Origin of the sequence: Actinomycetospora straminea (assembly GCF_028737255.1) — a bacterium.
Classification (GTDB): domain Bacteria; phylum Actinomycetota; class Actinomycetes; order Mycobacteriales; family Pseudonocardiaceae; genus Actinomycetospora; species Actinomycetospora straminea.
Genome location: NZ_JAQZAN010000019.1, coordinates 1 through 115343, shown reverse-complemented (window position 1 = coordinate 115343; position 115343 = coordinate 1). Strand labels below are relative to the sequence as shown.

General features: G+C 75.6%; 109 protein-coding genes and 1 pseudogene (1 of these 110 running past the window's edge). 74 read left to right on the top strand and 36 right to left on the bottom strand.

Translation table 11 applies throughout. The features are described 5' to 3' along the window. On the bottom strand, positions 1-1170 hold the 5' portion of the coding sequence (locus PH190_RS23290) for an FUSC family protein (protein ID WP_274233908.1). The gene continues 57 nt to the left of window position 1, outside the view; the window shows 1170 of its 1227 coding nt (coding positions 1-1170); the start codon lies at positions 1168-1170; its stop codon lies off the left edge, out of view. Positions 1171-1371: 201 nt separating this feature from the next. Here PH190_RS23290 and PH190_RS23285 point away from each other — a divergent pair, with 201 nt between their 5' ends. From PH190_RS23285 to PH190_RS23275, 3 genes are read left to right on the top strand one after another with little or no spacing between them, the layout of a single operon-like run. Next, entirely contained in the window at positions 1372-2514 is a 1143-nt protein-coding gene (locus PH190_RS23285; protein ID WP_274233907.1) for a hypothetical protein, read from the top strand. A 34-nt stretch (positions 2515-2548) separates the two neighbouring features. Then, positions 2549-2953, top strand: a complete 405-nt coding sequence (locus tag PH190_RS23280; protein WP_420791700.1) for a YrhK family protein — start codon at positions 2549-2551, stop codon at positions 2951-2953. Further along, complete coding sequence (locus PH190_RS23275; protein WP_274233906.1) at positions 2950-3822, top strand: DUF1206 domain-containing protein; 873 nt, start codon at positions 2950-2952, stop codon at positions 3820-3822. The genes PH190_RS23280 and PH190_RS23275 overlap by 4 nt, the downstream gene beginning before the upstream one ends. Positions 3823-3826: 4 nt before the next feature. Here the strand turns inward: PH190_RS23275 and PH190_RS23270 are convergent, their stop codons facing one another. The 4 genes from PH190_RS23270 to PH190_RS23255 form a co-directional block, all read right to left on the bottom strand. Continuing rightward, entirely contained in the window at positions 3827-4690 is an 864-nt protein-coding gene (locus PH190_RS23270; protein ID WP_274233952.1) for an acyl-CoA desaturase, read from the bottom strand. 337 nt (positions 4691-5027) lie between these two features. Further along, complete coding sequence (locus PH190_RS23265) at positions 5028-5315, bottom strand: hypothetical protein (RefSeq protein ID WP_274233905.1); 288 nt, start codon at positions 5313-5315, stop codon at positions 5028-5030. A 76-nt stretch (positions 5316-5391) separates the two neighbouring features. Beyond that, entirely contained in the window at positions 5392-6273 is an 882-nt protein-coding gene (locus tag PH190_RS23260) for a Rieske (2Fe-2S) protein (protein WP_274233904.1), read from the bottom strand. 139 nt (positions 6274-6412) lie between these two features. Further along, on the bottom strand, positions 6413-7234 hold the full coding sequence (locus tag PH190_RS23255) for an IclR family transcriptional regulator (protein ID WP_274233903.1): 822 nt from the start codon (positions 7232-7234) through the stop codon (positions 6413-6415). Between the two features lie 104 nt (positions 7235-7338). Between PH190_RS23255 and pcaH the strand changes: the two genes are divergently transcribed. The 5 genes from pcaH to PH190_RS23230 all read left to right on the top strand — a co-directional run bounded on the left by pcaH (position 7339) and on the right by PH190_RS23230 (position 12445). Further along, positions 7339-8055, top strand: a complete 717-nt coding sequence (gene pcaH / locus PH190_RS23250) for a protocatechuate 3,4-dioxygenase subunit beta (RefSeq protein ID WP_420791702.1) — start codon at positions 7339-7341, stop codon at positions 8053-8055. Next, complete coding sequence (gene pcaG, locus PH190_RS23245) at positions 8055-8660, top strand: protocatechuate 3,4-dioxygenase subunit alpha (RefSeq protein ID WP_274233902.1); 606 nt, start codon at positions 8055-8057, stop codon at positions 8658-8660. The genes pcaH and pcaG overlap by 1 nt, the downstream gene beginning before the upstream one ends. Beyond that, entirely contained in the window at positions 8657-9850 is a 1194-nt protein-coding gene (locus tag PH190_RS23240; RefSeq protein ID WP_274233901.1) for a 4-hydroxybenzoate 3-monooxygenase, read from the top strand. The genes pcaG and PH190_RS23240 overlap by 4 nt, the downstream gene beginning before the upstream one ends. A 269-nt stretch (positions 9851-10119) precedes the next feature. Beyond that, positions 10120-10956: an MBL fold metallo-hydrolase gene (locus PH190_RS23235; RefSeq protein WP_274233900.1), complete on the top strand. Its 837-nt coding sequence runs from the start codon at positions 10120-10122 to the stop codon at positions 10954-10956. A 112-nt stretch (positions 10957-11068) separates the two neighbouring features. Continuing rightward, on the top strand, positions 11069-12445 hold the full coding sequence (locus PH190_RS23230) for a glycosyltransferase (RefSeq protein WP_274233899.1): 1377 nt from the start codon (positions 11069-11071) through the stop codon (positions 12443-12445). 146 nt (positions 12446-12591) lie between these two features. Here the strand turns inward: PH190_RS23230 and PH190_RS23225 are convergent, their stop codons facing one another. After that, positions 12592-13080 (bottom strand): Lrp/AsnC family transcriptional regulator, encoded by a 489-nt coding sequence (locus PH190_RS23225; protein WP_274233898.1) that lies wholly within the window; start codon positions 13078-13080, stop codon positions 12592-12594. Between the two features lie 80 nt (positions 13081-13160). On the opposite strand from PH190_RS23225, the gene PH190_RS23220 reads away from it, so the two are divergent. Next, the gene (locus tag PH190_RS23220; RefSeq protein ID WP_274233897.1) at positions 13161-14300 is read left to right on the top strand and encodes a DMT family transporter; all 1140 of its coding nucleotides are present in this window, start codon (positions 13161-13163) and stop codon (positions 14298-14300) included. Between the two features lie 489 nt (positions 14301-14789). Here PH190_RS23220 and PH190_RS23215 read toward each other — a convergent pair whose 3' ends face one another. Both PH190_RS23215 and PH190_RS23210 read right to left on the bottom strand, forming a co-directional pair. After that, on the bottom strand, positions 14790-16094 hold the full coding sequence (locus tag PH190_RS23215) for a sensor histidine kinase (RefSeq protein ID WP_274233896.1): 1305 nt from the start codon (positions 16092-16094) through the stop codon (positions 14790-14792). Beyond that, positions 16091-16762: a response regulator transcription factor gene (locus PH190_RS23210; RefSeq protein WP_274233895.1), complete on the bottom strand. Its 672-nt coding sequence runs from the start codon at positions 16760-16762 to the stop codon at positions 16091-16093. Before PH190_RS23210 ends, PH190_RS23215 begins: the two co-directional genes overlap by 4 nt. 84 nt (positions 16763-16846) lie before the next feature. On the opposite strand from PH190_RS23210, the gene PH190_RS23205 reads away from it, so the two are divergent. The 4 genes from PH190_RS23205 (at position 16847) to PH190_RS23190 (ending at position 21413) form a co-directional block, all read left to right on the top strand. Next, positions 16847-17899, top strand: a complete 1053-nt coding sequence (locus PH190_RS23205) for a LolA family protein (RefSeq protein WP_274233894.1) — start codon at positions 16847-16849, stop codon at positions 17897-17899. Continuing rightward, positions 17896-18852, top strand: coding sequence for an ABC transporter ATP-binding protein (locus PH190_RS23200; protein WP_274233893.1), 957 nt, complete (start codon positions 17896-17898; stop codon positions 18850-18852). Before PH190_RS23205 ends, PH190_RS23200 begins: the two co-directional genes overlap by 4 nt. Before the next feature lie 5 nt (positions 18853-18857). Continuing rightward, positions 18858-19721 carry an ABC transporter permease subunit gene (locus PH190_RS23195; RefSeq protein ID WP_274233950.1) on the top strand — a complete coding sequence of 288 codons (864 nt, stop codon included), beginning with the start codon at positions 18858-18860 and terminating at the stop codon, positions 19719-19721. 252 nt (positions 19722-19973) lie between these two features. Continuing rightward, a complete protein-coding gene (locus PH190_RS23190; RefSeq protein ID WP_274233892.1) occupies positions 19974-21413 on the top strand; it encodes an acyl-CoA synthetase in 1440 nt (479 codons plus the stop codon). 24 nt (positions 21414-21437) lie between these two features. On the opposite strand, the gene PH190_RS23185 is transcribed toward PH190_RS23190, so the two are convergent. Both PH190_RS23185 and PH190_RS23180 read right to left on the bottom strand, forming a co-directional pair. Beyond that, on the bottom strand, positions 21438-22094 hold the full coding sequence (locus PH190_RS23185; RefSeq protein ID WP_274233891.1) for an SAM-dependent methyltransferase: 657 nt from the start codon (positions 22092-22094) through the stop codon (positions 21438-21440). Next, positions 22091-23047: an NAD(P)/FAD-dependent oxidoreductase gene (locus tag PH190_RS23180; protein WP_274233890.1), complete on the bottom strand. Its 957-nt coding sequence runs from the start codon at positions 23045-23047 to the stop codon at positions 22091-22093. Before PH190_RS23180 ends, PH190_RS23185 begins: the two co-directional genes overlap by 4 nt. A 58-nt stretch (positions 23048-23105) precedes the next feature. Between PH190_RS23180 and PH190_RS23175 the strand changes: the two genes are divergently transcribed. The 4 genes from PH190_RS23175 (at position 23106) to PH190_RS23160 (ending at position 29391) form a co-directional block, all read left to right on the top strand. Beyond that, entirely contained in the window at positions 23106-23687 is a 582-nt protein-coding gene (locus PH190_RS23175) for a helix-turn-helix domain-containing protein (protein ID WP_274233889.1), read from the top strand. A 124-nt stretch (positions 23688-23811) separates the two neighbouring features. Beyond that, positions 23812-25692 carry a methylmalonyl-CoA mutase family protein gene (locus PH190_RS23170; RefSeq protein ID WP_274233888.1) on the top strand — a complete coding sequence of 627 codons (1881 nt, stop codon included), beginning with the start codon at positions 23812-23814 and terminating at the stop codon, positions 25690-25692. After that, on the top strand, positions 25689-27896 hold the full coding sequence (scpA, locus tag PH190_RS23165) for a methylmalonyl-CoA mutase (protein ID WP_274233887.1): 2208 nt from the start codon (positions 25689-25691) through the stop codon (positions 27894-27896). Before PH190_RS23170 ends, scpA begins: the two co-directional genes overlap by 4 nt. Positions 27897-28014: 118 nt before the next feature. After that, positions 28015-29391: a carotenoid oxygenase family protein gene (locus tag PH190_RS23160; protein ID WP_274233886.1), complete on the top strand. Its 1377-nt coding sequence runs from the start codon at positions 28015-28017 to the stop codon at positions 29389-29391. 7 nt (positions 29392-29398) lie between these two features. On the opposite strand, the gene PH190_RS23155 is transcribed toward PH190_RS23160, so the two are convergent. Beyond that, positions 29399-30604 carry a MarP family serine protease gene (locus PH190_RS23155; RefSeq protein ID WP_274233885.1) on the bottom strand — a complete coding sequence of 402 codons (1206 nt, stop codon included), beginning with the start codon at positions 30602-30604 and terminating at the stop codon, positions 29399-29401. Positions 30605-30735: 131 nt separating this feature from the next. On the opposite strand from PH190_RS23155, the gene meaB reads away from it, so the two are divergent. From meaB to PH190_RS23140, 3 genes are all read left to right on the top strand, one after another. Then, entirely contained in the window at positions 30736-31761 is a 1026-nt protein-coding gene (gene meaB, locus PH190_RS23150; RefSeq protein ID WP_274233884.1) for a methylmalonyl Co-A mutase-associated GTPase MeaB, read from the top strand. Between the two features lie 47 nt (positions 31762-31808). After that, entirely contained in the window at positions 31809-32195 is a 387-nt protein-coding gene (locus PH190_RS23145; RefSeq protein ID WP_274233883.1) for a hypothetical protein, read from the top strand. 116 nt (positions 32196-32311) lie between these two features. Next, on the top strand, positions 32312-32677 hold the full coding sequence (locus PH190_RS23140; RefSeq protein WP_274233882.1) for a hypothetical protein: 366 nt from the start codon (positions 32312-32314) through the stop codon (positions 32675-32677). Between the two features lie 3 nt (positions 32678-32680). Here the strand turns inward: PH190_RS23140 and PH190_RS23135 are convergent, their stop codons facing one another. Genes PH190_RS23135 through PH190_RS23110 form a run of 6 tightly spaced genes read right to left on the bottom strand, consistent with a single transcriptional unit; the run spans position 32681 to position 39262 of the window. Beyond that, positions 32681-33319 (bottom strand): NAD(P)-dependent oxidoreductase, encoded by a 639-nt coding sequence (locus PH190_RS23135; RefSeq protein WP_274233881.1) that lies wholly within the window; start codon positions 33317-33319, stop codon positions 32681-32683. A 52-nt stretch (positions 33320-33371) separates the two neighbouring features. Next, positions 33372-34157: an enoyl-CoA hydratase/isomerase family protein gene (locus tag PH190_RS23130; protein ID WP_274233880.1), complete on the bottom strand. Its 786-nt coding sequence runs from the start codon at positions 34155-34157 to the stop codon at positions 33372-33374. Next, positions 34154-35245 carry an acyl-CoA dehydrogenase family protein gene (locus tag PH190_RS23125; protein WP_274233879.1) on the bottom strand — a complete coding sequence of 364 codons (1092 nt, stop codon included), beginning with the start codon at positions 35243-35245 and terminating at the stop codon, positions 34154-34156. Before PH190_RS23125 ends, PH190_RS23130 begins: the two co-directional genes overlap by 4 nt. Next, positions 35242-36387 carry an acyl-CoA dehydrogenase family protein gene (locus PH190_RS23120; protein WP_274233878.1) on the bottom strand — a complete coding sequence of 382 codons (1146 nt, stop codon included), beginning with the start codon at positions 36385-36387 and terminating at the stop codon, positions 35242-35244. The genes PH190_RS23125 and PH190_RS23120 overlap by 4 nt, the downstream gene beginning before the upstream one ends. Continuing rightward, entirely contained in the window at positions 36384-37133 is a 750-nt protein-coding gene (locus tag PH190_RS23115; RefSeq protein ID WP_274233877.1) for an enoyl-CoA hydratase-related protein, read from the bottom strand. Before PH190_RS23115 ends, PH190_RS23120 begins: the two co-directional genes overlap by 4 nt. Further along, entirely contained in the window at positions 37133-39262 is a 2130-nt protein-coding gene (locus tag PH190_RS23110; RefSeq protein WP_274233876.1) for an acetate--CoA ligase family protein, read from the bottom strand. Before PH190_RS23110 ends, PH190_RS23115 begins: the two co-directional genes overlap by 1 nt. Positions 39263-39384: 122 nt before the next feature. Here PH190_RS23110 and PH190_RS23105 point away from each other — a divergent pair, with 122 nt between their 5' ends. The 8 genes from PH190_RS23105 (at position 39385) to PH190_RS23060 (ending at position 46529) form a co-directional block, all read left to right on the top strand. Next, positions 39385-40059 (top strand): GntR family transcriptional regulator, encoded by a 675-nt coding sequence (locus PH190_RS23105; RefSeq protein WP_274233875.1) that lies wholly within the window; start codon positions 39385-39387, stop codon positions 40057-40059. Between the two features lie 105 nt (positions 40060-40164). Beyond that, the gene (locus PH190_RS23100) at positions 40165-41472 is read left to right on the top strand and encodes an MFS transporter (RefSeq protein WP_274233874.1); all 1308 of its coding nucleotides are present in this window, start codon (positions 40165-40167) and stop codon (positions 41470-41472) included. A 10-nt stretch (positions 41473-41482) separates the two neighbouring features. Beyond that, the gene (locus PH190_RS23090) at positions 41483-43210 is read left to right on the top strand and encodes a UGSC family (seleno)protein (RefSeq protein WP_420791698.1); all 1728 of its coding nucleotides are present in this window, start codon (positions 41483-41485) and stop codon (positions 43208-43210) included. Beyond that, positions 43207-44031, top strand: a complete 825-nt coding sequence (locus PH190_RS23085; RefSeq protein ID WP_274233871.1) for an NAD(P)/FAD-dependent oxidoreductase — start codon at positions 43207-43209, stop codon at positions 44029-44031. The genes PH190_RS23090 and PH190_RS23085 overlap by 4 nt, the downstream gene beginning before the upstream one ends. Further along, on the top strand, positions 44031-44561 hold the full coding sequence (locus PH190_RS30880) for a UGSC family (seleno)protein (protein WP_420791697.1): 531 nt from the start codon (positions 44031-44033) through the stop codon (positions 44559-44561). The genes PH190_RS23085 and PH190_RS30880 overlap by 1 nt, the downstream gene beginning before the upstream one ends. Further along, entirely contained in the window at positions 44558-45574 is a 1017-nt protein-coding gene (locus PH190_RS23070; RefSeq protein ID WP_274233868.1) for a hypothetical protein, read from the top strand. Before PH190_RS30880 ends, PH190_RS23070 begins: the two co-directional genes overlap by 4 nt. Next, entirely contained in the window at positions 45571-46134 is a 564-nt protein-coding gene (locus tag PH190_RS23065; protein ID WP_274233867.1) for a hypothetical protein, read from the top strand. The genes PH190_RS23070 and PH190_RS23065 overlap by 4 nt, the downstream gene beginning before the upstream one ends. Before the next feature lie 23 nt (positions 46135-46157). Continuing rightward, entirely contained in the window at positions 46158-46529 is a 372-nt protein-coding gene (locus PH190_RS23060; protein ID WP_274233866.1) for a hypothetical protein, read from the top strand. Positions 46530-46561: 32 nt separating this feature from the next. On the opposite strand, the gene PH190_RS23055 is transcribed toward PH190_RS23060, so the two are convergent. Continuing rightward, positions 46562-48103, bottom strand: coding sequence for an alkaline phosphatase D family protein (locus tag PH190_RS23055; RefSeq protein WP_274233865.1), 1542 nt, complete (start codon positions 48101-48103; stop codon positions 46562-46564). Between the two features lie 179 nt (positions 48104-48282). Here PH190_RS23055 and PH190_RS23050 point away from each other — a divergent pair, with 179 nt between their 5' ends. Genes PH190_RS23050 through PH190_RS23040 form a run of 3 tightly spaced genes read left to right on the top strand, consistent with a single transcriptional unit; the run spans position 48283 to position 51322 of the window. Next, on the top strand, positions 48283-49026 hold the full coding sequence (locus tag PH190_RS23050) for a response regulator transcription factor (protein WP_274233949.1): 744 nt from the start codon (positions 48283-48285) through the stop codon (positions 49024-49026). Further along, complete coding sequence (locus tag PH190_RS23045) at positions 49023-50564, top strand: sensor histidine kinase (RefSeq protein WP_274233864.1); 1542 nt, start codon at positions 49023-49025, stop codon at positions 50562-50564. Before PH190_RS23050 ends, PH190_RS23045 begins: the two co-directional genes overlap by 4 nt. After that, positions 50561-51322: a DUF1707 SHOCT-like domain-containing protein gene (locus PH190_RS23040; protein WP_274233863.1), complete on the top strand. Its 762-nt coding sequence runs from the start codon at positions 50561-50563 to the stop codon at positions 51320-51322. Before PH190_RS23045 ends, PH190_RS23040 begins: the two co-directional genes overlap by 4 nt. Positions 51323-51534: 212 nt before the next feature. Here the strand turns inward: PH190_RS23040 and PH190_RS30645 are convergent, their stop codons facing one another. Further along, on the bottom strand, positions 51535-51870 hold the full coding sequence (locus tag PH190_RS30645) for a DUF1918 domain-containing protein (RefSeq protein ID WP_337993850.1): 336 nt from the start codon (positions 51868-51870) through the stop codon (positions 51535-51537). A 194-nt stretch (positions 51871-52064) separates the two neighbouring features. Next, positions 52065-54641, bottom strand: coding sequence for an ATP-dependent Clp protease ATP-binding subunit (locus PH190_RS23030; protein ID WP_274233862.1), 2577 nt, complete (start codon positions 54639-54641; stop codon positions 52065-52067). 199 nt (positions 54642-54840) lie between these two features. On the opposite strand from PH190_RS23030, the gene PH190_RS23025 reads away from it, so the two are divergent. Continuing rightward, positions 54841-55848 (top strand): NADP-dependent oxidoreductase, encoded by a 1008-nt coding sequence (locus PH190_RS23025; RefSeq protein ID WP_274233948.1) that lies wholly within the window; start codon positions 54841-54843, stop codon positions 55846-55848. Between the two features lie 57 nt (positions 55849-55905). Here PH190_RS23025 and PH190_RS23020 read toward each other — a convergent pair whose 3' ends face one another. Continuing rightward, on the bottom strand, positions 55906-57957 hold the full coding sequence (locus tag PH190_RS23020; RefSeq protein ID WP_274233861.1) for a PhoX family protein: 2052 nt from the start codon (positions 57955-57957) through the stop codon (positions 55906-55908). A gap of 199 nt (positions 57958-58156) precedes the next feature. On the opposite strand from PH190_RS23020, the gene PH190_RS23015 reads away from it, so the two are divergent. Both PH190_RS23015 and PH190_RS23010 read left to right on the top strand, forming a co-directional pair. Next, positions 58157-59338 (top strand): zinc-dependent alcohol dehydrogenase, encoded by a 1182-nt coding sequence (locus tag PH190_RS23015; RefSeq protein WP_274233860.1) that lies wholly within the window; start codon positions 58157-58159, stop codon positions 59336-59338. Then, a complete protein-coding gene (locus PH190_RS23010) occupies positions 59335-60132 on the top strand; it encodes an MBL fold metallo-hydrolase (RefSeq protein WP_274233859.1) in 798 nt (265 codons plus the stop codon). Before PH190_RS23015 ends, PH190_RS23010 begins: the two co-directional genes overlap by 4 nt. Positions 60133-60203: 71 nt before the next feature. On the opposite strand, the gene PH190_RS23005 is transcribed toward PH190_RS23010, so the two are convergent. From PH190_RS23005 to PH190_RS22990, 4 genes are all read right to left on the bottom strand, one after another. After that, positions 60204-60659, bottom strand: a complete 456-nt coding sequence (locus tag PH190_RS23005) for a winged helix-turn-helix transcriptional regulator (protein WP_274233858.1) — start codon at positions 60657-60659, stop codon at positions 60204-60206. A gap of 204 nt (positions 60660-60863) precedes the next feature. Beyond that, on the bottom strand, positions 60864-61760 hold the full coding sequence (locus PH190_RS23000) for a MaoC family dehydratase (protein WP_274233857.1): 897 nt from the start codon (positions 61758-61760) through the stop codon (positions 60864-60866). Further along, entirely contained in the window at positions 61760-63136 is a 1377-nt protein-coding gene (locus PH190_RS22995) for a 3-oxoacyl-ACP reductase (protein ID WP_274233856.1), read from the bottom strand. The genes PH190_RS23000 and PH190_RS22995 overlap by 1 nt, the downstream gene beginning before the upstream one ends. A 4-nt stretch (positions 63137-63140) precedes the next feature. Next, positions 63141-64454 carry an acetyl-CoA C-acetyltransferase gene (locus PH190_RS22990; RefSeq protein WP_274233855.1) on the bottom strand — a complete coding sequence of 438 codons (1314 nt, stop codon included), beginning with the start codon at positions 64452-64454 and terminating at the stop codon, positions 63141-63143. A 132-nt stretch (positions 64455-64586) separates the two neighbouring features. Between PH190_RS22990 and PH190_RS22985 the strand changes: the two genes are divergently transcribed. The 3 genes from PH190_RS22985 to PH190_RS22975 all read left to right on the top strand — a co-directional run bounded on the left by PH190_RS22985 (position 64587) and on the right by PH190_RS22975 (position 68176). Then, positions 64587-65327 carry a TetR/AcrR family transcriptional regulator gene (locus tag PH190_RS22985; RefSeq protein WP_274233854.1) on the top strand — a complete coding sequence of 247 codons (741 nt, stop codon included), beginning with the start codon at positions 64587-64589 and terminating at the stop codon, positions 65325-65327. Positions 65328-65436: 109 nt separating this feature from the next. Continuing rightward, a complete protein-coding gene (locus PH190_RS22980; protein WP_274233853.1) occupies positions 65437-67434 on the top strand; it encodes an acyl-CoA dehydrogenase family protein in 1998 nt (665 codons plus the stop codon). A 187-nt stretch (positions 67435-67621) separates the two neighbouring features. Continuing rightward, a complete protein-coding gene (locus tag PH190_RS22975) occupies positions 67622-68176 on the top strand; it encodes a DUF4190 domain-containing protein (RefSeq protein ID WP_274233852.1) in 555 nt (184 codons plus the stop codon). Between the two features lie 354 nt (positions 68177-68530). On the opposite strand, the gene PH190_RS22970 is transcribed toward PH190_RS22975, so the two are convergent. Then, entirely contained in the window at positions 68531-69805 is a 1275-nt protein-coding gene (locus tag PH190_RS22970) for a phosphodiester glycosidase family protein (RefSeq protein WP_274233851.1), read from the bottom strand. Between the two features lie 249 nt (positions 69806-70054). Here PH190_RS22970 and PH190_RS22965 point away from each other — a divergent pair, with 249 nt between their 5' ends. The 6 genes from PH190_RS22965 (at position 70055) to PH190_RS22940 (ending at position 74908) form a co-directional block, all read left to right on the top strand. Next, entirely contained in the window at positions 70055-71197 is a 1143-nt protein-coding gene (locus PH190_RS22965; RefSeq protein ID WP_274233850.1) for a TerC family protein, read from the top strand. A gap of 10 nt (positions 71198-71207) precedes the next feature. Next, on the top strand, positions 71208-71675 hold the full coding sequence (locus tag PH190_RS22960; RefSeq protein ID WP_274233849.1) for a DUF309 domain-containing protein: 468 nt from the start codon (positions 71208-71210) through the stop codon (positions 71673-71675). 99 nt (positions 71676-71774) lie between these two features. Continuing rightward, positions 71775-72359, top strand: coding sequence for a type 1 glutamine amidotransferase domain-containing protein (locus PH190_RS22955; RefSeq protein ID WP_274233848.1), 585 nt, complete (start codon positions 71775-71777; stop codon positions 72357-72359). A gap of 7 nt (positions 72360-72366) precedes the next feature. Continuing rightward, positions 72367-73716: a lyase family protein gene (locus PH190_RS22950; RefSeq protein ID WP_274233847.1), complete on the top strand. Its 1350-nt coding sequence runs from the start codon at positions 72367-72369 to the stop codon at positions 73714-73716. Continuing rightward, positions 73713-74117 (top strand): 4-carboxymuconolactone decarboxylase, encoded by a 405-nt coding sequence (gene pcaC, locus PH190_RS22945; protein WP_274233846.1) that lies wholly within the window; start codon positions 73713-73715, stop codon positions 74115-74117. The genes PH190_RS22950 and pcaC overlap by 4 nt, the downstream gene beginning before the upstream one ends. A gap of 104 nt (positions 74118-74221) precedes the next feature. Next, positions 74222-74908 (top strand): hypothetical protein, encoded by a 687-nt coding sequence (locus tag PH190_RS22940; protein WP_274233845.1) that lies wholly within the window; start codon positions 74222-74224, stop codon positions 74906-74908. 13 nt (positions 74909-74921) lie between these two features. Here the strand turns inward: PH190_RS22940 and PH190_RS22935 are convergent, their stop codons facing one another. After that, positions 74922-75434: an FBP domain-containing protein gene (locus PH190_RS22935; protein ID WP_274233844.1), complete on the bottom strand. Its 513-nt coding sequence runs from the start codon at positions 75432-75434 to the stop codon at positions 74922-74924. A gap of 139 nt (positions 75435-75573) precedes the next feature. Between PH190_RS22935 and PH190_RS22930 the strand changes: the two genes are divergently transcribed. The 3 genes and pseudogenes from PH190_RS22930 (at position 75574) to PH190_RS22925 (ending at position 78793) form a co-directional block, all read left to right on the top strand. After that, positions 75574-77607 (top strand): MFS transporter, encoded by a 2034-nt coding sequence (locus PH190_RS22930; protein ID WP_337993849.1) that lies wholly within the window; start codon positions 75574-75576, stop codon positions 77605-77607. 84 nt (positions 77608-77691) lie between these two features. After that, positions 77692-78135 (top strand): annotated as a pseudogene (locus tag PH190_RS30875) (DUF1275 family protein); the annotation flags it as partial. Positions 78136-78181: 46 nt separating this feature from the next. Beyond that, positions 78182-78793 carry a peptidase associated/transthyretin-like domain-containing protein gene (locus tag PH190_RS22925; RefSeq protein WP_274233843.1) on the top strand — a complete coding sequence of 204 codons (612 nt, stop codon included), beginning with the start codon at positions 78182-78184 and terminating at the stop codon, positions 78791-78793. Between the two features lie 96 nt (positions 78794-78889). Here PH190_RS22925 and PH190_RS22920 read toward each other — a convergent pair whose 3' ends face one another. From PH190_RS22920 to PH190_RS22910, 3 genes are all read right to left on the bottom strand, one after another. Next, positions 78890-79786 carry a type IV toxin-antitoxin system AbiEi family antitoxin domain-containing protein gene (locus PH190_RS22920; RefSeq protein ID WP_274233842.1) on the bottom strand — a complete coding sequence of 299 codons (897 nt, stop codon included), beginning with the start codon at positions 79784-79786 and terminating at the stop codon, positions 78890-78892. Between the two features lie 135 nt (positions 79787-79921). After that, positions 79922-80761, bottom strand: a complete 840-nt coding sequence (locus PH190_RS22915; protein WP_274233841.1) for a YceI family protein — start codon at positions 80759-80761, stop codon at positions 79922-79924. Beyond that, entirely contained in the window at positions 80758-81759 is a 1002-nt protein-coding gene (locus tag PH190_RS22910) for an MSCRAMM family protein (protein WP_274233840.1), read from the bottom strand. The genes PH190_RS22915 and PH190_RS22910 overlap by 4 nt, the downstream gene beginning before the upstream one ends. Before the next feature lie 191 nt (positions 81760-81950). On the opposite strand from PH190_RS22910, the gene PH190_RS22905 reads away from it, so the two are divergent. After that, the gene (locus tag PH190_RS22905) at positions 81951-83195 is read left to right on the top strand and encodes an acyl-CoA dehydrogenase family protein (protein WP_274233839.1); all 1245 of its coding nucleotides are present in this window, start codon (positions 81951-81953) and stop codon (positions 83193-83195) included. A 53-nt stretch (positions 83196-83248) separates the two neighbouring features. Then, positions 83249-84160 carry a DMT family transporter gene (locus tag PH190_RS22900; RefSeq protein WP_274233838.1) on the top strand — a complete coding sequence of 304 codons (912 nt, stop codon included), beginning with the start codon at positions 83249-83251 and terminating at the stop codon, positions 84158-84160. Here the strand turns inward: PH190_RS22900 and PH190_RS22895 are convergent. Genes PH190_RS22895 through PH190_RS22880 form a run of 4 tightly spaced genes read right to left on the bottom strand, consistent with a single transcriptional unit; the run spans position 84132 to position 86171 of the window. Then, a complete protein-coding gene (locus tag PH190_RS22895; protein WP_274233837.1) occupies positions 84132-84452 on the bottom strand; it encodes a DUF202 domain-containing protein in 321 nt (106 codons plus the stop codon). The two genes, PH190_RS22900 and PH190_RS22895, sit on opposite strands and share 29 nt — an antisense overlap. Beyond that, positions 84449-84802, bottom strand: coding sequence for a YidH family protein (locus PH190_RS22890; protein WP_274233836.1), 354 nt, complete (start codon positions 84800-84802; stop codon positions 84449-84451). Before PH190_RS22890 ends, PH190_RS22895 begins: the two co-directional genes overlap by 4 nt. A gap of 56 nt (positions 84803-84858) precedes the next feature. Beyond that, positions 84859-85026 (bottom strand): hypothetical protein, encoded by a 168-nt coding sequence (locus PH190_RS22885; protein ID WP_274233835.1) that lies wholly within the window; start codon positions 85024-85026, stop codon positions 84859-84861. A gap of 56 nt (positions 85027-85082) precedes the next feature. Continuing rightward, on the bottom strand, positions 85083-86171 hold the full coding sequence (locus tag PH190_RS22880; RefSeq protein ID WP_274233834.1) for a sulfite oxidase: 1089 nt from the start codon (positions 86169-86171) through the stop codon (positions 85083-85085). A gap of 229 nt (positions 86172-86400) precedes the next feature. Between PH190_RS22880 and PH190_RS22875 the strand changes: the two genes are divergently transcribed. The 3 genes from PH190_RS22875 to PH190_RS22865 all read left to right on the top strand — a co-directional run bounded on the left by PH190_RS22875 (position 86401) and on the right by PH190_RS22865 (position 88955). After that, a complete protein-coding gene (locus tag PH190_RS22875; RefSeq protein WP_274233833.1) occupies positions 86401-86571 on the top strand; it encodes a hypothetical protein in 171 nt (56 codons plus the stop codon). 145 nt (positions 86572-86716) lie between these two features. Then, the gene (locus PH190_RS22870) at positions 86717-88315 is read left to right on the top strand and encodes a hypothetical protein (protein WP_274233832.1); all 1599 of its coding nucleotides are present in this window, start codon (positions 86717-86719) and stop codon (positions 88313-88315) included. Between the two features lie 4 nt (positions 88316-88319). Continuing rightward, positions 88320-88955: a flavin reductase family protein gene (locus PH190_RS22865; RefSeq protein WP_274233831.1), complete on the top strand. Its 636-nt coding sequence runs from the start codon at positions 88320-88322 to the stop codon at positions 88953-88955. Here the strand turns inward: PH190_RS22865 and PH190_RS22860 are convergent. Next, a complete protein-coding gene (locus PH190_RS22860) occupies positions 88919-89356 on the bottom strand; it encodes an acyl-CoA thioesterase (RefSeq protein ID WP_274233830.1) in 438 nt (145 codons plus the stop codon). The two genes, PH190_RS22865 and PH190_RS22860, sit on opposite strands and share 37 nt — an antisense overlap. A gap of 57 nt (positions 89357-89413) precedes the next feature. Here PH190_RS22860 and PH190_RS22855 point away from each other — a divergent pair, with 57 nt between their 5' ends. From PH190_RS22855 to PH190_RS22830, 6 genes are all read left to right on the top strand, one after another. Further along, positions 89414-90469: an LLM class F420-dependent oxidoreductase gene (locus tag PH190_RS22855; RefSeq protein WP_274233829.1), complete on the top strand. Its 1056-nt coding sequence runs from the start codon at positions 89414-89416 to the stop codon at positions 90467-90469. Positions 90470-90480: 11 nt separating this feature from the next. Beyond that, a complete protein-coding gene (locus PH190_RS22850) occupies positions 90481-90933 on the top strand; it encodes a MaoC family dehydratase (RefSeq protein ID WP_274233828.1) in 453 nt (150 codons plus the stop codon). A 13-nt stretch (positions 90934-90946) separates the two neighbouring features. Next, a complete protein-coding gene (locus PH190_RS22845) occupies positions 90947-92158 on the top strand; it encodes an acetyl-CoA C-acetyltransferase (protein ID WP_274233827.1) in 1212 nt (403 codons plus the stop codon). Positions 92159-92222: 64 nt separating this feature from the next. Then, the gene (locus PH190_RS22840) at positions 92223-93005 is read left to right on the top strand and encodes an enoyl-CoA hydratase/isomerase family protein (RefSeq protein ID WP_274233826.1); all 783 of its coding nucleotides are present in this window, start codon (positions 92223-92225) and stop codon (positions 93003-93005) included. 129 nt (positions 93006-93134) lie between these two features. Beyond that, entirely contained in the window at positions 93135-93641 is a 507-nt protein-coding gene (locus PH190_RS22835; RefSeq protein ID WP_337993848.1) for a MarR family winged helix-turn-helix transcriptional regulator, read from the top strand. Continuing rightward, complete coding sequence (locus PH190_RS22830; RefSeq protein WP_274233825.1) at positions 93638-96415, top strand: MFS transporter; 2778 nt, start codon at positions 93638-93640, stop codon at positions 96413-96415. The genes PH190_RS22835 and PH190_RS22830 overlap by 4 nt, the downstream gene beginning before the upstream one ends. A 38-nt stretch (positions 96416-96453) precedes the next feature. Here PH190_RS22830 and PH190_RS22825 read toward each other — a convergent pair whose 3' ends face one another. Continuing rightward, the gene (locus PH190_RS22825) at positions 96454-96954 is read right to left on the bottom strand and encodes an inorganic diphosphatase (protein WP_274233824.1); all 501 of its coding nucleotides are present in this window, start codon (positions 96952-96954) and stop codon (positions 96454-96456) included. 178 nt (positions 96955-97132) lie between these two features. Between PH190_RS22825 and dacB the strand changes: the two genes are divergently transcribed. The 17 genes from dacB to PH190_RS22740 all read left to right on the top strand — a co-directional run. Then, entirely contained in the window at positions 97133-98599 is a 1467-nt protein-coding gene (gene dacB, locus PH190_RS22820) for a D-alanyl-D-alanine carboxypeptidase/D-alanyl-D-alanine endopeptidase (protein ID WP_274233823.1), read from the top strand. 38 nt (positions 98600-98637) lie between these two features. After that, on the top strand, positions 98638-99717 hold the full coding sequence (locus PH190_RS22815; protein ID WP_274233822.1) for a zinc-dependent metalloprotease: 1080 nt from the start codon (positions 98638-98640) through the stop codon (positions 99715-99717). Positions 99718-99739: 22 nt separating this feature from the next. Further along, positions 99740-100789 (top strand): tRNA lysidine(34) synthetase TilS, encoded by a 1050-nt coding sequence (gene tilS / locus PH190_RS22810; protein WP_274233821.1) that lies wholly within the window; start codon positions 99740-99742, stop codon positions 100787-100789. Positions 100790-100803: 14 nt separating this feature from the next. Then, a complete protein-coding gene (gene hpt / locus PH190_RS22805) occupies positions 100804-101349 on the top strand; it encodes a hypoxanthine phosphoribosyltransferase (protein ID WP_274233820.1) in 546 nt (181 codons plus the stop codon). A 73-nt stretch (positions 101350-101422) separates the two neighbouring features. Next, the gene (locus PH190_RS22800; protein WP_274233819.1) at positions 101423-103081 is read left to right on the top strand and encodes an efflux RND transporter periplasmic adaptor subunit; all 1659 of its coding nucleotides are present in this window, start codon (positions 101423-101425) and stop codon (positions 103079-103081) included. Further along, the gene (locus tag PH190_RS22795; protein ID WP_274233818.1) at positions 103078-103800 is read left to right on the top strand and encodes an ABC transporter ATP-binding protein; all 723 of its coding nucleotides are present in this window, start codon (positions 103078-103080) and stop codon (positions 103798-103800) included. The genes PH190_RS22800 and PH190_RS22795 overlap by 4 nt, the downstream gene beginning before the upstream one ends. A 7-nt stretch (positions 103801-103807) precedes the next feature. Then, entirely contained in the window at positions 103808-105019 is a 1212-nt protein-coding gene (locus PH190_RS22790; protein WP_274233817.1) for an ABC transporter permease, read from the top strand. 19 nt (positions 105020-105038) lie between these two features. Next, positions 105039-105725 carry a hypothetical protein gene (locus PH190_RS22785; RefSeq protein ID WP_274233816.1) on the top strand — a complete coding sequence of 229 codons (687 nt, stop codon included), beginning with the start codon at positions 105039-105041 and terminating at the stop codon, positions 105723-105725. A gap of 19 nt (positions 105726-105744) precedes the next feature. Further along, positions 105745-107310: a helicase HerA-like domain-containing protein gene (locus PH190_RS22780; protein WP_274233815.1), complete on the top strand. Its 1566-nt coding sequence runs from the start codon at positions 105745-105747 to the stop codon at positions 107308-107310. A 170-nt stretch (positions 107311-107480) separates the two neighbouring features. Then, positions 107481-110069 (top strand): ATP-dependent zinc metalloprotease FtsH, encoded by a 2589-nt coding sequence (gene ftsH / locus PH190_RS22775; protein ID WP_274233814.1) that lies wholly within the window; start codon positions 107481-107483, stop codon positions 110067-110069. Between the two features lie 135 nt (positions 110070-110204). After that, positions 110205-110789: a GTP cyclohydrolase I FolE gene (gene folE, locus PH190_RS22770; RefSeq protein ID WP_274233945.1), complete on the top strand. Its 585-nt coding sequence runs from the start codon at positions 110205-110207 to the stop codon at positions 110787-110789. A gap of 60 nt (positions 110790-110849) precedes the next feature. Further along, a complete protein-coding gene (gene folP, locus PH190_RS22765; protein ID WP_274233944.1) occupies positions 110850-111668 on the top strand; it encodes a dihydropteroate synthase in 819 nt (272 codons plus the stop codon). Beyond that, complete coding sequence (gene folB, locus PH190_RS22760) at positions 111665-112042, top strand: dihydroneopterin aldolase (RefSeq protein WP_274233813.1); 378 nt, start codon at positions 111665-111667, stop codon at positions 112040-112042. The genes folP and folB overlap by 4 nt, the downstream gene beginning before the upstream one ends. Continuing rightward, on the top strand, positions 112039-112536 hold the full coding sequence (gene folK, locus PH190_RS22755; protein WP_274233812.1) for a 2-amino-4-hydroxy-6-hydroxymethyldihydropteridine diphosphokinase: 498 nt from the start codon (positions 112039-112041) through the stop codon (positions 112534-112536). Before folB ends, folK begins: the two co-directional genes overlap by 4 nt. Then, a complete protein-coding gene (locus tag PH190_RS22750; protein ID WP_274233811.1) occupies positions 112533-113015 on the top strand; it encodes a DUF3180 domain-containing protein in 483 nt (160 codons plus the stop codon). Before folK ends, PH190_RS22750 begins: the two co-directional genes overlap by 4 nt. Before the next feature lie 71 nt (positions 113016-113086). After that, the gene (locus tag PH190_RS22745; RefSeq protein ID WP_274233810.1) at positions 113087-114019 is read left to right on the top strand and encodes a hypothetical protein; all 933 of its coding nucleotides are present in this window, start codon (positions 113087-113089) and stop codon (positions 114017-114019) included. Positions 114020-114150: 131 nt separating this feature from the next. After that, positions 114151-115343: PrsW family intramembrane metalloprotease (locus PH190_RS22740; protein WP_274233809.1), on the top strand; the 1193-nt coding region annotated here is incomplete at its 3' end.

The window sequence follows — 115343 nt, the reverse complement described above, 5'->3', positions numbered from 1 at the left end:
GTCGACGACCGCGCGCTGGGCCGCGTTGAGCAGCGCCCCCTCGACGCTCCAGCCCGTCCGGACCTCGCCCGACGCGCCGGGCAGGCGCCGGGCGGCGTCGCGGTGCACCGCGGTCATGAGCTCCAGGGCCGCCGAGCCGGGCGGGTGGCGGTCGGACCGGGGGGAGAGCGAGCCCGGGTCGTCGCGGATCTCCTCGAGGGCCTCGGCGAGGTGGTCGAGGAGGTCGGCGAACGACCCGACGAACAGCGGGTCGAGGCCCGGCTCTTCGGGGGAGTCGGCCTGGTCCTGCTCCTCCGCGGCCTCGACGACCGCCTCGCACAGGTCGACCAGGTGCCCCGCCACCTCGACCACCGCGTCGGCGGCGGGCGCGAGGACCGCGACGGGCTCGGGGCTCTGCCGGCGGCGGCGCAGCGGGTTGAGGCGCAGGCTCTCGCGAGCCCAGGCGACGCTGTCCCGCGCGCGGCGCGCCTCGCCGTCGAGCCCGCGGGCGCGGTGCAGCCAGTCGTGCACGAGGTCCTCCCGCGGCTCCTGGTCCTCGCGCAGCGACGCGGCGACGCCGCGCAGCAGGTCGGCGAGCCGCGCGGTGACGCCGGTCAGCGCCGCGCTCGCGTCCCGCTGGTAGACCGGCGGCAGCACCAGCATGTTGACGACGACGCCGACCGCCGCCCCGAGTGCGATCTCGACCAGCCGCACGAGCGCGTCGACCGGCGAGCCCGCCGCCGGGCCCGCCTGGGTGACGAGGATCAGCGCCGTCACCGCCACCCAGTGCCCGTGCTCCCCGAACACCCGCAGCCGCCCGAGCAGCAGGCCCACGAGCACCACGAGGACGAGCCCGACGACGACCTGCCCGGTCAGCAGCGTCGCCACCAGGGCGAGCACCACGCCCGTGGCCACCACCGCGAGCTGCTGGCCGGCGTCGCGCACCGACCGGTACACGGTCACCTGCACCACGAGGAACACCGCCGCGTAGGGCGCGAGGAACGGCTGGGGCGCCTCCAGCACCCAGCGGGCGAGCAGCCAGGCGACGCCCGCCGCCGCGGCGGCCTTGACGGCCTGGATGACGGCCTCCCGCTCCGGCCCGCTCGCCCCGGCGGCCCGCGCGACGAAGCGCGGCGGGCGCAGGAGCTGACGGCGTGCCCGGCGGGCGAGCGTGCGCACAGAGGGCCCCATGGGGGACGGTGTGCCCACCCGCGCCGCCGGCGTGAACGACCCGTGCGGCGGGCGGAGACGAGCGACGGGTGGTCCGCACCGCCGTGGGCGGGCGACGACCGGCGCGGCGCGGCGCCTCGTGCGTGCGCCGAGGCACCGCCATGGGGCACGGTGTGCCCACCCGCGCCGCCGGCGCGCACGACCCCGCGACGAGGTGCCCGCATGTCCCAGGGTCCCGACGACCCCGCCGAGGAGGAGCTCCCCACCTCCCTCGAGGACGCCGCCGACCTGCTCTACGGGGTCGGGCGCGAGGAGTTCATCGGGGTCCGGGACGCGATGGTCAAGGAGGTCCGCCAGGCCGGGGACCGCGAGCTGGCCAAGGACATCGCCGCCCTGCGCAAGCCCTCGGTCGCCGCGTGGGTCGCGAACCGGCTGGCCCGCGAGTACCCCGACGAGGTCGAGGCGCTCGAGGAGCTGGGCTCCTCGTTGCGCGACGCCCAGTCCAAGCTCGAGGGCGACGCGCTGCGCCAGCTCTCCCGCCAGCGCCACGGGCTCATCAACGCGCTGGTCGAGCGCGGCCGGCGCATCGCCCGCGAGGAGGCCGTGCGCCTCGGCGACCAGTCCGTCCGGGAGCTCGAGCGCACCATCGGCGCCGCCCTCGCCGACCCCGCGGCCGCCCGCGCCCTGGCCGGCGGGCAGCTCGCGGGCGGCATGGAGGCGGGCCCCGGGCTGGGCGACGGCGGGATCAGCGCGGCGCTGGGCGGCCCGGCCTCCGGCGCCCGCCCCGCCCGGCGCGACCGGCCCAGCCGCCCGTCGCACCGCCGCCCCGACCGTCGCCCGCAGCGCCCCCGCCCGCCGGCCGAGGAGATCGACCGCGACGACACCGACCGCGACGACACCGACCTCGACGACACCGACCTCGACGACACCGCCGACATCCGCGACGACCAGGAGACCCGCGAGCGCGAGGAGCGCGACCGGGCCGACCAGGAGCGCCGGCGCGCCGAGCAGGAGGAGCGCGAGCGCCGGCGTCGCGAGGAGCGGGAGCGCCGCGAGCGGGAGGAGCGCGAGCGCGCCGAGAAGGCGGCACGCGAGGCCCGGGAGCGCGCCGACGCGCTTGCCGAGCAGGCCCGGGAGGCGTCCGAGGCCGCCGACACCGCGACGCAGGAGGCCGAGGACGCCGACGCCACCGTCAGCGACCTGCGCGCCCGGCTCGACGCCGCCGAGGAGGCCCGCCGCGCCGCCTGGGACCGCGCCGACACCGCCGCGCGCGAGCGCGACACCCGCCGCCGCGAGGCCGACCGGGCCCGCGAGGACGCCGACACCGCCGAGCGCCACGCCCGCACGCTCGGGGTACGCACCTGACGCGGCCGACCGGGACGCGGCAGGCTGCCCGTCCATGAGCGCAGGCACGCCGAGCAGCAGCGACACCCCGGGCGGGCACCTGCCGCCCCTGGTCTACAAGCTCGGGCACGAGGAACTGGTCATCCGCCGCCGCTACGAGGTGCTGTCGATCGTCAACGACATCCTCGTCGGCCTGTGGTTCCTCGTCGGCAGCATCCTGTTCTTCTCCGAGGCGACCACCTACCTCGGCACCTGGTTCTTCGTCATCGGCAGCGTCGAGCTGCTCATCCCGGCCGGTGATCCGGTTCTCCCGCCGGGTGCACCTGCAGCGCGTGCCGCAGGCGCCGGGCATGCCGACCGACTTCGGCCCCGACTACTGAGCGATCCCGTGAGCGATCCCGTGACCAGGCTCGCAGCGGGGTTTCGCCGGGGGGTGGGTCCGGCGATCTCCCGGGGATGACGACGTCGGAGGGGGCCGAGAGGGTCGAGGAGGCCGCCGGGCACGCCGTGCACGAGGCGGCGGACCGGGCCCTGCACGGCGGCGGCGACGCGCCCAGCCGGCTCGTCGAGCTCCTCGGGCGGGCGGGGCTCGTGGCCTACGGCGCCGTGCACCTGCTCGTCGCCGGGCTGGGGCTGCGGCTGGCGTTCGGGCAGGCGTCCGAGGTGGACCAGCAGGGCGCGGTCTCGGCCGTCGCGGCCGTCGGGTTCGTCGGGGTGGTCCTGCTGGTCCTGTTCGTCGCGGGCCTCGTGGCGTTCGCGCTGTGGCAGATCACGGCGGTGGTCGCCGGCTTCCGCTGGGTGTCGGGCGGGGAGCGGTTCCGCAAGCGCGTCGGCGCGGCGGCCAAGGCGATCGCCGTGCTCGCCGTCGCCGTCGTCGCCGCCCGCACCGTGCTCGGCGAGCCCGAGGAGGGCCGCGCGGGCCCGCAGAAGCTCGTCGTCTGGCTGCTGGCGCTGCCGCTCGGCTGGCTCCTGGTCGCCGCGATCGCGGTCACCGTCGTGGTGATCGCGGGCACGATGGTCTACACCGGCCTCGCCCGGACGTTCATGGGCGACCTCGTCGACGACCTGCCGGGCTGGGCCCGCCGCGCCGCCGTCGTGCTCGGCGCGGTCGGCAACCTCGCCCGCGCCGTCGCCTTCGGGGCGGTCGGGGTGCTGTTCGGTGTGGCCGCGATCAACGCCGACCCCGCCCGCGTCGGCGGCCTCGACGAGGCGCTGCGCGTGCTCGTCAGCCAGTGGCAGGGCGTCACGCCGCTCGTGGCGATCTCGCTGGGGCTCGCCGCGTTCGGGGCCTACTGCTTCCTCGACGCCCGCTACCGACGCGCGTACTGAGTGGTCACGCCGCGGCGCGCGCCAGCCGGTCGAGGCGCTTGGCCGTCGGCCACTTGACGTGCGTGGCCCAGCCGAGCTTCTCGAACAGCCAGATCGTCCGCGCCGAGATGTCGAGCTGACCGCGGCCGACACCGTGGCGCGCCGAGGTCGGGTCGGCGTGGTGCAGGTTGTGCCACGACTCGCCCATGCTGGGGATGGCGAGCAGCCACACGTTGGTCGACCGGTCGCGCGCGCCCCACGGACGTTCGCCGACGAGGTGGCAGATCGAGTTCGTCGACCAGGCGACGTGGTGGCTCAGGCCGACGCGCACCAGGCTCGCCCAGAAGAACGCGGTGAGCGCGCCCCACCACGACCACGTCACGAGCCCGCCGATCAGCGGCGGCGCGCCCAGACTGATCACCGTCAGCGGCGTGAACCAGCGGTGCACCGCGCGCATGTCCGGGTCCTCGAGGAGGTCCGGGGTGAAGCGCTTCTGGTTGGTCAGCGAGCGGTCGAAGATCCACCCCATGTGCGCGTGCCAGAACCCGCGCACCAGCGCCGCCGGCGACGTCCCGAACGCCCACGGCGAGTGCGGGTCGCCCTCCTTGTCGGAGAAGGCGTGGTGGCGGCGGTGGTCGGCGACCCAGTGCCGGATCGGGCCCTGCACGGCCATGCTCCCCGCCACGCCGAGGGCGATCCGCAGGCCGCGCGCGGCCCGGAAGGCGCCGTGGGTGAAGTAGCGGTGGAACCCGACCGTGACGCCGAGCATGGTCAGCACGTAGAAGCCGGCGGTCAGGCCGACGTCGAGCCACGTCAGCCCCCAGCCCCAGGCCAGCGGCACGGCCGCGACGAGCGCGACGAACGGCACGAACGCGAAGAGGTAGACCATGACGTGCGGGGCGATGTGCCGCTCGTGGTCGGAGATGTCCTCCTGCCGGGTGGGCTCGGCCGGGGCGGTGACGGTGGGCCGGACGGGCTCGGCGGGGTCGACGGACTGGGGGTCGGCGGGCGGGGAAGCCGGACCGGACGTCATGCGGGGAGACTCCCGAGGGGCGGGCGGTCCTGGGCGACGGGCTCGTCGACCAGAGTGGTGGTTGCCTTCTCCACCACCCTGACACGGCGCTCGGACGTCCCGCGCTCCGGGCGCAGGTGGCCCGACGAGGTTCGCCCGGCGGTCGCCGCGCGCTCATCCGGACGACGCACCGGCGCGCCGGCGGTCAACCTCGTCAGCTCCCGGTGGCCGTGGCCTGCGCCGTGAGGTCGGACTCCTCGTGCAGCTCGGTGAACACCGGCGGCGCCATGTCCCCGCCCGAGGCCATGTCCTTCTCGGTCTCGGCGCGGAACCGGGCGAGGGCGTCGTCGTCCGGGAAGGTGAGCAGGACCACCACGCGGTCGTCGTCCGCGCGGAAGACGCGGGCGCTCTCGCACTCGCGGGCGCCGTCGGCCTCGGTGAAGGCCTGGCGGAAGTGGTCGAAGCCGTCGGTGGGGAAGTCGGCGAGGGCGTGCACGGTCATCGGGCGGTCCTCCAGGGGGTGTGCGGTGCGGGACGGCGCCGGGTGCCCGGCGCCGGTCCCGGCGCACGCGTGACGCTCAGCTCGCGGGCACGGCCTCGTAGCCGGTGACCGCCAGCTCGAGGCGCCCGTCGCGCACCCGCGTGCGGAACGTCGGCTGCGGCGCGGTGGCCGGCCCGTGGACCACGGAGCCGTCGTCGAGGCGGAACACGCTGCCGTGCCAGGGGCAGACGACGCACTCGGAGCCGTCGGTGCCGGTCAGGTGGCCCTCGTGCAGCGGGGCCGACGCGTGGGCGCACCGGTCGGCCAGCGCCTTGACGACGTCGCCGTGGCGCACGACCAGCACCCCCACGTCGCCGACGATCCGGCGCGTCGGCTCGCCCTCGGGCAGCTCGGCGACGGTACCGACGTCGGTCCAGTCGCCGGGACCGATGTGCGGGTAGCCCTCGGCGTGGTTCGCCCCCATCGCCTGGTGGTAGGCCATGTGGCCGCCCAGGGTGGCGCCGGCGGTGCCGACGGCCAGCGCGGCCCAGCCCCACAGCGCGCCGCGCAGGCTGCGCCCGCGTGCCCGCGCCGCGAGCGAGGCCACGTAGCCCGCGAGCATCACGCCGTTCGCGGCCGCGTGGACCACGCCGACGCGCTGCTGCTCCTCGTGGCCGTCGGCGTAGTCGGCCCACCCCGCCGCGGCCGTCGGCACCGCGGAGACCAGCCCGACCGCGATGAGCGTGGCGGCCGGGCGACGTGTGCGCGGGACGGCGTCGAGCAGCCCGGCGGAGGCGAAGCTGCCGATCGAGAGCTGGGCGAGCACCGGGTGCAGCGGGTGGCCGAGCCACACGCCGTGCAGCGCGTCCTTGACGTCCTGGCGCCGGAGGACCTTGTGCACCGCGTCCCGCAGCGGCGCCGCGACCTTGTCGAGGGCGGGGGTGTTCGCGAGGCGGTCGATGTCGTCGAACGGGCGCATGGGGGTCCTCCCGGACGGTGGTGGTGCCCGGGTTTCGCCGATCACGGGCCCCGGGCAAACCCCGCCCCTCCCACGACCGATCGGAGAGGTGCGCTGCGCGCTCGTGAGCAGAAAGAAGTGCTCCGGCACTTCTTTCTGCTCACGTGCCGGAGGCACCGGGGCTGACGACGCCCACCGGGCGACGGCGGGCCGAGGGCGCGCCGAGGGCCCGGGAGATACCGCGGGCCGCGGCGCGCACGGCGGGCACGATCGCCCGCGGCTCGGCGCCCGCGCTCGGCACCACCACCGACAGCGACGCCACGACGCGCTCGTCCTCGCCGCGCACCGGGGCCGCCACCGACAGCGCGAGCAGGTCGACCATCCCGTCGCACACGGCGACGCCCTCGCGGCGCACGGCGGCGAGGGCGCGCCGCAGCTCGGAGGGGTCGGTGATCGTGCGCGGGGTCAGCGCGGCCATCGGGGCGGCGAGCACCTCCTCCTGCACCGGGGCCGGGGCGTATGCGAGCAGCACCTGGCCGACGCCGGTGGCGTGCAGCGGCATCCGCCCGCCGACGCGGCTGAAGACGCGGACGGCCTCGGGGTGGGCGAGCCGCTCGACGTAGACGACCTCGTGCCCGTCGCGCACCGCGAGCTGCACGTTCTGGCGCATCGCCTCGTAGAGGTCCTCGAGGTAGGGCATGGCGCGCTCCCGCAGGCCCAGGCTGCGCGGGGCGAGCGCGCCGACCTCCCAGAGCCGCAGGCCGATCCGGTAGAGCCCGTCCTCGCCGCGCTCGAGCGCGCCCCACGCGGCGAGCTCGCCGACGAGCCGGTGGGCGGTCGAGAGCGGCAGGCCCGCGGTGCGCGCGATGCCCGAGAGCGTCAACGCCTCGGCGCCGGGACCGAACGCGGAGAGGATCCCGAGCACGCGGCCGGTCACCGACGGCCCCGCGGGCTTCTCGCGGGCGCCCTGCGCTGGGCTCACTCCTGGCTCCTTCCGGTGGCCGGAAGCTCGATTCTGGCACGGCGTCGCCACCAGGCACCCTGATACGGGTGAGCGCACCCCAGCAGCCCCCGACGCAGCGGGAGGTGTCCGCCGAGATCGCGACCGCGGCCGGCGTGCCGCCGCGCGCCGACGGTCACCCCGAGCGGGCCTACGGGCCGTACCGCAGCACCGCGCTGCGCGCCCCGCAGCAGCCCCTCGTCGTCTCGCCGCCCAGCCTCACCGAGCTCGCCGCGCCCGTCTTCGGCGCGCGCGACGTGGCGCCGATCGACGCCGACCTGACCCGCCACCACACCGGCGACCCGCTCGGTGAGCGGATCATCGTCACCGGCCGCGTGCTCGACGGCGACGGGCGCCCGGTGCGCCACCAGCTCCTCGAGATCTGGCAGGCCAACGCCGCGGGCCGCTACCGCCACGACGGCGACCAGCACCCGGCCCCGCTCGACCCGAACTTCACCGGCGGCGGCCGCGCGATCACCGACGACGAGGGCCGCTACCGCTTCGTGACGATCAAGCCCGGCGCGTACCCGTGGCGCAACCACACCAACGCCTGGCGGCCGGCGCACATCCACTTCTCGCTGTTCGGCACCGCGTTCACCCAGCGCCTCGTCACGCAGATGTACTTCCCGGGCGACCCGCTGTTCGGGCTCGACCCGATCTTCCAGTCGGTCACCGACGAGAAGGCCCAGCAGCGCCTCGTCGCCGCCTACGACCACGACGTCACCGAGCCCGAGTGGGCTCTGGGCTACCGCTGGGACATCGTGCTCGACGGCGCCCACGCCACCCCGGAGGACCGCGACTGATGGACCTCACGCCCTCCCAGACCGTCGGCCCGTTCTTCGCGTTCGGCCTGCCCGTCGAGGGCGGCGGCGACGTCGTCCCCCTCGGCACCCCCGGCGCGATCACGCTGTACGGCACCGTGCGTGACGGCGCCGGCGCCCCGGTCCCCGACGCGCTGCTCGAGTTCTGGCAGGCCGGCCCCGACGGGCGCGTGCCCACCCGGCCCGGCTCCCTGCACCGCGACGGCCGGTCGTTCACCGGGTTCGCCCGCGTCCCGACCGACCGCGCCGGCGACTACCACCTGCGCACCCTGCGCCCGGCGGCCCCGGCCGGCTCGCCCCACGCCCCGCACCTCGCGGTGACGGTGTTCGCGCGCGGCCTGCTGCACCACCTGTTCACGCGGGTCTACTTCCCGAACCACGTCGAGGCGAACGCCGCCGACCCGCTGCTCTCGGTCCTCGACGAGGAGCGCCGCGCGACGCTGATCGCGGTGCCCGACGGCGGCCCGACCGGCCCCGGCTACCGCTTCGACGTCCGCATGCAGGGCCCCGGCGAGACGGTCTTCCTCGACCTGTCCACCCACGGCCTCGCCCAGCCCCCGGCGGCCACCGCCGAGACCCCGGCATGAGCGCCCCGGCCCGCACCCAGGTCGCGATCGTCGGTGGCGGTCCGGCCGGGCTGATGCTGGCCCACCTGCTGCGCCTGCGCGGGGTGGACTCGGTGGTGCTCGAGGCGCGCCCGCGGGAGCGCGTCGAGACCCGCCAGCGCGCCGGCATCCTCGAGCACGGCACCGTCGACGCGCTGCGCGAGGTCGGCGCCGACGCGCGGATGGACGAGCTCGGGCTGCCCCACGACGGCTTCGAGCTGCGGTTCTCCGGGCGCAGCGTGCGTGTCGACATGCAGGCGCTGACCGGCCACAACGTCATGATCTGGGCGCAGACCGAGGTCACCAAGGACCTCATCGCGCTGCGCCTGGACCAGGGCGAGCCGCTGCTGTTCGAGGCGGAGGTCCTGGAGGTCTCCGACGTGGAGACGGACAGCCCGTCGGTGCGCTACCGCCACGGCGGCACCGAGCACGTGCTGCACGCCGACGTCGTCGTCGGGGCCGACGGGTCGTACGGGCCGGCGCGCCGGGCGATCCCCGAGCACCTCGTGCGCCGCTTCGAGCGCGTCTACCCGTACTCCTGGCTGGGGATCCTCGCCGACGTCGCGCCGTCGTCGCACGAGCTGATCTACGCGCGCGGACGGACCGGTTTCGCGCTGGCCTCGATGCGCTCGCCCACGGTCACCCGCGCCTACATCCAGGTCCCCAACGGCACCGACGCCGCCGACTGGGCCGACGACGCCATCTGGGACGAGCTCTCGGCCCGCTTCGCGCTCGACGACGGGTCGTTCACGCTCGCGCGGGGCCCGATCACCGACAAGTCGGTGACGCCGATGCGCAGCATGGTGTGCGAGCCGATGCGCCACGGACGGCTCTTCCTCGCCGGCGACGCGGCGCACATCGTGCCGCCGACCGGCGCCAAGGGCCTCAACCTCGCCGTGGCCGACGTGCGGGTGCTGGCCGAGGCGCTGGGCGAGTGGTTCGCGACCAAGGACGAGCGCCTCGTCGACGCCTACTCCGACACCGCGCTGCGCCGCGTCTGGAGGGCGTCGCACTTCTCCTGGACGATGACGACGATGCTGCACGTCGACCCCGACGGCGACCCGTTCGACGAGCAGCTCGCCCTGTCCCACCTGCGCCACATCGGGACCTCGGAGTCGGCCCGCCGCGCGCTGGCGGAGAACTACCGGGGGCTGGCGCTCGGAGCGGTCTGATCGGGGAGCGAGGGACGCCCTGGCTGCGTGGGACGCAGCGAGGGTGACCCTCGCCCGGCGCGGACGCGCGCCGTGACCCGGTCGGCCAGCGCCGACGACCGGCACGCTGGACCCCGTCCGCGGAGATCTCCGTAGACCTGCCGGTCGGACCTCCGCACTCCTCGCCCGATGAGCGGCTGTGGAGCACCCCCGGTGCGGGTCCACCGTGCTCGGACGCCGCTCGCACCGAGCGGTGTCCGCGCCGCAGGGTGGCCCATCCGGGAGGTGTCATGACGACGACCGAGACCTTCGAGATCCTCCAGCCGTACCCGATCGCCGAGGAGACGTTCGTGATCCCGTGGGATCTGGAGGCCCCGCCGATGGGGCACTTCCCCATGAACTCGATGGTGATCCGCGGGTCGGAGCCGGTGCTCGTCGACACCGGGTGCCCAGCGGTGCGTGCCCAGTGGCTGGACGCCGTGTGGTCGATCGTGGACCCGCTCGACGTGCGCTGGGTGTTCCTCACCCACGACGACCGCGACCACGCGGGCAACCTCCTGCCGGTCCTCGCGGCCTGCCCGAACGCGACGGTGCTGACCACCTGGTTCTCGCTCGGGCGGATGGCCGAGGAGTGGGAGACACCGATCGAGCGGTGCCGGTTCGTCAACGACGGCGACACGATCGACGTCGGCGATCGCACGCTCGTCGCGATGCGCCCGCCGCTGTTCGACAACCCCACCACCCGGGCCCTCTTCGACCCCGCGACCAGCGTCCTGTGGTCGGTCGACACCTTCGCGACGAACCTGCCGGCGCCCACGGGCGAGATCGGGGACCTGGGCGACGATGACTTCCGCGACGGCCAGCTGTTCGGCGGCCGTCTCGTGGCGCCGTGGACGGCGTGGCTGGACAGCGAGAAGTTCAGCGCGGTCGTGAACCGCTTCTCCTCGCTCGGCGCCGCCGTGATCGCGGGCTGCCACACGCCGGTGCTGCGCGGACCGCGGGTTGCGGAGGCGTTCGACCTGCTCCACGGGCTCCCGGGCGTCGAGCCGTGGCAGGAGTTCACCCAGACCGACCTCGACGGCTGGATGGCGGCCGCCGAGCAGGAGGCGGCGTCCGGGCAGGGGTGAGGGGGCGGTCGCGCGGCCGACCGTCACCGGGCCTCGCCCGGCCCGGCGCGGGGCGGCACGGCCCCGCACCTAGGCTGCGCCCCGACGAGGCTCGAGACCCGGGGAGACACCGATGGGCGACCGGCTGATCTTCCAGCTGGGCACCAACAACTGGCAGCGCGACGGGGAGTTCGCCCCGGGCTCCGGGATCCTCCACGAGGCGCACCACCGCGCCTACAACGAGATCGACGGGGTACGCGCCTACTCGATGTATCCCTCGCGGGTGCAGCGGACCCGGCCCGGCGAGGACGACGTCCGGGTGTTCGCGCTCGAGCACGACATCCCGATCTGCGAGTCGGTGTCGCCGGTCAGCAGCTACCGCTGGCACGCGATGAGCCCCGAGGAGGTCGACGCCTACCGGGCGCGCCTGGTCGCCGAGGTCACCGCGTTCGTCGACGACGTCGAGGCCGGCACCGGCGGCGAGTTCGGGCTGTTCATCGCCCACCACGCGTTCATGAACACCGTGGTGCTGCGCGACGTGAACCGCGCGCGTGTCGCCGCCGGGCGCTCGCGCGTGCCGGTGGTCTGCTTCGCCCACGGCACCGAGCTGAAGATGTACGTCCACGAGCAGCGCGGTGAGGACCCCGCCGAGTTCCCGTGGCGGTTCCTGCCGTTCGTGCAGCAAGAGAAGATCTTCGAGTGGGCGGACCCGGACCACGGCGTCGACGTCGTCGCCGCGATCTCCTCGGAGCAGATCGAGGCGTTCTCGGCGATCTTCCCCGAGTTCCCGCGCGAGCGGATGGTGCTCTCGCACAACGGCTACAACCAGCAGGTCTTCCACCCGTCGCCGGAGACCTACGCCGACCGGGAGCAGGTCCTCGCCGGCTTCTCCACCCAGCCGCCGCCCGGGGTCGAGCGGGGCCCGGAGCCGGTCGCGCCGGCCGGCGGGTTCGACGCCGTCGTCGCGTTCGTGGGGAAGTTCGCCGACTGGAAGCGTCTCGACGCGTTGCTGACCGCGGCGGCGTCCTACGAGCGCGGCGACCGGAGGGTGCTCACCGTGATCGCGGGCTCGGGACCCGTGGAGCAGCAGGTGGCGATGCACGAGCTCGTCGCCACGCTCGGACTCGAGCGGACCTACCTCGTCGGACCGCGCCAGCAGAGCGAGCTCGCGACGTTGTTCGCCTGCGCGGACGTCGGCGTGTTCCCGTCCTACCGCGAGCCGTTCGGGCTGGTGTTCCTCGAGTGCATGGCCTGCGGGACACCCGTCATCGGCGCGGACTCGGGCGGGCCGCGCGACTTCGTGGTCGACGCAGTCGGGACGCTCGTGCCCGAGACCGACGACCGCGCGGTGCTGGCCGAGTCCCTGGCCGCCGCGGTGACGACGGCCCTGGACGAGGACTGGAAGCAGGGCAAGGGGCCCGAGGCGGCGCGCTACGCCCACGACGGGTTCAGCGTCGTCAAGCAGGTGTCGGACCTGCTCGCCGAGGTCGACCGGCTGACCGCGGGCTGATCGTCGGGCTGACCGGCGGGCTGACGGGCGCGCTTTCCGGCGGGTGCGCGGTGGGGCGTGCGGTGGGGCGCGCGGTGGGGCGCGCGGTGGGGGAGCGAGGGACGCCCTGGCTGCGGGGGAGGCAGCGAGGGTGACCCTCGCCCGGCTCAGACGCGCGTGACCCGGTCGACGAGAGCGGACGTGGCGACCATCGTCGTGAACCGCGCGACGCCCGGCACGCGGGCGAGGGTGCGGCGGAGCAGGACGTCGAGGGCCTCGACGTCGGCGAGGTCGATGCGCAGCAGGTAGTCGACGTCGCCGGTGACGTGGTGGCAGCTCACGAGGCCCGCGAGGTCGACGATGTGGCGCTCGAACCGCCCGACGGTGTTCTCGGTGTGGTCGACGAGCGTCACCGTCAGGTGCACGACGAGCCCGCGGTCGACCGCGATCGGGTCGAGGACCGCCCGGTAGCCGCGCACCACCTCCTCGTTCTCCAGGCGCCGCAACCGCCGCTGCGCCGAGGACGGGGAGATCGACACCGCTTCTGCGAGGTCGGCGAGGCTGGACCGTCCGTGGCCCGCGAGGTGGTCGAGGATGCGGCGGTCGACACGGTCCAGCGACGGCTGGGCGGATCGTGCACGCTTCGGCGCGGTCATGGGCTCATCATGCGCCTCCTGGCGATCTCACCGTGATGATCGCCCGGCATCGCCCGCAGGTGCGCGCGCACGGTGGAAGCATGACGGGAGGCTTGTCGCGCCGGACGGCGCTGGTGGCGATGGTGCTGGCGGGCGCGGGCTGGGGAGCGGTCTTCGTGGCCCCGGAGCTGGCGCCGCTCGCCCCCGCCCTGCTGTTGGCGATGGGGCGGTTCGTGGCGTTCGGGGCGGTGTCGCTGCCCCAGCTGCGCGCGGTGCTGCGCGCCGACGTCCCCTGGGTGCGGGTCGTCGCCCACGGCGTCACCGGCTCGCTGCTCTACTACGGCCTCGTCGCGCTGTCCGTCCGTCTCGCCGGCCCGACCATCGCCGTCGCCACCATCGGCCTCGTCCCCGCCGTCATGGCGCTGATCGCCGCCCGGCACCGGGGGCGCGCGGGTCTGGCCGCCCTCCTGCCGGCGCTGGCGCTGGTCGGCGTGGGGCAGGTGCTCGTGCACCTGTCGCCGACCCCGGGCCCCGGCGGGTGGTCGACGGTCGTCGGCACGGTGCTCGCGCTGGTGGCCGTGGCCTCGTGGAGCTGGTACGGACTCGACTCGCACCGCCTGATCGCGGCGCGCCCCGACCTCGGGCCCGTGCTCGCGGGCGCCCAGGGCCTCGCGGCGGGCGTGCTCGCCCTGCCCGTCGGCGCCTGGCTGATCGCGACCGAGGGCGTGCCGGCCGAGCCGGTGCGCGCGCTGCTCGTCGTGCTCTTCCTCGGCCTGGTGTCGTCGTGGCTCGCGGTGCGGCTGTGGCACGCCGCGGCGGCGCGCCTGTCGTCCGTGCTGGTCAGCCAGCTCATGGCGACCGAGACGGCCTGGGGCTTCGTCTTCGCGGCCCTGCTCGCCGGCGCCGTGCCGGGCCGGGTGGCCCTGCTCGGCGAGGTGGCGCTGGTGGCGGGCGTCGCCCTCGCGGTGGTCACCGACGGGCACCGCGAGCGGCGGGAGCGCGCGTCCGTGGCTGACGTGGCTCACGAGGTGAGCCAGCCTGGCGTCCACGCTGGCACTGGACGCCAGGGAAGCCCCCGCGATCACGCCGGTCACAGTCATGGTCACGAGGCGCCGGGCTCGTCGGCGAGCACCGCCCGCGCGACGCGCAGCGCCGCCTCGCGGATGCGCGAGGACCGCGGGTCCTCGCCGGAGGCGTGCGCGACGGCCTCGAGCAGCGCACACACCTCGAACCCCGCGTAGTCCCCGGCGAGGCCGGCGTAGCGACCGATGGCCACCCGCCGCCGGAGCACGGCGGCGGCGCGGTCGATGGTCTCGGCGTCGAGGCGCGCGCGGGCGCGGCGGTGGTCGAGCGTGGACACGGTGGCTTCCCCTCGGGCAGGGCCGACCGCGGTCCGGTCGGCGGGGCCGCGGGGGAAGCGCGACGCCCTCGATTGTGCCCGCGACCCCCGACAGCGGGGAGCCGCGCGGGCGCGGTTCCTGGCCGACCGGGTGCGAGGGCGTCCCTGGTTGCGTGGCAGGCAGCGGGGGTGTCCCTCGCTCCTACACCCCCGCCGCGCCGACCGGGAGCGAGGGCCTCCCTGGCTGCGTGGCAGGCAGCGGAGGTGTTCCTCGCTCCCACACCCCCCGCCGCGCCCACCCGGTGCGAGGGCGTCCCTGGCTGCGTGGGAGGCAGCGGAGGCGTCCCTCGCTCCCACACCCCAGCCGCCCCCCGAAGAAAGCCCGCGACCCTCAGCCCGCCGGCCAGCGCACCACCACGCGCAGCCCGCCGTCCGGGGAGGTCGTGGCCCGGGCGGTGCCGCCGCGCCCGGCGACGAGGCGCCCGACCAGCGCGAGGCCGAGCCCGCTGCCCTCGCCGGCGTCGGGCCGCAGCCGGGTGAAGCGGTCGAAGATGCGCTCGCGCTCCGCGGGGGCCACGCCCGGCCCGTCGTCGTCGACGAGCAGCCGCACCCACCGCCCCGCGGGCACCACCGCCACGTGCACGACGGTCGCCGCGTGCCGACGCGCGTTGGCGAGCACGTTGTCGAGCACGATCGCCACCTCGGCGGGCGTCGCCGCGACCGCGACGGGCATCGGCGCCCACAGGGTGATCGCCACCGTCACGTCCTCGGGCAGGCGGGCGAGCGCCTCGCCGACCGCGTCGACGAGGTCCACGGGACGGGCCGGCACCCGCTCGCCCGCGTCGGCCCGCGCGAGCGCGAGGAGGTCCGCGACCAGCGTCGACAGCCGCTCGGCCTCGCGGGCCACCGACCGCCACGTCGCCGCCCCCGACGCCTCGCCGGGGTGCGCGACGGCCACGTCGGCCTGGGCGCGCAGGGCGGCGATGGGGGAGCGCAGCTCGTGCGCCGCCTCGCTGGTGAAGCGCTCGAGGCGCGCCACGGCGTCGTCCCGGCGCGCGAGCAGCGCGTTGATCTCGCCCGCGAGCGCGGCGAGCTCGTCGCGGGCGGGCGGCACGGGCAGTCGCTCGCCGGGCGGGAGCGCCGCGGCCGCGCTCCGCATCCGGTCGACCGGGCGCAGCGCCACCCGCACCGCGACCCACGCCGCCGCCGTCACCCCCACCGCGCCGAGCAGCACCGTGAGCGCCAGCACCCGCGCCGCCTCGGTGACCAGCGCCGCCGCGTCCACGAGGTCGCGCGCGGCGAGGACGAGGCGCGGTGACCCGTCCGGGGCCGGTACGGGCACCGCCACCCAGCGCTGCGGCCCGAGCGGGCCCGGCACCGTCACCGGCTCGCCGGCCGCGAGGAGGCGCACGGCGTCGGGATCCACCGGCCCCGGCCCCCGCCCGTCCACCGGCGCCCCCGCGACGTCGACGACCCGCACCCCGAGCGGCACCGGCGTCCCGGCCGCCACCGCGCCCGACGCGGCGGCGGCCCGCTCCGCGAGCGCGGCGTCGCCGCTGCGCACCACCGCCGAGAACAGCAGCCCGCCAGCCACCCGGCCCACCGCGAGCAGGGCCACGACGGCCACGACCCCGACGACGACCGTGATCCGCGTCCGCAGCGACCGCCGCGCCCACCAGCCCGCGGTCCGGCTCACCCCACCCCCAGCCGGTAGCCCCGCCCGCGCTCGGTGCGCACCAGCTCGCCCGCCCCGACCGCCGCGAGCTTGCGCCGCAGGTACCCGACGTAGACCTCGACGACGTTGCGGCTCGCCGACCCGCCCCCGCCCCACACCGCGGCGAGCAGGTCGTCCTTGGTCAGCACGGCGTCCGGGCGCACGGCGAGCGCGTGCAGCACCGCGAACTCGCGCGCCGAGAGCTCCACCTCGCGGCCCTCCCAGGTCGCCGACCGCGTCGCCGGGTCGAGGCGCAGCCCGCCCCGCACGACCCGCGGCGCCGGCGGGCCCGCACGGCGCAGCACCGCCCGCAGCTGGGCGACGAGCACGACGAACGAGAACGGCTTGACCAGGTAGCCGTCGGCGCCGAGGTCGAGACCGTCGGCCTGGTCGACCTCCCCGTCCTTCGCCGAGATCAGCAGCACCGGCGTGGCGACGCCCTCGGCCCGCAGCGCCTCGAGCACCCGGTAGCCCGACAGCCCGGGCAGCAGGATGTCGAGCACCACGGCGTCGTAGGCGCCGGTGGCGGCCTCGCGCAGGCCCGCGTGGCCGTCGGCGACCGCGTGCACCTCCATGCCCTCGGCGGCGAGGCCGCGGCGCAGGGCGTCGCGCACCCCGGGCTCGTCGTCGACCACCAGCACCCTCGGCACGCTCCCGACGGTAGGGCCTCGGTCGGACAGGGGCGGCCGACCGACGCTGAGACGGTCTCAGCATCCCGCGGCCACGATGGGGTCATGGGTCGCAGGAGCTGGGTCGGGGCAGGGCTGGGGGCGGCGCTCGTCGGCGCCGTCGGCGTGGGGCTGCTGGTGGCCCCGGCGGGCGCGTCCGCGGCGCCACCGCTGCCGCCGGTGAGCCCGGAGGACCTCGTGTCCTCGGTGATGACGGCCCAGCGCGGCCCGTTCGCCGGGGAGGTCGAGGTCGACAACGCCCTGGGCCTGCCCGCGGTCCCCGGCGTGCCGCAGCTGGCCGACGGCACCTCGACGGTCCGCGTCTGGTCCGGCGGCGAGGACCGCGGCCGCGTCGCGATCCCGTCGCCCGACGGCGAGCGGACGCTGGTCTCCGACGGCACGACGCGCTGGGCGTACGACTCGCGCGACCGCACCGCGACCCGGGCGCCCGCCGGGGACCACGGCGGCCCGCCGGAGGGCCAGCAGCAGGACCCGACCGCCGCGGCCACCCAGGCCATCGCGACCCTGCGGCAGACCAGCACCGTCGCGGTCGACGGCACCGCGGAGGTCGCGGGGCGCGCGGTCTACCAGCTGGTCCTGACGCCGCAGCCCACCGAGCGCACGCTGCTGCGCGAGGTGCGCGTCGCGGTCGACGCCGAGACCCGCCAGCCGCTGCAGCTCACGGTGCTCGCACAGGGGCAGGGCGAGCCGGCGCTGCGGGTGGGCTTCTCCGAGATCACCTACGGGCCGCAGGACCCGTCGCTGTTCACCTTCACCCCGCCGCCGGGGACCACCGTGCGCGACGCGCCCGCCCGCGACGGCGAGCAGCGTCCCGAGGGCGACCGGCCGCGCAGCACCGTCGGCGACGGCTGGGACACCGTGGTGATCGGGCAGGCGCCGCAGCCCGGCGATGGCCGGCCGCGGGACGGCCAGGACGGTCAGGACCAGCGGCCCGAAGGCGCCCCGGACCTGTCCGCGCTCGGGCAGCCGGTCTCCGGCCCCTGGGGCAGCGGCCGGGTGATCACCACGGCGGTGGCGACGGTGATCGTCACCGACGACGGCCGGATCGCCGCCGGCGCGGTGCCGCAGCAGGTGCTCACCGAGGCCCTGGCCCGGTGACGGCCGCCCCCTCGGTCGCCGCGCCGGCCACCGCCGCCGCCCCGGACGCGGTCGCCGCGCGTGTGCGCGGGCTGCGCAAGACGTTCGGGGCGACGGTGGCCGTCGACGACGTGGACCTCGACGTCCCGGCCGGCGCCGTGCTCGGGATGCTCGGGCCCAACGGGTCGGGGAAGACCACCCTCATCCGCATGCTGCTCGGCCTCACCCGGCCCACCGCGGGCACCGTCGAGCTGCTCGGGCACGCCGGCGACGACCTCACCGCCGCGCTGCCGGACGTCGGCGCGCTGGTGGAGGGGCCCGGCTTCCACCCGTTCCTGTCCGGCCGCGACAACCTGCTGCGCGCCGCGACCGCCGAGCCCCGCCTCGACGGCGACCTGCGCGGCCCGGTCGACGCGGCGCTCGAGCGGGTCGGGCTCGCCGACGCCGCCCGCCGGCGCTACCGCGGCTACTCCCTCGGCATGAAGCAGCGCCTCGGGCTCGCCGCGGCGCTGCTCGTCCCGCGCCGGCTCGTGGTGCTCGACGAGCCGACCAACGGGCTCGACCCGGCCGGCACGCGCGACGTGCGCCGGGTGGTGGCCGAGCTGCGCGACGCGGGCGCCACGGTGCTGCTGTCGTCGCACCTGCTCGCCGAGGTCGAGGCCGTGTGCACCCACGTCGCGGTGCTGCAGACCGGGACGCTGCTGGTGTCCGGCGAGCTCCGGGCCCTGCTCGAGGCGGACGCCGGCGGCCTGGTCGTCAGCACTCCGGACGTCGACGACGCGATCCTCGCGCTCCGCGAGGCCGGCGCGCCGTCCTACCGCGCCGAGGGCGGCGTCGCGGTCCCGCCGGGCGCGCTCGAGGCACCCGAGATCGTGGCCGCGCTCGTCGGGGCCGGGGTCGCGGTGTGGGAGGTCCACCGCCGCCGCGCCCACCTCGAGGAGCTCTTCGCCCGCCTGACCGAGGAGGACGCGTGACGACGGTGTCCGCGAGCGCCCCGCCCGCGAGCCGGGCCTCGACCCGCTCGGTCGCCCCGCTCGGACGGCTCGCTGCCGCAGAGATCCGGTGGGTCCTGCGCCGGCCCCGCACGCTGGTCCTGCTCGGGCTCCTGGCGCTGGTGCCGATCGCGCTCGGGGTCGGGATCGCGCTGACCGGCGGTCCGGGCGACGGCGACGGCCCGGGCCTGGTCGCCGCGGTGGCCGGCAACGGCCTCGTGCTGCCGATCGCCGCCCTGGGCCTCGCGCTCTCGCTCCTGCTCCCGCTGACGGTGGCCACCGCGGCCGCGGACGCCCTGGCCGGCGAGGCCGCGCACGGCACGCTGCGGGGGCTGCTGCTCGCCCCGGTGGGCCGGGTCCGCCTGGTCGTCATGAAGGCGGCCGGGGTGCTCACGGTCGCCGTGCTGGCGGTGCTCGTCGTCGCGGTGGTCGGCGTGCTCACGGGCCTCGTCGTCGTGGGTGGCCCGAGCGGCACCATGATCACGCTGTCGGGCACCACGCTCGGGCTCGGCGAGGCCCTCGGCCGCGTCGCGCTGGTGGCGGGCTGGACGATCGTGCAGCTGCTGGCCATCGCGGCGGTCGCCCTCGCGGTGTCGGCGTTCACCGAGCACCCGCTCGTCGTGCTGGCCGCCGTCCTCGGCGGCCTGATCGTCTTCGGGGTGCTCGCGGCGGTGCCGTCGCTCGAGTGGCTCCAGCCCCTGCTGCTGACCTCGGGCTGGACCGCCGGCGCCGACGCCCTGCGCGACCCGCTCCCGCTCGACGGCCTGGCCTCGAGCACGGGGCGGGCGCTGGTCTACGTCGTCCTCGGCGCCGCGGTCACGGTGTGGCAGATGCGACGCCGGGACGGGTAGCGGCTCAGCCTGCTCCAGGCCCGACGCGACGAGGGGCGCCGGACGTCACGGGCCGTCTCGACGCTGGCGATGTCGCGCTCGACCCGGCCGTCCTCCCGACGATCACGGCCGCCCGCCCCCCGTTGACAACCGGTGGGGGCGGCGAGCGCGACGCCCGGAAGCTGCGGGGTGATCGTCGACAAGCTGCTGGTGCGAGGCCGCCCGCCGGGGTAGCCGCGCGCGCCCGCGGGGGCAGAACCCATCATGGGCGCCATGACGCTGCTGCGGGCACTGGCCGAGGGGGCCCTCGACGACCCCGACGCGATCCGTGTCGGTGACGCCGCCATGTCCGGTCCCGAGCTCCTCGGGGCGGCGGCCGTCGTCGCCGACCAGATCCGCGAACGCTCCGACGAGGGCCCGGTCGCCGTGCTCGCCGAGCCGACGGCGCAGGCCGTCGTCGCGATGGTCGGCGGCCTGCTCGCCGGCGTGCCCGTCGTCCCGGTGCCGCCCGACACCGGCCCGGGCGAGCGCAGCCACGTCATCACCGACTCCGGCGCCTCGCTGTGGATCGGCGACCGGCCGCACGACGTCTCGCTGCCGATGCGCAAGGTCGACATCAACCGCCGCAGCGGCGACGTCGCCCGCGAGGCCCCGAACGACGGCCCGGCGCTGGTGCTCTACACGTCCGGCACCACCGGCGCGCCCAAGGGCGTGCTGCTCTCGCGGGCCGCGATGGGCGCCGGGCTCGACGGGCTCGCCGAGGCCTGGGACTGGACGGCGCGGGACACCCTCGCGCACGGCCTGCCGCTGTTCCACGTGCACGGGCTGGTGCTCGGGGTCTTCGGCGCGCTGCGGATCGGCTCGCCGCTGGTGCACGTCGGGCGGCCGAAGCCGTCGGCGTACGCGGCGGCCGTCCGCGACCACGGCGCGACGCTGCTGTTCGGGGTCCCGACGATCTGGTCGCGCATCGCCGCCGACCCGCAGGCCGCGGCCGCGCTGCGACCGGCCCGCCTGCTCGTCTCGGGCAGCGCGCCGCTGCCCGTGCCGGTGTTCGAGCAGCTGCGCGAGCTCACCGGGCAGGCGCCGGTCGAGCGCTACGGGATGAGCGAGACCATGATCACCCTGTCGGTCCGGGCCGACGGCGAGCGCCGGCCCGGCTGGGTCGGGGTGCCCGTCGCCGGGGTGGAGACGCGACTGGCGTCCACCGACGAGGAGACCGCCCAGGACGACGGTGTCCAGCTGCTCCCGCACGACGGCGAGACCATCGGCGAGCTGCAGCTGCGCGGCCCCGGCCTGTTCGACGGCTACCTCGGCCGCCCCGAGGCGACCGCCGCGACGTGGACCACGGACCGCTGGTTCCGCACCGGCGACGCCGCGGTGATCGACGAGGGCGGCTACCACCGGATCGTCGGCCGCCGCTCGGTCGACCTCATCAAGACCGGCGGGTACCGCGTCGGGGCCGGCGAGATCGAGACCGCGCTCCTCGAGCACGAGGGCATCCGCGAGGCGGCCGTGGTCGGCGAGCCCGACGACGACCTGGGCCAGCGGATCGTCGCCCACGTCGTCCTCGTCGGCGACCCCGTCGACCCCGAGGAGGTCATCGCCTTCGTCGCCGACCGCCTCTCGGCGCACAAGCGCCCCCGCGAGGTCCGCGTCGTCGACGCCCTGCCCCGCAACGCGATGGGCAAGGTGCAGAAGGCGCGCCTGTCGTAGCAGCGAACGCGCTGTTCGCTGCTTCTACGCGCGCGAAGGCCCCATTCGCCCCGGCCGGCGCACCCGCAGCACGGCGTCGTAGAGGAAGCGCGGGCGTCCGTCGGGCTGGACGGCGTCGCGGCCCCGGCGCTCGGCGACCTCGACCGTCCAGCCCGCGATCGCGTCGCCGAGCTCGCCGACCAGCTGCTCGGCCGTGGCGAACATGTCCGGCGGGTGGTGGTGCTCGGCCTCCGGCGGCATGCCCTCCGGGTCGTGCCCCACGATCAGCAGCGTGCCCCCGGGCGCGACGGCGCCGGCGACGGCTCGGTAGAGCCGCGGACGCTCGGCACCCGGCAGCTGCATGAAGTGCATCGTGACGAGGTCGAAGCCGCCGGGGAGGTCGTCGGCGAAGAGGTCGACGGCGCGCGTCGTCACCCGCTCGCCGAGGCCCTCGGCCGCGGCCCGGGCGGCCACGCGCTCGAGCGCCACACCCGAGACGTCGACCGCGGTGACCCGCCACCCGCGCGCGGCGAGCCAGATCGCGTCGCCGCCCTCGCCGCTGCCGACGTCGAGGGCGGTGCCGGGCGCGAGGTCGGCGACCTCCGCCACGAGCACCGCGTTCGGCTCGCCGCTCCAGATCCTCTCGCTGCTCCCGTAGCGCTCGTCCCAGAACGCGGCGGTGTACTGCTCGTGGGTCGTCATGCGAGTGCTCCCTCCCGGTGGCGGGCGACGGCCCGCGCGATGTCCTCCTCGACGAGGTCGGCGTTGATCCGCGCGCCCGCCATCGTGCCCGCCGCGGCGGCCGCGACGACCTGCGCGGACAGGTCGGCGACGTTGCCCGCGACCCAGACGCCGGGCACCTCGGTCCGGCCCGTGACGTCGGCGGTCGCGACGTAGCGCCCGCCCCACGGGTGGTCGACGACGGGGACGCCGAGGTCCTCGAGCACCGCGCTGCGCGCCACGAACCGCGGCCCGACCACGAGTGCGGTGCGCGGCACGACCCGCCCGCCGACGAGGCGGACACCGGTGAGGCGGCCGTCGGCGATCTCCAGGCGGGCCACCTCCTCGTCGATCACCGTGACGCCGAGCGCGGCGAGCTCCTCCGCCTCGTCGGGCGAGAGCGCCGGCGCGTGGTGGCGCAGGTAGACGAGGTCGGCGGTCAGCTGCGAGAAGAGCTTGACCTGGTGCAGGCTGTTCGGCCCGCTGCCCAGCACGGCGACGGGCTGGTCGCGCACCTCCCACCCGTGGCAGTACGGGCAGTGCAGCACGTCGTGGCCCCACAGCTCGCGGACGCCGGGCAGGTCGGGCAGCTCGTCGACCAGGCCGGTCGCGACGAGCAGCCGGCGCGCGCGCAGCGTGTCGCCGTCGGCGGTGTCGACGGCGAACAGCTCGCTCTCACGGCGCGCGGCGACGGCGGCGCCGGAGCGGAACCGGCCGCCGTAGGACTCCACCTCCGCGCGCCCGAGGCGCACGAGCTCGGCGGGCGGCAGGCCGTCGCGGGTGAGGAAGGCGTGCACCCCCTCGGCGGGGGCGTTGCGGGGTTCGCCGGCGTCGAGCACGAGCACCGAGCGGCGGGAGCGGGCGAGGGTCAGCGCGCCGGAGAGCCCGGCCGCGCCACCCCCGAGGACGAGGGCGTCGAGGGGTTCGTCGGTCATGGGACCACCGTGCGCCGACGGCGGGCCGGCGACGAGGATTCTTGCCATAGTGGCAAACATGTCCACCGACGTCCTCGGCGACCTGGGCGCCCGGCTGGCCACGCGGCGGCGCCGCGAGGGCCTGGGCCTCGCCGAGCTCTCCGAGCGCACCGGCATCTCGGTCAGCACCCTCTCGCGGCTCGAGCACGGTGGCCGGCGCGCCACCCTCGAGCTGCTCCTGCCCCTGGCGACCGTCTACGGCACCGGGCTCGACGAGCTCGTCGGCCTGCGCGAGGCCCCGCCCGCCCGCGACGCGCCGGTCGCGCAGAGCGAGGACACGGTGATGTACCGGCTCTCGCGCAGCCCCGGCCAGCCCGCGGCCTACAAGTTCGTCTTCTCGCCCGCCCGGCACACCCCGCCCGCCGAGCTGCCGACCCACCAGGGCTGGGAGTGGGTCTACGTCCTCGCCGGGCGGCTGCGCGTCATCAACGGCGACAGCGACCTCGTTCTGCGGCCGGGCGAGGCCACCGAGATCGACACCCGGCGTCCCCACTGGCTGGGGAGCACCGGCGACGGGCCGGTCGAGGTGCTCGCGCTGTTCGGGCGCCAGGGCGAGCGGGTGCACATGCGGGGGACGCGAACGGGGAGTTCGCGCGCGTAGAGGCAGCGAACCGCCCGTTCGCTGCAACACCCGCACCCCGACTCGACCGATTCCGCTCGCCCGCACCGGTGGCCTGGCGCACGGAGGCGAACCGGTCGGGCCTGACCGTCCTACGATCCCGCGCATGACCGCAGCGGAGCCCACCGAGAGCCCGGAGGACCTGACGCTGGCTGGCGAGTTCGAGGCGCCGACCCGCGAGCAGTGGCGCGAGCTGGTCGCGGGCGTGCTGGCGAAGTCGGGCCGCGAGCTGTCCCCGGAGGAGGCCGAGGCGGCGCTCGCGACCGTCACCGACGACGGCATCACCATCGCCGGCCTCTACGCCGCCGAGGACGCCCCGCACGTGCCCGTCGGGGTGCCGGGCCTGCCGCCGTTCGTCCGCGGCGCCCGCCCCGAGGGCCAGGTCGCCGAGGGCTGGCTGGTCCGCCAGCGCCACGCGTTCCCCGCCGACGGTGACCTCGGCGAGGCCCACGACGTGGTCATGGCCGAGCTGGAGAACGGTGTCTCGTCGCTGTGGCTCGTGCTCGGCGACGCCGGCGGCCCGCCCGTCGACGCGCTGCCGACCCTGCTCGAGGGCGTGTTCGTCGACCTGGCGCCGATCGCGCTCGACGCCGGCCGCGACACCCCGGACGCCGCCGCGGCGCTGCTGCGCTTCGCCGAGCAGGCGGGCTCCGGGGCGATCGGCGGCTCGCTCGGCTACGACCCGCTGCTCGACCGCACCCAGGGCGGGCCGGCGTTGGACCAGCCGTACACCGACGCCCTCCTCGAGCACGCCCGGCAGGCCGCCGGGAGCCACCCCGAGCTGCGCACCGTCGTCGCCGACGCCCTGCCGTACCACCGCGCGGGCGGCAGCGACGCCCAGGAGCTCGGTGCCGCGCTCGCCGCCGGCGTCCACGCGCTGCGCCTGCTCACCGACGCGGGCCTGAGCACCGACGACGCGTTCCGCCGGATCGAGTTCCGGTTCGCCGCCACCGCCGACCAGTTCGCGACGCTCGCCAAGCTCCGCGCCGCGCGCCGCTGCTGGGAGCGGATCGGGTCCGTGTCCGGCGCCTCCGAGAGCGCGCGGGCGATGGTCCAGCACGCCGTCACGAGCCCGGCGATGATCACCCGCCGCGACCCGTGGGTGAACATGCTGCGCACCACCGTCGCCGCCGTCGGCGCCGGGCTGGGCGGGGCCGCCGCGGTCACCGTGCTGCCCTTCGACAGCGAGCTCGGCCGTCCCGACGAGGCCGCCCGCCGCCTCGCGCGGAACACCCAGGCGCTGCTGCTCGAGGAGTCGCACCTCGCGCACGTCATCGACCCGGCCGGCGGCTCCTGGTACGTCGAGTCGCTGACCGACGCGCTGGCCCACGCCGCCTGGGAGGAGTTCACGCGTACCGAGCGCGACGGCGGCATCGCGGCGGTGCTGGACGACGGCAGCCTCGCGGCTCGCCTCGACGAGACGTGGCAGCAGCGGGCGACGCGCATCGCCCGGCGGAAGGACCCGATCACCGGCGTCAGCGAGTTCCCGAACCTGCACGAGGAGCTCCCGCAGCGGGCCCCCCTGCCGATCACCGAGCACGACGGCGGCCTGCCCCGCCGGCGCTACGCCCAGGTCTTCGAGGAGCTCCGCGACCGCGCCGACGCCGCGGCGTCGACGGGGCAGCGCCCGACCGTCTTCCTCGCCACGATCGGCGCCCTCGCCGAGTACACCGCCCGCGCCTCGTTCACCACGAACCTGCTGAACGCCGGGGGCGTGGCCACGCTCGACGGCCCCGGTGGCACCGACCCGCAGGAGATCGCGGACGCCTTCCGCGAGGCCGGCACCCCGGTGGCGGTGATCGCGTCGTCGGACAAGCGCTACGACGAGCACGCCGCCGGCGTCGCCGCGGCCCTGCGCGAGGCCGGAGCGACGCGCATCCTGCTGGCAGGGAAGAAGGACGTCGAGGGCGTCGACGCCACCCTCTACGCCGGGTGCGACGCCGCCGCCGTTCTCCGCGACACCCTCGAGGCCCTGGAGGTCCGATGAGCATCCCCGACTTCGGTGACGTCGAGCTCGGCACCCCCGAGGGGCCGTCGGGCGACTGGGAATCAGCGCTCGAGGAGGCCACCGGCAAGGGCGCCGAGGACCTCGTCTGGGAGACCCCCGAGGGCATCGGGGTCAAGCCGCTCTACACCGACGCGGACCTCGAGGGCCTCGACTTCCTGCACACCTACCCGGGCGTCACGCCGTACCTGCGCGGGCCGTACCCGACGATGTACGTGACCCAGCCCTGGACCGTGCGCCAGTACGCGGGCTTCTCGACCGCCGCGGAGTCGAACGCGTTCTACCGGCGCAACCTCGCCGCCGGGCAGAAGGGCCTGTCGGTCGCGTTCGACCTGCCCACCCACCGCGGCTACGACTCCGACAACCCCCGCGTGTCCGGGGACGTCGGGATGGCCGGGGTGTCGATCGACTCGATCCTCGACATGCGCCAGCTGTTCGACGGCATCCCGCTGGACCGCATGTCGGTGTCGATGACCATGAACGGGGCCGTGCTCCCGGTGATGGCGCTCTACGTCGCCGCCGCCGAGGAGCAGGGGGTGTCGCCGGAGCAGCTGGCCGGGACCATCCAGAACGACATCCTCAAGGAGTTCATGGTCCGCAACACCTACATCTACCCGCCGAAACCGTCGATGCAGATCATCTCGGACATCTTCAGCTACACCTCGGAGAAGATGCCCAAGTTCAACTCGATCTCCATCTCGGGCTACCACATCCAGGAGGCCGGGGCCTCGGCCGATCTGGAGCTGGCGTACACGCTGGCCGACGGGGTGGAGTACCTGCGGGCGGGCCGGAACGCCGGGCTGGACATCGACAAGTTCGCGCCGAGGCTGTCCTTCTTCTGGGGCATCGGCATGAACTACTTCATGGAGATCGCCAAGCTCCGCGCCGCCCGGCTGCTGTGGGCGAAGCTCGTGCACGGGTTCGGCGCGCAGAACCCGAAGTCGCTCTCCCTGCGCACCCACAGCCAGACCTCCGGCTGGTCGCTCACCGCCCAGGACGTCTACAACAACGTCGTCCGCACCTGCGTCGAGGCGATGGCCGCGACCCAGGGGCACACCCAGTCGCTGCACACCAACGCCCTCGACGAGGCGCTCGCGCTGCCGACCGACTTCTCCGCGCGCATCGCCCGCAACACCCAGCTGCTGCTGCAGCAGGAGTCGGGCACCACGCGCACCGTCGACCCGTGGGGCGGCTCGGCCTACGTCGAGCGCCTGACCCGCGAGCTCGCCGGCCGCGCGTGGGCCCACATCCAGGAGGTGGAGTCCACCGGCGGCATGGCGCAGGCGATCGACGAGGGCCTGCCGAAGATGCGCATCGAGGAGGCCGCGGCCCGCACCCAGGCCCGGATCGACTCGGGGCGCCAGCCGCTGATCGGCGTCAACAAGTACCCGCTGACCGCGGGCGAGGACGTCGACGTGCTCAAGGTCGACAACAAGGACGTGCTGCGCCAGCAGGTCGAGCGGCTCAAGGAGCTCCGGGCCGACCGCGACGACGAGGCCGTGCGCTCGGCGCTGCAGCAGCTGACCAACGCCGCCCGCGCCGCCGACCAGGGCACGAGAGAGACCGGTCTCGACGGCAACCTGCTCAAGCTCGCCATCGACGCCGCGCGCGCCAAGGCCAGCGTCGGCGAGATCTCCGACGCGCTCGAGGAGGTCTACGGCCGGCACCGCTCGGACGTCCGGACGATCTCCGGGGTCTACCGTGACGAGGTGGGCGAGAACTCCGCCGTCGAGCAGGCGCGCCAGGCGGCGTCGCGGTTCTCCGACGCCGAGGGCCGCCGGCCCCGCATCCTCGTCGCGAAGATGGGCCAGGACGGCCACGACCGCGGGCAGAAGGTCATCGCCACCGCGTTCGCCGACCTCGGCTTCGACGTCGACGTGGGCCCGCTGTTCCAGACGCCCGCCGAGGTCGCGCGCCAGGCCGTCGAGGCCGACGTGCACGTCGTCGGCGTCTCGTCGCTCGCGGCCGGGCACCTGTCGCTGGTCCCGGCCCTGCGCGACGAGCTCGCGGAGGCCGGCGCCGAGGAGATCCTCATCGTCGCGGGCGGCGTCATCCCGCCCGGCGACCACCAGGAGCTGCTCGACAACGGCGCCGCCGCGATCTTCGGTCCGGGCACGGTGATCGCCGAGGCCGCGACGCAGCTACTCGGCACGCTGTCCGAGCGGTTGGGGCACACCGCCGGCTGAGCTCCCGGGTGGCAGGCCCGGGTCGCGCGGGGGAGGCTCGCGGGAGTCGAGCACGGAGGTTCTGCTGACCGCCGCCGAGGACGCCCGCCCTCTCCACCTGACCGGTCACTACGCGCCGGTGCCCGACGAGATCGACGCCGTCGACCTGCCCGTCGAGGGCACGCTGCCGCCGGAGCTCGACGGGCGCTACGTCCGCAACGGCCCGAACCCGCTGCCCGGCGCCGATCCGGGGCACTGGTTCCGCGGCCACGGGATGCTGCACGGCGTGCGCCTCGGGCGCGGGCGGGCGCTCTGGTACCGCAACCGCTGGGTCCGCACCGGCGCACTGGCCGGCCGCCGCTACCTGTCCTGGCGAGGGGTCGACCTCACCGCGGTGCCGGCCAACACCCACGTCATCGAGCACGGCGGGAGGCTGCTCGCGCTCGTCGAGCAGGGCCTGCCGTACGAGGTCGACCGCGACCTCGGGACGGTCGGCCCCTGCGACTTCGGCGGGCGGCTGCGCACGGCGATGACCGCGCACCCGAAGGCCGACCCGGTGACCGGGGAGCTGCACTTCTACGGCTACTCGCCGGTGCCCCCGTTCCTGACCTACCACCGGCTCTCCGCCGCGGGGGAGCTCGTGGTCAGCCGCCGGGTCTCGGTCCGGCGCCCGACCCTCATGCACGACGCCGCCATCACGGCGCGGCACACGGTGTGGCTGGACCTCCCGCTGACGTTCTCCCTGCGGCACATCCGGGCCGGCTTCCCGTTCGTCTGGGACGAGTCCTACGGCGCGCGCCTCGGCGTGATGCGCCACGACGACCCGACCGCGACGGTGCGGTGGTTCGAGATCGACCCCTGCTACGTCTTCCACGTCGGCACCGCGCACGAGGACGCCGACGGGCGCATCGTCGTCGACGGGTCCCGCTACGACGCCGCGGACATGGCGGCGCAGTGGGCACCGCCGACGCGCCGTCGACGACGCGGCCGTGCCCGGGACACCGCCCCGGAGGCGGCCCGTGACGCGGCCGGGGCCGCCGGCGCGGACCCCGCGGGCCGGGCGGCCGGCACCGGAGCGGCACGGATGCACCGCTGGGTCCTCGACCCCGCCACCGGGCGGGTGTCCGAGGGCCCGCTCGACGACCGTCCCGTGGAGTTCCCCACCGTCGACCCGGAGCGCGTCGGCCGCGCCGCCCGCTACCGCTACGGCGTCACCTCGTCGCGGGCCGCCAACGCGATCCTCAAGCTGGACCTGACGACCGGGCGGACCCTCGTCCACGAGCTCGGACCCGAGGTCAAGGCCGGGGAGGCCGTGTTCGTCCCGGCCGCCCGCGCCGACCGGGGCGAGGACGACGGCTGGTTGCTGACGATCACCACGCGCGCCGACGGCTCGGCCTCGCGGCTGCTCGTCCTCGACGCCACCGACGTGACCCGGACCGTCGCCGCGGTCACCCTGCCCCGCGGCGTGCCCTCGGGCTTCCACGGCTCCTGGATCCCCGAGCCCCCCGAGGGGTGACGGCGGCTCAGAACCGGCAGGCCCCGGTGTCGACCGGCGTGTCGCGGAGGACGGCGTCGGCGACCACCGGACGCACCTGCTCGACGGTCAGCGCGTAGCCGGTGGGGCTGCCGTCGGGAGCACCGGCGAACACCACCCCGCCCACCCGACCGTCGGCGGTGACGAACGGCCCGCCGGAGTCGCCGCGCTCCACCGCGGCGGCCAGGACCAGCACCTCGCGTCGCACCGACGCGCCGCCGTCGACGTCGCGTCCGACGGCGTCGATCCGCGTGCGGACGGTGGCCGGCTCCACCACCAGGTCGGTGCTCCCGCCCGGGAAGCCGAGGGTGGCGCCCTCGTCGCCCCGCCCGACGCCCGCCTCGCTCCACGCGAGCGGGGGCGCGCCGAGCTCGGGCGCCCGCAGCACGGCCACGTCGAGCGCGGGATCGACGAGGACCGGCTCCGCGGTGTACCGGCCCGTCGTGTCCTCGACGGTCAACCGGTCGAAGCCGGCCACCACGTGGGCGTTGGTGACGACGACGCCGGGCGCCGTGACGAACCCGGAGCCGAAGCCGATCGCGGTGCCGCAGCCCAGGCCGCGGACCCGCACGGTGCTCGGCTGCCCGGCCCGTGCGGCCGCCGCCACGGCGGCGTCCGCCGTCGGCGCGACCGGCGGGGCCGAGATCCCGCCGCCCAGCCCGGCGAACACCGCGGGGAAGCCCTGCCGGTCCAGGTAGGCCGCGACCTCGCCGACGACCGCGGGCCTCGGGGGCAGCGACCGGTCGAGGGCGCCGACGATCTCCGAGCCCTGCACCTGGCGGGCCACCGCCGGGATCGGGCCCTGCGCGAGCACCCCCGCGAGGAGCCACACGACGAGGGCGGTGCCGGCCAGGCCGACCCCCAGCCCGAGCACCCGGTCGACGGGGCCGGCGCCGATCCGGACGACGCCGCGCCGCAGCGCCAGACCGAGACGCAGGCCGATCCCCTGCCCGACGAGGATGGCCACGAGGAGCAGCCCGAGGCTCAGCAGCGCGGTCCCGGCGCCCGGCTCGTCGAGGAACCACGCCGCGACCCGGGGCGCCACCCACGCGCCCGCCAGCAGGCCGAGGACCAGGCCGCCGAGCGAGAGCAGCGCCACGAGCGCCCCCTGGCGCCAGCCCCGGAGCAGGGCGAGCAGCCCGACGACGACGAGGACGCCGTCCAGGATGTTCGGGGAGAGCCCCTGCCCGGGCACGTGCCGCACCTCCGTGTCAGCGATGACCGCGCCCACTCTCCGCCCTCGACCATGGCGTCGGGGTGTGCTGCGCACCGCGGCGGCGGAGGAGTGTCGGCGATCTCGCCGAGGCGGCGACCCGTGTCCGTAGGATGACCGACCGTGTCGTGCGGGGTCATCGGGCAGGCGACGTGAGCGACATCGACCTGGAGAAGTACGTCGACGGCGTCCGGTCCGGGTCTCGGCTCTGGATCGGACGGGCGATCACGCTCGTCGAGTCGACGCGCCCGGACCACCGGGAGGCCGCCCAGGAGCTGCTCGTCGAGCTCCTGCCCCACGCGGGCGGGGCGCGGCGGATCGGCATCTCCGGGGTGCCCGGGGTCGGGAAGTCGACGTTCATCGGGGCGCTCGGGTCGACCCTGACCGCCGCCGGCTCGAAGGTCGCGGTGCTCGCCGTCGACCCGTCCTCGACCCGGTCCGGCGGCTCGATCCTCGGCGACAAGACGCGGATGAACGAGCTGGCCACCGACGACGACGCCTTCATCCGGCCCTCGCCGACCGCCGGCACGCTCGGCGGGGTCGCGAAGGCGACGCGCGAGACGATGGTCGTGATGGAGGCGGCGGGCTACGACGTCGTCATCGTCGAGACCGTCGGCGTCGGGCAGTCGGAGACGACCGTGGCGCAGATGGTCGACTCGTTCCTCTTCCTGACCCTCGCGCGCACGGGCGACTCGCTGCAGGGCATCAAGCGCGGCATCCTCGAGATCGCCGACGTCATCGCCGTCAACAAGGCGGACGGGCCGCACGCGCGCGAGGCGAAGCGTGCCGCGCGGGAGCTCGAGCAGGCGCTCGCGATGCTGCGCGGGGAGCGGGAGACCTGGAAGGTCCCCGTCCTGACCTGCAGCGCGGCCGAGCGGACGGGTCTCGACGACGTGTGGTCGGCGCTGGTGCGCCACCAGGAGCACCTCGACTCCGGGGGCGGGCTGGCCGAGAAGCGCGCCCAGCAGCAGGTCGACTGGACCTGGCAGATGGTCCGTGACCGCCTGCTCGGGCGGCTCCAGGACCATCCCCAGGTCAAGGGCATGCGCACCGAGCTCGAGCACGAGGTCCGCGAGGGCGGGCTCACCCCGGCGCTCGCGGCCGACCGCATCCTCGCGGCGTTCCTCGACCCGTCGTGACCCGGGCCCACGGGTGCGGAGGTCCGGCGGTCGGGTAGACCGTGGGCATGAGCGAGGCACCGGAGCCTGCGGGCGGCCAGAACCCGCTGTGGAGCGTCGTCACCGGCCTGCGCGGACTGGCGGAGAACGTCGTCAGGGCCGCGGGGTCGGCGACGCCGTTCGGCGAGCTGCCCGCGCTGCCGGAGGTCGCGACGCACCCCGGCGCGATGTCGGCGGCGCAGCTCGGGGCGATGCGCGCGGCGATCCAGGCCCAGCGGGACGCGGTGGGCGCGATGCAGAGCCAGCTCGCGGCGTTCGACCAGCAGCTCGAGGTCCTGCAGCGGCTGCTCGTCCCGCTCGCGGAGTGGAGTGCGACGTGGGCGCGGCTCGAGGCGCGGGTGGTGCCGGGCTCCCACGGGCCGTCGCCGCGGGAGGACGGGGACGACGCGCCCTGAGCACCCCGGGTTGGTCGCGGTCCCCGGAGGGGTAGTCGGACAGATACGTCGCGCGCTCTGAGCCCCCACACCGTTGCCGGACCCATCGCGCACCGGAACGACGAGGGCGGTCACCGATGGGGGTCTCGACGGCGAGCTTCGTGACGACGATGGTGATCGGCGTCGTCGTCACGGTGGTGGTGGGCGTGCTCCTGCGCCGGATCGGGCGGGACTTCCTCGCCGAGGTGTACGGCGACCGGTCGATCTCGACCTCGCTGAACTACCTGCTGGTCACCCTCTACTACCTGTTCGCCCTGGGCCTGCTGACCCTGGTGGCGGGCGCGGACCTCGGCCTCGCCGGCGTCCAGCTCATCGTCGTCCGGATCGGGATCTTCCTGCTGGTCCTGGGCGGGGTGTACGGCGGGGCGGTGCTGGCCCTGGAGCGGGCGCGTAGCCGCCGCCGGGAGGAGGACCTCGAGGACGGCTTCCGCCGACCCCGGTGAGCGTCAGTTGCTGATCGCCGGCGCGGCGCCGACGAAGCGGTCGTCGGTGAGCTGGTCGACGAGGAACGCGGCGACGTCGGTGCGCGCCATCGGCGTCCCCACGTCGTCGCGGCCGAGGAAGCCGGCGCGCAGGGTGCCGTTGGACGGGATGTCGATCGGGGCGAACATCCGGGCGAGCGTCCAGTCGAGGTCCGACGTCGTCACGGCCTCGGCCATGCCCTGGACCTCCTCCAGCGCCCCGGGGATCAGGAACCCGATCCCGGCCGGGACGAGCCGTTCGACCAGGCTCGGGCGGTCGCGGGGGTCGGGCACGCTGACGGTGCTCAGCGCGACGAGGCGGCGGACGCCGGCCTCGTGCATCGCCGCGACGATCGTGCGCATCGCCGCGGTGAGCGGGCCGCTGCGCAGGAACGGGTCGACGGCCGGGCCGAGCGCGCTGATCACGGCGTCCGCACCGTCGACGGCCTTGCGGATCGCGGGCTCGTCGTCGAGCTGCGCGACGATCACCTCGAGGCGATCGCTCTCGAGGGCCAGCTTCTCGGGCGACCGGACCAGCGCGGTGACGCGGTGACCCTCGTCCAGGAGGCGGCGAACGACGAGGCGCCCGATCTTGCCGGTGCCGCCGAACACGGTGACGTCCACGGACGCGGATACCCGCTCGTCCGGGTGCCGCGCGTCACGTACGTCACACGGCTCAGCGGGCGCGCCAGACCGGATCGCGCTTCTCGACGAACGCCGCGACGCCCTCGACGCGGTCCTCGCTGGTGTACGGGTCGGGGCCGACGTCGAGGCGCAGGGCGGCCGACAGCGGCAGCGAGCCGCCCTTGCCGAGCGCGGCCTTGTACCGGCGGACGGTCAGCGGGGCGTTGGCGGCGATCCGGGACGCCAGCGATGCCGCATCGCTCGCGAGCTCCGCAGCGGGCACCACGCGGTTGACCAGGCCCCAGCGCGCGGCGTCGGCGGCGGCGAGGTCGTCGCCGGTGTAGAGCAGCTCGTAGGCGACGCCCGGCGGCAGCATCCGGCCGACGAGGTGGGCACCGACGTTCGCGCCCATGCCCCGCTTGGCCTCCGGGAGCCCGACCCGCGCGTGCTCGGCGGCGAGCCGGATGTCGCAGGCCAGCGCGAGCTCGAAGCCGCCGCCCAGGGCCCAGCCGTTGATCGCGGCGATGGTCGGCTTGGTGCACTCGAGGACCGTCTCGAAGACGTTGCGCGACGCTCCGCCCATGGGGCGCAGGCCCTTGTCGGACGACGCGTCGTTCTCGCGGATCTCCCGCAGGTCGACCCCCGCGCAGAACGCCTTCCCGCCCGCGCCGGTCAGCACGACGACCCACACGTCGGGGTCGTCGACGAACCCGTCGAACGCGGCGACGAGGTCGCGCTGGAGCCCGGTCGAGAGGGCGTTGAGGCGCTCGGGGCGGTCGAGGGTCACCGTCGCCACCCGGTCGGCGACCTCGACGACCAGCCCGTTCTCGGTCCTCATCCCCGCACCCCTCGCGACAGCGTCGGCCACAGCGCCTCCGGGCCGCCCGCCGCGAGGGTGTGGCCGAGGCGCGTCGACCAGGCCCGCTCGCCACCCCACTCGTCGCGCCACGACCACAGCCGCCGGGTGAGGACGCCCAGCGCGAACTCCCGGGTCACGCCCATCGCCCCGGTCGCCTGGTGCGCGGCCGCGGCGACGAGCCCCGCCGCCTCGGACGCGACGGCCGACGCCGCGGCCACCTCCAGCGCCGCCGGCTCGCCGTCCCGGGCCGACGCCGCCGCCGACCGCGCGGCGATCGCGGCCAGCTCGACCTGCTCGGCGATGCGCACGAGGTGGTCGGCGACGGCGGGGAACCGCGAGACCGGGCGGCCGAACTGCACGCGCTCACCGGTGTAGGCCACGGTCAGCTCGCCGACGCGCCGGGCCGCGCCCGCGATCATCGCCGCGCGGGCCAGCGCCCCGCGCCGGGCCAGGGCCTCCCGGGCGTCGGCGGGGGCCGGGGCCGTCGTCTCGGGGACCACGCCGTCGAGGTCGACGGCGTCGCGGGGCTCGCCGGCGAGGTTGGTGCCGGGGGTGATCCGGGCGGCGGCCGGGTCGACGACGGCGACGACGGGCGAGCCGTCGGCTCCGTCGGCTCCGTCGGCTGCGTCGGCTCCGTCGGCTCCGTCGGCGATGAGCACGATCCGCGCCGCCTGCCGGGCCCACGCGACGCGGGCGAGGCGTCCGCTGAGCGCCCGGCCGTCGAAGGAGACCTCGCCCGTGCCCGTGGTCAGCGGCCCGTCGGGCAGCGCGATCCCGGCCGCGGCGAGGAGGCGCCCGGCGAGCAGCCCGGTCTCGGCGACCGGCACCGGGGCGGACGCCGCGCCCGCGGCCTCGAGCACCGCGCACGCCTCGGCCACCGAGCCGCCCGCGCCCCCGGCCGCCTCGGGCACCCCGACCGTCGTGAAGCCGCCCGCGTGCAGCGGCTCCCACACCCCGGCGGCCCAGCCTTCACGCTCGGCGTCCTCGAGGACGGCGGGGGTGACGCGGTCGGCGAGCAGGTCGGCGACGGCGTCGCGGACCTCGGTCACGTCCAGGGTCGCCGTCACCGCGCGCTCCTCGTCAGGGCCTTGGCCGCGATGCCGCGCAGGACCTCGGTGGTCCCGCCGCGCAGCGTCCAGGTCGGGGCGTTGAGCACGCACTCGGCCAGCAGCCGGTCGAACATCGTCGGGCCTCCCGGGTCGATCTCGCCGCCGGCGACGTCGCGCAGGGTCTCGACGACCTGCTGCTCGAACGTCGTCCCGACGTCCTTGACCAGCGACGCCTCCACCGCGGGCGCCTCGCCCTGCTCCAGCGAGCGGGCGACGGCGAGCGAGAGCTGGCGGATGGCCCACAGCTGCGCGCCGATCCGTCCGATCGCGGCGGCGCGCACGGCGTCGGGATCGCGGCCGTGGACCGCGAGGAACGCCCGGTAGAGCCCGAGCACCGAGAGGTAGCGGTCGGGGCCGGAGCGCTCGTGGGCGAGCTCGGCGGTCACCTGCGCCCAGCCCTGCCCGACCTCGCCGAGGACGCGCTCGTCGGGCACGAACACCCCGTCGAGGACGACCTCGTTGACGTGCTCCTCGCCGTCGATCAGCGGGATCGGCGAGACCTGCACGCCGTCGGCGCCGAGGTCGACGATCAGCTGCGACAGGCCCGCGTGGCGGTCGCCGTCGCCCTGCGGGCTCGTGCGGCACAGGACGACGGCGAAGTGGTTGAGGTGGGCGTTGGTGGTCCAGACCTTGGTGCCGGTGACGCGCCAGCCCCCGTCGACCGGCGTGGCCGTCGTGCGCACCGAGGCGAGGTCGGAGCCGGCGTCGGGCTCGCTCATGCCGAGGGAGAACCAGCACTCGCCGGCCGCGATGCGCGGGAGGAACCAGCGGCGCTGCTCCTCGGTGCCGAACCGCAGCAGGGCGGGCGCGGTCTGGCGCTCGGCGATCCAGTGCGCGGCGATCGGGGCGCCCGCGGCGAGGAGCTCCTCGATGACGACGAACCGGCGGACGGTGCTCGCGCCGGCGCCGCCGTACTCGGTGGGGATCGACATGCCGACCCAGCCGCGCTGCGCGAGCGCGCGGGTGAACTCCGGGTCGTGGCGACTGCCGAGACCGAGGCCCGGGCGGAAGTCGTCGGGCAGGACGTCGGCGAGCCAGGCGCGCACCTCGGCGCGCAGCTCCTCCTCGGCGGGGGAGAGCGGGGTCGGGTCGAAGATCATCGGTTGTCCTCCCGGGACGCGCGCCGGCGCTGGCTCCACATCTGCGTCGCGCGCTCGAACTCCACGGCCGCGTCCCACGGCAGGCCCGGCGGGCCGGTCTCGGTGCGGAACGAGCGGACGGCCTCGCGGGCGAGGTCGGGGTCCCGCGCCGGCACCGCGGCCAGCGCGAGCGCGGTGTCCTCGACCTCGGCGTCGTCGACCGCCCGCCAGGCCAGCCCGAGCTCCGCCGCCCGGGTGCCGTCGATCTCCTCGCCGAACAGGCCCATCGCCGCCGTCGCCTCGCGCCCGGCGCTCCGGGAGGCGATCGTGAAGAAGCCGCCGCCGGGGTGCAGGCCGATGCGCAGGAAGCCCGCGAGCAGGCGGGCGTCGCGGGCGACGACGCGCAGGTCCGTGGCCAGCACCAGGTTCAGCCCCGCGCCCACCGCGGCGCCGCGCACGGCGGCGATCGTCGGGACGGCGAGCGTGCCGACGCGGCGGAACGCGCCGTAGACCGCGCCGGTGTCGCGGAACGCGGCGTCCTCGGCCTGGTCGGCGCCGGGGTTCCAGGTGCGGCGGTCGGCGCCCGAGCAGAACGTGCCGTTCGCGCCGCGGACCACGGCGGCGCCCACCGAGCGGTCGGCGTCGACGGCCTCGCACGCCGCGGCCAGCTCGCGGCCCATCGCGGGGGTCAGCGCGTTGCGGACCTCGGGCGCGTCGACGGTCAGCAGCGCCACGCCGCCGGTGATCTCGAGACCGATGCTGCCCACTAGGTCTCCGTCCTGAGCACGTCCACGGCGACAGCCTGCCCGGCGTGTCGCGGATCCGAGCGGGTGGCGATCCTGGCGTCCAGTGCCAGCGTGGACGCCAGGCTGGTACTCCTCGCCGGCGGGAGGACCAGCGGGTTCACCTCGAGCTCGGCGAGGCCGGGGAGGCCGGCGGCGCGCGAGAGGCGGACGATCGCGTCGACGGCGGCGTCGAGGTCCGCGCCCGGCGCGCCGCGGTGCCCGGCGAGCAGGGGCCAGCAGCGCAGGGACGCGAGCATCGACCGGGCCGTCGCCGGCGTCACCGGCGCGAGGGCGTGGACGACGTCGCGGTGCACCTCGGTCGCGGTGCCCCCGTGGCCGACGGTCAGCACGGGCGGCCAGCCGTCGCGCCCGCCGTCGACCGACACCAGCAGCTCCACCCCGTCCGGGACCCGCTCCTGCACGAGCACGCCGGTCGCGCCGGGCAGGGCCGCGAGCTCGGCGTGGACGGACGCGGCGGCGTCGGTCGGCACGTCGAGGCGCACCGCGCCCGCCTCGGTCTTGTGCGGGAGCCCCTCGGTCTTGAGCACCGCGCGGCCCCCGAGCTCGGCGACCGCCGCGGCGGTGTGCGCGGGGTCGGTGCTGATCGCGGACCGGGGCCGGCGCACCCCGAGGGCGTCGAGGAGGTCCCAGCCGTCGCCGGGCACGGGGTCGAGGGCATCGAGCGGCGCGGGCGCGGCCCCGGGCCCGGCGGCGACGGCGTCGAGCACCCGCACCGCGAGCGCGATCGACGAGAACACCGGCACCCCGGCCGCGCGCAGCACCGCGCGGGCGGGCGCGGTGCCGTCCTCGCCGGCCATCCAGACGACGGCGACGGGCGGGGCGTCGGGACCCTGCTCGGCGACCGTGGCGGCGAGGTCGCGGGCCAGGGCGTCGGCGGCCTCCCCGACGAGCATCGTCAGCAGCACGAGCACCGCGTCGACGTGCGGGTCGGCGCGCACGATCCCGCAGACCTCGCCGAACGAGCCGCCGTCGTTGAACAGCTGGGCGGTGACGTCGACCGGGTTCGCGACGGCGCCGAAGGCGGGGACGAGGCGCCCGAGCTTCGCCTGGGTGCGCTCGTCCAGCTCGGGCACGGCGAGCCCGGCCTCGCTGGCCCGGTCGGCGGCGAGGATGCCGGCGCCGCCGGAGCTGGTGACGAGCCCGACCGAGCGCCCGGTCGGGCGGCGCCGTCCGTGGCGCCCCCGCAGCATCGTCGCCGCGGCCAGCAGCTCCTCGACGTCGTCGACGAGCACCACGCCGAACCGCCGCGAGACGAGCGTGAACGCGGTGTCGTCGCCGAGCATCGCGCCGGTGTGCGAGACGGCCGCCCGCCGCCCCGGCGCCGAGCGCCCCGAGCGCAGCACCACCAGCGCGGTCCCCTCGGCCGCGGCCTCGGCGGCGAGCGCGGCGTAGTCGCCGGGGTCCGGCAGCGACTCGGCGTAGACCGCGAGCACGGAGACGTCGGGGTCGGCGACGAGGTGGCGGCCGACCTCGGTGAGCGTCACGTCGGCCTCGTTGCCGGTGCTCACCCACGCCGACAGGTCCAGCCCGCGCTCGGCGGCGACGTCGAGCACCGCGCCCCCGATGGCGCCGCTCTGCCCGACGTAGGCGATGCCGCTGGAGCCGGTCAGCGGGCGCTCGCCGGCGCCGGTGAAGGTCGCGAACAGGCGGCTGCGGGCGTCGTAGAGCCCCTGGCAGTTGGGCCCGAGGACGCGGGTGCCGGCGGCCCGCGCGGCGGCGACCAGCTCCTCCTGGCGCGCCCGGCCCTCGTCGCCGACCTCCGCGAAGCCGGAGGCGAACACGATCACCGCCGCGGCGCCGGCCGCCCCCGCCTCGGTGACCGTCGCCGCGGCACGCTCGGCGGGCACGAGGGCGAGCACGAGGTCGACGCCGCCCGGGACGTCGGCGAGCGAGGGTGCACAGGGCACGCCGCCCAGCTCGTCGTACTTGGGGTTGACCGGGTGCACCCGCCCGGCGAAGCCCCGCTCGGTGAGCCAGCGCAGCGGGCGCGCCATGGGGTTGTCCGCGCGCCCGGTCGCGCCGACGAGGGCGACCGACCGCGGCGCGAGCACCCGGTGCCAGTCGGTGGCGGCAGCGTCGACGGGACCCACGCGCCGAACCTAGGTCGACCGACCGGGACGACACAACCGATCGAACACCGTTTCGTATCCAATGGCGGCACACCCGCGCCGGACCCCGCGCTCGTTACGCTTTGCCGGAGGGAGGTGGGGGCGTGGTCGGTACCGAGACGGAGCCCGCGCGGCGGGCGACGAGCGTGCAGCGCGCGGTCGAGGAGATCCGCCGGATGCTGCGCTCGCGCGAGCTCGTGCCCGGCCAGCAGGTCCGCCAGGAGACGCTCGCCGCGCGGCTCGGGGTGAGCCGCATCCCGGTGCGCGAGGCGCTCAAGACCCTCGAGGCCGAGGGCGTCCTGCGCCACGAGCCGCACGTCGGCTACGCCGTGGCGCGGCTCAACGCCGACGAGCTCGCGCAGGTCTACCTCATGCGCCGGGCCCTCGAGACCGAGGTCCTGCGCGCGCTGCCGCGCCTGTCCGCCGCGCAGCTCCGCGAGCTGACCAGCCTCAACGAGGCGATCGGCGAGCAGGTCGAGCGGGTCGACGTCGCGGGCATCGTCGCGGCCAACCAGGCCTTCCACTTCGCCATGTTCCGGCTCTCGGGCCTCGACCTCGTCGTCGACGAGATCGCCCGGCTCTGGCGGCGCAGCGAGCCCTACCGGACCGTCCACCTCTACGACTCCGCGGGCCGGTCCCGGGTGGTGCGCGAGCACCGCAGGATGATCACCGCGCTGCGGCGGGGGGATCTCGGGGCGGTGGTGTCGCTCATGGACGCGCACCGCGACCACACGGTCGCCGACCTCCACGCCGCGCTGGGGCTGCCGCCCCGGTCGTAGCCGAGATCGTATCCAATCCTCTCTGGACTTGTGTGGTGTGACCCACCTAACCTCCGCCGCGGAGACCGGCGCGCACCGACGCGCTCGTCGGGAGCGGAGGAGCCGATGACCGCCGAGCAGGACCGCCCGCCGGCAGCAGGCGGCACCACCACGACCGCGACGATCACGGAGTCGCCCGAGTACACCCCGGGCGAGCGCCGCCGCATCCTCGGCGCGGCCTGCCTCGGCTGGGGCATGGAGTACTTCGACTTCATGCTCCCGACGCTGCTCGCGGGCGCGATCATGGCGCACTACGGCGTCTCGGCCGGCGTGTTCGGGGTGGCCATCGCGGGCCAGCTCGTCGGCTCCGCGATCGGCGGCGTGCTCTTCGGCTGGCTCGGCGATCGCTACGGGCGCCGCCGGACCCTCATCTGGTCGATCCTCATCTACTCGGTCGCGACCGGCCTGGTCTTCGTCGCCCCGAACTTCGCGGTGTTCGTCGTGCTCCGCGTGCTCACCGGCGTCGGCACCGGCGGCGAGTGGGCGGTCGGGTTCGCCTGGCTCAACGAGGCGTGGGCGCCGAAGCGCCGCGGCCTCGGCGGCGGCCTGGTCCAGGCGTCGCTGTGGCCCGCCTACGCGCTGGCCGTGCTCGTCGCCCAGCTCGTCGTCGACTGGCGGGTGGCCTTCCTCATCGGCGTCCTGCCCGCGCTCGCCTGCGTCTGGATCCGCTTCGCGTGCCGGGAGTCGCGGCAGTGGGAGGAGCTGCAGCGGCGCAAGGCGGAGGGCCTGCTCACCGACGCCACCGCGGCGAAGGCGTCCCGGTCGACGTGGCGCCAGCTCGTGGCCCGGGACTCGCTGCCGATCGTGCTGGTCGGGCTCGTCGTCGCGTTCGGTGCGCAGTGGGTGCCCTACACCGCGACGGCCTGGATGCCCTCGATGCTCAAGACCGACCTCGGCCTCGACGCCGGCACCGCGAGCACGGTGCTCTACGTCGCCGCCGCGATCTCGTTCGTCGGCTTCATCCTCGCGGGCTGGCTCTCGGACCGCTTCGGTCGCCGGCCGGTGTTCGTCGCGTTCGCGGCGCTGCAGACCGTCACGTTCGCCGTGATGCTCGCGCTGGCCCTGGGCGGCGAGGGGCTGGGCAACTTCGTGTGGCTCTACCTCGCGTCCAGCCTGTTCCTCGGCTACTTCGGCATCTTCGGGGTGTGGTTCGGCGAGCTGTTCCCGACCCGCATCCGCTCGCTGGGGTCGGCGGCGGCCTACAACGTGGGTCGCGGCCTGTCCGGCATCGGGACGATCATCGGCGGCGTCGTGGCCACGAGCGCCGGCTACGGCATCGCGGTCGGCATCGCCGTCGTCGGCGCGGCGATCGTCACCGTCGCCGCCCTGTTCCTGCGCGACCGGGCCGGTCGCGTCATCACCGCGGACGAGTAGGGGGAGCACCGTGAGCGAGCCGCGCTACGAGGTCCTGGGCCCGCTGGGGCCGCGGGAGGTCGACGACGTCGCCGAGCACGAGCGCCCCGAGACGCTGCGCGGCCGGCGGATCGCCTACCTCTGGGACGAGCTCTTCCGCGGCCCCGAGATGTTCGACGTCATCTCGGAGGTGGCGCGCGAGCGGCACGGCGACGTCGCGTTCGTCGGCTGGGAGGAGTTCGGCAACTTCCACGCCTCGGCCGCCGAGGAGCGCCGGGTGCTCGACGCGCTGCCCGAGCTGCTGCGCGCCCACCGCGTCGACCTCGTCGTCGCCGCCGTCGGTGCTTGAGGCTCCTGCATGCCTGCCGTGATGCGGGCAGCGGCCACCGCCGAGCGCGCCGGGGTGCCGGCGGTCGCGATCGGCGGCGCGGGGTTCGAGGGGATGGGCCGCGCGGTCGGCCGGTCGCTCGGCGTCGGGCACGTCCCGATCGTCAGCTACCCGGGCGTGATCCTCACCGACACCGGCGACGTGTTCCGGGCGAAGATGCGCGAGCAGGTGGCGCCGGCGGTGGTGGACGCGCTGGTGGCGGGGTCGTCGTCGCTCGATGGTGGTGACGGGGGAGCCGACGACGCGGGCGCCGGCGCCGTCGACCACGGACCCACCGAGATCGTCGCGCGCGGTGACCTCGACGCGATCACCGACGTCTTCGAGACGCGGGGCTGGACCGACGGCCTGCCGATCGTCCCGCCGACCCCGGACCGCGTCGCGGCGTTCCTCGACCACACCCGCCGCGACCCCGACGAGGTGCTCGGCGTCCTCGCCCCCGAGCTGCGGCGGGCGACGGTGCGCAGCGTCGCGGTGGGCGGGGTCATGGCCGGCTGCCGGCCGCAGGACCTGCCGGTGCTGCTGGCGATCGTCGCGTGCGTCGCCGACCCGGCGTTCCGGGTGCAGGACGCCGGGTCGACGCCGGGGTGGGAGCCCCTGGTGGTGCTGTCCGGCCCGGTCGTCGAGCGCCTCGGCTTCCACAGCGGGACGGGCGCGCTGCGGGTCGGGCGGCGCGCGAACACCGCGGTCGGGCGTTTCCTGCGGCTCTACCTGCGCAACGTCGCCGGCCTGCGCATCCCGCCCGGGCAGACCGACCAGGGCGCGATCGCCTCGACCTGGCACGTCGCGCTGGCCGAGGACGACGCGGCGGTGCGCGACCTCGGCTGGCCGTCGTTCCGGGTCGACCGGGGCTTCGCCGACGCCGACAGCGTCGTCACGGTGCAGAGCGTCGTCGCGGTCAGTGCGCCCATCTACTCCGGCGGCGAGAGCGCGGCCGACCACCTCGACGCGCTGACCACGATCTTCGGCAACGCGATCGGGCCGTGGGCGTACACCGGGATCGAGTTCGGCGCGTTCCACCCGCTGCTCGTGCTCGGGCCGGCGGTGGCGCGGGCGCTCGCGGGCTTCGGCGTCGACAAGGACGCGCTGCGCGCCCACCTGGCCGAGCACATGCGGGTGCCGGTGCGCCAGCTGCAGGCGTGCGCGTGGAACGTCGGCTCGACGAGCTTCGACCTCGACGCGGCCGTCGCCGCCGGCGAGCTCGACGAGCGCTACGCCGGCGACCACCCCGACCGGCTCGTGCCGATGGTGCCGCGCGCCGCGGACATCGGGATCGTGCTGGCGGGCAACGCGAGCCGCAACCAGTCCCGCGGCTTCGTGCAGAACCACGTGCAGGGCGTGCCGGTGAGCCGGCGGATCGAGGAGGTCCGGTGACCGAGTGGGACGTGGTCGTCGTCGGGGCGGGCATCGCCGGTCTCACCGCGGCCCGGGCCTGCGCCGACCGCGGGCTCGCCGTCGTCGCCCACGACGCGCTCGCGCCGGGCGGGCAGCTGATCAACCTCGGCGCCCTCGCCGACTGGCCGGGCGCGCCGACGACCGGTCCGGACCTCATGGGCGCGCTGCTCACCGACGTCGTGGACCGCGGCGTCGAGATCGCGTACGGCGAGGTCACCGGCCTGCGCGCCGACCCGCTGACGGTCGACGGGGCCGAGGGCCCGGTGACGGCGCGGGCGGTCGTCGTCGCCACCGGGCGCACGCCGGGACGCCTCGACGTGCCCGACGCCGACGCGTGGGAGGGCCGCGGCCTGTCGCACTGCGCGACCTGCGACGGGCCGCTGCACGCCGGGCGCGAGGTGGTGGTCGTCGGCGACGACGGGTGGACCGCGCAGGAGGCGCTGGAGCTCGCCGGGATCGCGAAGCGGGTGACGCTGGTGAGCACCGCGCCGTCGTGGTCGGCGTCGATGGGCCGCCGCCTGGCCGGGGCCGTCGAGGTGCGGTCGGCCGCGGTCGCCGCGCTGGAGGGCGACGGCACGCTCGGCGCCGTGCGCCTCGACGACGGCGAGGTCCTCGAGGCGTCGGGGGTCTTCGTCTACACCCACGCCGACCCGCGCCGGGAGCTGCTCGACGGGCTGCCCGCGGACGCCCCGGTGTGGTCCGCGGGCGACGTCACCGGCGCCGACCGGTACCTGCTCACCGCCGCCGCGGACGGCCTGCGGGCCGGGCGCGCGGTCGTCGCCCACCTCGAGGAGGCCTGATGCGCATCGTCGACCCGACGTCCGGGACCGCGCCGGAGGACACGGTCGCCGTGGTCGCGGCCGCCGACGGCGCCGCGGGAGCCCTGTGCGGCCTGTCGAACTCCAAGCCCGGCGCCCACGACATCCTCGCCGCCATCGGGCGCCGCCTCGCCGACGACCACGGGCTCGGGCCGAACGGGCTGGAGGCCAAGCCGAGCGCCGCGGTCGGCGCCGACCCCGCGCTGCTCGACCACCTCGCCGCGCAGTACCGGCTCGCCGTCGTCGCCATCGGTGATTGAGGCTCGTGCTCGTCGTGGAGTCTCCACGACTCGCTGGAGCTCGAGCGCCGCGGCGTGCGCTCGATCCTCGTCGTCACCTCGTCGTTCCTGCCGTTGGTGCAGGCGCAGGCGACGGCCCGCCGCGCCGAGCCGCGGCTCGTCGTCGTCGACCACCCCGTCGGCGGGCTCTCGCCCGACGAGCTCGCGGGGCGGACGGAGACGGCCTACGCCGGGGTCGTGGCGGAGCTGCGGTCGATGGGGGAGCTGTCGTGACCGACGTCCTGGATCTGCCCGACGTCGACGACGCCTGGGCCTGGACGGCCGCCTGCGAGGAGCGCGGCTGGGGCGACGGGCTGCCGACGGTCCCGCCGACCGAGGAGCGGGTCGCGGCGATGCTGGCCGCCCTGCCGCCCGACCTGCCCCACCTCGGTCCGCTGCCCCCGCGCGGGGTGACGCCGACGCTGCGCTCGGTCGCGGCGAACGCGGTGATGGCCGGCTGCCGGCCCGCGGACCTCCCGGTGGTGCTCGCCGCCCTCGACGCCGTGCAGGACGAGGCCTACAACCTGCACGGCACGCTCGCGACGACGCACCCGTGCGCGCCGATGGTGCTGGTCTCGGGCCCGGTGTGCGACGCGCTGGGGATCAACGCGGGCGGCAACTGCCTCGGGCAGGGCACCCGCGCGAACGCGGTGATCGGGCGGGCGCTCTCGCTCGTGCTGCTGCACGTCGGCGGCGCGCGGCCCGGGGTGCTCGACCGCTCGACGCAGGGCTCGCCGGCGAAGTACACGTTCTGCTTCGGGGAGTCGGACTCGCCCTGGGAGTCGCTCGCGGTGCGCCGCGGCTTCGGTGCGGACGAGGGCGTCGTGTCCGTCATGGCCGCCGAGCCGCCGCACAACGTCAACGACCACGGCAGCACCACCGGCGCGGAGATCCTGCTGACCGTCGCCGGGACGATGGCCCAGCCCGGCTCGAACAACGTCTACGTCCGTGGCCCGCACCTGCTGCTGCTCGGCCCCGAGCACGCCGCGACGCTGCACCGCGACGGCTGGACGCCCGACACGATCCGCGCGCACCTGTGGGAGCACGCGCGCATCCCGGTCTCCCACGTCTCGGCGGGCAACCGGCGGCAGTTCGTCGAGTGGGGCGTCGAGCCCGACGGGGACGCCTACACGGTCAGCGACGCCCCGGAGAACCTGCACCTCGCCGTCGCGGGCGGGGCCGGGAAGCACTCGGCGTGGATCCCGTCGTTCGGCGGCACCGCGCTGGTGTCGCGCCGGGTGCCGTGAGGACCGTCCCCGAGGGCACCGACGTCGTCGACGCGACGGCGACGCTGCTCGCCGACGGCATCGGCGACGGGCTCCCGGTGGTGCCGCCGACGCCGTCGCGGGTCGAGGCGGTGCTGGCCGGCACCGCCGACCCGGACGCGGTCCTCGGCGCGGTGCCGCCGCTGTTCGGCGAGCTGACGCCGCGGCTCGCGGCCACGTGCTGCGTGCTCGCGGGCGCCCCGCCGGCGGCCCTGCCCGTCGTGCTCGCGGCGGCGACGGCGTGCCTGGTGCCGGAGCTCAACCTGCTCGGGGTCGCCACGACCACCGGCACCGCCGCGATCGCGGTGATCGTCACCGGGCCGGTCGCGGAGCGGCTCGGCCTGTCCCACGGCACCGGGATGCTCGGACCCGGCCCGCACACCAACGGCGCGGTCGGCCGCGCGCTCGCCCTCACGCTGGCGACCGCGGGCGGCGTGGTGCCGGGCGTCACGACCATGACGACCACCGCCCAGCCCGCCCGCTACACCTGCTGCCTCGCCGAGGCCCCGGACGGCCCCTGGGGCACGCTCGCACGTCGCTGACATCCCCCGCTGCCCCGGACGCCGTGACGGTGCTGCCGATCGGCGGCACGGCCGAGGTGCTGCCGCGCGACGACCGGCCCGACCCGGACGCGGTGCTCGATCCCCTCGCCGACGCCCTGGCCGGCGCGGTCCTCGCCGCCGGCGACCCCGCCCGCGGGCGCGGGATGACCCACGCCGTCGTGCTCCCGCCCGAGGTCGCCGCCCGCCTCGCCCCGTCCGGCGACCCCGCGACCGCCCTGCGCGAGCGCGCCGACGCCGCCCTGCGCGCCCGCACCGGCGGCGACCACACCAGCGCGGCCGAGGTCCTCCCGATCGTCGCCGGCGGACCCGGCATCAAGATGCTGCACCTGCCCGGCTGGATGGGCGGCAGCCGCGCCGTCACCGCCCCCGTGTGAGGAGTCGGCACGGCGATGGGGGTGGCCACTGCTCACGTCCGCGTCGGGACCTCGGGGACCACGAAAGTCGCCGCCGTGCGCACCGGCGCGCCGCGGACGGTCACGCGGTCGACGACCCGGAAGTCCGCCCGCCACTCCCGTGGTGTCACCGTGCTGCGGAGGTAACCGCGGCGCCGGTCGAGCACGCGCAGGTGCGGGTTGGCGGCGAGCAGCGCGGCGTCACCCGGTCCCCGCGGCCCGCCGTCGCCGCCCGAGGTGATCGAGGACGTGACCAGCTCGGTCGCCACGCGCGGCGACGCCGGGTCGGTGGGGTCGGCGAGCACGTCGGCGGCGTGGTGGGCGTGCACGTCGCCGGTGAGGATCACGGGGTTCGACGTGCGGGCGGCGACGAGGTGGTCGCGCAGGGCGTCGCGCTCGGCGGCGTAGCCGTCCCACGACTCCTCGTCGAGGGCGATCGTCGGGCCGGCCGCGAGGTCGCGGGGCGCGAAGAACACCTGCTGCGCCAGCGCGTTCCAGCGCGCCGTCGGCCCGGCGAGCCCGCCCCACAGCCAGGCCCGCTGCGCGGCGCCGAGCATCGTGCGCGCCGGGTCCCGGGCGCGGGCGGGGTCCTGGTCGCTGCGGTGCTGGCGGGTGTCGAGCAGGTGCACGTCGACGAGGTCGCCGAACGTGAGCCGCCGGTGCGCGAGCATCGCCGGGCCGTCGGGCCGCTGGGGCCGGCGCAGCGGCATGTGCTCCCAGAACGCGCGCAGCGCGTCCGCCCGCCGGCGCCGGAACACCGCCGGGTCGGCGTCGGGCTCCCGGTCGCGCTGGGAGACGTCGCCCGCCCAGTTGTTCTCGACGTCGTGGTCGTCGAGCGTGACCGCCCACGGGAACGCGGCGTGCGCGGCCTGCAGGTCCGGGTCCGTCCGGTACTGGGCGTGGCGCACGCGGTAGCCGGCGAGCGTCGACACCTCACCGGCGGGCTGGTGGTCGCGCCCGGCGAAGTCCGTCGCGGGGCTCTCGTAGATGTAGTCGCCGAGGAAGACGACGAGGTCGAGGTCGTCGCGCACCATCGCCGCGTAGGCGGTGTAGAAGCCGTCCTGGCGGCACTGGCAGCTCGCGGAGGCCAGCGCGAACCGGTCGACCCGGGCGCCGGGCGCCGGCGCCGTCCGGGTCCGACCCGTCGGGCTGACCGCCGACCCGGCCCGGAAGCGGTAGAAGTGGTCGGCCCGCGGGCGCAGGCCGCCGACCTCGACGTGCACGGCGTGCGCGTCCTCGGGCCGCGCCACCACGCTGCCCCGCGCGACGACCCGGCCGAACGCCGCGTCCTCGGCGACCTCCCACGCGACGAGCACCGGCCGGTCGCCCATGCCCCCGCGCCCGTCCGGGGCGAGGGGCTCGGGCGCGAGGCGGGCCCAGAGCGCGACGCCGTCGGGCGCGGGGTCGCCGGACGCGACGCCGAGCGTGAACGGGTCGGTGCGCGGCGGGGCCGCGTCCGCGGCCGAGACCCACGGGGCCCCGAGCGCCACGGCCGCCCCGGTCAGCGCCGCGGCGCCACCGAGCAACGTGCGACGGGACACCGGGGCTCCGCTCACGGGACTCCTCTGGCCGTCCGGACCGGGACGCGCCCCTCCGCGGCGCCTGCCCCACCAACGAGTGACCCCTACCCGCCGGTTCGGAACCTTCCGTGACCGGATCGTTCCGTGGCGTCACCGGGTCGTGCACAGCCGGCGCACAGGGAGCACCCAGCGCGGACCGACGACCGGGTGTCACGCTGACCGTCGTGAACGCCGCCACCCGCGCCGACCTGCGCCGACCCGACGGCACCCCGGTCCGCGCCCTCGTCGTCGACGACGAGCCGACCCTCGCCGAGCTGCTGTCGATGGCGCTGCGGTACGAGGGCTGGGACGTGCGCAGCGCCGGGGACGGCCTCGCCGCCGTGACCTCAGGCCGCGAGTTCCGGCCCGACGTCGTGGTCCTCGACGTCATGCTCCCGGACATCGACGGGTTCGAGGTGCTGCGCCGGCTGCGGGCCGACAACCCCGACGTGCCGGTCCTGTTCCTCACCGCCCGGGACGCCGTGGAGGACCGGGTCGCCGGCATCACCGCGGGCGGCGACGACTACGTGACCAAGCCGTTCAGCCTGGAGGAGGTCGTGGCCCGGCTGCGCGGGCTGCTGCGCCGGGCCGCCGTCGCGACCGCCGTCCGCGGCGACGCGGGCCTCGTCGTCGGGGACCTCACCCTCGACGAGGACTCGCACGAGGTGTTCCGCGGCGGCGACCAGATCGACCTGACCGCCACCGAGTTCGAGCTGCTGCGCTTCCTCATGCGCAACCCGCGCCGCGTGCTGTCGAAGGCCCAGATCCTCGACCGGGTGTGGAACTACGACTTCGGCGGCCAGTCGAACATCGTCGAGCTCTACATCTCCTACCTGCGCAAGAAGATCGACGCCGGCCGCGCCCCGATGATCCACACGGTCCGCGGCGCGGGCTACGTGCTCAAGCCGGGCGCCGCGTGACCCGCTCCTGGGTGCCCTCGCTGCAGAGCCGTCTCGTCGTGTCGACGGTCCTGCTGCTCACGGTGGTCTTCCTCGTCGTCGGGGTGGGGGCGGCGCTGTCGCTGCGGGGCTACCTCTACCGCCAGCTCGACGACCAGGTCACCGAGATCGCCCGCTTCCGCAGCGACCCGCCGCCCGGCGACCCCGACCGCCGCCCGCCGCCGCCCGACGCCGGCGGCGGGTTCGTCGGCGGCGGTCCGGACCGGCCGGCGAACACCCTGGAGGTGACGGTCGACGACGGGCGCATCGTGCGCGCGGTGCTGATCGGGCGGCCCGGGACGAGCCGGCCGGTCGACCCCGCGCAGGTCGCGCCGGCGATCGCGACGACGCCCGGCCGGCCGCCGCACACGCTCGACCTCGAGGGGCTCGGCCGGTTCCGGTTCGCCGCCGCGACCGGCCAGGACGGCACGGTCACCGTGGTCGGCCTGTCCACCGACGCGCTGGAGAACACCGTCGGCGAGCTCGTCGTCCGCGAGGCCGTGATCTTCGGGATCGGGGTGGTGCTCGCCGGCGTGGCTGCCGCCTACACCACGCGGCGGACGCTGCGCCCGCTGCACCGGGTCTCGGCGACCGCCCGGCGGGTCTCGGAGCTGCCGCTGGCCTCCGGCGAGGTCGAGCTCGCCGAGCGGGTGCCCGACGCCGACGCCGACCCGCGCTCCGAGGTCGGGCAGGTCGGGGCCGCGCTCAACCGGATGCTCGGGCACGTCGGCGACGCGCTCGCCGCCCGCCAGGACAGCGAGACCCGCCTGCGGCGCTTCGTCGCCGACGCCAGCCACGAGCTGCGCACCCCGCTCGCCGCGATCCGCGGCTACAACGAGCTCGCCGCCCGGCGCGCCGAGGACCTGCCCCCCGAGGTCGCCGGCCTGCTCGACCGCATGGGCTCGCAGACGCAGCGGATGACCGCGCTCGTCGAGGACCTCCTGCTGCTCGCCCGCCTCGACGCCGGGCGCCCGCTGGCCCGCGAGCGGGTCGACCTCGCCCGCCTCGTCGTCGACGCCGTCACCGACGCGCACGTCGCCGCCCCGGACCACCGGTGGTCGCTGGACCTGCCGGGCGGGGACGACGACGGGGACGCCCCCGCGCTCGAGGTCGTCGGCGACCCCGAGCGCCTGCACCAGGTCGTCGCGAACCTCCTCGCCAACGCCCGCACCCACACCCCCGAGGGCACCCTCGTCACCGTCACCCTGCGCGCCGCGACCGTCGACGGGCGCGCGGTGGTGCGCCTCGAGGTCGTCGACGACGGCCCGGGCATCCCGCCCGACCTGCTGCCCCACGTCGCCGAGCGCTTCGCCCGCGGCGACACCGGGCGCGCCCGCACCACCGGCAGCACGGGCCTCGGGCTGTCGATCGTCGCCGCGGTGGTCGCCGAGCACGGCGGGCGCCTGGACATCACGAGCCGGCCGGGGGAGACGCGGTTCGTGGTGGACCTGCCGGCCGGACCGACCACCGCGGCGCGTGCTCCCGCCGTCCCGGAGGGCGGCCTATCCTCCCGCCCATGAGTCAGCCGCCGCCGGACCAGCAGTGGGACGACGAGCAGGGCGCCGGGGCGGAGCGGCTCCCGGCGAAGCCCGAGCCGCCGGCGATCCGGGCCTCGGACGGCGAGCGCGAGCAGGTCGCCGAGGTCGTGCGCCAGGCGGTGTCGGACGGGCGGCTCACGATCGTCGAGGGCGACGAGCGCCTGCGCGACGTCTACGCCGCGGTCTTCCGCCGCGACCTCGTGCCGATCACCGCGGACCTGCAGCCGGCCGAGGCCCGCTCCACCACCGCCGCCGCACCGTCACGCCGGGCGCTCGGGCACCTCGACCGGCCGTCGTCGACGCTGTCGGTGGCCGTGCTGTCCGGGGTGCAGAAGCGCGGGGAGTGGACGCCCGGGCTCACCCACCGCGTCGTCGCGTTCTGGGGCGGCGCCGAGCTGTCCTTCCGGGACGCGCGGCTCGACGACGCCGGCCTGGCCATCGGCGCGATCGCGATCATGGGCGGCGTGTCCGTCGACCTGCGCGGCATCCCCGCCGGCGTCGAGGTCACCATCCAGGCCGTGGCGATCATGGGCGGCATCGACGTCACCGTCGACCCGGACACCACCGTCGTCGAGGACGGCCTGGGCCTCATGGGCGGGTTCGAGGACGGATCGGGTCGCCCGCAGCGCACCGACGGCCCCCGCGTGCAGGTCACCGGGCTGGCGCTGATGGGCGGGGTGTCGGTCGCCCGCAAGCCGCTCGAGATCGAGGGCGGCGGGCAGGACGAGATCGAGGGCTGAGGCGGTTCCCGGTGGCAGGACCCGCGCCCACCGCGGATCCCGTCACCGAGGAGCGTCAGCGCGGCGGGTCGAGCCGCTCGAGGACCCGATCGAGCTTCTCCTCGATGCGGTCCATCCGCGCCCCGAGCTCGGTGAGCGTGCGGTACGCCGTCGCGTCGGTGTTGAGCACCGCGTCCAGACCGTAGCGATCACCCCGCCGCGGGTGACCGTGGTCAGCGGTCGAAGCGCTTCGCCACGTCGTCGGCGAGGTCGGAGACGACCCGCGCGGCGGTGCCCGCCGCGCCCTCGGCCTGCTCCTTCGCGGCGCCGGCGACCTCGGCGGCCGTCGCGCCGGCCTGCTCGGCGGCCAGGCCGAGCTTGTCGGTGACCGAGCCCGACTCGAACGTCGCGTCCGGGCCGGGGGTCACGATCGTCTCGTGGCCGTCGTCGAACCGGATGCGGTAGGGCGGGCCGTCCTCGCCGAGCACGGCCACCACGGTCCCGGTGCGGTCGGAGACGTCGGTGTGGTTGGAGTGCATGCGGATGCGGTCGCCCACGGACGCGCTCACGGCTCGGTCCTCCTGCTCGGTCGACGGGGTCGTCAGGTTCGTACCCCGTTCCGGGCGAAGGGCACCCTCGGGCGGACGACCCGCCCGTGGACGCGGCCGTCGCCGAACGACGCGGCCGGCCCGGGACGAGCGAAGGGCCCCTTCGATCGACCAGATCGATCGAAGGGGCCCGTCGCTCAGAACAGCGGGAGTGCTCAGCCCGTGGCCACCGGCGTCGCCGCGGACGGGCTGTCCGCGACGGCGAAGGTCAGCTCACCCTCGGCCACGTCGATCGTGACCGTCTGGCCCCCGTGCAGCTCGCCGCCGAGCAGCATCGAGGACAGCCGGTTGCCGACCTGGCGCTGGATGGTCCGGCGCAACGGCCGGGCCCCGAACTCGGGCTGGAACCCGAGCTCCGCCAGGCGGTCGACGGCGGCCTCGGTGACCGCGATGCCGACGTCCTGCGCGGCCAGGCGCTCGCGCGTCTCGTCGAGGATCAGGTCGGTGATCCGGCGCAGCTGGCCCGCGTCGAGCCGCTTGAAGACGATCACCTCGTCGATCCGGTTGAGGAACTCCGGCCGGAACGACTCCCGCAGCCGCGGCATGAGCCGCTCCTGCAGGGACTGGTCGGGGTTCGCCGTCGACGGCGCGAAGCCCAGGGACTGGGTGTTCGTCGTGATCAGCTCCGAGCCCACGTTGCTGGTCATGATCAGCACCGTGTTGCGGAAGTCGACCGTGCGGCCCTGCGAGTCGGTCAGGCGCCCGTCGTCCAGCACCTGCAGCAGCGTGTTGAAGACGTCGGGGTGGGCCTTCTCCATCTCGTCGAGCAGCACCACCGAGTACGGCCGGCGGCGGATCTCCTCGGTGAGCTGACCGGCCTCGCCGTACCCGACGTAGCCGGGGGGCGACCCGATGAGCCGCGAGACGGTGTGCCGCTCGGAGTACTCGCTCATGTCGACGCGGACCATGCGGTCCTCGTCGCCGAACATCGTGGCGGCCAGGGCCTTGGCCAGCTCGGTCTTGCCGACGCCGGTCGGGCCGAGGAACAGGAAGCTGCCGATCGGCCGGTCCGGGTCGTCCAGGCCCGCCCGCGAGCGGCGGACGGCCTCGGCGATCGCGGTGACCGCGTCGTCCTGGCCGACGACCCGCTCGTGGAGCTGCTCCTCGAGCTTGAGCAGGCGGTCCCGCTCGGTCTCGGTGAGCTGGCTGACCGGGATGCCGGTCGACCGGGCGACGATCTCGGCGATGTCGTCGACGGACACCTCGAGCACGCTCGGGTGGTCCGACCGGCGGTCGGTGCGCGCCTGCTCGAGCTGCGACTGCGTCTGCGCGATCTCGTCGCGCAGGGCGCCGGCGCGCTCGTAGTCCTCGTCGGCGACGGCCTGGTCCTTGTCGCGGGTCAGCGACTCGAGCTTGCGCTCCAGCTCGCGCGAGTCGGTGTGCGGGCCCTTGGCCTGCAGCCGCTTGCGCGCGCCGGCCTGGTCGACGAGGTCGATGGCCTTGTCGGGCAGGAACCGGTCGGTGACGTAGCGCTCGGAGAGCTCGGCCGCCGCGGTCAGCGCCTCGTCGGTGAACCGCACCTGGTGGTGCGCCTCGTACCGGTCGCGCAGCCCGTGCAGGATCGCGATCGTGTCCGCGACCGACGGCTCGGGCACCATCACCGGCTGGAACCGGCGCTCGAGGGCGGCGTCCTTCTCGATCGACTGCCGGTACTCGTCGAGCGTCGTCGCGCCGACGATGTGCAGCTCGCCGCGGGCCAGGGCCGGCTTGAGGATGTTGCCGGCGTCCATGCCGCCCTCGGACGACCCGCCCGCACCGACCATGGTGTGCAGCTCGTCGATGAAGACGATCAGCTCGTCGGAGTGCTCGCGGACCTCGGCGACCAACTTGGTCATCCGCTCCTCGAAGTCGCCCCGGTAGCGGGTGCCCGCGACCATGCCCGACAGGTCGAGCTGGACGATGCGCTTGCCCTCGAGCTGCTCGGGGACGTCGCCGGACACGATGCGCTGGGCGATGCCCTCGACGACCGCGGTCTTGCCGACGCCCGCCTCGCCGATGAGGACGGGGTTGTTCTTGGTGCGCCGGGACAGGACCTCGATGGTCTGGTCGACCTCGTCCTCGCGGCCGACGACCGGGTCGAGCTCGCCGCCCTGGGCCTTCGCCGTCAGGTCGACGCCGAACTGGTCGACGGTCGGGGTGCTGGAGTCACCGGTCGGGCCGCCGGGGCCGCCCTGCCCGCCGCCGCCCGGGCGCTGGCCACCGTTCGCGGCGGAGCGCTGCAGCGACTGCGGGGTGACGCCCTGGGCACCGAGCGCGCGGCCCACGGGGCTGTCGTTGTTCGCGGCCAGCGCGAGCACGATGTGCTCGGGGCCGATGTAGCTCGAGCCGAGCGCACGAGAGATCTGGTGCGCGTCGAGCAGGGTGCGCTTGGCCGTCGGGGTCAGGGACGGCGGCTCCGTCCGCGCCTCGTCACGGGGCAGCTGCTCGTCGGCGGTGCGCGCGAGCGCGTCGACGTCGGCGCCCGCGCCGGCCAGGAGCTGGCGCAGCGGCGGGACCTGCGTGACGACGAGCAGGAGGTGCCAGGCGTCGAGGTCGCTGTTGCCCCGCTCGGCGGCCTGCTGGGCCGCGGCACCGACCAGCTGGCGGGCCGGCTCGGTCATGAGCTGGGTGATGTCGATGCGCTGGACGCCTCGCGGGGACGCTCCGCCCAGCCCGCGTCCACTCAGGAACTGGGCGAGGAAGTCGTCGAACGGGCCGGACCCGGGACCACCGGGCCCGAAGGCGCTGGTCATGTAGCTCCTCAGAAGGGTCCACACCGACGCGGGGGGCGCCGGCACTGACCGGATCAGCAACGGGCGGGGATCGTTCATTCCTGAGCCGTGCCGACTCAAGTCGTGATGCGGGCCATGAGTCGACCACGCTCAGGCCGCGGGCTACCCGCGTCACGGCATGGTCACGCGCCCGCGCGGGCACGCGTCCCCCATGAGCTCCGTGACCGCCCGCGAGGTCCACCTCGTCCGTCGCCCGCAGGGGATGCCCGATCCCGACGACTTCGCCCTCGTCGACCGCGACCTCGGCGAGCCCGGCGACGGCGAGGTGCTCGTCGCCAACCACGACTTCTCGGTCGACCCCTACATGCGGGGCCGCATGAACGACGTGCCCTCCTACGTGCCGCCCTTCCGGCTGCACGAGGCGATGGACGGCCGCGCGGTCGGCGAGGTCGTTGCCAGCAACAGCGACGACGTGGCGGTCGGCGACGTCGTGACCACCAACCTCGCCTGGCGCACCCACGGCGTCGTGCCGGCGAAGCAGGTGCAGAAGGTCGCCGCACCCGAGGGTGTCGACCCGTCGGCCTACCTCGGGGTGCTCGGCGCGCCGGGCCTCACGGCGTGGGTCGGGCTGCTCGACAAGGCCGCGTTCCGCGAGGGCGACAGCGTCTTCGTCTCCGGCGCCGCCGGTGCGGTCGGGAGCGTGGTGGGCCAGCTGGCCAAGATCAAGGGCGCGTCACGGGTCGTCGGCAGCGCCGGCAGCGCCGAGAAGGTGCGCTGGCTGACCGAGGAGCTCGGCTACGACGCGGCGTTCAACTACAAGGACGGGCCGGTGGTCGACCAGCTCCGCGAGGCCATGCCCGACGGCGTCGACGTCTACTTCGACAACGTCGGCGCCGACCACCTCGAGGCCGCCATCGCCTGCGCCAACGACTTCGCCCGCATCGCCGCCTGCGGGGCGATCGCGCACTACAACGACACGGCCGAGAACCCCACCCCCGGGCCGAACAACCTCTTCCAGATCGTCAAGAAGCGGCTCTCGATCCAGGGCTTCATCGTCACCGACTCGATCGACCGCATGCGCCCGTTCCTCGACGAGGTCACGCCCTGGGTCGCCGAGGGCCGTCTCAAGTTCGCCGAGACGGTCGTCGAGGGCATCGACCACGCCGTCGAGGCCTTCCGCGGCCTGCTCCGCGGCGAGAACACGGGGAAGATGATCGTCCGGGTGTGAGCGTGGAGGCAGCGAACGCGCTGTTCGCTGCTTCTACGCGCGCGAAGTCCCCGTTGATCACGCCGACTCCGGCGCCACCAGCGGCCCGCCGTCGGCACGCCAGATCGCGACGACGGCGGGGCGGGCGATGCTCGTCCCGCCGTCGGGCCAGTGCGAGATCGGGTTCGCGAGGCTGCCCTCGTCCGACTCGCCCGGGTGCTGCACCGACACGAGCGCCATCCGCTCCTCGACCACCGGTCCGCAGGTCTCCGCGCCGCGGGGAACGGTGAGAAACTGCTGCACGCGGCCGCGCTGCGGACCCTCGAGCGGCACCGCGAACAGGCCGTCGTTGCTGCCCAGCGCGTTGCCGTCGGTCGCGATCCAGAGGTTGCCGACGGCGTCGAAGGCGACGTTGTCGGGGCACGAGATCGGCGATACCTGGTCCTTGGGGAAGCCGCCGAAATAGGTGTCGGCGGCCGCCGGGTCGCCGCACACGAGCAGCAGCGACCAGCCGAACGTCCGCGCAGCCGGGTCGTCGCCGGTCTCGGTGAGCTCGAGGACCTGGCCGTTGGTGTTGTCCGCGCGCGGGTTGACGGCGTCGACCCCGGGCTTGCCCGGCGTGCCGCGCTCGTCGTTGTTGGTCAGCGCGGCGTAGACGCGGCCGGTGGTCGGGTGCGGCTGGACGTCCTCGGGCCGGTCCATCGGCGTCGCGGCCACGGTGTCGGCGGCCATCCGCGTGTGCACGAGCACCTGCGCGGCAGTCATGCCCGGGACGAACGAGCGCCCGGTGCCGTCGGCGAGCGACTCCACGAGCGGCAGCCACTCGCCGCCGCCGTCGGGGCCCGGGGTCGGCGCGTCGCCCGAGAAGCGCGCGACGAACAGGGTGCCCTCGTCCAGCAGGCGGGCGTTGGACGCGCGGTCGGCGGGGGCGTCGCCGGCGCGGTGGGTGCGCGACGAGACGAACTTGTAGAGGTACTCGAACCGCTCGTCGTCGCCCATGTAGACCGCGACGGTGCCGGTCGGGCCGACACGGACGTTCGCGCCCTCGTGCTTGAAGCGACCAAGCGCGGTGTGCTTGCGCGGGGTCGAGGCGGGGTCGAACGGGTCGACCTCGACGATCCAGCCGAAGCGGTTGGGCTCGTGGGGCTCGCGGGTCAGGTCGAAGCGCGGGTCGACGCCCTCCCACTTGCGGTCGGTGGCGCCGCCGTCCATCCCGTAGCGGGCGAGCGCGGCCTTGGCGGCGGGGTCGGCGACCGCCTCGCCTCCTGCGAAGTACTGGTCGATGTTCTCCTCGCCGGTGAGCACCGTGCGCCAGGGCGTGACGCCGCCCGCGCAGTTGTTGAGGGTGCCGAGCACGGTGCGGCCCTCGGGGTCGGCGCTCGTGCGCACCAGGGCGTCGCCGGCGGCCGGGCCGGTCAGCGTCATCGGCGTCGAGGCGGTGATGCGCCGGTTGACCGGGTCCATCGCCGGCGTCAGGCGGCCCGACCCGCCGTCGCGCTGCACCGCCACGACCGACATGCCGTGCGCGGCCATCCCGATGGCGACCTGCTCGGGGGTCGGCGCGTCGGGGTTGTAGCCCGGGATCATCAACGGCTCGGTCGAGTACTCGTGGTTCGCGACCAGCAGCGCCCGCCCGGGGCTCGCCGGGTCGTCCAGGAGCGCGAGGAAGTCGTTGTTGAACCCGAACTGCTGGGCCTGCGCCGCGGCCGTCTGGGCGTTCGGGTCGAACGCGGGCGCGCCGGGCAGCACCGGGTCGCCCCACCGGATCACGACCTGCTGGTCGAAGCCCTCGGGGACGCGCACGGCGTCGTCGGTGTTGGGCGCCACCGCGACGAACCCGAAGGGCGAGGGCATCGGCGCCGTCCCCGCCGCACCGCCCGCCGGGCCCGCGGCGCCGCCGCCCGTCCCGCCGCCGGTGCCGCACGCGGCCGCCAGCGTCCCGGAGATCCCGGCGACGAGACCCGCCTGCAGGACGCGCCGCCGGCTCAGCGCGGCCGCCGCGACCTCGCGGAACGGCGTGGTGTCGGTGGGGTTGGGCGCGGGCCGGGAGCAGGCGTCGTTGCAGCGGTAGCGGCAGGAGATCGCCGGGCGGCCGTGGGGCCGGTGCACGGCGAGGGGGAGCAGGCGCACGGAATCTCCCGTGGTTGCTGATCGTGGTGTCGGGCGGACGCTAGGGCGGCCCGGCGTCGTCGCGGCACCCCCGAGGTGAACGGCGGTCGAACAGCCGCACCGGGAGGGCCGTGATCGTCGTCGCGGGACGTCGTGACCCGTTTCGGGCCGGAACGCCGACGGGCAGCCCCGATCCTTCGACGACGATGTGAGGAGCAGCATGAGGGCACTGACGTGGCAGGGGCAGCAGGACGTCCGCGTCGAGACCGTGCCGGACCCGACGATCCAGGCGCCGACCGACGCGATCATCAAGGTCACGAGCACGGCGATCTGCGGGTCCGACCTGCACCTCTACGAGGTGCTCGGTCCGTTCCTCGACCGGGGCGACATCCTCGGCCACGAGCCGATGGGCGTCGTCGAGGAGGTCGGGTCCGAGACGGGGGACCTGGAGGTGGGCGACCGGGTGGTCATCCCCTTCAACATCTCCTGCGGGCACTGCTGGATGTGCGAGCACCAGTGGTTCGCCCAGTGCGAGACGACGCAGAACCGTGAGCAGGGGATGGGGGCGTCCCTCTTCGGCTACACGAAGCTCTACGGGCAGGTCCCGGGCGGGCAGGCCGAGTACCTGCGCGTGCCGCAGGCGCAGTTCGGTCCGATCAAGGTTCCCGAGGGCCCGGCCGACGAGCGCTTCCTCTACCTGTCCGACGTGCTGCCCACCGCCTGGCAGGCCGTGGCCTACGCGCGTGTCCCCGAGGGCGGCAGCGTCGTGGTGTTCGGGCTCGGCCCGATCGGGCAGATGGCGGCGCGCATCGCACGGCACCAGGGCTTCCGCACCATCGCCGTCGACAGCGTGCCCGAGCGGCTGGCGATGGCCCGCCGCCACGGCATCGAGGTCGTCGACTCCCGCAGCGTCGACGACGTGGGGGCCGCGGTCCGCGACCTCACCGACGGCCGCGGCACCGACTCCGCGATCGACGCGGTCGGCATGGAGGCTCACGGCAGCTCGGTGATCCCGCAGCTCGCGCAGAAGATGGCGAGCAAGCTGCCTGACGCGATCTCCGCCCCGCTGATGCAGGTGGCGGGCGTCGACCGCACGGCCGCGCTCGTAGGCTGTGTCGACGCCGTGCGCCGCGCCGGCGTCGTGTCGCTCTCGGGCGTCTACGGCGGCACCGCCGACCCGATCAACATGCTCAAGCTCTTCGACAAGGGCGTCTCGCTCCAGATGGGCCAGGCGCACGTGAAGCGCTGGATCCCGGAGATCATGCCGCTGCTCACCGACGACGACCCGCTCGGCGTGCACGACCTCGAGACCCACCGCCTGCCGCTCGAGTCGGCGGCCCACGGGTACGAGATCTTCCAGAAGAAGCAGGACGAGTGCATCAAGGTCGTCCTCGCGCCGTGAGTGACTCCTCGCTCTTCTTCGTCGGGACGGCGACGACGCTGCTGCGGTGCGGGGGGTTCACGGTCCTCACCGACCCGAACTTCCTGCACCGCGGCCAGCGGGCCTACCTCGGCAAGGGGCTGTGGTCGACGCGGCTCACCGAGCCGGCGCTGAGCCCGGCCGAGCTGCCCGCCCTGGACGCCGTGGTGCTCTCGCACCTGCACGGCGACCACTGGGACCGGGTGGCCCGGCGGGGGCTCGACAAGTCCGTCCCGGTCCTCACGACGCCGGAGGCGGCGCGGACGCTGCAGTCGCGCCAGCGCTTCCGACGCGCGCTGGGCCTCGCGGTGTGGGAGTCCCACACGCTCGTCCGGCCGGACGGCGCGACGCTCCGCGTGACGGCGCTGCCCGGCCGGCACAGCCCGAAGCCGCTGACCCGCCTGCTGCCGCCGGTGATGGGCAGCCTGCTGGAGTTCGCCGACCCGTCGGGCGAGGTGCTGCGCCGCATCTTCCTCTCCGGCGACACACTGCCGTTCGAGGGCATCCCGCTGATCCGCGAGCACATCGGCGAGGTCGACCGCGCCGTCCTGCACCTCGGCGGCACGACCCTGCCCGGCGGGCTCGTGGTCACGATGGACGGGCGGATGGGCGCCGACGTGCTCGAGACGATCGCGCCGCGGCGCGCGACGCCGGTGCACCACGACGACTACGGCGTCTTCCGCTCGCCGCTGTCGGACTTCCTCGCCGAGGTCGAGCGGCGCGGCTGGGACGACCGCGTCGACGTCGTCGAGCGGGGCGGGACCATCCCGCTCTAGGTGGCGCGGGTGGTGCAGCGAACGCGCTGTTCGCGGCTTCTACGCGCGCGAACTCCCCGTTCGCGGCGCCGTCAGGGCGTCATGCGCGCCGCGATCTCCGCCGGCATCCCCGGGCCCGGCCGGGCGACGACCTCGCGCGCGTCGTGCACGTCGCCGCAGCTGGCGCAGACGAGGTGCTGCTCGACCGCGTTCCCGCAGGTCGCGTGCGTGTAGAGGATCGGTGGGCCGTCGGGGGCGAGGTACCGGTCGCCCCACGCGGTGAGCGCGACGACGACGGCCGCGAGCTCGCGGCCCTGCGCAGTGAGCAGGTACTCGTCGCCGTCGCGCTCCATGATCCCGGCCGCGACGAAGCCCTCGAGACGCGTGGTCAGCACGTTCGTCGCGATGCCGAGCGAGCGGAAGTCACCGAAGCGCCGCGCGCCCGCGAACAGGGCGTTGCGCACGATCAGCAGGCTCCAGCGCTCGCCGACGAGCTCGAGCGCCCGCGCGGCCGAGCACACCTCGCGGTCGTAGGTCTTCCCCAGCACGCGATCAGCGTACTTGCATGACGCAAGCCCTGCCCGGCGCCGCGCGAACGGGGAGTTCGCGCGCGTAGAGGCAGCGAACAGCGCGTTCGCGGCACCCACGCCGCGCGCTCAGCCCGTCGTCGGCGCCGCGAGCGGGGATTTCGCGCGCGTAGAGGCAGCGAACAGCGCGTTCGCTGCCCCCCACGCTGCCCCCACGCCGCCCGCTCAGCCCTCGCGCAGCGTCAGGAGCAGGTGGTCGCGGCCCTTGGGACTCACGAGCTTCGCGTCCCAGCCGCCGTCGACGGCCGCGGTGTGGAAGTAGGCCTTCGACGGCGCGCGCACCGGCGCCTTGAACACCACGTCGACGGTGAACGCCGGCCCGTAGCGCCCGGCGAGCGCCGCGAGCGCCCGGGCCTTGGTCCACATCCCGTGCGCGATCGTGCCCGGCATCCCGAACGCCTTGGCGGCGAGGCCGTTGACGTGGATCGGGTTCACGTCGCCCGACACCGCGGCGTAGCGGCGACCGATGTCGCCCGGGACCGTCCAGATCGCGTGCGGGAGGCGCCCGACGTGCGGGTCGGGCTCGGGCGGGGCCGCGGGCGCGTCGTCGGCGCCGGCGGGGGCCGGGGCGCCGCGCACGAAGTAGGTGCTGCGCGAGTCCCAGATCGTCGTGCCGTCCTCGTCGGCCACCGTCGTGACGAGGTCGACCTGGGCGCCCTTGGGGTGCGCGGCCAGCCGGTCGGCGTGCACGGTCACGCGCAGCGGCTCGCCGACCACCGGCGGGCGCACCTGCGCGATGATGTTGCGCAGGTGCACCATGCCCGGCGCGGGCAGGGGGAACTCGCGGTCGGTCATCAGCCGCATCTGCAGCGGGAACGCCAGCATGTGCGGGTAGGTCGGCGGCACGTCGCCGCCGACGGAGAACCCGCAGACGTGGTCGTAGTCCGCGACGAGGGAGCCGTCGATCCGCACGTTCACCAGCTCCAGGCGGCGGTCGGGCAGCGCCGAGCCGCCCGACCGCGCCGTGAGCAGCGCCCGCCCGTAGAGCACGCCGAGGGTCGGCGGGCTGTCCAGGGTCTCGACCGGCGCGTGCGGAGCCGCGGGGGAGGGCTGCGCCGTCATCACGCCCCCAGGTAGTTCTGGCCGTCGACGCGCAGCACCTGCCCGTTGACCGCGTACGACGCGGCCTGGGCGAACCACGCGATCGTCTCGGCGACGTCGACCGGCAGCCCGCCCTGGGTCATCGACGACAGCCGCCGCCCGGCCTCGCGGGTGCCGACGGGCATGGCGGCGGTCATCGCGGTCTCGATGAACCCGGGCGCGACGGCGTTGATCGTCGCGTCCTTCTCGACCAGCAGCGGGGCGGTCGCGTCGACCATCCCGATGACGCCCGCCTTCGACGCGCCGTAGGCGGTCTGCCCGCGGTTGCCGGCGATGCCCGCCATCGACGAGACGGTGACGATGCGCCCGCCGCGGTGGAAGACGTCGGACGCCATCAGCGCGTCGTTGATCGCGAGCTGCGCGTTGAGGTTGACGTCGATGACCGAGTTCCAGCGGTCCCGGTCCTGGTTGGCGAGCAGCTTGTCGCGGGTGATGCCCGCGTTGTGCACGACGACGTCGAGCCCGCCGTGCCGCCCCGCGTGGTCGAGCAGGGTCGCCGGCGCGTGGTCGGCGGTGATGTCGAGCTGCAGCGCGCTGCCGCCGACGTCGTTGGCGGTGCGCGCGAGCGCGTCGCCGGCGGACGGGACGTCCACGCAGATCACGGTCGCGCCGTCGCGGCGCAGGGTCTTCGCCACGGTCGCGCCGATGCCCCGGGCGGCCCCGGTGACGACGGCGGTGCGGCCGGCGAGCGGCTTGTCCCAGTCCACGCCCTGGCTCGAGCCCGCGAAGCCGGGCACCGTGCCGACGTCGAGGCGCTGGCCGTGGACGAACGCCGAGCGCGACGACAGGAAGAAGCGCAGCGTCGACTCGAGGTCGGCCCCGACAGTGTCTTCTGCGACGTGCACGAGGTTGACCGTCGCCCCGTAGCGCGCCTCCTTGCCCGCGGAGCGCACGAGGCCCTCGAGAGCACGGCGCGCGGCCCGCACCGCCGGCGAGGTGGCCTCGGCCGGCACGTCGCCGATGACGAGGATCCGCCCCGACGGCCCGATCCGGCGCATGACCGGGGTGAGGAAGCCCTGGATCTCGGCGAGGTCGGCCGGCGACGACAGGCCGGTCGCGTCGACGATCCCGGCGGCGACCTTCGACGTCGAGCTGCCGCCGCCGACGGGCGCGTGCGGGTCGTCGTGGACCTCGATGCCCAGGTCGGTCAGCAGCGAGCGCACGACCTTGGCGACGCGGCCGTCCGCGGTCGCCGTGCCCAGCAGCGCCGGGCCGGACAGCAGCGGCTGACCCGGCTCCCAGCGCCGCAGCCGCGGCACCGGGGGCAGCCCGACCTGGCCGGCGATGGTCCGGCCGACGCCGGAGTTGACGAAGTCGGAGTACCAGTCGTTGCTCACGGGCTCAGGCCTCCAGGATCGCGACGACGCCCTGACCACCGGCCGCGCAGATCGAGATCAGGCCGCGGCCCGAACCCTTCTCGTGCAGCAGCTTGGCCAGGGTGGGGACGATGCGGGCGCCGGTGGCGGCGAACGGGTGGCCCGTGGCCAGCGACGACCCGACGACGTTGAGCTTCGACCTGTCGAACGAGCCCAGCGGTTCGTCGTACCCGAGCTTCTCCTTGCAGAAGATCGGGTCCTCCCATGCGGCGAAGGTCGCGAGGATCGTCGAGGCGAACGCCTCGTGGAACTCGTAGAAGTCGAAGTCCTGCAGCGTCAGACCGTTGCGCTCGAGCAGGCGCGGCACCGCGTAGGCCGGGGCCATGAGCAGGCCCTCGTCGCCGTGGACGTAGTCGACCGCGGCGGTCTCGGCGTCGACGAAGTGCGCCAGCACCGGCAGCCCGCGCTCGGCGGCCCACTCGTCGCTGGCCAGCAGCACGGTGGCCGCGCCGTCGGTCAGCGGCGTGGAGTTGGCCGCGGTCATCGTGGCCTCGGTGTCGGGGTAGCCGGCCGGCTTGAACACCGGCTTGAGCTTCGCGAGCCCCTCGACCGTGGAGTCGGGCCGCAGGTTGTTGTCCTTGGTCAGCCCGAGGTACGGCGTCATGAGGTCGTCGAAGAACCCGCGGTCGTAGGCCTGCGCGAGGTGCTGGTGGCTGGCCGCGGCGATCTCGTCCTGCGCCTGACGGGTGATGCCCCAGGCGGCAGCGGTCTGGGCGGCGTGCTCGCCCATCGACATGCCGGTGCGCGGCTCCCGGTTGGCCGGGATCTCGGGGACGATCTGCCCCGGGCGCAGGCCCGCGAGCGCCTTGACGATGCCCGCGGTGGACTTCGCGCGGTTCGCGGCCAGCAGGACGCTGCGCAGGCCCTCGTTGACCTCGATCGGCGCGTCGCTGGTGGTGTCGACCCCCGCGGCGACGCCGCTCTCGATCTGCCCGAGCGCGATCTTGTTGGCGATCAGCAGCGTCGTCTGCAGGCTCGTGCCGCAGGCCTGCTGGACGTCGTAGGTCGGGGTCGACGCGGCGAGCCGGCTACCGAGCACGGCCTCGCGGGTGAGGTTGAAGTCGCTGCTCTTCTTGAGCACCGCGCCGGACACGACCTCGCCGACCTGCTCGCCGGCCATGCCGAAGCGGGCGACGAGGCCGTCGAGGGCGGCGGTGAGCATGTCCTGGTTGGAGGCCCGCGCGTACGCGCCGTTCGACCGCGCGAACGGGATGCGGTTGGCGCCGACGATCGCGGCGCGGCGCGGCAGCGAGGGACGGGACGATGGAGCGGAGGGCACGATTCCTCCCGGAGTCGGGCTGTCGGTCGCGGGCGTGTCGGTCGCGGGCGGGGTCCGCTGGGCGGTCACGGTTCTGGTGACGCGCGCCGTTCCCGCCGGAGTTACCCGAAAGTATCAGGTACCGTCGGTAACGTGAGCCGTCGTTCCCCGCATCACGTCGACGCCGGCCGGGCCACCGGCGCCGGCGGCGGTCGCGACGGCGAGCGCGAGGCCCACCGCGATGGCTCCCGTCCCCGCCGGGACCGGCGGTCCAGCCGCTGGGACGAGCATCGCCGCGCCCGGCGCCAGGAGCTCACCGCAGCCACGATCGTGGCCATCCGGGCGCACGGCGCCGACGTCGGCATGAGCCAGGTCGCGGCCCAGGCGCGCACCAGCAAGACCGTGGTGTACCGCCACTTCACCGACAAGAACGACCTCTACCTGGCGGTGTGCGACTGGGTGGCGGCCGTGCTCGTCGGGCAGCTGCAGAGCGCGATGCGCGACGCCAGCGAAGACCCCCGCCGGACGCTGGTGTCCGGCATCGACGCCTACCTCGGACTGATCGAGGCCGATCCCGAGGTCTACCGCTACGTCATGCGCCCGCCCAAGCTCGACCGCCCCGAGGGCGAGGACCCGGTCAGCGACCTCTGCACGGTCATCGGCGACCACATCGCGGAGATCATCTCGACCGAGCTGCGCCGGCAGAACCGCGACACCGCGCCGGCGCAGACGTGGGGCCACGCCCTGGTCGGCATGGTCCGCGCGGCCGGCGACCAGTGGCTCGCCGCCCGGCCGGACCTGGAGCGCGAGGCCCTCGCGGGCCAGCTCGCGGACCTCGCCTGGTCGGGTCTCTCCCGCACCGTGACGCCCGCCGCGGCGTCGTCCGCGTCCTGACGGGGCATCACCCGTTCACCGCAGTGCTCTCCCCTCAGTGCTCTCCCCGCTCTGCTCCACCGGTCACGCGACCGGGGTGGAGCACCGATTCCCTCTCCCGGAGGCATCCGTGAGCCGTCCGTCCACCGACGACGTCACCCCGGCCACCGTGGCCGCCGTGCAGCGCACCCTCGACGGCCGCTGGCACACCCTGCGCGACGAGATCCGGTCCCGCGAGGACTTCGCCGAGCTGCGCGTCGACCCGGGCACCGACGTCGAGACCTACCGCGCCGCCATCTGGGACATGCTCGGGCGCCTCGCGGCCGACGGGCACGCGGTGCACGGCTTCCCGACCGCCGTGGGCGGGCGCGGCGACATCGGCGGCTCGGTGGTCTCCTTCGAGATGCTCGCGTTCGCCGACCTGTCGCTGCAGGTCAAGAGCGGGGTGCAGTGGGGCCTGTTCGGCGGGGCGATCCAGGCGCTGGGCAACTCCGAGCAGCACGCGCGCTGGCTGCCGGCGGTCATGGACCTCACGCTGCCGGGCTGCTTCGCGATGACCGAGACCGGCCACGGCTCCGACGTCCAGTCGGTGCACACGACCGCGACGTACGACCCGGACACCCGGGAGTTCGTGATCGACACCCCGACCGAGTCGGCGCGCAAGGACTACATCGGCAACGCCGCGCGCGACGGGCGGATGGCGGCGGTGTTCGTGCAGCTCTGGTCCGGTGGCGAGCGCCACGGGGTGCACGCCGTCCTGGTGCCGCTGCGCGACGAGGACGGCACCGTCCTGCCCGGCGTCGAGATCACCGACGACGGCCACAAGGAGGGCCTCAACGGCGTCGACAACGGGCGCCTGGCCTTCCACGGCGTCCGCGTCCCGCGCGAGAACCTCCTCGACCGCCACGGCTCGGTGGCCGAGGACGGGACGTACTCGAGCTCGATCGAGAGCGAGAACCGCCGCTTCTTCACGATGCTCGGCGCTCTCGTGCGCGGGCGGGTCAGCGTCTCGGGCAGCGCGGTGGGCGCGGCGTCGCTGGCCCAGACGATCGCCGTGCGCTACGGCGAGGCGCGCCGCCAGTTCGCGGCGCCCGGTGGCGACGAGGAGATCACCGTCCTCGACTACCTCGCCCACCAGCGCAAGCTGCTGCCCGGGCTCGCGCGCACCTACGCGCTGCGGTTCGCGCAGAACGAGCTCGTCGAGATGCTCCACGACGTCCAGACGACGCGGGAGGCCGGCGGCGACGTCGACGAGAAGCGCCAGCGCGAGCTCGAGTCCCGCGCCGCGGGCACCAAGGCGCTGACCACCTGGCACGCCACGGCGACCATCCAGGCCTGCCGCGAGGCGTGCGGCGGGCAGGGCTATCTGTCGGAGAACCGGCTGGGCCAGCTGCGCGCCGACACCGACGTGTTCACGACGTTCGAGGGCGACAACACGGTCCTGCTCCAGCTCGTCGCCAAGGGCCTGATCTCGGGCTACGCCGACGACTTCGGGCACCTCGACACGCTGGGCACCGTGCGCTTCGTCGCCGACCAGGTCCTCGACACCGTCGCCGAGCGCACCTCGTTGCGCCAGCTCGCCGAGCGCCTGCGCGCCGTGGGCCCCGGCGGCGAGGACGACGTGCGCGAGCGGTCGTGGCAGGTCAAGCTCCTCGACGACCGCGAGGAGCACACGCTCGACGGGCTGGTGCGCCGGCTGCGACCGGCGCGCGACAAGGGCATCTCCGCCGAGCGCCAGTTCGCGATCTTCAACAACGCGCAGGACCACCTCCTGCGCGCCGCGCGGGCCCACCTCGACGGACTCGTCCTCGACGCCTTCGTGCGCGCGACCGACGCGTGCGTCGACCCCTCGGCGCGGGCGCTGCTGGAGAAGGTCTGCGACCTCTACGCGCTGTCGCTCATCGAGGAGGACAAGGGCTGGTTCCTCGAGCACGGGCGCATCTCGGCGGCGCGGTCCAAGGCGATCACGGCCGAGGTCAACCGCCTCTGCCTGGAGCTGCGGCCCCACGCCCGCGCGCTCGTCGACGCGTTCGGGATCCCGGAGGTCTGGATCGGCGCGCCCATCGCCACCGGCGCCGAGCAGCGCCGCCAGGACGAGGCCCGCGCCCACGCCGCCTCCCTCGCCTGACCCACGAGGCGGGCCCGGGGGGCGGCTGCGGCACGGGGTGTCTCAGCCTGGCGTCCACGCTGTCACTGGACGTCAGGAAAGCCACCCGCTCGGACGCGCCGTTCGGTGGACTCCGTGCTGAACGGGTACCGGTGGCACGATGGCCGCCCCGGCGACGGGCCGGACCGAGGGCGAGAGGACGTTCGACGTGAGTACTCCGGGCGACGGCTACGGCCAGCAGGGATACGGGCAGCAGCCTGGTTATGGCCAGCAGCCGCCCGGCGAGCCGGGCTACGCCGGTCAGGGCGGCACGGCGCCCGCCTGGGGCCAGCCGACCATGCCGCCCAAGCCGCGCAACGGCATGGGCATCGCGGCGCTGGTCTTCGGCATCCTGGCGCTGCTGACGTGCTGGTGGCTGCCGGTCGTCGGCGGGATCCTCGGCATCGTCGCCATCATCCTCGGCGTCGTCGGCCGCGGGCGGGCGAAGCGCCTCGAGGCGAACAACAAGGGCATGGCCACGACCGGCCTCGTGCTGGGCATCCTGAGCCTGATCGTCAACATCATCCTCAGCGTCGCCCTGTTCTTCCTCGGCTTCGCGTTCCTCAACTTTGGCGGCGGGCAGTCGATCCAGCAGTTCCAGGACTGCCTCGCGAACGCCTCCAACCAGCCGAACCCGGCGGCGGTGCAGCAGGCCGCGGAGCAGTGCGGCCAGCAGTTCGGCCAGCAGCTCCCGGGCGGGCAGCAGCCCGGCGAGCCGGAGTGACCGAGCACTGACGGTCCGACGACGACGGCCCCGCACCCGGTTCGGGGTGCGGGGCCGTCGTGGGCCAGGTGTCCGGACCGGGCGATGGCCGCCTCGCGGCGCGTGGCACAACAGGGCTTCAGCCGAACGATCGTCCCTGGAGGCCTTTCGATATGAGACCCGGGGGCACATGACGCCCGGCCCGGACACCCCATTGAACCCCACGCGGGTCCGGTCTGTTCCCGGGGCGGGGGTCCGATCGTCCGGAGTGGTCGCGACGCGGCGTCACGAGGCGCCGGACGAAGGGTCACCCGCCGCAGCCGAGCGGGGGGCTTTCCTGTCGTTGAGCGACAGCGTGGACGCCAGGCTCGCCGGTCAGCGGGGCACCACGGCCAGGGCGTCGGTGACGGCGCGGAGGGGTTCGGCGGAGGGGGCGTTGACGATCGTGAGGTCCTCGTCACGGCCCCGGTGCACCATCGTCGTCGAGCCCCCGCCGTCGAGGGACGCCGCGACGGGCGCGCCGAGATCGGTCAGCAGGCGACCGAGCTCGGCGAGCGTCGTGCCGATGCTCGCCTCCTGGCGCCCGTCGACCGTCACCAGCCACAGCCGCCGCCCGTCGCCCGACAGGCCCACCGCCGTCCGCGGGGCCCGCTCGGTGTCCTGCAGCCCGGGCAGCGGGCGCCCACCGCGGGCCAGCGGCAGGGCCCCGACGGCCACCCGCAGCGGCGGGGCGCCGACGGCGTCGAGGCCGTACTCCAGCGTCACCGCCGACCCGACGCGCAGGCCCCGCAGCGCCGCCGCCCCGCGGTCGCGCCCGACGAGGGCGACGGTCCCGCGCGCCAGCGCCCCCGCGCCGGGCGGGCCGGTGGCGACGACCCGGCCGCCGGCCACCCGCACCTCGACGACGTCGGTGCTGCACCCGGCGTCGGGGTCGGTGTCGTTCCCGCAGGTCGTGGACGTGCGGGGCGCGTCGCCCCAGGCCGCGTCGAACACCGCGACCCCGTCGACGGGGACCGCGTAGCCGTCCAGGCCCGACAGCGCGACCGTGCGCTCCCCGTCGGTGACGCGCCCGTGGAAGCGGGCCCGCGCCAGGTGCGCGACGCCGTCGGTGTCGAGGCCCACGACGGCGTCCGGGGACTCGCCCGGCGGCGCCGGCGGGGCCGGGCGGCGGCCCACCGGCACCCCGGAGGTGCGCGCGGCGCCGTCCACGATCTGCACGCCCACCGGCGCCCCGGTCCCGCCCTGGTCGAAGAAGCCGCCGTTGACCGCGGTGACCGCCCCGGCGCGCGCGGCCAGCTCGGGCACGGTTGCGACGGCGGCGACGACCGGCGGGGTCAGCAGGTCGACGCGCACGGCCGGCGAGGTGAGGTCGACCTCGACGACGTCGCCGCGCACGGGCCCACCACGGGGGTCGGGCAGCGTCGTCGTGAACTCGCGGTACGTCGTGCCGGGCAGGCCCGGGGCGCCCCGGGGTGCGAGCAGCTCGCCGAGCACCCGCCCGTCGGGCGGCCCCGGCGGCACCGGTGGCGGCCCCGGTGGCCCCGGCGCCGCCCCGAGGGTCAGCGCCGCGCAGACCGCCAGCACGAGGGCGGCGCGGCACCGGGCCGGGCCCTCGGCACCGCCCACCGACCGGGCCGGAGACCGCCCCACGCCGCCTCCCCGCCCCTCGACCGACCGGCGAGCCTGGGACCGTGCGGCCACGCAGCCCGGGCCGACACACGGGCGCCGGCCCGGCACCGCCCGGACGTGTGAGGGACGCGGGAACCCGACATCGGGGAACGAACCGCCCCGGCGTCGGTATCGTCACTTCGGGGAACCTTTCCCACGGGCGACCCGTTGGCGCCCCGGAACAGCGACAACCGGCGTTCTCGACGCGACCGGCGACGTGGAGGAGCAGGCGTGACGGTCCCCTTCTGGGTCTGGGCGGCCACGATCGGCGGCATCGCCGTGCTCGTGGCGATCGACATCTGGCACGCGCGATCGCCCCACGAGGTCAGCTTCCGCGAGGCCACCCTCTGGTCGGTCATCTACATCGCGGTCGCCGTGGTCTTCGGCGGGATCCTGCTGTTCACGATGGGCACGCAGGCGGGCACCGAGTACTTCGCCGGTTACCTCGTCGAGAAGAGCCTCTCGGTCGACAACCTGTTCATCTTCGCGGTGATCCTGGGCCAGTTCGCCGTGCCCAAGCGTCACCAGCAGAAGGTGCTGCTCTGGGGCGTCATCGGCGCGCTGGTGATGCGCGCGATCTTCATCGCCATCGGCGCCGCGGTGATCTCCGCGTTCGCGTTCGTCTTCGTCATCTTCGGGGCGTTCCTGCTGTACACGGCGTACACGCTGGTCAAGCAGCACGGCGAGGAACCGAAGGACATGCACGACAACCGGGCGGTCAAGCTGGTCCGCCGGTTCGTCACCGTGCACGAGGACGCCGGCGACCACGAGGGCTACAAGGACGACGGCAAGCTCACGGCGCGGGTCAACGGCAAGTGGGGCGTCACGCCGCTGTTCATCGTCGTGTCCGTGATCCTGTCGGTGGACCTCGTGTTCGCCCTCGACTCGATCCCCGCGATCTTCGGCATCACGCAGAACGCCTACATCGTGTTCACCGCGAACGCGTTCGCGCTGCTCGGCCTGCGGGCGCTGTACTTCCTGCTGGTCGGCCTGCTCGACCGCCTCGTGCACCTGTCCTACGGCCTGGCGTTCATCCTCGCCTTCATCGGCGTGAAGCTGATCCTGCTGTACCTGCACGAGGACGTGAACCCGGCGATCCCCGAGGTGCCGACCTGGCTCTCGCTCGTCGTCATCGTCGTGACGCTGGCCGTCGTGACGGTGACGAGCCTGATGTCGACCCGGAACGGGTCGACATCAGGCGGCCACGGGTCGTCGTCGTCCTCCTCGGACGACCGGGCGGACGGCGAGCAGGAGCAGGGCACCGAGCAGCCGGCGGTCGGGTCGGCCGGCTCGAGCGACCACGGCACGGGCACCGGCGCGGCCGGGTCGTCCCCGACCGGTTCCGGGCAGACGGGGTCGCGCTCCTCGTCCTAGGGTCGGGGTCATGGCCGCCGACCGCGACCGTGACGCCGAGGGCCGTGCCCGCAACGCCCGTCCCCGCGACGCGAGTGGACGCCCGCTGCCCTACGGGGCGGTGGGCGTGCCGCGCAGCGACGACGAGGACGAGGTCCTCCCGGCCGACGAGGTGCTGCGCCGCGCGCAGGACCTCCTCGACCAGGACCGGCCCTTCGACGCCCACGACGTCCTCGAGGGTGCCTGGAAGGCCGCGCCCCCCGACGAGCGGATGCTGTGGAAGGGCCTCGCCCAGCTCGCGGTGGGCCTGACCCACGAGCAGCGGGGCAACCCGCGCGGCGCGTCCTCGCTGCTGCGCCGGGGCGCCGAGACCGCCGCGCAGGCGCCCGAGGCGGCGTCCCGCCACGGCGTCGACCTCAGCGCGCTCGCGGGGTGGGCCGCCGCGCGCGAGGCGTCGGGACCGCTCGCCCCGGGCCTGGTGCTGCGGGCGCGTCGGTGACGGGGCGCTGACCGTTTCGATCGACGCCGCGGCCGGGGACCCGTCGGTCGACCGGGCGGCCACCGCGCCGCCGTCGACACATCGAGGAGGGTCTCCGGCATGGCCGGCGCACTGGACGGACTGCGGGTCGCGATCATCGCCACGAACGGCGTCGAGCAGGCGGAGCTCGAGCAGCCCCGCCAGGCGGTCGACGAGGCCGGCGCGCGGTCCACGCTGATCTCGCTGTCGACCGACGCGATCCAGGCGATGAACTCGGACATCGACAAGGGCGACACGTTCACGCCGGACAAGGCCATCGCCGACGTCTCGGCCGACGACTTCGACGCGCTCGTGCTGCCCGGCGGCACGATCAACGCCGACCAGCTCCGCCAGAGCGGCGACGTCGTGTCGTTCGTGCAGCGGGTCTTCGCCGCGGGCAAGCCCGTCGGCGCGATCTGCCACGCGCCGTGGACGCTCGTCGAGGCCGACCTCGTCAAGGGCCGGACGCTGACGTCCTACCCGAGCCTGCGCACCGACATCCGCAACGCCGGCGGGAACGCCGTCGACGAGGAGGTCGTGGTCGACCACGGGCTCGTGACCAGCCGCAACCCCGGCGACCTCGACGCGTTCTGCGCGAAGATCGTCGAGGAGTTCGCCGAGGGCGCGCACCGCGTCCACGACGAGGGCGCGACCGCCCAGGCATGATGCCCCGGTGACCGACCGCCCCGGGCTGTTCGACCCCGTGCTCGCCCGCGGGGAGGCCCGGGCGGCGGTCGCCGACGACGCGTGGGTCGCCGCCCTGCTCGAGGTGGAGGCGGCCCTCGCGCAGGCGAGCGCCGACGTCGGCACCCTCGACCGCGCCGACGCCGACGCGATCACCGACGCCTGCCGCCGGCCCGTCGACGCCGCGACGCTCGGCGAGGAGGCCGCGGCGTCGGGGAACCCCGTCGTCCCGCTGGTCGCGCAGCTGCGCCGCGGGCTCGACGGGTCCGCCGCCTCCGGCGTGCACCGCGGCGCCACCAGCCAGGACGTCGTGGACACCGCGGCGATGCTGGTCGCGCGCCGCGCCGTCGCCGCCGTCGCCGGCGACCTGCGTGCGTCCGCCGACGCCGCCGCCGACCTCGCGGCGACCCACCGCGACCGCCCCGCGGCCGGGCGCACGCTGCTCCAGCAGGCCGCGCCGATCACCGCCGGGCTGCGGTGCGCGGGCTGGTGCGCCGGCCTCGACGCCGCCGCCGACGCCCTGGACGCGTGGCGGCCCGCGGTACAGCTGGGCGGCGCGGTCGGCACGCTCGCGGCCTTCGACGGCCACGGCCGGGCGGTGCGCGCCGCGCTCGCCCGCCGCCTCGACCTCGCGGAGCCCGTGCTCGCCTGGCACACCGAACGCGGGCGGATCGCCGAGCTCGCCGGGCTGCTGGGCCGCGCGGGCGCGGCGGTCGGGTCCGTCGCCACCGACCTCGTGCTGCTCGCGCAGACGGAGGTCGGGGAGGTCCGCGAGGACGTGCCGGGCCGGGGCGGCTCCTCGACGCTGCCGCACAAGCGCAACCCCGTCGCCGCGGTGTCCGCGCGGGCCGCCGCCGTGGCCGCGCCGGGCCTCGTCGCCTCGCTGCTCACGGCCGCCTCGCTGCACGAGCACGAGCGCGCCGCCGGGCCGTGGCACGCCGAGTGGCGCCCGCTGTCCGAGCTGCTGCGCACCGTCGGGTCCGGCGCCGCCTGGCTCGCCGACGCCCTGGGCCACCTCGTCGTCGACCCCGACCGCGTCGCGGCGTCCCTCGACGCCACCGGCGGGCTGCTGCTCGCCGAGCAGGCCACGACCGGTCTGCGCGCCCGGCTCGGGCACGCGGCGGCGAAGGACCTGGTCACCGACGCCGCGTCGCGCGCGCAGGACGAGGGCCGGCCGTTCGCCGACGTCCTCGCCGACGCCCTGGCCGCCCTCGACGACCCGCCCGCCGACCCCGCCGCCGAGGTGCGGACGCTCCTCGACCCGTCCCGTGCGGTGGGCGAGGCGGCGGCACTCGTCGACGACCTGCTGACCAGCCGTTCCCGGAAGGATCGCCCGTGAGCCAGCACCCCTCCACCCAGCACTGGGACCCGGCCGGCGAGGAGGTCCGCCGCGCGGTGCTGGGCGACGAGCACGTCGATCGCGCCGTGGCGACCACCGACGACGTCACCGCCGACTTCCAGGACTTCATCACCCGCTACGCCTGGGGCGGTATCTGGACACGCCCGGGCCTGGCGCGCCGCGACCGCAGCATCGTCACCCTGTCGGTGCTCGCCGCGCTGCACCACGACGGCGAGCTCGGCATGCACGTGCGCGCGGCCCGCCGCAACGGCCTGACCCGCGAGGAGATCCAGGAGGTGCTCCTCCAGGTCGGCGTGTACGCCGGGGTGCCGGCCGCCAACCGGGCGTTCTCGGTGGCCCAGCGCGTCCTCGCGGAGCTGGGCGAGGACGGGACGGACTGAGCGGCACCGCACCGGCGCCGACTACCGTGGGCGCACGGGCAGTACGGTCCGGCAGGGCCGTGCGGACGGCGAGACGGCGGACGGCGAGACGACGGGCAGGGGCGATGGGGCGCGCGGTCACTCCACCGGGGGAGCGGTCACCCCGCCGCCGCGGCCTCCGACGCCTGGGGCTCGCGGTCGCCGCCCTCGGCCTCGTCGTCGGCGCCTGCTCGTCGGGCCCGTCCACGGGGACACCGCCGATCCCGACGTTCCCCGGGCCCGGTGCCGCGCCGGTGACGAGCGCCCCGCCGCCGCGCAACAGCATCCTGCCCACCGAGTGCGACCAGGTGCTGGCCTCGGACCAGCTGCCCAACTACCTCGGCCTGCCCCTCGGCACGGTGCGCGTCACCTCGCTGCGCGACGTCCCCGCCCCGCAGGTCGGGCGCCTCGAGCGCGTGACCTGCAACTACACCTCGCAGGGTGGCCCCGGCGCGCCGCCGCCCAACACGCTCGTGCTCAAGGTGCTGATGAGCGGCTACACCGACCCGGGCGCGGCCTCGGCGCAGTCGCGGGTCAACCGGGACGCGCAGGCGAGCTCGGGTGTGCCCTCCCAGCCCGTGCCGTTCGGCACCGCCGAGGCGATCTACTACCCCGACCCCGAGGGGCCGGTGCTGGTCGTCGTCTACGGCCGCGTGACGGCCAGCTTCACGCTCACCCCGGACCGGCCGGTGCCCGCCGACCAGGCGCAGCCCGTGCTCGTCGACCTGGCGCTGCGGGCCCTGCCGGTGCTGGTCCCGACGTCCGGCTCCTGAGCACCCTGGTCGGCTAGGCCGCGTCCGCCCGGCCCCGGACCGCCGCCAGGAAGCCGTCGACGCGCACGCGCAGCCCCGCGACCCGCTCGTCGACCGGGAGGCTCAGGTCGGGCAGCACGCTCGCGCTCGGCCTCTTCTCCAGCCGGGTGGTGACCGGGCAGGCGAGGTCGTCGCAGACGTAGGTGCCGACGCTGTTGCCGTCGCGGCCCGCGGCGTCCGCCTTCGGCGCGGTGTAGAGGGTGACGTCGCCGTCGGTGTGGGTGGTGCGGCACAGGGCGCACATCGCCGTGCGCCGCACGCCCGCGCCGCCGGTGGCCGGGCGCAGCAGCACCCCGGTCACCGCGCCCTCGTGGACGGTGACGAGGTACGCGCGCTGCGGCATGCGGGGGTCGTGCCAGCCGACGAACTCGACCTCGTCCAGGTCGGTGCCGACGACGGCGTCGACGACGGTCATCCGCTTCGCGTCGCCCTTCGAGCAGTTGATCATCGAGCGGCGCACGGCGTCGGCCGTGAGCACGGTGGTCATGACGGGTCCTCCTGGGGTCCGGGCCGCCCGGCACGCTAGCCGCCGCCGCGAGCGGTTTCCCGCACGAGGAGGTCACAGCGCCGTCGCCCGCCACCCGTGCTTATAGTTGACCGAACCTAACGAATTCGGCGGAGGCGACGTGACGAGCACCGTGGCGGCGGGGCAGGTGGCGCACCTGGGGCCCCGCTACAAGTGGATCGCGCTCACCAACACGACGCTCGGCGTGCTGATCGTGACGATCAACATGTCGATCCTGCTCATCGCGCTGCCCGACATCTTCCGCGGCATCGCGCTCGACCCGCTGCGGCCGGAGAACATCAGCTACCTGCTCTGGCTGATCATGGGCTACCTGGTGGTGACGGCGGTCCTCGTCGTCACCTTCGGCCGGGTCGGCGACATGTTCGGCCGGACGCGGATGTACACGCTCGGGTTCGCGGTGTTCACCGTGTTCTCGATCCTCCTGGCCGTGACGTGGCTGCAGGGCGACGCCGGCGCGATCTGGCTGATCGTCATGCGCGTGCTGCAGGGCATCGGCGGGGCGCTGCTGCTGGCCAACTCGACGGCGATCCTCACCGATGCCTTTCCCGCCTCGCAGCGCGGCCTCGCACTGGGCATCAACTCGATCGCCGCGATCGCCGGCTCGTTCCTCGGGCTGATCATCGGCGGGGTGCTCGCGCCGCTGGCCTGGCACCTGGTGTTCGTCGTGTCGGTGCCCTTCGGGGTCTTCGGCACGATCTGGGCGTGGGCGAAGCTGGAGGAGACCAGCGAGCGCCACGCGGGCCGCATCGACTGGTGGGGCAACGTCACCTTCGCCGTCGGCCTCGTCGCGGTGCTCATGGGCATCACCTACGGCATCCAGCCCTACGGCGGGCACGTCATGGGCTGGACGAGCCCGACCGTGCTGGTCTGCCTCATCGGCGGCGTCGTCGTGCTGGGGATCTTCGTGGCGATCGAGCGCCGCATCCCGCACCCGATGTTCCACCTGTCGCTGTTCTCGATCCGCGCCTTCACCGCCGGGAACGTCGCCAACCTGCTCTCCGCGCTCGGCCGCGGCGGCCTGCAGTTCATCCTCATCATCTGGCTGCAGGGCATCTGGCTGCCGCGCCACGGCTACGACTACGAGTCGACGCCGCTGTGGGCCGGCATCTACATGGTCCCGCTGACGATCGGCTTCCTCGTCGCCGGACCGCTGTCGGGCGTGCTCTCCGACCGGCACGGGGCGCGCTGGTACGCGGGCGGCGGGATGCTCATCGCGGCGATCAGCTTCCTGCTCATGGGCTTCCTGCCCGTCGACTTCTCCTACCCGCTGTTCGCGGTGCTCCTGGCGGTCAACGGGCTCGCGATGGGCCTGTTCTCCTCGCCCAACCGCGCCGCGATCATGAACAGCGTCCCGGCCCGCCAGCGCGGCGCCGCCGCGGGCATGACCGCGACGTTCCAGAACGGCGCCACCGTCCTGTCGATCGGCATCTTCTTCTCGATGCTGATCCTCGGCCTCGCGTCGACGCTGCCCGCGGCGCTCTACGGCGGGCTGACCGGCCAGGGCGTGCCGGGCGACGTCGCGGGCCGCATCGCGGAGCTCCCGCCGGTGAGCACGCTCTTCGCCGCCCTGCTCGGCTACAACCCGATCGAGACGCTGCTCGGCCCCGACGTCCTCGCGCAGGTCGGGCCGCAACAGGCGGCGTTCCTCACGGGCCGCAGCTTCTTCCCCGAGCTGATCTCCGGCCCGTTCGCCGACGGCCTGTTCCTCGCGCTCGGGTTCGCCGCGGTCTGCTGCCTGGTCGCCGCGGTCGCCTCGCTGTTCGACGGCGGCAAGCCGTCCGTGACCGACGCCGAGGCGCCGGGGGAGGCGCTGGGGGAGGCGCCGGACTTCGCGGCGGCGTCCTCCGCCGGCGGCCGTCCCGTCGCCGTGGCCGGCCGGATCCTGGGCCCGGGCGAGGGTCCGGTGGCCGCGGTCCTGACGCTCGTCGACGCCCGCGGGCACGAGGCCGACCGCGCCGCCACCGACCACGCCGGCCACTTCGCGCTGAGCGCCGACGGTCGCCCCGGCGACTACCTCGTCATCGCGAGCCCGCGGGACCACGGAAGCGCGGCCCCGGCCGTCACGCGCGTCAGCGTCAACGGCTCGCCGGTGCACATCGACGTCGTGCTGGGGGAGCGCACGGCCGTGCGCTGAGCGCCGCTGTGCTGCTCGTCGCAGTCGCTGCACACGAACGGAGCACGAAGGTCATCGATCCGTAAAGCCCCGCTGCGAGCGTCGATGATCGTGACCGGCTTCGACGAACCGGAGCGGCGCCCCCGCACCCTCGGCGCCGTGACCATCGTGCTCACCGCCGCCGCGGGCGCCATCGACGTCGTGACGTACTTCGCCTTCAACCAGGTCTTCGCCAGCACGATGACCGGCAACCTGGTCCTGCTCGGCCTCGGGCTGGGGGAGGGCGACGTGGGGCAGGTCGTCGACAACGTCTGCGCGATCGCGGGCTACTGCGGCGGGCTGATCGCGGGCACCGTGGCCTGCGGGCTTGCGATGCGCCGCTGGCCGTGGCGCAACGCGGTCGGGGCGACGCTGACCGCCGAGCTCGCGCTGCTGCTCCTGCTCGGCGCGTTCTGGTACGGCGTCGACGACGACGGCCCGCTCGCGCCGTGGAAGGTCGTCGTGCTGGCCCTGGGCGCCGGGCTGGCGATGGGCGTGCAGGCGGCGGCGCTACGTCGGACCGGCCGGGACGCCGACGAGCTTCCTGTCCGGCACGGTGACGAACTGGGTCTCGAGCCTCGTCGAGCTGCACAAACCGTTCCGCTGGACCTGGAACTCGCCGCTGCGCCTGGGCGCGCTCGTCGTCGCCGCGGCCGGGAACGCGGTGATCCAGCGCCTCGCGCCCGCCTGGTCGTTGGTGGTCCCCGTGGTGCTGGTCGCGGTGGCGATCGTGCTCATGGCCGTCGTGACCCGCGCCAACAGCGGGGGCCTCACGCGCGGCGAGCCCCAGTTCGCGCCCGACCCGCGCGAGGAGGTGCCCGACGCGGGGGCGGACGAGGCGGCCGAAGCGTCCGAGGCGTCGGCGCAGGTCGGGCCCGTGCACGGGCGCGTGCTCGGCAGCGACGGCGGTGCGCGGCCGGCGGTGCTGACGCTGGTGTCGGGTGACGGCGAGCAGGTCGGGCGCGTGCACACCGGCACCGACGGCACCTACCGCCTCGACCCGCCGGAGTCCGGCGACTTCATGCTGATCTGCACCCCGCACCGCATGGGCGGGCGGGCCGCCCGGCCCCGCGCGGTGCTCGTCGCGGTGGACGGGAGCCCGGTGCTCCACGACCTCGTCCTGGGCGCGGCGCCGGGCGAGGCGGGGCACCAGGCGGCGCCGGTGTGAGGGGGCGTCGTGGGCCTCGCCTGTCCTTGGTTACTGGCTCGTATCGCTCGGCAGGCGAGCGATACGAGCCAGTAACCACGACACGCGACCACGGGCTCACGCCGCGGCGGCCGCGCGGAGCGCCCGGCGCACGGCGTCGGCGAGGTAGCCGGGCGTCGCCTGCAGGTCGTACCACGACACGCGGATCACCCGCCAACCCCCGATCACGACCTCGTTCTGGCGCAGGCCGTCCCGGCGGAAGCGGTCGACGTCGCGGTGGAAGGCCCAGCCGTCGATCTCCACCGCGATGCGCTGGGCCGGGAACGCGATGTCGATGACGACGCGGCCGAAGCCCGGGAGGTCCACCGGGAGGTTCGCCGTCCAGCCGCCGATCCCCGCGCGCGTCAACGACCGGGCGGCGTCCCGCTCGGCCTCCGACCGCGCGTCGCCCTCCGCGAGCCCGACCAGGCGACGGGCGAGCACCACGCCGTGCCGCTGACCCATGGCCGCGAGGGCCGCGCGCAGGGACGGGACGCTGATCCGTTGCTGCTGGAGGGCGCGGTCGAGCAGGCGCGCGCCCTCGACGAGACCGAGCGTCGTCGCGGCACCCAGCGCGGCGCTCGCCCGGTGCTCCACCCACACGCCGTCGACCAGGACGCGGCCCGGCCGGTCGGCCGCGCGCCGGACGGCGTGGACGCCCGCCGGGACACGGTGACCGCCGCCCGGCCCGACCGCGATCTCGATCGTCCCGACGGCGCGGTCGGTGAGCCCCCACCACGCGGCGGCGGCGTGACCGACCAGCGTGGCGTCGTCGCCCGCCCAGAGCGCCGCGGCGCGGAGGCGGGCGCGCGCGGTGAGGTCGTGGGTGGCCGCGAGGTAGACGCGCGGGTGGATCTCCAGCCACTCGCCGGCGGCGACGCGGCGACCGATGGCGGCCGGCGAGAGGCCCCGTTCGCGGGCCTGGTCGTGGCGGACGAGACCGTCCTGGGTGCGGATGAGGTCGAGGAGCGTCACGACCGGTTCGACGCAGCGGGAGCGCCATCGGCTCCCTCCACGGCGCGTCTGCCTGCCCGGGCGCCGGTTACTGGCTCGTATCGCTCGCCAGCCGAGCGATACGAGCCAGTAACCGCGCAAGAGCCGGGGCCGGCGTCAGGCCGCCCGCACCGCCTCGATGTCGATCTCGATCCGCAGGGTCCGGCCCACGGCGAAGATGCCCGCGATCACCGACTGGTTCCAGCGGATGTCGAAGTCGTCGCGGGAGAGCTGGGTGGTCGCCGAGAAGCCGGCGCGCTCGCCGCCCCAGAGGTCGGGGCCCGCCCCGTGGTAGACGACGTCGAGGGCGACGGTGTTGCGCACGCCCTTGAGCACGAGGTCGCCGTGCATCGTCCAGCGGTCGGGGGTGTGCCCGACGACCGCGGTGGAGGTGAACTCGATGCGGGGGAACGCCACGACGTCGAGGAAGTCGCCGGCGCGCAGGTGCTGGTCGCGGGTGTCGTCGTCGGTGTCGACGCTCGCCGGGTCGATGGCGGCGTGGACGCGGGTGCCCGCGAGGTCGGCGCCCATCTCGATCGCCCCGGAGAAGCGGCGCAGGCGCCCGTGCACCTTGGTGATGCCGAGGTGGAACGCCGACGCCGCGATGCGCGAGTGCACCGGGTCGATGTCCCAGCGACCGGGGGCGGGGAGGGTCAGCGCGCCCGAGCGCGTCAGCACCACCCGGCCCAGGTCGCCGGGGCCGGAGAGCGGCCGCGCGGCCGGCGTGTGGCCGACCGCCGAGGTGATCACCGTCGCCGGGCCCTCGGGCAGGCCCTCGACGAGGAACGACCCGTCGCCGCCCACCGACGTCCCGCCGACCTGGGTCCCCGCCGCATCGATGACCGTGACCACCGCGAACGGCACCGGCCAGCCGTCGCTGGTCACGGCCGCGCCCCGCACCCAGCCGCCGCGGGGCGCCGCGGTCACGCCGGCGCGGTGCGCGGGATCGGCACTCACCAGCGCTCGCCGGACGGCGACCGCGGCTCGGTGACGTCGTCGGACCCGAGGTGCTGTCCGTGGCGCCCGCCGGTGCCGTCCCCGAGGCCGTCGGCGGCGAACCCGTCGCCCGCCGCCGCCCCGTCGTCCCCGCGCGGGGTGTCGGGACGCGCCGGCGGCTCGCCGGCCCCGTCCACCGCCGGCGGCATGAGGTTCAGCACGACGTCCGACGGGTGCCCGGGACCGATCTCGATCTCCGAGGCCACGGGGGCGTAGCCGCTCGCGGTGATCGTGTAGACGCCGTGCGGGACGTCGTCGAAGCGGAACGAGCCGTCCTCGCCGGTGACGCGCGAGCCGACGACGTGCCCGTCCTCGCTGACCAGCGTCGCCAGCGCCTCGGCCACCGGGCGGCCGGCGCCCGCCGAGCGCACGGTGCCGTGGAGCTCGGTGCGGGTGGCCAGGGCGACGTCGTGGGTCACGTGGCCCTCGGCGGGCACGCGGACGGTCTCGGCGACCGGCGCGAGGCGCGCCGCGGCGGCCGTCAGCGTGTAGGTGCCCTCGGTGAGGTCGGCGAAGCGGTAGGTGCCGTCGGGGCCCGAGCGGGTCACGGCGACGACGGTGCCGCGCACGTCGGTGAGGGTGAGCACGACGTCGTCCCAGCCGCTGACAGCACCGGCCGCGCCGGCCGCGCCGTTCGCGCTGTTGGTGCCGCTGCCGTGCCGCACGCCGACGGTGCCGCCCAACGACGCCCCGCCGCCGGTGAGGCCCACGTCGTGGCGCAGCGGGCGGTCGGCCACCGCGACGAGCGAGGCCTGCGGCTGGTGGGTCGAGGAGGCGCAGATGACCAGGTAGGTCCCGCCGGTCGGCGGCACGAGCTGGTAGTGCCCGCCCTCGTCGGCGGCCGCGCGGTCGAGCTGGTCACCGGAGAGGTCGCACAGCGTCAGCGCCGCGCCCGGCACCGGCGCGCCGTCGCCGCGCGTCACCCGACCGAAGATCATGATCGGTTCCTGTCCGTCCACCGACGTCCACCTCTCTCGACGCACCGCATCCGACGCACCGCCGGGGCCCGCCCCACCGTCACCGTCCACCGTCGCGGTCCCTCCACCGGGAGGGCCGTTCGCCGTATTGCTTGGATAGTACAAGCATCATCTGGCGGCGGCTCGCCGGTGATCGGATGGCAGACCCCGCCGCCGCGGGCCACGCTGGGGGCATGCCCGAGCTCCCGTCCGACTTCTCCGCCCTGCCGCGGCCCGCGCTCGACCTCGACCCGGACCGGGACGCGATCGCCGACTTCTACGACTACGCCGACCTGCTCACCGACGACGAGGTCGCCACGCTGCGCCGGCTGCGGGCCTACCTCGCCCGCGACGTCGCGCCGGTGGTCGACGACGCGTGGGAGCGCGCGGAGTTCCCGATGCAGCTGGTCAAGGGGTTCGCCGAGCTCGACCTCGCCGGCCTGCCCTACGGCCTGGCCGGGATGGGCGACGAGCCGGCCCGCCGCGTGTTCACCGGCTTCCTGCACGCCGAGATCGCGCGCGTCGACCCGTCGGTGAACAGCTTCTTCGGCATCCACACCGGCCTCGCCATGGGCTCGATCTGGGCGGGCGGCACCGAGGAGCAGCGGCAGCGCTGGCTGCCGGCGATGGCGCGGATGGAGACGATCGGCGCGTTCGGGCTCACCGAGCCGCACGGGGGCTCCGACGTCGCGGGCGGCATGGAGACCACCGCGCGCCGCGACGGCGACCACTGGGTGCTCGAGGGCGACAAGCGCTGGATCGGCAACGCGCCGTTCGCCGACGTCATCGTGATCTGGGCGCGGGACCTCGAGACGAACGAGGTCCGTGGCTTCGTCGTCCCGGGCGACGCCGAGGGCATGACGATCGCGAAGATCGAGGGCAAGACCGCGCTGCGCATCGTCCAGAACGCCGACATCGCGCTGCGCGGCGTGCGGGTCCCCGACGAGGACCGGCTCGCCGGCGGCACCGGGACCTTCGCCGACGCGGGCGGGGTCCTGCGGGTCACGCGCGGCAACGCGTCCTGGGGCGCGACCGGCACGCAGATGGCGGCCTACGAGCTCGCGCTCGACTACGCCCGCCAGCGCGAGCAGTTCGGGCGCCCGATCGCGGGGTTCCAGCTCATGCAGGAGCTGCTCGTGCAGATGCTGGGCAACGTCACCGCCTCGCTCGGGATGGCCGCGCGCAACGCGCAGCTCCTCGACGACGGGCGGGGGTCGGACGCGCACTCGGCGCTGGCCAAGGAGTTCTGCGCGAGCCGGATGCGCGAGACCGTCGCCTGGGCCCGCCAGCTCGTCGGCGGCAACGGCGTCATCCTGGGCAACGGCGTCGCCCGCTACTTCGCCGACGCCGAGGCGCTGTACTCCTTCGAGGGCACCCGCGAGATGAACACGTTGATCGTCGGGAAGGCGATCACGGGGCAGAGCGCGTTCGTGCGCTGAGGGCGGGGTAGGACTGGACCCGTGATGCCGGCCCCGACCGACCGCGAGCGCGCGTGACCAGCAACCCGACGATCGCCGTCGCGCTGGCGCTGTGCTCGGTCGTCGCCTACGCCTTCTCCGCGGCCCTGCAGCGGCGCGAGACGGCACGCGCGTCCGAGCCCGTGGAGACGTCGGGGGGCTGGCGGTTCTTCCGCGCGCTGCTGGCGCGTCGATGGTGGTGGGGCGGGATCGCCTGCATGGTCGCGGGCGCGATCATCCACGTCGGCGCGCTCGGCTTCGGCTCGATCACGCTCGTGCAGCCGATCGGCGTGACGACCCTGATCCTCGCGCTGCCCCTGGACTCGTGGCTGGAGAAGCGGCGGATCAGCTCGCGGGAGTGGGTCGGCGCGGTGGTGCTCGTCGCCGGGCTGGTCGGGCTGCTGACCCTCGCCGCGCACGGCCCGCCGACCCGGACCCCGCCGGCCCCGGTCGTGCTGGGGGCGGTGGCGGTGATCATGATCGCTGCGGTGGTGCTCGCCGCGGCGGGGGCGAAGGGCCGCCCGGTGGTGCGGGCGGTGATCCGCGCGGCGGCGTCCGGGCTGTGCGCGGGGGCGACGTCGGGCCTCGTGCGCCTGATCATCCAGCTCATCGCCGACGACCGTTCCTGGGTGCTCGTCGGCGTCGTGGTCGCCGCGGCGCTCGTGCTGCCGGTGGCGTCGATCCTGCTGATCCAGACCGCCTTCCGCGACGGCGGCCTCGACGCCGGGCTCGCCACGCAGATCACGGCCGACCAGATCGCGGCCGCGGCCATCGGCATCGTCGTGCTGGGGGAGCGCTACACCCTCGGCGCGGCCGGCGCGGCGCTGGCGGCCGTGTTCGCGGTCGTCGCGCTGGTCGGGCTGGTCGTGCTCATCCGGGCGGGCCCCACGCCCGAGCAGCGGCGGGGTCTCGCCGCGCCTACCGCAGCGCCAGCACCACCCCGGTGACCAGCGCCAGCAGCGCCACGGCGCCCCCGAGCAGCGGGACCGCGCGGTCGGCGGCCAGCGGCGAGGGCAGCGGGGCGTGGCGCAGGCGCAGGGTGCGGCGGCGCCCGTAGAGGGCGACGACGACGGCGAGGACGCCCGCGGCGATCGCCAGCACGAGCGAGGGACCGGGGCCGTCGTGCGTGAGCTCGCGGACCGCGAGCAGCACCGCGTTCGCGGCGACGCCCAGCGAGGTCCGGCTCCACGCGAGGCCGGTGCGCTCGGCCTGCAGCCCGGCGTCCGACGGCGAGCTCACGCGCCCGCCCGCACGGCCACCAGCACCAGACCGAACAGCGCGAGGACGACGAGCCCGGCGGCGAGCACCCAGGGCAGGCGCTGGCGGGGCAGCGGGCGGCCGCGGCGGATGGCGGCCTCGACCCCCCGCCAGCGCAGGACGCCGCCGGCAGCGGTCACGACGGCGAGCGCCGCCAGCAGGCCGCCGACCACCGCGCGCGTGCCGGGCACGGCGAACTCGGGCAGCAGCTGCACGACGGCCACCCCGGCCGCCAGCAGCGACAGCGACGTGCGCAGCCACGCGAGGAACGTGCGCTCGTTGGCGAGCGTGAACCGGTAGTCCGGCTCGTGCTCCTCGTCGTCGCCCGGCACGGGCCCTCCTCCGGTGGCGCGCACGCTGACCCGCGCATGGTGCCGGGTCGGCGCGCTCAGAGCAGGGCGGGTGCGAGCAGCGCGATCATGCCGTTGGTCTGCGGGCTCGAGGGCGCCGCCTGGGTCTGTGCGAGCAGGAACAGGACGACGGCCAGGACGACCAGCACGGCCAGCAGGACGCCCACCAGGACGCCGATGGACGGACGGCGGTTCGTCGGGTTCACGGGGTACCTCCGGGTCACCTCGTCGGGACCCCCGCGGATGCCCGGTGCGGGTCCGCTCACCCGTCGTCGCGGGCGGACGCGTGCAACGTCACGTGCGCCCAGGCGTTGTTCACGTAGCCCTTCGGGTTCCACAGCTCGGCGGGGTCCGCGGGCTGCACGCCGGCGGCGGAGTCCCAGGCCCGCGCGGTGACCCGGGTCGTGCCGGCCGGCAGGTCGAGCTCGGTGTGCCAGAGCCGCCAGCTCCAGCGACCGGCCTGCGGCTCGAGGTCCGCCTGCCGCCACGTCGCGCCGCCGTCGGTGGAGACGTCGACGCGCACGACGGTGCGCTCCCCGCCGGCCAGCGCGTAGCCGGACACGCGCACCGGACCCGCGGCCACCTCCGCGCCGTCGGCCGGGGACAGCACGTCGGCGTTCACCGCGATCGGCCCGAGCGGCACGCCCCGGCCCGGCGCGGGGGAGGCGTCCGCGGGCAGGAGGCGGTAGGCGACGTCCTGGTAGTGGCCGCGCGACGGCGCGTCGGCGACGGTGACGCGCTCGAGCCACTTGACGCTGCGCGCCCCGATCCAGCCGGGGACGACGACGCGCACCGGGGCGCCGTGGGCCTCGGGCAGCGGCGCGTCGTCCATCGACCACGCCAGCAGCACCTCGGGCGCGAGCGCCTTCTCGAGCGGGATCGAGACCTCGTAGGGCGCCCCGTCGGTCTCCTCCGGGAGGTCCGCGCCGGCCAGCACGACGTCGCTCGCGCCGGGCTCGACGCCGACCTCGCGCAGGACGTCGGCGAGGCGCACGCCGGCCCAGCGGGCGGTGCCGGTGGCGCCCGGTCCCCAGGGCGTCTCGCCGGGCAGGTCGGCCACCTCGATCAGGCCCGCGCGGCGGTTGCCCGCGCACTGCAGCGTCACGACCTCGGTGTGCTCGCGCAACCGCTCCCGCAGCCCGCCGAGCGAGAACGTCGCCGGCCGCTCGACCATCCCGTCGACCCGCAGCGTCCACGTCGCGGGGTCGATCCGGGGCCGTTCCGGGGCGTGGTTGCGGTGGTAGAAGGCGTCGAGCGGGGTCAGGTCGCGGTCGGCGAGCGCGGTGCGCGGCGGCTCTGCGTTGTAGGGCTGCGACGAGTGGACGGTCAGCTCGACCGGCTGGGTGGCCATGGTTCTCCGGGGGTCGGCGACGGGGGGTGAGGATCGTGCGCGGCTCGTTGATCCGACCGGGTGGACCTCGCTGTCGGCTTCGTGACCGGCCCCGGTGGGCCCGGTGCCGAAGATCGCGGAGGACCCGGTCGGCGACGTCGTGTGCCCTGCTCAGAGTGGGTTCAACAGGCTCCAGAACGATGACCGGAGGCCCCGTCGGTTCCCCCGGCCGGAGTCGTAGGGTGCCCACATGACGCAGACGCCGATCTACGAGGAAGTCCGCCGGGCGTTCGGTCGTGCCGACCGCGGCGTCGAGCGTCGGGCGTTCCGCGACGACACCGCCGCCGGGGGCGACGAGCGTCCCTCCCGGCCCGTGATGCTCCGCGGCAACGGCGGCCGCCACCGGCGCTCGGGCGACTGATCCCCCTCCTCGCCGACCCCGGCCGACCGCCCCGTCCCGGCGGGCTCCCGGGCCCCCGCCCGCGACGGCTCGTGGCCGTGGGGCAGGGTTGGGGCCGGTCCGCCCGCCGCCGGTGGGCCGGTCGACGAGGTCAGCGAGGGCAGGGATGAGCGAGCAGTCCGGACCCCCCGGGCCCGGCCGCGGGCGACACGCCGCGCCCGGCCCGGACCCCGACGACGCCCCCGCCCGCCACGCCGCCGACGGGCCCGAGGGTCTCGAGCGTCGCCCGGATCCGCAGCCGTCCCCGGGCAGCCCCGGCGGCAGACCGAACGGTCGCCCGGCCGAGACGGCGGGCCGCCACGGCGCTCCGCCGCCCGGCCCACAGGGTGCCCCGGGGCAGGGTCCGCCACCGGCGGCCCCCGGCCGCCCCGGCGTCGGACCACCGCCCGCCGGTCCCGGCCCGCAGGGGATCCCGGGTCCGTACGGCGCTCCCGGTCAGCCCGGCACGCCGAACGCGTACGGCGCCCCCGGCCCGTCGGGCGCTCCGGGGCCGTACGGCCCGCCCGGCCAGTCGGGTACCCCGGGGCCGTACGGCCCGCACGGCCGCCCCCAGCCCGGCGGGCCCTACGCCGGCCCGGGCGAGTACGGCACCCGCGCCCCCGACACGTACGGCGACCCGGGTCAGGCCCCGGCGGGCGGCCGTCACGGCCGGTCCGACGCCCCGCAGCCGACGTCGGCCCTGCCGGGCGGGGCACCGACCACGGCGGCGCCCCGACCCACCGATGCGCCGACGCGCCGCGCGGACCCCGCCGACGCGCCCACCACGCATCGTGCCGACGCGCCCACCACACACCGCGCCGACGCCCCGGCCGACGCCCCCACGAGCCACGCGGCGGGCCCGGCCCCGGCCGCGTCCTCGCTGTCGGTCGTCAAGCTGACCGGCGGCGCCGCGGCCGCGGTGACCACGGCCGGCGTCGGCTCGTTCCTCGGGGGCGCGGGCGGCACGATCGCCGGCGCCGGCATCGCGGCCGTCGTCACCACCGTCGGCGACGCGTTCTACCAGCGCTCCATCGAGCGCACCCGCGACCACGTCCGCAGCCGCCTGCGCGTCCGCCGTCCCGGCGGCCCCACGGACGACGGCGCGCCGACCGCCCTCGCGGGCACCGCGGCGCCCACGCCCGACGACGAGCCGACCATGGTCATCGGGGGCGACGACGCGACCCGCCTCTCCGCCCCGCGTCGCGGCGCCGACGGCGAGCCCACCCAGGCCGTCGGCCCCGGCACCCGCGTGCTCACCCCGACCGACGACCAGGCCACCGCGCTGGTCGGGTCGCCGGGCGTCGGCGGCCCGGACGGCCCCGACGGCGACCCCGACGGCGACCCCGACGGCGACCCCGACGGCGACCCGGGCGACGAGCCCCCGCGCCGCACCCCGTGGCGCCGCTACGCCCTGCTCGGCGCCACCGCCCTGCTGATCTTCCTCATCGCGATGCTGGCGATCACCGGGATCGAGCGGGTGAAGGGCTCGCCGCTCTCCGGCGGCGACGCGGGCACGAGCGTCGGGTCGGTGCTCGGCACCGCGGAGCCGACGGCCACGTCGAGCGAGGCGCCCGCGACGACCTCCGAGGCCCCGGCCGGCGAGGAGCCGTCGGCGACCTCCGAGGCGCCCGCGAGCAGCACCGCCGAGGAGTCCGAGCCCAGCGAGACGACCACGACACGGGCCCCGCAGCTGGTTCCGAGCGGGCTGCTGCCGGGGAACAACTGAGTCCGTGCGCACCGACTTCGACCCCGACCAGATCGGGCCCGGCGGCTTCTACAAGTTCCTGACCTCGGTGATCGTGCCGCGCGCGATCGCCTGGGTGGTGACGCGCTCGGCCGACGGCGTCGACAACCTCGCGCCGCACTCGTTCTTCACCGTCGCGAGCACGGACCCGCCGGTCGTGCAGTTCACGTCGGTCGGCGAGAAGGACTCGCTGCGCAACGCCGTCGCGTCCGGCGAGTTCACGGTGTGCCTGACGCCCGAGCCGCTGCTCGAGCACATCAACGCGACGGCCACCGACTTCCCGCCGCACGAGAGCGAGATCGACGCGACCGGCCTGACCCGCGAGCCGTCGCTGCGCATCGCGACCCCGCGCATCGCGGAGTCACCGGTGGCGCTGGAGTGCCGGCTGGAGCGCACGATCGAGGTCGGCAACTGCGTGCTGGTGCTCGGCCGGGTCGTGCACGCCGCGGTCGCCGACGACGCGCTCGTCGACGGCCGCCCCGACGTCAAGCGGCTCGCGCCGCTCGCGCGGCTCGGCGGCAACCAGTGGTCGACGGTCGGGGAGGTCCTCGCGACCCCGCGCATCCGCTACGACGACTGGCCCGGTCACTTCTCCGACGGGGACGCCTCGCCGAGCACCTGAGGCGCCCGCTGCGGGTCGCCGAGCGCGAGGAGCTTGCCGCGGGGGTCGGCGACGAGCCGGCGGGTGCCGTGGTCGAGCAGGCCCATGACGCCGGTGAGGGTGGCGCAGACCTGCTCGCCGCGGCGCAGCTCGGTGTCCATCCGGAAGGTCTTGCCCTCGCCGAAGCGCACGTCGACGACCACCTCGACCTCGTCGCCGACCCGCAGCTCGGCGAGGAACCGGACCGTCGACTCGAGGATGATGGGGCCGAGACCGACGGCGGTCAGGTCCGGCACGTCGACGCCCGCGGCCCGCAGCGCCTCGGTGCGCCCGTGCTCGCCGTACTGGTGGAAGACGGCGTGGTTGACGTGCCCGTTGGCGTCGCACTCGTAGCCGCGCACCGTCACCGTCGTCGTGAACACGCCCGTCTCCCGTCGCCGTACTGCCGTGATCAACGCGATCGTGACAGGCTGCGCGGCGTGCGCATCGGGATGGGGTTGAACTACAGCGGCGGGTTCGAGGAGACGGTGGCCGAGCTCGCCGAGCACGAGGCGGCGGGCCTGGACATCGTCTTCGTGCCCGAGGCCTACAGCTTCGACGCGGTGAGCCAGCTCGGGTTCATCGCCGCGCGCACCAGCCGGGTCGAGATCGCCTCGGGCATCCTGCAGATCTACACCCGTACCCCGTCGCTGACCGCCATGACCGCCGCGGGGCTCGACTACGTCTCGGGCGGGCGCTTCACGCTCGGGATCGGTGCCTCGGGCCCGCAGGTCATCGAGGGCTTCCACGGCGTGCGCTACGACGCCCCGCTGGCCCGCACCCGCGAGATCGTCGACATCTGCCGGCAGGTGTGGCGCCGCGAGAAGGTCGAGCACTCCGGGCGCTATTACCGGATCCCGCTGCCCGCCGAGGAGGGCACCGGGCTCGGCAAGCCGCTGAAGATCATCAACCACCCGGTGCGCGACCGCATCCCGATCGTGCTCGCCGCCATCGGCCCGAAGAACGTGGCGCTGACCGCCGAGATCGCCGAGGGCTGGCTGCCGATCCTCTTCGTGCCCGAGCGCGCGCACGAGGTGTGGGGCGAGTCGCTGGAGGTCGGCAAGGCCAAGCGCGACCCCGCGCTCGGCGACCTGCAGACCTACCTGCAGGCGTCGCTGTGCATCACCGAGGACGCCGACACCGCCCAGCAGATGCTCGACGGCATGCGCCCGTTCGTCGCGCTCTACGTCGGCGGCATGGGCGCGAAGGGCAAGAACTTCTACAACGAGCTCGCCCAGCGTTACGGCTACGAGGAGGAGGCGGAGAAGATCCAGGACCTCTACCTCGACGGCAAGAAGGACCAGGCCGCCGCGGCGGTGCCCGAGGACCTCGTCAAGGCGATGTCGCTGATCGGGCCGCGCTCCTACGTCGCCGAGCGGCTGCAGGCCTTCGCCACAGCCGGCGTCACCACGATCAACGTCACGCCGCTCGCGGGCACGGCCGCCGAGCGGGTGTCGTTGGTCGGACAGGTCAAGGAACTGGCCGCCGACCTCTAGAGGAGCCCGGGATGCGAGTGTTCGCCGATGTCGAGGAGCTGCGCGGTGCGGTGGGGGAGGACCTCGGCACGAGCCAGTGGGTCACCGTCGACCAGCGCCGGGTCGACATCTTCGCCGACGCCACCGACGACCACCAGTGGATCCACGTCGATCCCGAGCGCGCGGCGTCGGGCCCGTTCGGGAAGACCGTCGCCCACGGCTTCCTGACCGTCGCCCTCATGCCGAAGTTCGGCTGGGACACCTTCGAGGTGAAGGGCGTCTCGATGACGGTCAACTACGGGCTCAACAAGGTGCGCTTCCCGTCGCCCGTGCCCGTGCCCAGCCGTGTGCGGGGTCACTGCCGCCTGGTGGACGTGACCGACGTCCCGAACGGTGTGCAGGCCACCATCGGGGGGACGGTCGAGATCGAGGGATGGCCCAAGCCGGCGTGCGTCGCCGAGGTCATCCTGCGCTACGCGTACTAGAGGAGGGCCTGTCGTGGCCGATGCGGTGATCTGCGAGCCCCTGCGCACGCCGGTGGGCGGGTTCGGGGGAGCGTTGCGGGACGTGGCGCCCCAGACGCTGGCGGCGACGGTGATCCGGGAGCTCGTCTCGCGCACCGGGATCACGGCCGACCAGATCGACGACGTCGCGTTCGGGCACTGCTACCCGACGATGGACGCGCCCGCGATCGGGCGGGTGGCGGCGCTGGACGCGGGCCTCGACGTGACCGTGCCCGGCATCCAGGTGGACCGGCGGTGCGGGTCGGGGCTGCAGGCGGTGCTCTACGCGGCGATGGCGGTGCAGACCGGCGGGGCGTCGGTGGTGCTCGCCGGTGGTGCCGAGTCGATGTCGGGGGCGACCTACTACAGCCAGGCGCCGCGCTGGGGCACCAAGGCCGGCGGCTTCCAGATGAAGGACGCGCTGGCCGAGGGACGGGTGCACGCGGGCGGGGTGAACCACCCGGTGTGGGGCGGGATGATCGAGACCGCGGAGAACGTGCGGAAGCGCTACGACATCCCGCGCGAGGAGCAGGATCGCCTGGCCGTCCGGTCGCACGAGAAGGCGACCGCGGCGGTCAAGGAGGGTCGTTACGCCGACGAGCTGGTGCCGGTGACGATCCCGGGCCGCAAGGGCGACACGGTGGTCGACGCCGACGAGCACATCCGGCCCGACGCGTCGCTGGAGTCGCTGGCGAAGCTCCGCCCGATCATGGGCAAGCAGGACGACGCGGCGACGGTGACCGCGGGCAACGCCTCGGGGCAGAACGACGGCGCGGCGGTGTGCCTGGTGACGACGCCGGAGAAGGCCGCGGAGCTGGGGCTGCGGCCGCTGGCGCGGCTGGTGTCGTGGGGCCTGGCGGGGGTCGGCCCGGAGGTCATGGGGATCGGGCCGGTGCCGGCGACCGCGGCGGCGCTGTCCCGGGCGGGGCTGTCGCTGGCCGACCTGGACGTCATCGAGCTCAACGAGGCCTTCGCGGCCCAGGCGCTGGGCGTCGGGCGCGAGTGGGGCATCGACCTGGTCACCGACGAGCGGGTCAACCCCAACGGCTCGGGCATCTCGCTGGGCCACCCCGTCGGCGCCACCGGGGTGCGGATCCTGGCGACGATGCTGCGCGAGATGGACCGCCGCGAGGCCCGCTACGGCCTCGAGACCATGTGCATCGGCGGCGGCCAGGGCCTCGCGGCGGTGTTCGAGCGGGTGGGCTGACGCCCAGGTGAGCAGAAAGAAGTGCTGGAGCACTTTTTTCTGCTCACCTGCACGATGTGCACCCATGAGCACGAGCGAGCGCGTCCGCTACGAGCGCGACGGCCACGTCGCGACGATCACGTACTCCCGGCCCGAGAAGCTCAACGCGATCGACGGGGCGATGCGCGCCGGGCTCAACGAGGCGTTCGACCGCTTCCGCGCCGACGACGAGGCATGGGTCGGGATCGTGACCGGCGAGGGGCGAGCGTTCTGCGTGGGCGCCGACGCCGGCGGCGAGGGCAACCCGGCCGGCGACTTCCCCGGCTCGTTCTGGGAGCGTCCGACCGTCAACTCGTTCGAGAGCGGCTGGGAGATCTACAAGCCGGTGATCGCGGCGGTCAACGGCCACTGCCTGGGCTACGGGCTGACGCTGGTGACCTGGTGTGACCTCGTCATCGCGAGCGAGCGCGCCACGTTCGGCTTCCCCGAGGTGCGCCTGGGCATCCCGACGATCGTCGGGGCGCTGCGGCTGCCCCAGCGGATCGGGTGGCAGCCGGCGATGGAGCTGCTCCTGACCGGCGAGCGGGTGGACGCCGAGCGGGCGCGCGAGATGGGCCTGGTGTCGCGGGTCGTGCCGCACGACGACCTGATCGCCGAGGCCCGGGCGCTGGCCGACCGCCTGCTCGCCGGCGCACCCCTGGCCCAGCGCGCGATCAAGGAGATGGCCCGGCGCGCGCCCTACCTGCCCGAGACCGAGGCCATCCGCTTCGGCGAGACCATGCGCCGCGTCGCCGGCGCGACCCGGGACGCCGCCGAGGGCATGGCCGCCGCCCGCGAGAAGCGCGAGCCCCGCTGGGAGGGGCGCTGAGGCGCAGGTGAGCAGAAAAGAGTGCTCAAGCACTCCTTTCTGCTCACCTGCGCGGAGCGCACCCGAGTGGCGGGAACACCGAGGGCAGGCGCATGCTTGTACGCAGCAACCGATTGTACGGAGCATGCAATGGATTCCTCGCGGCTCCCGGCTCCGCCGGGGGTGGACGACCGCTGGCGGGTCTCGGACCGTCTCGGCCACCAGCTCATCCGCGTCATGCGCGCGGTGGAGCGGGCCAAGGCCGGGTCGGTCGGGCCCGACGGCGTCGAGCGCGCCGCCTACGTGCTGCTCGCCCGGCTCGTGCTGGAGGGCCCGCGCCGGTCGAACGCCCTGGCCGAGTCCGTGCACTCGGACCCGTCGACGGTCAGCCGGCAGGTCGCCGGGCTGGTCCGCGCCGGGCTCGTCGAGCGCCGCCCCGACCCCGAGGACGGCCGGGCCACGCTCCTCGCGCCCACCGACGAGGGCCTGCGCGTCTTCGAGGCCAACCGCGACCGCCGCAACCGCGAGATCGGCGCCATGACCGCGCACTGGGACGAGGCCGACCGCGTGCGCCTCGCCGAGCTGCTCGAACAGCTGGCCGCCGACCTCGAGCACCGCCACCACCCCGCCACGCTGGCTCCCCCGGAGGCCTCATGAGCACGCCCGCTGCCGCACCCGCGGCGGCCGCCACCACCCGGGGCGAGACACCCGGCAGCACCGGCTTCACGCACCGCCAGATCCTCGTGATCCTCTCGGGCCTGATGCTGGGCATGTTCCTGGCCGCGCTCGACCAGAACATCGTCTCGACGTCGATCCGCACGATCGCCGACGACCTGCAGGGCCTCAACCTGCAGGCCTGGGCGACGACCGCGTACCTGATCACGGCGACGATCACGACCCCGCTCTACGGCAAGCTCTCCGACCTCTACGGGCGCCGGCCGTTCTTCCTGCTCGCGATCGGGCTGTTCGTCGTCGGCTCGGTGCTGTGCACGATCTCGACGTCGATGTACGAGCTCGCGGCCTTCCGCGCGGTCCAGGGCCTCGGCGCCGGCGGGCTCATGTCGCTCGCCCTGACGATCATCGGCGACATCGTCCCGCCGCGGGAGCGCGCCCGCTACCAGGGCTTCTTCCTCGCGGTGTTCGGCACGTCGAGCGTCATCGGCCCGGTCGTCGGCGGCTTCCTCGCCGGCCAGGACACGATCCTCGGCATCACCGGCTGGCGCTGGGTCTTCCTCGTCAACGTCCCGATCGGCGCGATCGCGTTCCTCGTCGTCTGGAACGTGCTGCGCCTGCCCCACACCCGCCGCGAGCACCGCCTCGACTTCCCCGGCGCCGCCGCGCTGGCCGTCGGCCTCGTGCCGCTGCTGATCATCGCCGAGCAGGGCCGCGAGTGGGGCTGGGGCTCGACCTCGGCGATCATCTGTTACGCCGTCGGCGCGGTCGGGCTCGTCGCCTTCTACCTCGCCGAGCGGGCCTACGGCGACGACGCGCTGCTGCCGCTGCGCCTGTTCCGCAACGGCGTGTTCAGCCTGACCTCGATCATCGCGATCATCACCGGCGTCGGGATGTTCGGCGGCATCGCGATCGTCCCGCAGTACCTGCAGATCGTCACCGGCTCCAGCCCGACGCAGGCCGGGCTCCAGATGATCCCGCTGGTCGGCGGCATCATGGTCGCCTCGATCATCTCCGGACAGCTCACCAGCCGCACCGGGCGCTACAAGGTCTTCCCGGTGATCGGCCTCGGGCTGATGACCCTCGGCATGCTGCTGTTCCACTTCCTGCTGCACGCCGACACCCCGTACTGGCAGGTCGCGCTGCTCATGGTCGTCTTCGGCCTCGGGCTCGGGAACTGCATGCAGACGCTCGTGCTCGCCGTGCAGAACGCCGTGCCGGCCAAGGACATGGGCGTGGCCACGGCGTCGGCGACCTTCTTCCGGCAGATGGGCGGCACGCTCGGCGTCGCGGTCTTCCTCTCGGTGCTGTTCTCGACGGTCGGCGACTACATCCGCGACGCCTTCGCCGCGATCGCCCCGACGGCGGGCTTCCGGGCCGCGCTCGCCGACCCGGCGGCGCTCGCCAACCCGGCCAACCAGGTCGCGGTCGACCCCGTCGCCGGGGCGGCGCAGGTCGCGCAGGACTCCTCGGTGCTCCAGCGGATGGACCCGCGCCTCGCCGAGCCGTTCCTCGTCGGCTTCTCCGACGCGATGGACCTGGTCTTCCTCATCGCCGGGTGCGTGATCGCCGTCGGCTTCGTGCTCATCTGGTTCCTGCGCGAGGTCCCGCTGCGCACGCAGTCGGGCATCCAGGCCCGCAGTGCCGAGGGGGCCGAGGAGGCCGAGGGCGCCGGGACCACCCCGGCCACCGAGACCGCCGGCGGCGCCGCGGCCATCGGCACCGCCTCGAACCCGCCCGTCCCCGCGACGGCGCACGCCACGTCGTCGTCGCCCGCGACCTCGTCGGAGCCCGCGACCCACGGCTGGGGCCCGCCCGCCACCGCCACCCACGGCACCGGCACCCACAGCACCGCCGGCAACGGCCGGCCCAGCCCGGTCCGCCGGTCCGGGCCCACCGTCCACGGTCGCGTCACCGGCACGGGCGGCAGCCCGGTCGGTGCGCAGGACGAGGTCTCGGTCTCGCTGCACGGCCTCGACGGCGCCCCGGTGGAGCGGGCGGGGCTCGACCAGCGGGGCGGCTACACGCTGGTCGCGCCGGCCGCCGGCACCTACGTGCTCATCGCCAGCTCGCCGCGACGCCGCCCGTTCGCGGAGCTCGTCACGGTCGACGGCGTCCCCGTGCGCCGCGACGTCGTACTGTCCCGCGTGGTGACCCTCGGCGGGCGGGTCGCCGAGCCCGATGGCACCGCGGTCGCCGGCGCCACCGTGACCGTCACCGACACCGACGGCGGCGTCGTGGGTGTACGGCGCAGCGACGCCGAGGGCGGCTGGGAGACCGGCGAGGTCGAGCCCGGCGGCTACACCGTCACCGTGCTCGCCCCCGGACGCGCACCGCGCGCGATCCGCGTCGCGGTCGGCGAGGACGGGGCGCGCGCCGACGTCACGGTCGCACCGGCCCGGTACACGCTGGCCGGGGCGGTGCGCGCCGCGGGCGGGGCGCCGGTGCCGGAGTCGCTGGTCGTGCTCGTGGGCCGGGATGGTGGCGTCGTCGCCTCGGCGGTCACGGGTGCCGACGGCCGGTTCCGGTTCGACGACCTCGCGCCCGGGCGGCACATGCTCACCGCGAGCGGGTTCGCGCCGGTCAGCGAGCAGGTGGTGGTCGAGGGGGCGGGGTCCATCGACGTCGCCCTGACCGTCACTCCGCCCCGCCCGGCCGTGTCAGCCGGGGAGGCCGCAGGGGAGGCCGCGCCGGAATTCGACCGGGCCGGGCGGCACGAGGCGGCCCCGCCGGTCGACCTCACGCGCACCACCCGCTGAAGGCGGAGCGCCGCGGCGGGGCCTGGTCGTCAGGACACTCAGTGCGCCCCGCCGTGGCCCTTCTGCTCGGCGCGCTGGCGGGAGGCCTTGATCTCCAGCTCGGCGTCCGAGCGCCCGACCCACTGCGCGCCCTCGACGCTCTTGCCGGGCTCGAGGTCCTTGTAGACCTCGAAGAAGTGCTGGATCTCGAGGCGGTCGTACTCGGAGAGGTGGTGGATGTCGCGCAGGTGCTCCTGGCGGGGGTCGCCCGCGGGCACGCAGAGCACCTTGTCGTCGCCGCCGGCCTCGTCGGTCATGCGGAACATGCCGATGGCGCGCGCGGCGACCACGCAGCCGGGGAACGTCGGCTCCTGGATGAGCACGAGCGCGTCGAGCGGGTCGCCGTCCTGGCCGAGGGTGTCCTCGATGTAGCCGTAGTCGGCCGGGTACTGCGTGGCCGTGAAGAGGGTCCGGTCCAGGCGCAGCCGCCCGGAGCTGTGGTCCATCTCGTACTTGTTCCGGTTCCCCTTGGGGATCTCGATCAGTACGTCGAACTCCACGGCGACACCGCTCCCTCGTCCTCGCTCGTCCGTCCGGCCCGACCCGCCCCCGTGGGTCGGCCCGCGGTCCTCTCGCGCCTCTAGTGTGGGGCAACGGGCGGGGTGACCCGGCACACCGTGGCGTGACCCCGGCCTCGTCCGGGCGAGGTGAACAGCAGGTGAGGAGGGGTGCGGGGTCGTGAGCGGCGAAGGTCACCGCGCGGTCCCCGCGCCGTCATCGGGTGTTCGCCGATGGGGCCTGCGGGTGCTGGCGGTCGCGGTCGTCGTGGCGCTGCTGGCCGGCCTCGGCGTCGGCGTCACCCTCTCGGCGCCCTCGTTCGCCCGCGCGGTGGGCCTGCCCGTGGGCCTGTTGGGCGGGGCGACCGCCGACCCGCCGGACCCCGCGACCCCGCAGCTGCGCCTGGCCGCCGTCGGTACCGACGCCCCGGCCCCGACCGAGGCCGGCCTCGCGACCGCGCTCGACGCCCGCGTCGCGGCCCTCGGCGACGTCACCGGCGCGGTCATCGACCCCGCGACCGGCACGACCCTGTGGAGCCGGCGTCCGTCCGAGCCGCAGGTGCCGGCGTCGGTGACGAAGCTGCTCACCGGCGCCGCGGCCCTGCTGCGCCTCGACCCGACGATGCGCTGGACGACCACGGTCGTCGCCGGTCCCACCCCCGACTCGATCGTGCTGGTCGGCGGGGGCGACCCGACGCTGTCCTCACTGCCCGCCGGACGCCAGACCGTCTACCCCGACGCCGCCCGCCTCGACGACCTCGTCGCAGCGGTGGACGCCGCGCGCGCCGGGCAGCCCGCGGTGAAGCGGGTCCTCGTCGACGTCTCGCGCTACGAGAACGGGGGCGGCGCCGGCGTCGCGCCCGGCTGGGACCCCACCGACGTCGCGAGCGGGTTCGTCGCCCCGATCGTCCCGGTGATGCTCGACGGCGGGCGCAGCGACCCGACCGTGCTCGACATCCCGCGGACCGCCACCCCCGCCTCCGACGCCGCCCGCGAGCTCGGCGCGCGCCTCGCCGAGGGCGGCGCCGCGCCGACCGTCGCCGTGGGCACGGCGCCGCCGGGCGCCCCGGTGCTCGGGCAGGTCGCGTCGCCGCCGACCACCGAGCTGGTGCGCACCGCCCTGCAGAACTCCGACAACGTGCTGGCCGAGGCGCTCGGGCGCGAGGTCGCGCGGGCGGTCGGGGAGCCGACGACGTTCGACGGCGCCGCGCGGGCGGTGACGCGGGTGCTCGACGAGGCGGGCATCGACACCGCCGGCGTCACGCTCGCCGACACCAGCGGGCTCTCGGTGAACGACCGCGTGCCCGCCACCGCGCTGTCCGGCGTGCTCGCCCCCGCCGCCGCGCCGGCCGGCCCCGACCCGCGCACCGCGGCCCTGCGCCCGCTGCTCGACGGCCTGCCGGTCGCGGGCGGGGGCGGCACGCTCGCCGACCGCTACGCCCCCGGCACCCCGAGCGCCGACGGCCGCGGCTGGGTGCGGGCGAAGACCGGCACGCTGACCGCGGCGAACGCCCTGGCCGGCGTCGTCGACACCGCCGACGGCCGGGTGCTCGTCTTCTCGTTCATGAGCAACGGCGTCGACCCGGGCACCGCGCGCCCCCGCCTCGACGCCCTCGCCGCGGCCCTGCACGACTGCGGGTGCCGCTGAGCGCGGGGACCCCGGGGACCGCGACGTACGGTGGAGCCGTGTCCGTCGAGCTGACCTCCGCGCCCCGTGACGGCACGGGCCTGCCCGTCGACTGGGGCCTCGCGGCCGCCACCGGCGCGCGGCTGGTGCCCGCGGGTCCCGCCGTCTCGCCCGCCGAGGCCGCCGCCGAGGTGAGCCGGCTGCGCGAGGGCGCCCGCATCGGCGAGGGCCACGTGCGCGAGCTGACCGGGCTCGGCGCGGGGCTGCCGGTGCCCGAGGCCGACGTCGTCGACCGGCCGGGCTGGATCCGCTCCGCGGTCGGCGGGATCGCCACGCTCCTCGAGGACGCGCCGCTGCCCGGCCCGCCCGCCGGCATTGTCGGCAGCGCCTTCGGCCGGGTGACCCGCACGGCTGCCGGCGTGCAGATGGGCACGCTGCTGGCGTTCCTGGGCAGCCGGGTGCTGGGGCAGTACGACCCGTTCGGCGGGCCGGAGCGCGCGGGGCGCCTGCTGCTCGTCGCGCCCAACGTCGTCGCCGCCCGCCAGGCGCTCGACGTCGACGCCGACGACTTCGCGCTCTGGGTCTGCCTGCACGAGGCCACCCACCGGCTCCAGTTCACCGCCGTCGACTGGCTGCGCGACCACTTCCGGGACGAGGTCGCGGCGTTCGCCGGCGGCTTCGACCGCACGGCCTCGGGCGCGGTCGACCGGCTCCCCGAGATCGTCAAGGCCGTCCGCCACGACCCGCCGCGCGACGGGCTGGCGCTGGTCGAGATGTTCCAGGGGCCCGAGCAGCGCGCCGTCCTCGACCGCCTGCTCGCCCTGACCACCCTGCTCGAGGGGCACGCCGAGCACGTCATGGACGCCGTCGGCCCCGCCGTCGTGCCGTCGGTGGCGGCGATCCGGGCGCGCTTCACCACGCGCCGTCGCGGCGGCAGCCTCGTCGACCGGCTCCTGCGGACGCTTCTCGGCGTCGACGCGAAGATCCGGCAGTACGAGCAGGGCCGCGTGTTCGTCGACCGCGTCGTCGACCGGGTGGGCCTCGACGGCCTCAACGCCGTCTGGACCTCGCCGGACACCCTGCCCCGCCGCGCCGAGATCACCGACCCGGACACCTGGGTCGGGCGCGTCCACGGCTGACGCCACCGGAGAGGTCACGGCCGTGCGCGTGCCCGAGCCCGTCGCCGAGGTCCGCCGGGCGGTGCGCGAGGCCCTGGGCGGCGTGACGGACGCAGCGAACGCGCCGTTCGCTGCCTCTACGCGCACGAACGCCGCGTTCGCTCCCGTGATCGTCGCGTGCTCGGGCGGCGCGGACTCGCTCGCGCTGGCCGCCGCCGCGGTGCACGTGGCACCCGCGGTGCACGGGGTCGTCGTCGACCACGGCCTGCAGGAGGGCTCCGCCGAGCGGGCGGCGACGACGGCCGGGCTGCTGCGGGAGCTGGGTGCGGCGGCGGAGGTCGTCGCCGTCGAGGTGGGCGCCGCGGGCGGCCCGGAGGCCGCGGCCCGCGACGCCCGCTACGCGGCGCTGCGGGCGGCGTCGTGCGCCCACGGGGACGCGCCGGTGCTGCTCGGGCACACGCTCGACGACCAGGCCGAGACCGTGCTGCTCGGGCTGGGCCGCGGATCCGGGGCGCGCTCGCTCGCGGGGATGGCGGCGTGGGACGCGCCGTGGTGCCGCCCGCTGCTCGGCGTCCGGCGCGCGACGACGCGCGCGGCCTGCGCCGCCGCGGGCCTGCCGGTGTGGGACGACCCCCACAACGCCGACCCGCGCTACATCCGCGCCCGCCTGCGCCGCGAGGTCCTGCCGCTGCTCGAGGACGTGCTCGCCGGCGGGGTGGCGCCGGCGCTGGCCCGGACGGCCGCGCAGCTCGCCGACGACGACGCCGCGCTCACCGCGCTGGCGCACGAGCGCCTGGCCCTGCTCGTCGACGGGGACGGCTCCCTCGACGCGGTCGGTCTCGCGGCCGAGGCCCCGGCCGTGCGGCGCCGGGTGCTGCGGTCGTGGCTGGTCGCGGCGGGGGCGCGGGAGCTCACCGACGCGCACGTGCGGGCCGTCGACGCCGTCGTCGCCCGCTGGCGTGGTCAGGGTGTGCCGCCGCTCGCGGGCGGGTTGGAGGTGGTGCGGGCGCATGGCAGGCTGCGGGTGCTCGAGGGGCGCCACCCCGGCCCCGGAGCCCCGGCCCGCCCCGACGGGCCGCCCCCGATCCGGTGAGGAGCCCGACAACGGTGTACGACGGCGACATCGCGTCCGTACTGATCACCGAGGAGCAGATCCAGGACAAGATCGGCGAGCTGGCCGCGCAGATCGGCGCCGACTACGGCGAGCGTGACCAGGACCTCGTGCTCGTCACCGTCCTCAAGGGCGCGGTGATGTTCATGACGGACCTCGCCCGCCGCCTGCCGATGCCCACCCAGCTCGAGTTCATGGCGGTCAGCTCGTACGGCTCGTCGACCTCGTCCTCGGGCGTGGTGCGCATCCTCAAGGACCTCGATCGCGACATCTCGGGCCGCCGCGTCCTCATCGTCGAGGACATCATCGACTCGGGGCTCACGCTGTCCTGGCTGCTCAAGAACCTCGAGTCCCGCGGGCCGGCCTCGCTGGACGTCGTGACGCTGCTGCGCAAGCCCGAGGCGGCGAAGCTCGACGTGGACGTCGCGTACGTCGGGTTCGACATCCCGAACGAGTTCGTCGTCGGGTTCGGGCTCGACTACGCGGAGCGCTACCGGGACCTGCCCTACATCGGCACGCTCGATCCCCGCGTCTACGCCTGACTCGCTGAACGGTCACTCACTCGACACGACCCCGCGCGTCATCGGCCGCTGACCGACCGCTACCGTCCGCCACATGGCGGGTGCGCGTCGCTCTCTGTGGCTCGTCAACGGGCTGATCGTGCTGGTGGTGCTGCTCGCGGTCGGCGGGACGGTCATCGGCCTGACGGCGACCGGCGGCTCCGACGACACAGGCCTGCGCACCACGCCGGTGGGCCGCGGCACCGTCGCCGAGACGGTCACCGCCTCCGGCGCGGTCACCAGCGCCCAGAGCTCCACCCTGAACTTCGCCGTCGGCGGGCGCGTCGAGGACGTGCGCGTGGCGGTCGGTGACCTCGTCGAGGCCGGCGACGTCGTCGCCACCCTCGACCCCGAGTACGCCGAGGCGAACCTCGAGGCCGCCCGGGCCCAGCGCGACGCCGCCCGCCAGTCGCTCCGCGACGCCCGCGAGGCGCGGGACAACCCGCAGACCAGCGCCGCGGCGCCGGCCCAGCAGCCGGCTCCGGCCGGTCAGACGCCGGCGCCCATGCAGCAGGGGACGGGTACGGGTGTGCCGGGAAACACCACCACAGGCGGGCAGGCCACAAGTCCGTGCACGACCTGCGCGCCTGCCGCAAATCCCGCGCCGACCACTGCGCAACCCGCACCTCCGAGTGATCAGCGCCAGCAGAGCGGTCCGCTCGTCGAGGTCAACGGGCTGCGCAGCATGCCCGCCGCCGACCCGAAGGCCGTGCCCGCACAGCCCGCACCCCCGGGCGGCGGCGGCACCGGCAGCGGCACCGGCGGGGGCGGCACCACGACCACGGCGCCCAACGCCGGTGGCGGGGCGGGTGGCGCCGCCGGCGCGACCACGCCCGAGGGCCAGGTGGCACAGGCGGAGGCGTCGCTGGCCCAGGCGGAGGCGTCGGTGATCCAGGCGGAGAACGCCACCGAGGACCTCGAGCTCTCCTCGCCCCAGGACGGCACGGTGGTGAGCCTCGACATCGGCCCCGGCCAGCTGGTCCCGGCCGGCGGCACGACCACGAGCTCGACCGGCTCGGGCAACCCGACCGGCGGCACGCTGCCCGACGGCACGGCCGGCGGCACCGGCGCGGCGGCCGCGGCGGCGGGCGCCGGTGCGGGCGCCGGAGCCGCGAGCGGGTCCACCGGCGGCGCCCAGGTCACGGGCGCGCCGACGACCCCGGCGGCGCTGACGGTCCTCGACCTCACCACGCTGCAGATCCGCGCCGACGTCCCCGAGCTCGACGTCGGCCGGCTCGCCGTCGGCCAGCCGGTCGAGGTGTCGGTCAACGCGCTGCCCGGGCAGGCGCTGCCCGGCACCGTCAGCGGCGTCGACCTGCTGCCCGGCTCCGGCTCGTCGGTGCAGTACGGCACCAATGTCACGCTCACCGGCCCGCCGCCCAACCTGCGACCCGGGATGTCGGCGAGCGTCGCGGTCACCGTGGCGCAGACGCCGAACGTCTCGTTCCTGCCGTCGGTGGCCGTCACCCCGATCGGCGGGGAGGGCGCGACGGACGGGACCGTGCAGGTCCTCGGCCCCGACGGTGTCCCGCAGCCCCGCACCGTCGGGCTGGGGCTGAGCTCCGACACGGTCACCGAGATCCGCTCCGGCCTCGCGCCCGGCGAGCTCGTCGTCCTGCCCGACCCGAACACCGCGAACCCGTTCGGCCCCGGCCAGGGCCCGCCGCCGAGCACCGACGGCGGCGGCAACCGTGGAGGCGGCGGCGGCGGATGACCGCCGGCACCGGCACCGCGCCCCTCGAGCAGGTCCCGCACGTCCTCGACGTCCGGAAGCTCTCCAAGGTCTACGGGTCGGGGGAGACCGCGGTGCACGCGCTGCGCGACGTCGACCTGACGGTGCGCCGGGGGGAGTACGTCGCGGTCATCGGCCAGTCGGGGTCGGGCAAGTCGACGCTGCTCAACATGCTCGGTTGCCTCGACGCCCCGACCTCGGGGCGCTACCTGCTCGAGGGCCTGGACGTCGCGGACCTCGACGAGCGCCAGCAGGCCGTGCTGCGCAACCGGCAGATCGGCTTCATCTTCCAGGCGTTCAACCTCATCCCGCGCACGTCGGCGCTCGCGAACGTCGAGCTCCCGCTGGTCTACGCGGGCGTGGGCCGGCGGGTGCGCCGCGAGCGGGCGCAGGCGGCGCTCTCGCTCGTCGGCCTGCAGGGGCGCGAGGACCAACGCCCCAACCAGCTCTCGGGCGGCCAGCAGCAGCGTGTCGCCGTGGCGCGCGCGCTCGTCACCACCCCGGCCCTGCTGCTCGCGGACGAGCCGACCGGCAATCTCGACTCCGCGAGCACCCGCGACGTCCTCGGCCTGTTCGACCGCCTGCACGCGGCGGGCCGCACGATCGTGCTCATCACCCACGACGACGAGGTGGCCGAGCGGGCGGAGCGGGTCGTGGTGGTCAGCGACGGGCGCCTGACCGAGGCGCGGGCGCGGCGGTGAACCAGCGATGAGCGTCGTCGAGATCATCCGGTTCGCGGTCCGCGGCCTCATCGCGAACCGGCTGCGCTCGCTGCTGACGATGCTCGGGATCATCATCGGCATCGCCGCGGTCATCCTGCTCACGGCGCTGGGCAACGGGGCGTCGCAGTACATCCAGGGCCAGATCGCGGGCCTGGGCGCCAACAGCATCACCGTCCTGCCGCGCCAGCCGCCCGACACCGCCGGCACCGACGGCCGCCCGCTGACCCAGGGCGACGTGCGCGCGCTCGCCGACCCGCAGGGCGCGCCGGACGTCGCGTCGGTGTCGCCGGTGGTCTCGCTGCAGGGCACGACGGTGGAGGCGGGGCGGGCGCGCACCGACGCCACGATCATCGGCAGCACGCCGTCGTACTTCCCGGGCGCCAACATCCAGCTCGGGACGGGCCGCGTCTACACCGAGGCCGACGTGACGGCGGGGCGCAAGGTCATCCTGCTCGGCCGCACGGTCGCCGACGACCTCTTCGGCGTCGGCTCCGACCCCGTGGGCCAGGACGTGCTGGTGCGCGGGGTGCCCTTCGACGTCATCGGGACGCTCGCGCCGGCCGGGCAGGGGCAGGGCCTGTCCAACCCCGACGAGAACGTGCTCGCGCCGCTGACGGCGGTCCAGGGCTCGTTGACCGGGTTCGGCGACCTCACCCAGATCGTCGTCCAGGCACGGTCCACCGAGGCCCAGGCGGCGGCCGAGAGCGAGATCAACTCGATCCTCGACCGCCGGCACGGCATCGACGTCCCCGACAACCGCGACTACCAGGTGCTCTCGGCGCGCCAGCTCGCCGACGTCCTCGACGACACCCTCGGCGCGTTCACCCTGCTCCTCGCGGCGATCGCGGCGATCTCGCTGGTGGTCGGCGGCATCGGGATCACCAACATCATGCTCGTGTCCGTCACCGAGCGGACCCGCGAGATCGGCATCCGCAAGGCCCTCGGCGCCCCGCCGTCGGCCATCCTCGGCCAGTTCCTCGTCGAGTCGATCATCCTGAGCGTGGTCGGCGGCGTGCTCGGCGTGGCGGTGGGCTACGCCGGCACGCTCGTGCCGCTCGGCGACTTCCGGCCGGTGGTGCTGCCCTCGGCCGTCGTCGCGGCGGTCGGGGTCTCGGCCGCCATCGGCATCTTCTTCGGCGCCTACCCCGCCCGCCGCGCCGCCCGCCTGCGACCCATCGAGGCCCTGCGCCGCGAGTGAGGACCCCCGGGAGGACCTCGTGACCCAGCCATCCGACCCGTCCGGCCAGTCCGGACAGACCGGCCCGGCGACCGACGACCCGTCGGACACCGACACCCGCGCGGTGGAGACGTCCCCGAGCCGCGGCGACGCCGCCGAGACCGAGCAGTTCCCGGTGCCCCCGCCGCCGGCCCGCCGCTCCGACCCGCCGCCGCGCGGCCAGGGCCCCGACCAGGCCCCCGACCAGCGGACCGACCCGCGCCCCGACCCGGAGCGCGCGCACGAGGACCGCACCCAGGCGGACCACGCCGCGACGGTGCTCGACCGGCCCGTGGACGACATCGACCTCGCGACGCGGCTGCGCCGGCCCGGCCTGGCGCGGTCAACGAGGATCCTGCTGCTCGTGCTCGGCGCCGTGGTGTGCGTGGCGCTCGGGGCCCTCATCGGCCGGGTGACGGCGCCGGACACGGGGCCGGGCTCGGTGCCCGACGTGCTCGGCGTCGTCGAGTCCGTCCAGCCCACCGGCGGCGGGTTCCCGATCGTCACCGTCCGGGCCGGCGACGGAACGCTCACCCCGCTGCGCACGACGGCCGGGACGAGCGTCGCGGTGCCCCGCCCCGACGGGCCCGCCGGGCTGCGGGTGGGCCAGCAGGTCACGGTGCACGCCGAGCGCGGCGCCGACGGCGCGATCACCGCGGTCCGCGTCGACGTGCCCGCCGGTTCCTGACCCCCGCTAGCCTGCCCCCGTGGCCGACCAGGGTGCTGCTGCAGAGATCGCCGCCGGGTACGCGACCGAGGGCGCGGCCCTCGAGATCGGGACCGTCGTCGTCGACGGGACCGTCGACCCGACGGCGAGGGTCCGGATCCCTTTCGCGACGCTGAACCGGCACGGCCTGGTCGCCGGCGCGACCGGCACCGGCAAGACGAAGACCCTGCAGAACCTCGCCGAGCAGTGCTCGGCGCACGGGGTGCCGGTGCTCCTCGCGGACATCAAGGGCGACCTGTCGGGTCTCGCGCGCCCGGGCGAGCAGAACGACCGCGTCACCCAGCGCGCCACCGACACCGGCGACGACTGGGCACCCACCGCCTTCCCCGTGCAGTTCCTGTCGCTCGGGCAGGGCATCGGGGTGCCGGTGCGCGCGACGATGACGGGCTTCGGGCCGATCCTGCTGGCCAAGGTGCTGGGCCTCAACGAGACCCAGGAGTCCACCCTCGGCCTGATCTTCCACTGGGCCGACCGGAAGGGCCTCGCCCTGCTGGACACCAAGGACCTGCGCTCGGTGATCCAGCACCTGCTCTCCGACGAGGGCAAGGCCGAGCTCAAGGGCATCGGCGGGGTGTCGTCGTCGACGGCCGGCGTCATCCTGCGCGCGCTGGTCAACCTCGAGGCCCGCGGCGGCGACGAGTTCTTCGGCGAGCCCGAGTTCGAGCCCGCCGACCTGCTCGTCGTCGAGCCCGACGGGACGGGCCGGGTGACGCTGCTCGAGCTCGCCGACCAGCAGGCCGACCCGACGCTGTACTCGACGTTCCTCATGTGGCTGCTCGCCGAGCTCTTCGAGGACCTGCCCGAGGCCGGCGACGTCGAGAAGCCCAAGCTCGTCTTCTTCTTCGACGAGGCCCACCTGCTGTTCACCGACGCGTCGAAGGCGTTCCTCGACCGGATCGAGCAGACGGTCAAGCTGATCCGCTCCAAGGGCGTCGGCGTCTTCTTCTGCACCCAGCAGCCCACCGACGTGCCCAACGACGTGCTCTCGCAGCTCGGCGCGCGGGTGCAGCACGCGCTGCGGGCGTTCACCCCGGACGACCAGAAGGCGCTGACGCGCACGGCGCGCACCTACCCGAAGTCGGCGGTCTACGACATCGAGACCTCGCTGACCTCGCTCGGCACCGGCGAGGCGATCGTCACCGTGCTCTCCGAGCGCGGGGCGCCGACGCCGGTGGCGTGGACGCGGGTGCGGGCGCCGCGCTCGCTGATGGCGGCGATCGGCGAGCCCGCGGTCACCGAGGCGGCGCAGGCCTCGCCGCTGTGGCCGAAGTACGGGCAGGCCGTCGACCGGGAGTCGGCCTACGAGAAGCTCTCGGCCGCCACCGGGGCGACGGGCGCGCCGGCCCCCGCCGAGCCCGTGCCGGCGGGTCAGCCCCCGCAGGTGGCGCCGCCGCAGGCCCCGCCGCCCGCGCAGGACGAGGGCCCGGGCTTCCTGGAGAAGGCCGCGAGCAACCCCGTGGTCAAGTCCTTCGTCCGCTCGCTGGCCAGCCAGCTCGGGCGCGAGATCAGCCGCGGCCTGTTCGGGACGGCGCGCCGCCGGCGCTGACGTCCGGACCGCTCACGCGCGCCCGGACCGCCGTCGGGCCAGCGGGGTACATTGAGCAGATCAGGGCCCCACGGACGTCCGTGCGTGCGCGGACCCCGAGCCGAGACGACAGACACCGACCGCAGGGTCCACCCGGGGAGGGTCGAGGGCCGCCTGGAGGCCGCAACCGCATGGACCGCAAGCGCCTTCTCCGCAATCCACTCATCTGGATCGTGGTGTTCTTCCTGGTCTACCTGGGGGTCTCGTCGCTGCTCAGCGACACCCGCGGGTACACCGAGGCCCCGACGTCGCTCGCCCTGGCGCAGGTCGAGGCGCGCAACGCGTCCGAGATCACGATCGAGGACAAGGAGCAGCGGCTCCGGCTGACGCTCACCAACCCCGTGCAGGTCCCGGGCGTCGACGGCGCGCAGCCCACGACGACCAACCAGATCTACGCGCAGTACCCCGCGGCCGCGACCGACCAGGTGTTCGCCCTGGTCCGCGAGAACCCGGCGCCCTCGGGCTTCGACACGCGGGTGACCCAGGACTCGTTCCTGACCCAGATGCTGATCTACCTGATCCCGCTGGGCCTGGTCCTGCTGCTGCTGTTCTGGATGATGAACTCGCAGGGCGGGGGCAACCGCGTCCTGTCCTTCGGCAAGTCCAAGGCCAAGCAGCTCAACAAGGACATGCCGAAGACCACCTTCGCCGACGTCGCGGGCGCGAACGAGGCGGTGGAGGAGCTCTACGAGATCAAGGACTTCCTCCAGAACCCCTCGCGCTACCAGCAGCTCGGCGCGAAGATCCCCAAGGGCGTCCTGCTCTACGGGCCGCCCGGTACCGGCAAGACGCTGCTCGCGCGCGCCGTCGCCGGCGAGGCGGGCGTGCCCTTCTACACGATCTCGGGCTCGGACTTCGTCGAGATGTTCGTCGGCGTCGGCGCGTCCCGCGTGCGCGACCTGTTCGAGCAGGCCAAGCAGAACTCGCCCTGCATCGTGTTCGTCGACGAGATCGACGCCGTCGGCCGCCACCGCGGCGCCGGCATGGGCGGCGGCCACGACGAGCGCGAGCAGACGCTCAACCAGCTGCTCGTCGAGATGGACGGGTTCGACTCGCGCGGCGGGATCATCCTCATCGCCGCCACCAACCGGCCCGACATCCTCGACCCGGCGCTGCTGCGTCCCGGCCGGTTCGACCGGCAGATCCCCGTCGCGGCGCCGGACCTCGCCGGCCGCCGCGCGATCCTGCAGGTCCACTCCGCGGGCAAGCCGCTGGCGTCCGACGCCGACCTCGACGGGCTGGCGAAGCGTACCGTCGGCTTCTCCGGCGCCGACCTCGCCAACGTCATCAACGAGGCCGCGCTGCTCACCGCCCGGCTCGGGCAGCAGCAGATCACCGGCAGCGCGCTCGAGGAGTCGGTCGACCGCGTGATCGGCGGGCCGGCGCGCAAGAGCCGCATCATCTCCGAGCAGGAGAAGAAGGTCGCGGCCTACCACGAGGCGGGCCACGCGCTCGCCGCGTGGGCGATGCCGGACATCGAGCCGGTCTACAAGGTCACGATCCTGCCGCGCGGCCGTACCGGCGGGCACGCCCTCGTCGTCCCCGAGGACGACAAGGAGCTCATGACCCGCTCGGAGATGATCGCGCGCCTGGTGTTCGCGATGGGCGGGCGCTCGGCCGAGGAGCTGGTGTTCCACGAGCCGACCACCGGCGCGTCGTCGGACATCGAGCAGGCCACGAAGATCGCCCGCGCGATGGTCACCGAGTACGGCATGAGCGCCAAGCTCGGCGCGGTGAAGTACGGCCAGGAGCAGGGCGAGCCCTTCCTCGGCCGCACCGCGGGCCGCCAGGCGGACTACTCGCTCGAGGTGGCCCACGAGATCGACGAGGAGGTGCGCAAGCTCATCGAGGCGGCGCACACCGAGGCGTGGGACATCCTCAACACCCACCGCGACGCCCTCGACGCGCTGACCGGCGAGCTCATCGAGCACGAGACGCTGCAGCGCCGCGACCTCGAGCGCGTCTTCGCGTCGGTCACCAAGCGCCCGCGGATCACCGCGTTCAACGACTTCGGCGAGCGCGTGCCGTCGGACCGCCCGCCGATCAAGACGCGGCGCGAGCTCGCCACCGAGCGCGGCGAGCCGTGGCCCCCGCCCGGCGAGGAGAGCGCGGGCGAGCGCACCGCGGTCGGCGCCGGTGCGTCCAACGGCCACGTCGTGCACAGCAACGGCGCGTACGGGTCCGGACCGGCCCACGCGGCCGGCAACGGCCACGACACCGGCCACGGCGACCCGGGCTACGGCGACCCGGGCCGCGGCGACACCGGCTACGGCGCGCCGCAGGGCCCCGACGGCGGCTCCACCCCGACGCCGCCGGCCGGGATGCCGGCCACCGGGATCCCGGACGTCTACCGCACCGGCGCGAACGGGCGTCGCGGTGCGGACGCCGGCGACAAGCCGTCGTCGGTGGCGCCCAACTACGGCGCCCCGCCCGGGTGGACCCCGGCGACCGTCCCGCACGGCACGACGTGGAACCCGAGCGGCGCCGGCCGCTCCGGGAGCACGAGCCCCTACGGCGGTGCGCCGTCCGGCTCGTCACGCTCGGCTGGCGAGACGAGCGCGAACCCGTACGGTGACCCGGATGGCCGTAGGCGTGACGGGTGGTCGGAGGGCCGGCACAGCGGCTCGCCCAGCTGGGGCCACGACGGCACCACCGGCGCGGACGGCGGCACCGGGAGCACCGGCCCGGACGGTCGCGACACCTCTCGCGGCCAGGGCTGAGGAGGCCGGCGCACCCCGCGCGGCGGGGGCCGGCCGGTCGAGGAAGACCGCGAGGGAGACGTGACGGCTCAGGAACTGGACGGCGACCGGGTCCGCCCCACCGACGACGGCGCCGGCGGCCCGGTCGGCACGGCGGTGGCCCCGGAGTGGCCGGGATTCGACACCCCGCGCGCCGAGGCGGCCGTGCGCGAGCTGCTGCTGGCCATCGGCGAGGACCCGGACCGCGAGGGCCTGCGCGAGACGCCGGCGCGCGTCGCGCGGGCCTATCAGGAGCTGTTCGCGGGGCTGCGCGCCGACCCGGCCGAGGTGCTCGAGCGCACCTTCGACGAGGGCCACGAGGAGCTCGTGCTCGTGCGCGACATCCCGCTGTTCTCGATGTGCGAGCACCACCTGCTGCCCTTCCACGGGGTCGCGCACGTCGCGTACATCCCGGGGTCGAAGGGCCTGGTCACCGGCCTGAGCAAGCTCGCGCGGCTCGTCGACCTCTACGCCCGTCGCCCGCAGGTGCAGGAGCGCCTGACGAGCCAGGTCGCCGACGCCCTCGAGTCGCGCCTCGACACCCGGGGCGCCCTCGTGGTGATCGACGCCGAGCACCAGTGCATGTCCGCGCGCGGGGTCCGCAAGCCCGGCGCGCGCACCACGACGTCGGCGGTGCGCGGCATCCTCAAGTCGTCGGCGAGCTCGCGGGCGGAGGCCCTCGGCCTCATCCGGAGCGGCTGAGGAGTGGGCGCGCCTCCCGGGCCGTCGCACGCCCTGCCCGACCCCGGCCGCTGCGTCGTCATGGGCGTCCTCAACGTCACGCCCGACTCGTTCTCCGACGGCGGGCGCTGGCTCGACCGCGACCACGCGGTCGCCCACGGCGTCGCGCTGCACGGGCGCGGCGCCGACCTCGTCGACGTGGGCGGCGAGTCCACCCGCCCCGGGGCGGAGCGGATCGACGCGGAGACCGAGACGCAGCGCGTGGTGCCCGTGATCCGCGACCTCGTGGCCGCCGGGGTGCGCGTCAGCGTCGACACCACCCGCGCCGCCGTCGCCGCCGCGGCCGTCGAGGCCGGTGCCACGATGATCAACGACGTCTCCGGCGGGCTCGCCGACCCGCACATGGCCCGCACGGTCGCCGAGGCCGGCGTGCCCTGGGTGATCATGCACTGGCGCGGGCCGAGCAACCGGATGACCGAGCTCGCCTCCTACGAGGACGTGGTGGGCGAGGTGCGCGCCGAGATGGTCGAGCAGGTCGACCGGGCGGTGCTCGCCGGCGTCGACCCGTCGCTGCTGGTCCTCGACCCCGGGCTCGGGTTCGCGAAGACCGCGGCGCACAACTGGACGCTCCTGCGCAAGCTGCCGGTGTTCACCGGCCTCGGCTTCCCGGTGCTGATCGGGGCGTCGCGCAAGCGGTTCCTCGGCGCGCTGCTCGCCGACGACGAGGGCACACCCCGCCCACCCGACGGCCGCGAGGTCGCCACCGCGGCGGTGTCCGCGCTCGCGGCGGCCAACGGCGCCTGGGGCGTGCGGGTGCACGAGGTGGGGCCCTCGCTGGACGCGGTCGCGGTGGCCGCGGCGTGGAGCTGGGGCACCTCGCCGGCGGAGATCGAGCCGTGAGCTCGCCACCCGACCGCATCGCCCTGCGTGGCCTGCGGGTCCGCGGGCACCACGGCGTGTTCGACCACGAGCGCCGCGACGGCCAGGACTTCGTCCTCGACCTGGTCCTCGAGGTCGACCTCGCCGCCGCCGCCGCGTCCGACGACCTCGCCGACACCGTCGACTACGGCACGCTCGCCGAGCGCGCGGCCGCCGTCGTCGCCGGGCCGCCGCGGCAGCTCATCGAGGCGGTGGCCGGCGAGGTGGCCGACGGGGTCCTCGCGGACGGGCGCGTCGCCGCCGTCGAGGTCACGCTGCACAAGCCCGAGGCGCCGATCACGGTGCCGTTCGACGACGTCGCGGTGACGGTGCGGCGGGAGCGGAGCCGGGCGTGAGCCGCGCGGTGCTGTCGCTGGGCTCGAACATCGGCGACCGCGCCGCCAACCTCCGCGGGGCCGTGGCGACGCTGCGGGCGGCCGGCGCGCGGATCGTCGCCGTCTCGCCCGTCTACGCGACGGCGCCGTGGGGCGGGGTCGAGCAGGACGACTTCCTCAACGCGGTCGTCGTCGCCGAGGACCCCGACGCGAAGCCCTGGTCCTGGCTCGCCCGCGCCCGCGCCGCCGAGAGCCGCGCCGGCCGGACCCGCGACGTGCGCTGGGGCCCGCGGACGTTGGACGTCGACGTCCTCGACGTGGACGGCACGACGAGCGCCGACCCCGCGCTCACCCTCCCGCACCCGCGCGCCCACGAGCGCGCCTTCGTCCTCGTGCCGTGGCTCGACGTCGACCCGGACGCCGAGGTCGCCGGGCTCGGACGGGTCGCGGACCTCCTCGCCGCGCTCCCCGCCGAGGAGCGCGCGGGCGTGCGGCGGGAGGAGGCGGTGCTGTGAGGACGCGCACCAGCCCCTCGCTGCTGCTCGTCGCGGCCGTGGCCGCGGGCCTCGCCGTCAACGTGCTCGTGCAGGCGGCGTACGGGGAGCTGCCGCCGCTGCCGCTGCTCGCCGGGCTGACCCCGCTGGTGCTCGGGATCGCGGAGCTCGTGCTGGCGTTCGTCCTGCGCGCCCGCATCCGGCGCCGGCCCGGGGCGCGCCCCGTCGACGCGCTGGCCGCCGCGAGGGCCGTGGCGCTGGCGAAGGCGTCGTCGCTGGCCGGGGCGCTGGTCGGCGGCGCGTGGCTCGGGCTGCTCGCCTACGTGCTGCCCCTGAGCGGTCGGGTCGACGCCGCGGGGGCGGACACCGCGAGCGCGGTCGTCGGCGCGATCGGGTCGGCGGTCCTCGTCGGCGCCGGCCTCTGGCTCGAGCACAGCCTGCGCACCCCGGACGACCCCGGCGGCGACCTCGGCCGGGACGCGCGCGACCGCCGGTCGTGACGGACGTCGCGGCGCCGGCCCCGGAGCGCGGGGGGCGGGGGGCGGCGCCGGCGGCTCGCTATCCTGCAGCGATGAGCACCCCGGACGGGGTCGGACGCGCCGGCCCCGACGGCCGACGCGCCGTGCTGCTGAGCGCCGCGGGCGTGCTCGCCGTGACCGCCGGCGCGGCGGTGGTGCTCGCCGACGACGCCCGCTGGCTCCGCCTGGCCGTCGTGGCGGCGCTCTGGGCCGCGGTGCTCGTGGTGCTCGTGCTCGCGCGCCGGGGGCGCAGCGACGCCGAGCTCGCCGAGATCGCCGAGGAGGCCCGCGAGGCCGAGGAGGGGCGCGCCGCGGCCGAGGACGAGGCCGAGGAGCGGGTCGCCGCCCTGCACCGCGACCTCGACCGGCGGGTGGCGCGCGAGGTCGCCGCCCGCGAGGAGGCCGAGCAGACCGCCGACCGGGCCCGCGAGGAGGTCGCGTCCCTGCGCGACGAGCTCGACCGCACGCGCCGCCAGGCCGACGCCGTGACGCTGCAGTCGGTGGGCGTCCCGGCCGCGCCCGCCGGCCCGCCGCGGCCCCGGGGCCCGCGCCTGCGGGTCGTCGGCGACTCGGGCCCGCAGGCGCGCGTGCCGTCCGGACCGCCGGTCCCGCCGCCCGCGCCCCGGCGCCCGTCCCTGCCCTCGGCACCCGCGCCGCGCACCGCCGGTTCGTCGCCGCGGGGCCGCGTCGAGCCGCCCACCGAGCACACGGCCCGGCCCCTGCGCCCGGCGCCGCCGCCCGCGAGCGACGGCCCGCCGTCCGACCCGTCGGTGCTGGACGCCGGCTCGTTCGTCGACCAGTACGTGCGCTCCGCCGGCTACGAGACCCTCCCGGAGCCCCCGGCGCCGGCCGACGAGCCCGACGACCGCCGCTCCCGCCGCGCGCCGGCGGCCGACGCCCCGTCCGGCGGCCGCACGGTGGCCGAGCTCCTCGCCGCCCACGCCGCCTCGGGCGGCACGGTGGGGCGTCGGCGCCGCGACCCCTGAGCGGCGCCGGCGACCCGATTCGCAGCGAACGCGCCGTTCGCTGCCTCTAGGCGTTCGGAGTCCCCGTTGATCACCACGCCCGCCACCCGTGGGCGGGCCCTCCGGCTCGCGGGTCGTTACCCTCCGGCAGGGTGATCGCCCCTCCGGTCCGCCTGGCGCCGCAGCAGCGCCGGACGCTCGTGTGGCCGGTGCTCGGCCTGATCCTCCTCGGCATCTGCGCGCTGATCACGATCGGGCTCGCGAGCACCGAGATCGGCGCGGTCGGGGTGGTCGTCGGCGTCGTCCTCGCGCTCGTGCCGGTCGCGCCCGTCGTCGCGGCCTTCCTGTGGATCGACCGCTTCGAGCCCGAGCCGCCCCGCCTGCTGCTCGGCGCGTTCCTGTGGGGCGCGGGGCTGTCGGCCCTGGTCGCGGTCGTCATCAACTCCAGCGCGATCATCGCCGCGGAGCTCCTGCTCGGACGCGGACAGGGCGACGTCGTCGGCGCGGTGATCTCGGCGCCGCTCGTCGAGGAGTTCGTCAAGGGCGCGTTCGTCGTCGGCCTGCTGCTCGTGCGGCGCCGCGAGTTCGACGGGATCGTCGACGGCGTCGTCTACGCCGGGATCACGGCCGCGGGGTTCGCGTTCACCGAGAACATCATCTACTTCGGCCGGGCCTTCGCCGAGTCCGCCGACGGCGCGCCCGGCGGTGCGGTGCTCGCGACGTTCGTGCTGCGCGGGGTGCTCTCGCCGTTCGCGCACCCGCTGTTCACCGCGATGATCGGGATCGGCGTCGGGATCGCCTCGCAGGCGCGCTCGCGGGTGGTCGGGACCGCCGCGGTGCTGGGCGGCTACGTGCTCGCGGTGATGCTGCACGCGCTGTGGAACTCGTCGACGCAGCTGGGCGCCGGGTTCTTCGGCGTCTACGTGCTGATCATGCTGCCGCTGTTCGCCGGGATGATCGGGCTCGTCGTGTGGCAGCGCCGCCGGGAGGCCGACGTCCTCGCGCGCCAGATGCCGGGGTTCGCCGCCGCGGGCTGGATCGCGCCGAGCGAGGTGCCGCTGCTCTCGAGCCTCGCCGGCCGGCGCCGCTGGCGGAGCGCGGTCAACCGCCGCGCCGGCGCCACCGCTGCCCGCGCCGTCGAGGACTACCAGCACGCCGTCACCGAGCTCGCGTTCCTGCGCGCACGGGCCGAGCGGGGCGCGCTCCCGCCCCGGCCCGACTGGCACGCCGAGCTCCTCGACGCCGTCGTCCGCACGCGCCTCGCCGCCGTCAACGCCCCGGGTGTCCAGGGCCCCACCGGTCCGCCGCCCGGACCCGGCGGGCCCCCGTCGTCCTGGCCCGGCTG

Coding starts and splice junctions, on each gene's coding strand:
- PH190_RS23285 (WP_274233907.1), top strand. CDS start 1,372: ATGTCCCAGGGTCCCGACGACCCCGCCGAGGAGGAGCTCCCCACCTCC.
- PH190_RS23280 (WP_420791700.1), top strand. CDS start 2,549: ATGAGCGCAGGCACGCCGAGCAGCAGCGACACCCCGGGCGGGCACCTG.
- PH190_RS23275 (WP_274233906.1), top strand. CDS start 2,950: ATGACGACGTCGGAGGGGGCCGAGAGGGTCGAGGAGGCCGCCGGGCAC.
- PH190_RS23270 (WP_274233952.1), bottom strand. CDS start 4,690: ATGGTCTACCTCTTCGCGTTCGTGCCGTTCGTCGCGCTCGTCGCGGCC.
- PH190_RS23265 (WP_274233905.1), bottom strand. CDS start 5,315: ATGACCGTGCACGCCCTCGCCGACTTCCCCACCGACGGCTTCGACCAC.
- PH190_RS23260 (WP_274233904.1), bottom strand. CDS start 6,273: ATGCGCCCGTTCGACGACATCGACCGCCTCGCGAACACCCCCGCCCTC.
- pcaG (WP_274233902.1), top strand. CDS start 8,055: ATGGACCTCACGCCCTCCCAGACCGTCGGCCCGTTCTTCGCGTTCGGC.
- PH190_RS23240 (WP_274233901.1), top strand. CDS start 8,657: ATGAGCGCCCCGGCCCGCACCCAGGTCGCGATCGTCGGTGGCGGTCCG.
- PH190_RS23235 (WP_274233900.1), top strand. CDS start 10,120: ATGACGACGACCGAGACCTTCGAGATCCTCCAGCCGTACCCGATCGCC.
- PH190_RS23230 (WP_274233899.1), top strand. CDS start 11,069: ATGGGCGACCGGCTGATCTTCCAGCTGGGCACCAACAACTGGCAGCGC.
- PH190_RS23225 (WP_274233898.1), bottom strand. CDS start 13,080: ATGACCGCGCCGAAGCGTGCACGATCCGCCCAGCCGTCGCTGGACCGT.
- PH190_RS23220 (WP_274233897.1), top strand. CDS start 13,161: ATGACGGGAGGCTTGTCGCGCCGGACGGCGCTGGTGGCGATGGTGCTG.
- PH190_RS23205 (WP_274233894.1), top strand. CDS start 16,847: ATGGGTCGCAGGAGCTGGGTCGGGGCAGGGCTGGGGGCGGCGCTCGTC.
- PH190_RS23190 (WP_274233892.1), top strand. CDS start 19,974: ATGACGCTGCTGCGGGCACTGGCCGAGGGGGCCCTCGACGACCCCGAC.
- PH190_RS23185 (WP_274233891.1), bottom strand. CDS start 22,094: ATGACGACCCACGAGCAGTACACCGCCGCGTTCTGGGACGAGCGCTAC.
- PH190_RS23180 (WP_274233890.1), bottom strand. CDS start 23,047: ATGACCGACGAACCCCTCGACGCCCTCGTCCTCGGGGGTGGCGCGGCC.
- PH190_RS23175 (WP_274233889.1), top strand. CDS start 23,106: ATGTCCACCGACGTCCTCGGCGACCTGGGCGCCCGGCTGGCCACGCGG.
- PH190_RS23170 (WP_274233888.1), top strand. CDS start 23,812: ATGACCGCAGCGGAGCCCACCGAGAGCCCGGAGGACCTGACGCTGGCT.
- scpA (WP_274233887.1), top strand. CDS start 25,689: ATGAGCATCCCCGACTTCGGTGACGTCGAGCTCGGCACCCCCGAGGGG.
- meaB (WP_274233884.1), top strand. CDS start 30,736: ATGACCGACCGTGTCGTGCGGGGTCATCGGGCAGGCGACGTGAGCGAC.
- PH190_RS23145 (WP_274233883.1), top strand. CDS start 31,809: ATGAGCGAGGCACCGGAGCCTGCGGGCGGCCAGAACCCGCTGTGGAGC.
- PH190_RS23140 (WP_274233882.1), top strand. CDS start 32,312: ATGGGGGTCTCGACGGCGAGCTTCGTGACGACGATGGTGATCGGCGTC.
- PH190_RS23130 (WP_274233880.1), bottom strand. CDS start 34,157: ATGAGGACCGAGAACGGGCTGGTCGTCGAGGTCGCCGACCGGGTGGCG.
- PH190_RS23120 (WP_274233878.1), bottom strand. CDS start 36,387: ATGATCTTCGACCCGACCCCGCTCTCCCCCGCCGAGGAGGAGCTGCGC.
- PH190_RS23100 (WP_274233874.1), top strand. CDS start 40,165: ATGACCGCCGAGCAGGACCGCCCGCCGGCAGCAGGCGGCACCACCACG.
- PH190_RS23040 (WP_274233863.1), top strand. CDS start 50,561: ATGAGTCAGCCGCCGCCGGACCAGCAGTGGGACGACGAGCAGGGCGCC.
- PH190_RS23030 (WP_274233862.1), bottom strand. CDS start 54,641: ATGACCAGCGCCTTCGGGCCCGGTGGTCCCGGGTCCGGCCCGTTCGAC.
- PH190_RS23015 (WP_274233860.1), top strand. CDS start 58,157: ATGAGGGCACTGACGTGGCAGGGGCAGCAGGACGTCCGCGTCGAGACC.
- PH190_RS23000 (WP_274233857.1), bottom strand. CDS start 61,760: ATGACGGCGCAGCCCTCCCCCGCGGCTCCGCACGCGCCGGTCGAGACC.
- PH190_RS22960 (WP_274233849.1), top strand. CDS start 71,208: ATGGCCGCCGACCGCGACCGTGACGCCGAGGGCCGTGCCCGCAACGCC.
- PH190_RS22955 (WP_274233848.1), top strand. CDS start 71,775: ATGGCCGGCGCACTGGACGGACTGCGGGTCGCGATCATCGCCACGAAC.
- PH190_RS22940 (WP_274233845.1), top strand. CDS start 74,222: ATGGGGCGCGCGGTCACTCCACCGGGGGAGCGGTCACCCCGCCGCCGC.
- PH190_RS22935 (WP_274233844.1), bottom strand. CDS start 75,434: ATGACCACCGTGCTCACGGCCGACGCCGTGCGCCGCTCGATGATCAAC.
- PH190_RS22905 (WP_274233839.1), top strand. CDS start 81,951: ATGCCCGAGCTCCCGTCCGACTTCTCCGCCCTGCCGCGGCCCGCGCTC.
- PH190_RS22880 (WP_274233834.1), bottom strand. CDS start 86,171: ATGGCCACCCAGCCGGTCGAGCTGACCGTCCACTCGTCGCAGCCCTAC.
- PH190_RS22875 (WP_274233833.1), top strand. CDS start 86,401: ATGACGCAGACGCCGATCTACGAGGAAGTCCGCCGGGCGTTCGGTCGT.
- PH190_RS22870 (WP_274233832.1), top strand. CDS start 86,717: ATGAGCGAGCAGTCCGGACCCCCCGGGCCCGGCCGCGGGCGACACGCC.
- PH190_RS22850 (WP_274233828.1), top strand. CDS start 90,481: ATGCGAGTGTTCGCCGATGTCGAGGAGCTGCGCGGTGCGGTGGGGGAG.
- PH190_RS22840 (WP_274233826.1), top strand. CDS start 92,223: ATGAGCACGAGCGAGCGCGTCCGCTACGAGCGCGACGGCCACGTCGCG.
- PH190_RS22835 (WP_337993848.1), top strand. CDS start 93,135: ATGGATTCCTCGCGGCTCCCGGCTCCGCCGGGGGTGGACGACCGCTGG.
- PH190_RS22830 (WP_274233825.1), top strand. CDS start 93,638: ATGAGCACGCCCGCTGCCGCACCCGCGGCGGCCGCCACCACCCGGGGC.
- PH190_RS22800 (WP_274233819.1), top strand. CDS start 101,423: ATGGCGGGTGCGCGTCGCTCTCTGTGGCTCGTCAACGGGCTGATCGTG.
- PH190_RS22795 (WP_274233818.1), top strand. CDS start 103,078: ATGACCGCCGGCACCGGCACCGCGCCCCTCGAGCAGGTCCCGCACGTC.
- PH190_RS22790 (WP_274233817.1), top strand. CDS start 103,808: ATGAGCGTCGTCGAGATCATCCGGTTCGCGGTCCGCGGCCTCATCGCG.
- ftsH (WP_274233814.1), top strand. CDS start 107,481: ATGGACCGCAAGCGCCTTCTCCGCAATCCACTCATCTGGATCGTGGTG.
- folP (WP_274233944.1), top strand. CDS start 110,850: ATGGGCGTCCTCAACGTCACGCCCGACTCGTTCTCCGACGGCGGGCGC.
- PH190_RS22745 (WP_274233810.1), top strand. CDS start 113,087: ATGAGCACCCCGGACGGGGTCGGACGCGCCGGCCCCGACGGCCGACGC.